General features: G+C 68.5%; 88 protein-coding genes, 2 tRNA genes and 2 pseudogenes (1 of these 92 running past the window's edge). 55 read left to right on the forward strand and 37 right to left on the reverse strand.

Annotation, left to right across the window (positions count from 1 at the left end; genetic code table 11):
- Positions 1 to 1,116 (forward strand): annotated as a pseudogene (locus OO70_RS33050) (tyrosine-type recombinase/integrase) (it extends 161 nt beyond the left edge of the window).
- A gap of 269 nt (positions 1,117 to 1,385) precedes the next feature.
- Positions 1,386 to 1,802 carry a hypothetical protein gene (locus OO70_RS54795; protein ID WP_158711544.1) on the forward strand — a complete coding sequence of 139 codons (417 nt, stop codon included), beginning with the start codon at positions 1,386 to 1,388 and terminating at the stop codon, positions 1,800 to 1,802.
- A 461-nt stretch (positions 1,803 to 2,263) separates the two neighbouring features.
- Here OO70_RS54795 and OO70_RS33065 read toward each other — a convergent pair.
- A tRNA-Cys gene (locus OO70_RS33065) sits at positions 2,264 to 2,335 on the reverse strand.
- Between the two features lie 196 nt (positions 2,336 to 2,531).
- Here OO70_RS33065 and OO70_RS33070 point away from each other — a divergent pair.
- The 6 genes from OO70_RS33070 (at position 2,532) to OO70_RS33095 (ending at position 8,447) form a co-directional block, all read left to right on the forward strand.
- The gene (locus OO70_RS33070) at positions 2,532 to 3,986 is read left to right on the forward strand and encodes an MFS transporter (protein ID WP_043679630.1); all 1,455 of its coding nucleotides are present in this window, start codon (positions 2,532 to 2,534) and stop codon (positions 3,984 to 3,986) included.
- 47 nt (positions 3,987 to 4,033) lie between these two features.
- Positions 4,034 to 4,231: an Arc family DNA-binding protein gene (locus OO70_RS33075; RefSeq protein WP_013003224.1), complete on the forward strand. Its 198-nt coding sequence runs from the start codon at positions 4,034 to 4,036 to the stop codon at positions 4,229 to 4,231.
- Between the two features lie 2 nt (positions 4,232 to 4,233).
- The gene (locus OO70_RS33080; protein ID WP_043679402.1) at positions 4,234 to 4,620 is read left to right on the forward strand and encodes a type II toxin-antitoxin system death-on-curing family toxin; all 387 of its coding nucleotides are present in this window, start codon (positions 4,234 to 4,236) and stop codon (positions 4,618 to 4,620) included.
- A 154-nt stretch (positions 4,621 to 4,774) separates the two neighbouring features.
- Positions 4,775 to 6,595, forward strand: a complete 1,821-nt coding sequence (locus tag OO70_RS33085) for a DEAD/DEAH box helicase (RefSeq protein WP_043679405.1) — start codon at positions 4,775 to 4,777, stop codon at positions 6,593 to 6,595.
- Positions 6,596 to 6,945: 350 nt separating this feature from the next.
- On the forward strand, positions 6,946 to 7,587 hold the full coding sequence (locus tag OO70_RS33090) for an IclR family transcriptional regulator (RefSeq protein ID WP_043679408.1): 642 nt from the start codon (positions 6,946 to 6,948) through the stop codon (positions 7,585 to 7,587).
- A gap of 65 nt (positions 7,588 to 7,652) precedes the next feature.
- Positions 7,653 to 8,447 (forward strand): S16 family serine protease, encoded by a 795-nt coding sequence (locus OO70_RS33095; RefSeq protein ID WP_043679411.1) that lies wholly within the window; start codon positions 7,653 to 7,655, stop codon positions 8,445 to 8,447.
- Here OO70_RS33095 and OO70_RS33100 read toward each other — a convergent pair.
- The 7 genes from OO70_RS33100 to OO70_RS33130 all read right to left on the reverse strand — a co-directional run bounded on the left by OO70_RS33100 (position 8,444) and on the right by OO70_RS33130 (position 13,488).
- Positions 8,444 to 8,629, reverse strand: a complete 186-nt coding sequence (locus OO70_RS33100) for a hypothetical protein (RefSeq protein WP_043679414.1) — start codon at positions 8,627 to 8,629, stop codon at positions 8,444 to 8,446. The genes OO70_RS33095 and OO70_RS33100 overlap by 4 nt on opposite strands.
- A gap of 11 nt (positions 8,630 to 8,640) precedes the next feature.
- Positions 8,641 to 9,225: an ArsR/SmtB family transcription factor gene (locus tag OO70_RS33105; protein WP_043679417.1), complete on the reverse strand. Its 585-nt coding sequence runs from the start codon at positions 9,223 to 9,225 to the stop codon at positions 8,641 to 8,643.
- A 94-nt stretch (positions 9,226 to 9,319) separates the two neighbouring features.
- Entirely contained in the window at positions 9,320 to 10,276 is a 957-nt protein-coding gene (locus tag OO70_RS33110; protein WP_043679420.1) for a glycine betaine ABC transporter substrate-binding protein, read from the reverse strand.
- A complete protein-coding gene (locus OO70_RS33115) occupies positions 10,273 to 11,076 on the reverse strand; it encodes an ABC transporter permease (protein WP_043679423.1) in 804 nt (267 codons plus the stop codon). The genes OO70_RS33110 and OO70_RS33115 overlap by 4 nt, the downstream gene beginning before the upstream one ends.
- A complete protein-coding gene (locus tag OO70_RS33120) occupies positions 11,073 to 12,317 on the reverse strand; it encodes a betaine/proline/choline family ABC transporter ATP-binding protein (RefSeq protein WP_043679426.1) in 1,245 nt (414 codons plus the stop codon). Before OO70_RS33120 ends, OO70_RS33115 begins: the two co-directional genes overlap by 4 nt.
- 16 nt (positions 12,318 to 12,333) lie before the next feature.
- Positions 12,334 to 12,981, reverse strand: coding sequence for an ABC transporter permease (locus OO70_RS33125; RefSeq protein WP_043679429.1), 648 nt, complete (start codon positions 12,979 to 12,981; stop codon positions 12,334 to 12,336).
- A gap of 12 nt (positions 12,982 to 12,993) precedes the next feature.
- Positions 12,994 to 13,488: an Lrp/AsnC family transcriptional regulator gene (locus tag OO70_RS33130; RefSeq protein ID WP_043679432.1), complete on the reverse strand. Its 495-nt coding sequence runs from the start codon at positions 13,486 to 13,488 to the stop codon at positions 12,994 to 12,996.
- Between the two features lie 126 nt (positions 13,489 to 13,614).
- Here OO70_RS33130 and hppD point away from each other — a divergent pair, with 126 nt between their 5' ends.
- The 4 genes from hppD to nthA are packed head-to-tail and all read left to right on the forward strand — an operon-like array spanning position 13,615 to position 15,940.
- Positions 13,615 to 14,760, forward strand: coding sequence for a 4-hydroxyphenylpyruvate dioxygenase (hppD, locus tag OO70_RS33135; protein ID WP_043679435.1), 1,146 nt, complete (start codon positions 13,615 to 13,617; stop codon positions 14,758 to 14,760).
- Between the two features lie 38 nt (positions 14,761 to 14,798).
- Positions 14,799 to 15,080 carry an SH3-like domain-containing protein gene (locus tag OO70_RS56680; RefSeq protein ID WP_043679438.1) on the forward strand — a complete coding sequence of 94 codons (282 nt, stop codon included), beginning with the start codon at positions 14,799 to 14,801 and terminating at the stop codon, positions 15,078 to 15,080.
- Positions 15,073 to 15,369, forward strand: coding sequence for an SH3-like domain-containing protein (locus tag OO70_RS56685; RefSeq protein WP_043679441.1), 297 nt, complete (start codon positions 15,073 to 15,075; stop codon positions 15,367 to 15,369). The genes OO70_RS56680 and OO70_RS56685 overlap by 8 nt, the downstream gene beginning before the upstream one ends.
- Positions 15,359 to 15,940, forward strand: a complete 582-nt coding sequence (gene nthA, locus OO70_RS33150; RefSeq protein ID WP_043679444.1) for a nitrile hydratase subunit alpha — start codon at positions 15,359 to 15,361, stop codon at positions 15,938 to 15,940. The genes OO70_RS56685 and nthA overlap by 11 nt, the downstream gene beginning before the upstream one ends.
- Positions 15,941 to 15,949: 9 nt before the next feature.
- On the opposite strand, the gene OO70_RS33155 is transcribed toward nthA, so the two are convergent.
- A complete protein-coding gene (locus OO70_RS33155) occupies positions 15,950 to 17,446 on the reverse strand; it encodes a tetratricopeptide repeat protein (RefSeq protein WP_043679447.1) in 1,497 nt (498 codons plus the stop codon).
- Between the two features lie 92 nt (positions 17,447 to 17,538).
- On the opposite strand from OO70_RS33155, the gene OO70_RS33160 reads away from it, so the two are divergent.
- The gene (locus tag OO70_RS33160; protein WP_043679450.1) at positions 17,539 to 18,945 is read left to right on the forward strand and encodes an FAD-binding oxidoreductase; all 1,407 of its coding nucleotides are present in this window, start codon (positions 17,539 to 17,541) and stop codon (positions 18,943 to 18,945) included.
- 67 nt (positions 18,946 to 19,012) lie between these two features.
- Here OO70_RS33160 and OO70_RS33165 read toward each other — a convergent pair whose 3' ends face one another.
- The gene (locus OO70_RS33165) at positions 19,013 to 19,486 is read right to left on the reverse strand and encodes an SsgA family sporulation/cell division regulator (protein ID WP_043679453.1); all 474 of its coding nucleotides are present in this window, start codon (positions 19,484 to 19,486) and stop codon (positions 19,013 to 19,015) included.
- Between the two features lie 265 nt (positions 19,487 to 19,751).
- On the opposite strand from OO70_RS33165, the gene OO70_RS33170 reads away from it, so the two are divergent.
- Together OO70_RS33170 and OO70_RS33175 are read left to right on the forward strand one after the other, a co-directional pair.
- Entirely contained in the window at positions 19,752 to 21,293 is a 1,542-nt protein-coding gene (locus OO70_RS33170; protein ID WP_043679456.1) for an RDD family protein, read from the forward strand.
- 89 nt (positions 21,294 to 21,382) lie between these two features.
- A complete protein-coding gene (locus OO70_RS33175) occupies positions 21,383 to 22,015 on the forward strand; it encodes an RDD family protein (RefSeq protein ID WP_043679459.1) in 633 nt (210 codons plus the stop codon).
- A 106-nt stretch (positions 22,016 to 22,121) separates the two neighbouring features.
- Here the strand turns inward: OO70_RS33175 and OO70_RS33180 are convergent, their stop codons facing one another.
- Positions 22,122 to 22,442, reverse strand: a complete 321-nt coding sequence (locus OO70_RS33180) for a hypothetical protein (protein WP_043679462.1) — start codon at positions 22,440 to 22,442, stop codon at positions 22,122 to 22,124.
- A 435-nt stretch (positions 22,443 to 22,877) separates the two neighbouring features.
- On the opposite strand from OO70_RS33180, the gene OO70_RS33185 reads away from it, so the two are divergent.
- The 3 genes from OO70_RS33185 to OO70_RS33195 all read left to right on the forward strand — a co-directional run bounded on the left by OO70_RS33185 (position 22,878) and on the right by OO70_RS33195 (position 28,209).
- Positions 22,878 to 25,220 (forward strand): immune inhibitor A domain-containing protein, encoded by a 2,343-nt coding sequence (locus OO70_RS33185; RefSeq protein WP_043679465.1) that lies wholly within the window; start codon positions 22,878 to 22,880, stop codon positions 25,218 to 25,220.
- Between the two features lie 135 nt (positions 25,221 to 25,355).
- Positions 25,356 to 25,709 carry a hypothetical protein gene (locus OO70_RS33190; RefSeq protein WP_043679634.1) on the forward strand — a complete coding sequence of 118 codons (354 nt, stop codon included), beginning with the start codon at positions 25,356 to 25,358 and terminating at the stop codon, positions 25,707 to 25,709.
- 292 nt (positions 25,710 to 26,001) lie between these two features.
- On the forward strand, positions 26,002 to 28,209 hold the full coding sequence (locus tag OO70_RS33195) for an MMPL family transporter (RefSeq protein WP_043679468.1): 2,208 nt from the start codon (positions 26,002 to 26,004) through the stop codon (positions 28,207 to 28,209).
- A 53-nt stretch (positions 28,210 to 28,262) separates the two neighbouring features.
- Here the strand turns inward: OO70_RS33195 and OO70_RS33200 are convergent, their stop codons facing one another.
- Both OO70_RS33200 and OO70_RS33205 read right to left on the reverse strand, forming a co-directional pair.
- Entirely contained in the window at positions 28,263 to 28,847 is a 585-nt protein-coding gene (locus OO70_RS33200; protein WP_043679471.1) for an isochorismatase family protein, read from the reverse strand.
- 115 nt (positions 28,848 to 28,962) lie between these two features.
- Positions 28,963 to 30,309, reverse strand: a complete 1,347-nt coding sequence (locus OO70_RS33205) for a nicotinate phosphoribosyltransferase (protein ID WP_043679475.1) — start codon at positions 30,307 to 30,309, stop codon at positions 28,963 to 28,965.
- A 160-nt stretch (positions 30,310 to 30,469) separates the two neighbouring features.
- Between OO70_RS33205 and clpS the strand changes: the two genes are divergently transcribed.
- From clpS to OO70_RS33240, 8 genes are all read left to right on the forward strand, one after another.
- A complete protein-coding gene (gene clpS, locus OO70_RS33210) occupies positions 30,470 to 30,787 on the forward strand; it encodes an ATP-dependent Clp protease adapter ClpS (protein ID WP_043679478.1) in 318 nt (105 codons plus the stop codon).
- Positions 30,788 to 30,799: 12 nt separating this feature from the next.
- Positions 30,800 to 31,405: a DUF2017 domain-containing protein gene (locus OO70_RS33215; protein ID WP_043679481.1), complete on the forward strand. Its 606-nt coding sequence runs from the start codon at positions 30,800 to 30,802 to the stop codon at positions 31,403 to 31,405.
- A 289-nt stretch (positions 31,406 to 31,694) separates the two neighbouring features.
- Complete coding sequence (locus OO70_RS33220) at positions 31,695 to 33,119, forward strand: amino acid permease (protein ID WP_043679483.1); 1,425 nt, start codon at positions 31,695 to 31,697, stop codon at positions 33,117 to 33,119.
- Between the two features lie 76 nt (positions 33,120 to 33,195).
- The gene (locus OO70_RS33225) at positions 33,196 to 33,624 is read left to right on the forward strand and encodes a Mov34/MPN/PAD-1 family protein (protein WP_043679484.1); all 429 of its coding nucleotides are present in this window, start codon (positions 33,196 to 33,198) and stop codon (positions 33,622 to 33,624) included.
- A 49-nt stretch (positions 33,625 to 33,673) separates the two neighbouring features.
- Positions 33,674 to 34,726 (forward strand): LacI family DNA-binding transcriptional regulator, encoded by a 1,053-nt coding sequence (locus OO70_RS33230; protein ID WP_051741872.1) that lies wholly within the window; start codon positions 33,674 to 33,676, stop codon positions 34,724 to 34,726.
- 88 nt (positions 34,727 to 34,814) lie between these two features.
- The gene (locus OO70_RS56905; RefSeq protein ID WP_317774922.1) at positions 34,815 to 34,910 is read left to right on the forward strand and encodes a putative leader peptide; all 96 of its coding nucleotides are present in this window, start codon (positions 34,815 to 34,817) and stop codon (positions 34,908 to 34,910) included.
- Positions 34,911 to 35,004: 94 nt separating this feature from the next.
- Entirely contained in the window at positions 35,005 to 35,283 is a 279-nt protein-coding gene (locus tag OO70_RS33235; protein WP_019056720.1) for a MoaD/ThiS family protein, read from the forward strand.
- A 6-nt stretch (positions 35,284 to 35,289) separates the two neighbouring features.
- Positions 35,290 to 36,240, forward strand: a complete 951-nt coding sequence (locus OO70_RS33240) for a PLP-dependent cysteine synthase family protein (RefSeq protein ID WP_043679486.1) — start codon at positions 35,290 to 35,292, stop codon at positions 36,238 to 36,240.
- A 113-nt stretch (positions 36,241 to 36,353) separates the two neighbouring features.
- Here the strand turns inward: OO70_RS33240 and OO70_RS33245 are convergent, their stop codons facing one another.
- Positions 36,354 to 36,773 carry a type II toxin-antitoxin system PemK/MazF family toxin gene (locus OO70_RS33245; protein WP_043679639.1) on the reverse strand — a complete coding sequence of 140 codons (420 nt, stop codon included), beginning with the start codon at positions 36,771 to 36,773 and terminating at the stop codon, positions 36,354 to 36,356.
- Positions 36,774 to 36,988: 215 nt separating this feature from the next.
- On the opposite strand from OO70_RS33245, the gene OO70_RS33250 reads away from it, so the two are divergent.
- Positions 36,989 to 37,741 carry an MBL fold metallo-hydrolase gene (locus OO70_RS33250; RefSeq protein WP_019056717.1) on the forward strand — a complete coding sequence of 251 codons (753 nt, stop codon included), beginning with the start codon at positions 36,989 to 36,991 and terminating at the stop codon, positions 37,739 to 37,741.
- 73 nt (positions 37,742 to 37,814) lie between these two features.
- On the opposite strand, the gene OO70_RS33255 is transcribed toward OO70_RS33250, so the two are convergent.
- The gene (locus OO70_RS33255; protein ID WP_043679488.1) at positions 37,815 to 38,513 is read right to left on the reverse strand and encodes an SDR family NAD(P)-dependent oxidoreductase; all 699 of its coding nucleotides are present in this window, start codon (positions 38,511 to 38,513) and stop codon (positions 37,815 to 37,817) included.
- 142 nt (positions 38,514 to 38,655) lie between these two features.
- On the opposite strand from OO70_RS33255, the gene OO70_RS33260 reads away from it, so the two are divergent.
- The 4 genes from OO70_RS33260 (at position 38,656) to OO70_RS33275 (ending at position 41,811) form a co-directional block, all read left to right on the forward strand.
- Positions 38,656 to 39,102: an Rrf2 family transcriptional regulator gene (locus tag OO70_RS33260; protein ID WP_043679489.1), complete on the forward strand. Its 447-nt coding sequence runs from the start codon at positions 38,656 to 38,658 to the stop codon at positions 39,100 to 39,102.
- Positions 39,103 to 39,255: 153 nt separating this feature from the next.
- Positions 39,256 to 39,672: a nuclear transport factor 2 family protein gene (locus tag OO70_RS33265; RefSeq protein WP_043679491.1), complete on the forward strand. Its 417-nt coding sequence runs from the start codon at positions 39,256 to 39,258 to the stop codon at positions 39,670 to 39,672.
- 103 nt (positions 39,673 to 39,775) lie between these two features.
- On the forward strand, positions 39,776 to 40,840 hold the full coding sequence (locus OO70_RS33270; RefSeq protein ID WP_043679493.1) for an MBL fold metallo-hydrolase: 1,065 nt from the start codon (positions 39,776 to 39,778) through the stop codon (positions 40,838 to 40,840).
- A 38-nt stretch (positions 40,841 to 40,878) separates the two neighbouring features.
- Positions 40,879 to 41,811 carry an NADP-dependent oxidoreductase gene (locus tag OO70_RS33275; protein ID WP_043679495.1) on the forward strand — a complete coding sequence of 311 codons (933 nt, stop codon included), beginning with the start codon at positions 40,879 to 40,881 and terminating at the stop codon, positions 41,809 to 41,811.
- Between the two features lie 74 nt (positions 41,812 to 41,885).
- On the opposite strand, the gene OO70_RS33280 is transcribed toward OO70_RS33275, so the two are convergent.
- The gene (locus OO70_RS33280; protein ID WP_043679498.1) at positions 41,886 to 43,202 is read right to left on the reverse strand and encodes a PTS transporter subunit EIIC; all 1,317 of its coding nucleotides are present in this window, start codon (positions 43,200 to 43,202) and stop codon (positions 41,886 to 41,888) included.
- A gap of 191 nt (positions 43,203 to 43,393) precedes the next feature.
- The gene (locus tag OO70_RS33285; RefSeq protein ID WP_043679501.1) at positions 43,394 to 44,686 is read right to left on the reverse strand and encodes a PTS transporter subunit EIIC; all 1,293 of its coding nucleotides are present in this window, start codon (positions 44,684 to 44,686) and stop codon (positions 43,394 to 43,396) included.
- A 141-nt stretch (positions 44,687 to 44,827) separates the two neighbouring features.
- On the opposite strand from OO70_RS33285, the gene OO70_RS33290 reads away from it, so the two are divergent.
- The 4 genes from OO70_RS33290 to rdgB all read left to right on the forward strand — a co-directional run bounded on the left by OO70_RS33290 (position 44,828) and on the right by rdgB (position 47,089).
- Entirely contained in the window at positions 44,828 to 45,061 is a 234-nt protein-coding gene (locus OO70_RS33290; RefSeq protein WP_043679504.1) for a glucose PTS transporter subunit EIIB, read from the forward strand.
- Between the two features lie 95 nt (positions 45,062 to 45,156).
- On the forward strand, positions 45,157 to 45,894 hold the full coding sequence (gene rph, locus OO70_RS33295) for a ribonuclease PH (protein ID WP_043679507.1): 738 nt from the start codon (positions 45,157 to 45,159) through the stop codon (positions 45,892 to 45,894).
- Positions 45,895 to 46,050: 156 nt separating this feature from the next.
- Positions 46,051 to 46,455 (forward strand): hypothetical protein, encoded by a 405-nt coding sequence (locus tag OO70_RS33300; RefSeq protein ID WP_043679510.1) that lies wholly within the window; start codon positions 46,051 to 46,053, stop codon positions 46,453 to 46,455.
- 31 nt (positions 46,456 to 46,486) lie between these two features.
- Positions 46,487 to 47,089, forward strand: a complete 603-nt coding sequence (rdgB, locus tag OO70_RS33305) for an RdgB/HAM1 family non-canonical purine NTP pyrophosphatase (RefSeq protein ID WP_043679512.1) — start codon at positions 46,487 to 46,489, stop codon at positions 47,087 to 47,089.
- Positions 47,090 to 47,130: 41 nt separating this feature from the next.
- Here the strand turns inward: rdgB and OO70_RS33310 are convergent.
- The 3 genes from OO70_RS33310 to OO70_RS33320 all read right to left on the reverse strand — a co-directional run bounded on the left by OO70_RS33310 (position 47,131) and on the right by OO70_RS33320 (position 48,554).
- Positions 47,131 to 47,213 (reverse strand) — tRNA-Leu (locus OO70_RS33310).
- Positions 47,214 to 47,226: 13 nt separating this feature from the next.
- Positions 47,227 to 47,904, reverse strand: a complete 678-nt coding sequence (locus tag OO70_RS33315; protein ID WP_043679515.1) for an HNH endonuclease signature motif containing protein — start codon at positions 47,902 to 47,904, stop codon at positions 47,227 to 47,229.
- Positions 47,901 to 48,554, reverse strand: a complete 654-nt coding sequence (locus tag OO70_RS33320; RefSeq protein ID WP_043679518.1) for an HNH endonuclease signature motif containing protein — start codon at positions 48,552 to 48,554, stop codon at positions 47,901 to 47,903. Before OO70_RS33320 ends, OO70_RS33315 begins: the two co-directional genes overlap by 4 nt.
- A gap of 155 nt (positions 48,555 to 48,709) precedes the next feature.
- Between OO70_RS33320 and OO70_RS33325 the strand changes: the two genes are divergently transcribed.
- Entirely contained in the window at positions 48,710 to 49,228 is a 519-nt protein-coding gene (locus OO70_RS33325; RefSeq protein WP_043679521.1) for a GNAT family N-acetyltransferase, read from the forward strand.
- Here the strand turns inward: OO70_RS33325 and bcp are convergent.
- Positions 49,221 to 49,688, reverse strand: coding sequence for a thioredoxin-dependent thiol peroxidase (bcp, locus tag OO70_RS33330; protein WP_043679525.1), 468 nt, complete (start codon positions 49,686 to 49,688; stop codon positions 49,221 to 49,223). The genes OO70_RS33325 and bcp overlap by 8 nt on opposite strands.
- A 94-nt stretch (positions 49,689 to 49,782) precedes the next feature.
- Between bcp and OO70_RS33335 the strand changes: the two genes are divergently transcribed.
- A complete protein-coding gene (locus OO70_RS33335) occupies positions 49,783 to 50,130 on the forward strand; it encodes a DUF3618 domain-containing protein (protein ID WP_043679530.1) in 348 nt (115 codons plus the stop codon).
- A gap of 55 nt (positions 50,131 to 50,185) precedes the next feature.
- Complete coding sequence (locus tag OO70_RS33340) at positions 50,186 to 50,542, forward strand: GroES family chaperonin (RefSeq protein ID WP_026150372.1); 357 nt, start codon at positions 50,186 to 50,188, stop codon at positions 50,540 to 50,542.
- 85 nt (positions 50,543 to 50,627) lie between these two features.
- Here OO70_RS33340 and OO70_RS33345 read toward each other — a convergent pair whose 3' ends face one another.
- Entirely contained in the window at positions 50,628 to 53,060 is a 2,433-nt protein-coding gene (locus OO70_RS33345) for a transglycosylase domain-containing protein (RefSeq protein ID WP_043679642.1), read from the reverse strand.
- Positions 53,061 to 53,282: 222 nt separating this feature from the next.
- Between OO70_RS33345 and OO70_RS33350 the strand changes: the two genes are divergently transcribed.
- The 4 genes from OO70_RS33350 (at position 53,283) to OO70_RS33365 (ending at position 56,829) form a co-directional block, all read left to right on the forward strand.
- Positions 53,283 to 54,083: an ABC transporter permease gene (locus OO70_RS33350; RefSeq protein WP_043679534.1), complete on the forward strand. Its 801-nt coding sequence runs from the start codon at positions 53,283 to 53,285 to the stop codon at positions 54,081 to 54,083.
- Positions 54,084 to 54,183: 100 nt separating this feature from the next.
- A complete protein-coding gene (locus tag OO70_RS33355; RefSeq protein WP_051741874.1) occupies positions 54,184 to 54,948 on the forward strand; it encodes an ABC transporter permease in 765 nt (254 codons plus the stop codon).
- 2 nt (positions 54,949 to 54,950) lie between these two features.
- On the forward strand, positions 54,951 to 55,928 hold the full coding sequence (locus OO70_RS33360) for an ABC transporter ATP-binding protein (RefSeq protein ID WP_043679537.1): 978 nt from the start codon (positions 54,951 to 54,953) through the stop codon (positions 55,926 to 55,928).
- Positions 55,929 to 55,971: 43 nt separating this feature from the next.
- A complete protein-coding gene (locus OO70_RS33365) occupies positions 55,972 to 56,829 on the forward strand; it encodes a DUF1707 SHOCT-like domain-containing protein (protein ID WP_043679540.1) in 858 nt (285 codons plus the stop codon).
- Positions 56,830 to 56,886: 57 nt separating this feature from the next.
- Here the strand turns inward: OO70_RS33365 and OO70_RS33370 are convergent, their stop codons facing one another.
- A complete protein-coding gene (locus OO70_RS33370) occupies positions 56,887 to 58,245 on the reverse strand; it encodes an SGNH/GDSL hydrolase family protein (RefSeq protein ID WP_043679543.1) in 1,359 nt (452 codons plus the stop codon).
- A gap of 106 nt (positions 58,246 to 58,351) precedes the next feature.
- Here OO70_RS33370 and OO70_RS33375 point away from each other — a divergent pair, with 106 nt between their 5' ends.
- The 3 genes from OO70_RS33375 (at position 58,352) to OO70_RS33385 (ending at position 60,632) form a co-directional block, all read left to right on the forward strand.
- A complete protein-coding gene (locus OO70_RS33375; protein ID WP_043679545.1) occupies positions 58,352 to 59,704 on the forward strand; it encodes a DUF445 domain-containing protein in 1,353 nt (450 codons plus the stop codon).
- A gap of 128 nt (positions 59,705 to 59,832) precedes the next feature.
- Positions 59,833 to 60,240 carry a hypothetical protein gene (locus OO70_RS33380; RefSeq protein WP_043679548.1) on the forward strand — a complete coding sequence of 136 codons (408 nt, stop codon included), beginning with the start codon at positions 59,833 to 59,835 and terminating at the stop codon, positions 60,238 to 60,240.
- Positions 60,241 to 60,245: 5 nt separating this feature from the next.
- Complete coding sequence (locus OO70_RS33385) at positions 60,246 to 60,632, forward strand: hypothetical protein (RefSeq protein ID WP_158711545.1); 387 nt, start codon at positions 60,246 to 60,248, stop codon at positions 60,630 to 60,632.
- Positions 60,633 to 60,672: 40 nt separating this feature from the next.
- On the opposite strand, the gene OO70_RS33390 is transcribed toward OO70_RS33385, so the two are convergent.
- Positions 60,673 to 60,984, reverse strand: coding sequence for a hypothetical protein (locus tag OO70_RS33390; protein ID WP_043679552.1), 312 nt, complete (start codon positions 60,982 to 60,984; stop codon positions 60,673 to 60,675).
- 358 nt (positions 60,985 to 61,342) lie between these two features.
- Between OO70_RS33390 and OO70_RS33395 the strand changes: the two genes are divergently transcribed.
- Together OO70_RS33395 and OO70_RS33400 are read left to right on the forward strand one after the other, a co-directional pair.
- The gene (locus OO70_RS33395; RefSeq protein WP_234337004.1) at positions 61,343 to 62,629 is read left to right on the forward strand and encodes a DUF3500 domain-containing protein; all 1,287 of its coding nucleotides are present in this window, start codon (positions 61,343 to 61,345) and stop codon (positions 62,627 to 62,629) included.
- On the forward strand, positions 62,626 to 63,987 hold the full coding sequence (locus OO70_RS33400; RefSeq protein ID WP_051741868.1) for a HupE/UreJ family protein: 1,362 nt from the start codon (positions 62,626 to 62,628) through the stop codon (positions 63,985 to 63,987). The genes OO70_RS33395 and OO70_RS33400 overlap by 4 nt, the downstream gene beginning before the upstream one ends.
- Before the next feature lie 116 nt (positions 63,988 to 64,103).
- On the opposite strand, the pseudogene OO70_RS33405 reads toward OO70_RS33400, so the two are convergent.
- Positions 64,104 to 65,036 (reverse strand): annotated as a pseudogene (locus tag OO70_RS33405) (hydrolase); the annotation flags it as partial.
- A gap of 326 nt (positions 65,037 to 65,362) precedes the next feature.
- Entirely contained in the window at positions 65,363 to 66,211 is an 849-nt protein-coding gene (locus OO70_RS33410) for a hypothetical protein (RefSeq protein ID WP_043679558.1), read from the reverse strand.
- Between the two features lie 261 nt (positions 66,212 to 66,472).
- Here OO70_RS33410 and OO70_RS33415 point away from each other — a divergent pair, with 261 nt between their 5' ends.
- Positions 66,473 to 67,075 carry a nitroreductase family protein gene (locus tag OO70_RS33415; protein WP_043679562.1) on the forward strand — a complete coding sequence of 201 codons (603 nt, stop codon included), beginning with the start codon at positions 66,473 to 66,475 and terminating at the stop codon, positions 67,073 to 67,075.
- A gap of 11 nt (positions 67,076 to 67,086) precedes the next feature.
- Here the strand turns inward: OO70_RS33415 and OO70_RS33420 are convergent, their stop codons facing one another.
- Entirely contained in the window at positions 67,087 to 67,290 is a 204-nt protein-coding gene (locus OO70_RS33420; protein ID WP_043679565.1) for a DUF397 domain-containing protein, read from the reverse strand.
- The gene (locus OO70_RS33425; protein WP_043679567.1) at positions 67,290 to 68,135 is read right to left on the reverse strand and encodes a helix-turn-helix domain-containing protein; all 846 of its coding nucleotides are present in this window, start codon (positions 68,133 to 68,135) and stop codon (positions 67,290 to 67,292) included. The genes OO70_RS33420 and OO70_RS33425 overlap by 1 nt, the downstream gene beginning before the upstream one ends.
- 203 nt (positions 68,136 to 68,338) lie before the next feature.
- On the opposite strand from OO70_RS33425, the gene OO70_RS33430 reads away from it, so the two are divergent.
- Positions 68,339 to 68,932 (forward strand): ATP-binding protein, encoded by a 594-nt coding sequence (locus OO70_RS33430; protein WP_043679570.1) that lies wholly within the window; start codon positions 68,339 to 68,341, stop codon positions 68,930 to 68,932.
- Positions 68,933 to 68,965: 33 nt separating this feature from the next.
- Here the strand turns inward: OO70_RS33430 and OO70_RS33435 are convergent, their stop codons facing one another.
- A complete protein-coding gene (locus OO70_RS33435) occupies positions 68,966 to 70,000 on the reverse strand; it encodes a hypothetical protein (protein ID WP_043679573.1) in 1,035 nt (344 codons plus the stop codon).
- Between the two features lie 101 nt (positions 70,001 to 70,101).
- Between OO70_RS33435 and OO70_RS54800 the strand changes: the two genes are divergently transcribed.
- Complete coding sequence (locus OO70_RS54800) at positions 70,102 to 70,677, forward strand: hypothetical protein (RefSeq protein ID WP_158711546.1); 576 nt, start codon at positions 70,102 to 70,104, stop codon at positions 70,675 to 70,677.
- A 129-nt stretch (positions 70,678 to 70,806) separates the two neighbouring features.
- Here the strand turns inward: OO70_RS54800 and OO70_RS33440 are convergent, their stop codons facing one another.
- The 4 genes from OO70_RS33440 to OO70_RS33455 form a co-directional block, all read right to left on the reverse strand.
- Positions 70,807 to 73,887, reverse strand: coding sequence for a DUF3427 domain-containing protein (locus OO70_RS33440; RefSeq protein ID WP_078651658.1), 3,081 nt, complete (start codon positions 73,885 to 73,887; stop codon positions 70,807 to 70,809).
- 189 nt (positions 73,888 to 74,076) lie between these two features.
- Positions 74,077 to 75,114: an SEC-C domain-containing protein gene (locus OO70_RS33445; protein ID WP_043679579.1), complete on the reverse strand. Its 1,038-nt coding sequence runs from the start codon at positions 75,112 to 75,114 to the stop codon at positions 74,077 to 74,079.
- A gap of 153 nt (positions 75,115 to 75,267) precedes the next feature.
- Positions 75,268 to 76,500, reverse strand: coding sequence for an MFS transporter (locus OO70_RS33450; RefSeq protein WP_051741870.1), 1,233 nt, complete (start codon positions 76,498 to 76,500; stop codon positions 75,268 to 75,270).
- A gap of 50 nt (positions 76,501 to 76,550) precedes the next feature.
- A complete protein-coding gene (locus OO70_RS33455) occupies positions 76,551 to 78,026 on the reverse strand; it encodes a glycoside hydrolase (protein ID WP_043679582.1) in 1,476 nt (491 codons plus the stop codon).
- Positions 78,027 to 78,270: 244 nt separating this feature from the next.
- On the opposite strand from OO70_RS33455, the gene OO70_RS33460 reads away from it, so the two are divergent.
- Positions 78,271 to 79,035 (forward strand): class E sortase, encoded by a 765-nt coding sequence (locus OO70_RS33460; protein WP_043679585.1) that lies wholly within the window; start codon positions 78,271 to 78,273, stop codon positions 79,033 to 79,035.
- 26 nt (positions 79,036 to 79,061) lie between these two features.
- Here the strand turns inward: OO70_RS33460 and OO70_RS33465 are convergent, their stop codons facing one another.
- On the reverse strand, positions 79,062 to 80,459 hold the full coding sequence (locus OO70_RS33465; RefSeq protein WP_043679588.1) for an MFS transporter: 1,398 nt from the start codon (positions 80,457 to 80,459) through the stop codon (positions 79,062 to 79,064).
- A 68-nt stretch (positions 80,460 to 80,527) separates the two neighbouring features.
- On the opposite strand from OO70_RS33465, the gene OO70_RS33470 reads away from it, so the two are divergent.
- From OO70_RS33470 to OO70_RS33480, 3 genes are all read left to right on the forward strand, one after another.
- Positions 80,528 to 81,064, forward strand: a complete 537-nt coding sequence (locus OO70_RS33470) for a winged helix-turn-helix transcriptional regulator (protein WP_043679591.1) — start codon at positions 80,528 to 80,530, stop codon at positions 81,062 to 81,064.
- A gap of 130 nt (positions 81,065 to 81,194) precedes the next feature.
- On the forward strand, positions 81,195 to 82,052 hold the full coding sequence (locus OO70_RS33475; RefSeq protein ID WP_043679657.1) for a fumarylacetoacetate hydrolase family protein: 858 nt from the start codon (positions 81,195 to 81,197) through the stop codon (positions 82,050 to 82,052).
- 67 nt (positions 82,053 to 82,119) lie between these two features.
- Positions 82,120 to 84,276, forward strand: a complete 2,157-nt coding sequence (locus tag OO70_RS33480) for an acyltransferase family protein (RefSeq protein ID WP_043679594.1) — start codon at positions 82,120 to 82,122, stop codon at positions 84,274 to 84,276.
- Here the strand turns inward: OO70_RS33480 and OO70_RS33485 are convergent.
- The 3 genes from OO70_RS33485 to OO70_RS33495 all read right to left on the reverse strand — a co-directional run bounded on the left by OO70_RS33485 (position 84,265) and on the right by OO70_RS33495 (position 86,823).
- Positions 84,265 to 85,131: an LLM class F420-dependent oxidoreductase gene (locus OO70_RS33485; protein WP_043679597.1), complete on the reverse strand. Its 867-nt coding sequence runs from the start codon at positions 85,129 to 85,131 to the stop codon at positions 84,265 to 84,267. The genes OO70_RS33480 and OO70_RS33485 overlap by 12 nt on opposite strands.
- Positions 85,132 to 85,225: 94 nt before the next feature.
- Entirely contained in the window at positions 85,226 to 85,741 is a 516-nt protein-coding gene (locus OO70_RS33490) for a heme-degrading domain-containing protein (RefSeq protein ID WP_043679600.1), read from the reverse strand.
- Complete coding sequence (locus tag OO70_RS33495; protein ID WP_043679603.1) at positions 85,738 to 86,823, reverse strand: Gfo/Idh/MocA family oxidoreductase; 1,086 nt, start codon at positions 86,821 to 86,823, stop codon at positions 85,738 to 85,740. The genes OO70_RS33490 and OO70_RS33495 overlap by 4 nt, the downstream gene beginning before the upstream one ends.
- Positions 86,824 to 86,948: 125 nt before the next feature.
- Between OO70_RS33495 and OO70_RS33500 the strand changes: the two genes are divergently transcribed.
- A partial coding sequence (locus OO70_RS33500) for a winged helix-turn-helix transcriptional regulator (RefSeq protein ID WP_043679606.1) occupies positions 86,949 to 87,357 on the forward strand: 409 nt, incomplete at its 3' end.

Genomic DNA, 87,357 nt, shown 5'->3' on the forward strand with positions numbered 1-87,357 from the left:
TGAGGCCGTACGGGAGTTGGAGAAGCAGCACGATGCCAAGACCGTGCGTAAGCCCGGCAAGCCCTGGACGGTCAAAGCATGGTTGACGCACTGGATCGAGAACGTCGCGTCCCTCTCGGTCAACGACAACACGATGGTCGGGTACGGCGAAGCCGTCCAGAAGCACCTCATCCCCGGCTTGGGCGCTCACAGGCTCGACAAGCTCAAGCCGGAACACATCGAGGTGCTCTACGCGAAGCTGCAGGCCAACGGCAGCAAGCCTGCGACCGCACACCAGGTGCACCGCACCTTCCGCGCTGCGCTCAACGAGTCGGTACGGCGCGGCCACCTAGGGAAGAACCCGGTTCTGTTGGCCAAGCCTCCGAAGGTGGGTGAGTACGAGGTGGAGCCCTACACCGTGCAAGAGGTGCAGCGTCTGTTGAAGGCTGCCGACCGACACCGCAACTCCGCACGCTGGGCCGTGGCTCTCGCCCTCGGACTGCGTCAGGGGGAGGTGCTGGGCCTGAAGTGGGACGAGGCGGACCTTGACGGTGGGTTCCTAGTGGTCCGCCGCAGTCGGCATCGGCCGCAGTTCGCGCACGGGTGCTCGGAGCCCTGCGGACGCAAGGCTGGGTACTGCCCGGAGAAGCGACGCAAGAACCCGGAGACGTCCACCACCAAGTCTCGCGCCGGCCGCCGCGCGGTCGGACTCCCGGAACAACTCGTCGACCTACTGCGAGCGCACCGCAAGGCCCAAGAGGCGGAGAGACAGGAGGCGGGTAAACGCTGGATGGAAGGCGGCTGGGTGTTCCCGACGAACACGGCCGCAGTCCCTCCCACCGGAGGGACTGGACTGAGTGGAAGGATCTCCTGACAGAGGCGAACATCCGGGACGGGCGCCTGCACGACGCGCGCCACACGGCCGCCACGGTTCTGCTCATCCTCGGAGTGTCCGAGAGGGCCGTCATGGGCCTCATGGGATGGTCGACTACTGCCATGGCAGCTCGGTATCAGCACATGGTCAACGCCGTGCGGGCCGACGTGGCGCGGCAGGTCGACGGGCTGAGCTGGAAGCCCCAGGCGGACCGGCCGGACGATGAGGACGGCGCGGCCGGCGCGCTCGTACGGGCCCACTGAATCGAGAAACGGTGAGCAGTGGGGCGGCACTCTTTCGAGGGGTGCCGCCCTGTTCCTTCCACGAAGGTGAGTCGGTCGTCTCGGCACTGGCCCGCTAGGTATCAGCAGGCGGTATGCCAGGCAGACACGAAGACCAGGGATTGACTGGGAAGGTTGCGCGAATAACTGTCTGCAGGTATTGGAGATCTTCGATCGCTGTTGATCCTTTTGGCTCGTCGTGTAGTGGATGATTCTTTAGGGCATAACAAAAAACTTATGTTTGGGGCGATATGTTGACCGGGCACAACGGCTGGTATCCGTCACTTAGAGAAAGCGGGGAAAAGGTGGCTGAACCATTCACCCTGGCGTTGCTGGCAAAATATGCGATCACCCATTTCGCGGGCGCGACCGCCGTTCATGTAGCGGTTGTTGCAGGTGGGGGCATCCTCGGTGCGAAGATCGCTGCGGCAACGTTTGGCGGTATGACCTTCTTGAATCTCTATCGCAAGGCCTGTGATGATCTCTACGGAGTCGTCAAAAGGCTCTTGGGGCGTGAGCCGAATGCGGCAGAGCGGTTTGGGGCACTGAAGCGGGCTTACGCGGAAACTCGGAAGGAGCTCGCTGCTCTCGGGATCTACGTCGACTACAACTCGATGTGGGAGGTGAACAACCTCTACAATCGCGAACTTTACAGCCTCGCGAACTAAGTAACTCGATCTCCACATGGAGAGGAGAGAACCGGATGAGTTTCTGGGATCGCCTTCTGGGGAGGCCCCCGCGCACCAGGTATTACTCGCCCACGCGTCCGCTCGACTTGCAGTGGACGGCCCCCGACCTTGACAGGCGGCAGCGACTTCGCTGGTGGGCTATGGCGCAGAGTCAGAACTTTCAACAGCAGCAGCAGTACCAGGCCAGGCACCACCACAGGCCGAGGTAGTGGCGACGGGTTGGCTGCACTGTACGTTGCGCAAGCGTCGGTCTGTCGGCCGCAGAGTTGGGGACGGTCCATGGTGGTGGGCCGTCCCCCTTCCCGTGCGCAGCGCAGTTAGCGGCTCGTTGGGTGATGTCTTGCAAGGCGTAAGTGAGACGGGAACTGAGACGCACGACCAAAAGGGTGGCACCCCCTCTGGGGCGCCACCCTTTCCGTCTTGCCTGGTCAGGCATCCAGAGGCCGTGGCGGGAATCGAACCCGCGTAACTCGCTTTGCAGGCGAGTCCCTGAACCACTCGGGCACACGGCCGTGTTTGGTGAGTTGACCGTAGGGCCGGGCGATGGCTCGGAACAAGGGGGCCGGGGGTGGTGCAACGGGACTGCCATACGCCGTTCATGAACGGGGAGCGGTACCCCCAGGCGCCCCGGTCGTACGACCAAGGTCTCAGACGTGGACGGTCCTCCGACAGGGGTCAACCCGGGATATGGGCCTTACGCTGGCCCTCATGACCGTCCTCGAACCTCGTGACGCCGGTGTCACGGACACCGCCCCTGACCTGGCCGATGAGTGTGGCGACACCGTGTTGGGGCGGTCGCATCGGGCGCTCAGTGTGGGGATCGTGTCCGTTGTTCTGCTGATCGCCTTTGAGGCGACGGCAGTTGGGACGGCTATGCCTGTTGCCGCTCGGGAGCTGGGCGGGGTGTCGTTGTACGCGTTCGCGTTCTCCGGGTACTTCACCACCAGCCTGTTCGGGATGGTGTTCGCCGGGCAGTGGTCGGATCGGCGGGGGCCGCTCGGGGCGTTGACCACGGGGATCGGGGCGTTCGCCGCCGGGTTGGTGGTGGCGGGGACCGCGCAGGTCATGTGGGTGTTCATCCTGGGGCGGGCCGTGCAGGGGCTGGGGGGTGGGCTGGTCATCGTTGCTCTGTATGTCGTTGTCGGGCGGGCCTATTCCGAGCAGCTGCGGCCCGCCATCATGGCCGCGTTCGCGGCCAGTTGGGTCGTGCCGTCCGTCGTCGGGCCGCTTGCCTCCGGGGCGGTGACCGAACATCTGGGCTGGCGTTGGGTGTTCGTCGGGATTCCGGTGCTTGTTGTGTTTCCGCTCGCGCTTGCCCTTCCTCAGATACGGCGGCGGGCGGCCGGGCCCGTATCCAAGCAGGGGCAGGAGTCGTCCGGGTCCTTTGATCGGCGGCGTATTCGGCTTGCCCTTGCCGTCTCCATCGGCGCCGGGCTCTTTCAGTACGCCGCTCAGGATCTGACGTGGTTCTCCCTCGTCCCGGCTGTCGCCGGCATCGCGCTGCTCGTGCCCGCCGTGCTCGGGTTGTTGCCGCGCGGGACGTATCGGGCGGCGCGCGGGTTGCCCTCCGTCGTGTTGTTGCGCGGGGTGGCGGCCGGGTCGTTCATCTCGGCCGAGTCCTTCGTGCCGTTGATGCTGGTGACCCAGCGGGGGCTGTCGCCGACCTTGGCCGGGTTCTCGCTCGCGGCGGGAGGTGGGACCTGGGCGCTGGGCTCGTGGGTGCAGGCTCGGGCGCGGGTGGAGCCGTATCGGGACCGGCTGATGACGGTGGGGATGGTGCTGGTGGCTGCCGCCATCGCCGGGGCGCCGAGTGTCCTCATCCATGCCGTGCCCGTGTGGATCGTCGCCGTCGCGTGGGCGTTCGGGTGTTTCGGGATGGGGCTGGTGATCTCCTCCACCAGCGTGCTGCTGCTTCAGCTCTCCGCGCCGGAGGAGGCCGGCTCCAACTCCGCCGCGCTGCAGATCTCCGATGGACTGTCCAACGTCGTTCTGCTGTCCGTCGGCGGGGCGGCGTTCGGTGCGCTGGGTGGGGGCACGGTGGGGCATGTCGTCGGTTCCGGGAGTGGCGGGGTGCATCCGGGGGCGTTCGCCGCGGTGTTTCTGCCGATGGCGGGGGTGGCGTTGGTGGGGGCTTGGGTGAGCACGCGGGTGCGGGCCATTTAATTTCGGTACCATAGTGACCCCATGAATGGTACCGTCGTGGTATGGCTATGAACCTTCGTCTGCGCGACGACCAGCAGGAGGCGCTCAAGCTGCGTGCCGAGGAAGAGGGGCGCAGCATGCACGCCATAGTGCTTCAGGCGATCGACCGATATCTGGAGCAGGAGGCGGACCGGGCTACGGTTCGTCGGCTCGGGGCCAAGTACGCGGCAGGCCACGCTGACCTGCTGCGGAGGCTGGGGGAGTAGGAGTGAAGTACCTCACGGTCCAGGAGGTCCTGGACTTGGCGGAGCTGGCTTGCGGGGAGCAGACCCAGGTTGCCGTTCGTGACCTGGGACTGCTCAGTTCGGCCGTCCACCGTCCCCAGTCTCAGATGTTCGGCGTCGAGGCGTACACGGACCTCTTCGAGAAGGCCGCGGCGCTACTCCAGTCGCTTGCCGTAAACCGTCCCCTGGTGGACGGCAACAAGCGCATGGCGTGGATGTCCACGGTCGTCTTCCTCGACTTCAACGGTACGGAGATGCTGGGCGTCGATCAGGATGAGGCGTACAAACTCGTCATCGAAGTGGCGGCGGGCGGTTTGGAGGACGTAAGGCTGATCGCCCTGCGTTTGCGGGCTCTGCACGAGGCGATGTGACCTCAGTCCCATCCCCCGCCACCCCGGCGTCGTCCGCACGTTGACAACACCGGCCCGCCGGTAGGGTGGCCCGGTTGTCATACGTAGCCGACGTAGCCGACGTAGCAAATGTATGCAGACATAGCCGAGCCGCCCGACCGAACAAACGGAGACCGTGACTACCACCGCCGCCTCCTCCGCCTCAGCCGCCCCGTCCGGGACGTCCTCCCACCACCTCTCCCCGGCCTTCCCCGGCCGCGCCCCCTGGGGCACCGCGAGCAAGCTGCGGGCCTGGCAGCAGGGGGCCATGGAGAGGTATGTCCAGGAGCAGCCGCGGGACTTTCTCGCGGTCGCGACCCCCGGGGCCGGCAAGACGACCTTCGCGCTCACCCTCGCCTCCTGGCTGCTGCACCACCATGTCGTGCAGCAGGTCACCGTGGTGGCGCCGACCGAGCACCTGAAGAAGCAGTGGGCGGAGGCGGCCGCGCGCATAGGGATCAAGCTCGATCCGGAGTACAGCGCCGGGCCGCTCGGCAAGGACTACGACGGGGTCGCCGTCACCTATGCCGGCGTCGGCGTGCGGCCGATGCTGCACCGGAATCGGGTGGAGCAGCGCAAGACCCTCGTGATCCTCGACGAGATCCACCACGCCGGTGACTCCAAGTCCTGGGGCGAGGCCTGCCTCGAGGCCTTCGAGCCCGCCACTCGGCGGCTCGCGCTGACCGGTACGCCGTTCCGGTCCGACACCAATCCCATTCCCTTCGTGACGTACGAAGAAGGGAACGACGGGATCCGGCGATCGTCCGCCGACTACACCTACGGCTATGGCTCCGCGCTCAGCGACGGCGTCGTGCGGCCCGTCATCTTCCTCTCCTACAGCGGCAACATGCGGTGGCGGACCAAGGCGGGCGACGAGATCGCCGCGCGGCTGGGCGAGCCGATGACCAAGGACGCGATCAGTCAGGCCTGGCGTACGGCGCTGGACGCGCGCGGTGAGTGGATGCCGAGCGTGCTGCGCGCGGCGGACCAGCGGCTGACCGAGGTCAGGAAGGGCATCCCGGACGCCGGTGCCCTCGTCATCGCCACCGACCAGGACTCCGCGCGCGCCTACGCCAAGCTGATCCGCGAGATCACCGGTTCCAAGGCGACCGTCGTCCTGTCGGACGACACCGGTGCCTCCAAGCGCATCGACGACTTCGCGGCGAGCAACGACCGGTGGATGGTCGCCGTGCGGATGGTGTCGGAGGGCGTCGACGTGCCTCGGCTCGCCGTCGGCGTGTACGCCACCACCATCTCCACCCCCCTCTTCTTCGCGCAGGCCGTCGGGCGTTTCGTGCGGTCCCGGCGGCGCGGCGAGACCGCGTCCGTGTTCCTCCCGACCGTCCCCGACCTCCTCACCTTCGCCAACGAGATGGAGGTCGAGCGCGACCACGCCCTCGACAAGCCCAAGAAGGAGGGCGAGGAGGACCCGTACGCCGAGTCCGAGAAGGAGATGGACGAGGCGAACAAGGAGCAGGACGAGGACACCGGCGAGCAGGAGCAGTTCGCCTTCGAGGCCCTGGAGTCCGAGGCCGTCTTCGACCGGGTCCTCTACGACGGCGCCGAGTTCGGTATGCAGGCGCACCCGGGGAGCGAGGAGGAGCAGGACTACCTCGGTATCCCCGGACTCCTCGAACCCGACCAGGTGCAGATGCTGCTCCAGAAGCGACAGGCCCGGCAGATCGCGCACAGCCGCAAGAAGCCGGACGAGGAAGCCGACCTGCTGGAGCTGCCCGCCGAGCGGCGGCCCGTCGTCTCCCACAAGGAGATGATGGAGCTCAGGAAGCAGCTCAACACGATGGTCTCCGCGTACGTCCACCAGACCGGCAAACCGCACGGCGTCATCCACACCGAGCTGCGCCGCACCTGCGGCGGCCCGCCGAGCGCCGAGGCCACGGCCGGGCAGCTGCGGCAGCGCATCGCCAAGGTTCAGGAGTGGGCCACACGGATGCGCTGAGCCGCCCGGCTCACCAGATCTCTCTCCCCCGACGCGCCCGCACATCTGTACGGAAGCTGTGCGGGCGCGACCCCCAGGTCGGGACATATCGACATGTAGCGAACCGGTCCGTACCAGTCGGTGACCGGATTCTGGACGGAGACTTCCGCTCAGCGAACCGCCTTCGCTACTGTCCCGCTACGCACACGCCCCGTGGCAGCGCCGCCGCGGAGCGCAGCCGTGAAGCGACTGGGCCCGGACTCACCGGGCCGTCCTGCCGATCGGCGGCCTCTGAAGCGCGTCACTGACGGGACTCGGTGACGCACCGCCGCTTGGAGGTTGCCGACCTCACCACCTAAGGAGTGGGCGTCGTGACCGCGGAGACCTCTCAGACGCTCGACCGGGGACTGCGCGTCCTCAAACTGCTGGCCGATACGGACCACGGGCTGACCGTCACCGAGCTATCCAACAAACTGGGCGTCAACCGGACCGTCGTGTACCGGTTGCTGGCAACACTTGAACAGCACGCACTCGTACGCCGTGATCTGGGCGGCCGGGCCCGGGTCGGACTCGGGGTGCTGCGGCTCGGCCGCCAGGTGCATCCGCTGGTACGGGAGGCAGCGCTGCCCGCGCTGCGGTCGCTGGCCGAGGACATCGGGGCGACCGCTCATCTCACCCTGGTCGACGGGTCGGACGCCCTCGCCGTCGCGGTGGTCGAGCCGACCTGGACGGACTACCACGTGGCCTACCGGGCCGGCTTCCGTCATCCCCTGGACCGCGGAGCCGCGGGCCGGGCGATCCTCGCCGCCCGGCACCAGGGGGCGGACGAGCCCGGGTACACGTTGACGCACGGCGAGTTGGAGGCGGGGGCCAGTGGCGCCGCGGCGCCGCTGCTCGGGGTCACGGGGGTCGAGGGCAGCGTCGGCGTCGTGATGCTGGCCGACGCGGTGCCCGAGCGGGTGGGGCCGAGGGTCGTCGACGCGGCCCGCGAGGTCGCCGAAGCCCTGCGCTGAGGTCGTGCACGGGGATCGGGTGACCGGCGCCCGGCCGGAAGTGACCGTCGCGTTAGATTGATCCCGTGCTCCTCTCTCGTCTCACGCGCCCCCAGGCCGTAGCCGTCTGCGCCCTGCCCGTCGTGGCACTGCTCGCCACGGCGGGCTTCGCGCCGCTGCCGTTCTCGCTGGCGCAGCCCGGTCTGACCGCGAACGTGCTCGGCGAGAACAAGGGCACCCCGGTGATCACGATCTCCGGGGCGCCCGTGCGTACGACGAGCGGTCAGCTCCGCATGACGACGATCGAGGCGACCGGACCCGATCAGCATGTCTCCTTGAGCGATGTGATCGACAGCTGGTTCCGTACGGACCGTGCGGTCATGCCGCGCGACTCGGTCTACCCGAGCGGCAACAGCGTCAAGGAGATCGAGCAGCACAACACCCAGCAGATGCAGGAGTCGCAGGACGACGCGACCACGGCCGCGCTGAACTACCTGAACCTCAACGACAAGAACGTCAAGGTCACGCTCACGCTCGCCGACGTCGGCGGCCCCAGCGCGGGCCTGCTGTTCACCCTGGGCATCATCGACAAGCTGAAGGGCGACGGCAACGGGGGCGACCTCACGGGCGGTCGCACCATCGCCGGTACGGGGACGATCGGCACCGACGGCACGGTGGGCGCGGTCGGGGGAGTGGCCCTCAAGACCCAGGCCGCGCGCCGTGACGGTGCGACGGTGTTCCTGGTGCCGAAGGCCGAGTGCACGGACGCCAAGTCGGAACTGCCCAAGGGGCTACGACTGGTTCCGGTGACCTCGCTGAAGGGCGCGGTGAGTGCGCTGGAGGCGCTGGAGACGGGGAAGGGTTCCGTGCCGAGCTGTTAGGCGACGGCGGGCTTCGGGGCGGTCGCGGCGAGGCGGAGGCCTACTTCTACGAGGGTCCAGCCGACGCGTGTCCGCAGTTCACGCCGGGGTGGCCTGGCCTCGGTGGCGAGACGGTGGGCGTCGGCCTGGGCGTGGAGGTCGGCGATGTGGCAGGCGGCGAGCTGCGCGGTGTTGCCGTTCATGGTGGTGCCTCTCAATCCGTCTCGATGGGGAACAGGTGGGTGTGGATGCGCACTTGCTCGGAACCGGGGGTGGCCTTGTCGAGGTCGAGGTCCCGGTAGCCGTCGATCAGTTCGTGCATCTTGCCGATGAGCTCGCGGGCCAGGTCGGGCGTCAGCCGCAGCGACATGTCGCTCATGTCGGAGGAACGGAACCAGTCGTCCGGCCAGTCCTCGCGGGTGCCGAGCCAGGTCGACAGCTCGCGGGTGTGGGCGTTGGCGACTTCGTGCAGGAACAGCTCAGCCGCACCGCGTACTTCTGGGGCGGCGTCCTTGAAGTGCTCGCTGTCGAACACCAGCCCCTGATCGACCGCCCGCCACCAGCGTTCCCGCCCCTTCCCGTGTTCCGGTGCGTCTTCGACGAAGCCGTGAACGGCGAGCTGGCGCAGGTGATAGCTGGTCGCTCCGCTGGACTCGCCCAGCTTCGCGGCCAGTTGGGAGGCGGTGGCGGGACCTCCGCGCCGCAGCGCGTCCAGCAGCTGCATGCGCAGCGGATGCGCGATGCCACGCAGCGAGCGGGCGTCGAGAATGCGCGGGGTGCGGTCTTCGGGTTCCTGCATGCTTACAAAGGTAGCGTTGCAAAGAAGCCGTTGCAAGTGGTTCGTTGCAACCTCTTCTTTGTAACTCCGCTCGGTAACTCGCCGCCCCCCGGGGTTACTTGACCAACCCCTCCGCCTTCATCCACTCCAACGCCACCTGATGCGGATCCTCCCCGTCGACATCCACCTTGGCGTTCAGCGCCTGCGCCACCGTGTTGTTGAGCTTCTTCGTGACCGGGTCCAGGACCTTCGCGATCGCCGGCCACTTCTTCAGGGCCTTCGTGTTGATCTCGGGCGCCGCGTTGTAGTTGGGGAAGAACTTCTTGTCGTCGGCCATCACCGCGAGGTTCATCGACTTGATGCGGCCGTCGGTGGTGAAGACCTCGCCGTACGTGCAACTCCCCTTCTTCACCTGGGTGTAGATGATCCCGGTGTCCATCTGCGTGATGTTCTTCGACGGGATGTCCATGCCGTACGCCTTCTCCATGCCCGGCAGCCCGTCCGCGCGGTTGGCGAACTCGCTCTCCACGCACACCGTCACCGCGCCGGGGTTCTTCGCGGCCAGGGCGGCCACCTCGGACAGCGTCTTCGTGCCGTACTTCTTGAAGTTGGCCTGGTTCATGGCGAGCGCGTAGGTGTTGTTCAGGGCTGAGGGCGGCAGCCAGGTCAGGCCGTTCTTCAGGTCCGCGTCCCGTACCGCCTGCCACTGCTTCAGCGGGTCGGTGATCGGCTTGCTGTTGCCGAGGTAGGTGATCCACGCGGTGCCGGTGTACTCGTACATCCCGTCCGCGTCACCGGACTTGACGGCCTCCCGCGCACCGATCGAACCCTGGATGCCGGTCCGGTCCAGGACATCCGCACCGGCCGCCTGGAAGGCGATGCCCATCATCGCGCCGAGGATCAGCTGCTCCGTGAACTCCTTTGAGGTGACGGTGAGATGGGCACCCTTGAGGGGCTCGCCCCGCCCGATCGTGCCGGGACTGACGTCGTCGACCATCGGGGAGCCGCTCGTCAGTCCGCAGCCGGAGATGACGACCAGCGCGCCGACCGTCACCAGACAGGTCCGCTTCACGTGCCCACCTCCAACCCCCGTGGCCGCAGCAGCAGTTCGGCCAGCGAGGCCAGCCAGTCCACGAGCAGGGCGAGACTGACCGTGAGGATCGAGCCGAGGACCAGGACGGGCATCCGCTGGGTGGTGATGCCGGTGGTGATCAGGACGCCGAGGCCGCCGCCCCCGCCGAAGGTCGCCAGGGTCGCCGTACCGACGTTGAGGACGAGGGCCGTGCGGACGCCGGCCAGGATCAGCGGGACGGCGAGCGGCAGCTCCACCCTTGCCAGGACGCCGAGTTGGGACATGCCGATACCCCTGGCCGCCTCCAACAAGGTCGGGTCGTTGGCCTTCAATCCGGCGATGGTGTTGGACAGCACCGGCAGGACGGCGTAGATGATGATGCCGATCAGGGCCGCCTTCTCGCCGGTGCCGAGCCAGATCACCAGGAGGGCCAACAGGCCGATCGCCGGGGTCGCCTGGCCCATGTTGGCGAAGGTCATCGCCACCGGGGCGGCCCTCCGGAACGCCCCCCGGGTCAGCAGGATGCCCAGCGGGATCGCGATGATCAGCACGAAGAACGTGGAGATCACGGTCAGTTGGACGTGCTGCCAAAGGGCCTTGCTCACCTGGCCGTTGGACAGGGCATTCTCCGAAATGGCGTCCAGGTGCGCCTGGTTGAACCACAGCCAGGTCGCGAGCAGGATCGCCACCAGGGCAGCGGGCAGGAAGGTCAGCTTCTGCCAGGTGATCCGGCGCTTCGGGGGAGTCGGCGGCGCCGGGGCCTCCGTCTCCTCCTCTTCCAGTTCGGGAGTGGTGGTCACGTGTTCCGCTCCCCTCCGGCGCCCTCCTGCTCGGCGTGCGTCTGGAGGGTCCGGGCCTCCTCCAGCTCGTGCTGTGCCTCCATCGCCTCCAGCCGGTCGGCCTCCAGGAGTTCGTGCACGGAGTTCATCAGCGTCTCCATGTCGACGACCCCGGTGTACTCACCGCGTCGCCCGGTGACCGCGACCCGCCCCGCGTTGTCGGTGAGCACGGCCTCCAGGGCGTCCCGGAGTGTCGCGTCCCGGGTCACCGTGTCGCTGACCAGCGTGCCCGCCCGGGCCAGCGAACCCTTGGCGCGCATCATGTCGCCGCGCCGCAGCCACTTGTAGGGCCGGCCGCGCTTGTCGAGCAGCAGGATCTCGTTGGTGCCGCTGTCCCGGAGCTTGTCGAAGATGTTCTGGAGCGGGTCGTCGACGGTCACCGTCGGATAGTCGGTGATCTCCACATCCCGTACGCGCGTCAGGTTCAGCCGCTTCAGAGCCGCCCCGGCGCCCACGAACCCGGACACGAAGTCGTCCGCCGGGTTGGTGAGGATCGCCTCCGGGGTGTCGAACTGCGCGATGTGCGAGCGTTCGCGCAACACGGCGATCCGGTCCCCCAGTTTGATCGCCTCGTCGAAGTCGTGGGTGACGAAGACGATCGTCTTGTGCAGTTCGTGCTGGAGCCTGATCAACTCGTCCTGGAGGTGATCGCGGGTGATCGGGTCGACCGCGCCGAACGGTTCGTCCATCAGCAGTACCGGCGGATCCGCCGCCAACGCCCGTGCCACGCCCACGCGTTGCTGCTGCCCACCGGAGAGCTGGCGCGGATAGCGGCCCTGGAACTCGCCGGCGTCCAGGCCGACCAGGTCGAGCATCTCCTCCACCCGGTCCCTGATCCGGGACTTCGACCAGCCGATCATCCTCGGGACGAGTGCGATGTTCTGGGCGACGGTCATGTGCGGGAAGAGACCGCTCGACTGGATCGCGTAGCCGACCTTGCGGCGCAGCTTCACCGGGTCGATGTCGGTGACGTCCTCGCCGCCGATGCGGATGCGGCCGCCGGTCGGTTCGATCAGCCGGTTGATCATTTTGAGCGTGGTGGACTTGCCGCAGCCGGAGGGCCCGACGAAGACGACCAACTCGCCCGCCTTGATCTCCATGTTGACGCTGTCGACCGCCGGCTGCGGACTCCCGGGATACCTCTTGGTCAGGTTCTCCAGCTCGATGGAGGCACCGGAGGTCGTGGCGGTCGGCTCGGACACTGACCCCTCAGGTCTCTCAGACACGAATCCCCCTGGGAATGGTCAGCCGTCCGAGAAGGACGTACGCGGCGTCGAACAGCAGCGCCAGGACGATGATCCCGAGCGTGCCCGCGAGCACCTGGTTGAGGGCGTTCTTGCTGCCCAGCGAGCCGATGCCGCGGAAGATCTCGTTGCCGAGGCCGGGCCCGGAGGCGTACGCCGCGATGGCCGCGATGCCCATCAGCATCTGCGTGGAGACCCGGATACCGGTCAGGATCGGCGGCCAGGCCAGCGGCAGTTCGACCCGCGCCAGCCGCGTCAGCCGGGACATCCCGATGCCTTTCGCCGCGTCCACCAGCGACGGGTCGACCCCGCGCAGGCCCACGATCGAGTTACGGACGATCGGCAGCAGGCCGTACAGGGTCAAAGCGATCACCGTGGGCGGAACGCCAAGGCCGACGATCGGAATGAGCAGACCGATCATGGCGAGCGACGGAATGGTCAAAATGGTCGAAGTGGCCGTGGTGGCCAGGCTGCCGGCCCACTCGCTCCGATAGGTCACGACCCCGATCACCACCCCGATCAGCGTGGCCACGACCATGCACTGGAAGACCGCGCTGGCGTGCTGATAGGCGTCGGTGAGCAGCTGCTGGTGCCGGTTGCCCACGTACTCCCAGAAGCTCACATGCCCACACCCCTACGTCGGCCAGGTCGTCGTCCCTTCCGGGTCCTCCGCCGCCTGTCTCACCAGCGGGATGACCCGCAGCGGAACGGGGTTCTCCATCACGATCGCGGTGGCGGCCCGGACAATGCCATCAAAACCGACAACCCGGTCGATGACCCGCTGGAGATCGGCGTTCGACCGGGCCACCAGCCGGCACAGCATGTCCCCGCTGCCGGTGGTGGTGTGCAGTTCGAGGACCTCCGGGACGGTCGCCAAGTGCGCCCGTACGTCCGTCCCTTGCCCCTGCCGGATCTCCAGCGTCGCGAACGCCGTGACCGGATAACCGAGCGCCGCCGGATCCACCTGCGGACCGAACCCCCGGATGACTCCATTCGACTGAAGCCGGTCCAGCCGCGCCTGCGCCGTCCCCCGGGCGACCCCCAGCCGCCGGGACATCTCCAGCACGCCTATGCGCGGCTCCTCGGCCAGCAGCACGATGATCCGGCCGTCGAGCTGATCGATCCCCATGGTGTCCGCCTCCGAGGATGGTCATCCTGTACAGAAAGCCCGCCAAAACGGTCGTACCACTGAACAAGCTGCCCAGCAGAAACGCAAACTATTGCGCACCTTGCCAGGGAGAGGGAGCCTGCGCTCATGACCCAGACCACTCACCACACTCCCGACACCGCCCGGCAGGCCGACCCCTTCCCGGTGAAGGGAATGGACGCGGTCGTCTTCGCCGTGGGCAACGCCAAGCAGGCGGCGCACTACTACTCCACGGCCTTCGGCATGACCCTGGCCGCCTACTCCGGACCGGAGAACGGCAGCCGTGAGACCGCCTCGTACGTCCTCACCAACGGCTCCGCCCGCTTCGTCTTCACCTCCGTGATCAAACCCGCCACCCCCTGGGGCGAGTTCCTCACCCGGCATGTGGCCGAGCACGGCGACGGCGTCGTCGACCTCGCCATCGAGGTCCCGGACGCGCGCGCCGCCCACGCCTACGCTGTCGAACACGGCGCCCGCTCCCTCGCCGAGCCCTACGAGCTCAAGGACGAGCACGGCACGGTCGTCCTCGCCGCGATCGCCACCTACGGCGAGACCCGCCACACCCTCGTCGAGCGCGTGGACTACGACGGCCCGTACCTCCCCGGCTTCGCCCCCGCCGACCCGCTCGTCGAGGCGCCCGCCCACCGCACCTTCCAGGCCATCGACCACTGCGTCGGCAACGTCGAGCTCGGCCACATGAACGAGTGGGTCGGCTTCTACAACAAGGTCATGGGCTTCACGAACATGAAGGAGTTCGTGGGCGACGACATCGCGACCGAGTACAGCGCCCTGATGTCGAAGGTCGTCGCCGACGGCACCCTGAAGGTCAAGTTCCCCATCAACGAGCCGGCCGTCGCCAAGAAGAAGTCTCAGATCGACGAGTACCTCGAGTTCTACGGCGGCGCGGGCGTCCAGCACATCGCGCTCAACACCAACGACATCGTGCGCACGGTACGGACGATGCGCGCGGCCGGGGTCAAGTTCCTCGACACCCCGGACTCGTACTACGACACCCTCGGCGAGTGGGTCGGCGACACCCGCGTCCCCGTCGAGACGCTGCGCGACCTGAAGATCCTCGCCGACCGCGACGAGGACGGCTACCTGCTCCAGATCTTCACCAAGCCGGTCCAGGACCGTCCCACGGTGTTCTTCGAACTCATCGAGCGGCACGGCTCCATGGGCTTCGGAAAGGGCAACTTCAAGGCCCTGTTCGAGGCGATCGAGCGGGAGCAGGAGAAGCGGGGCAACCTGTGACGCGGCCGTAGCCGCGGATCCGGCCGTACGCTGCACCCATGGCCAGGATCAACGACGTGGGCGGCACCCAGGGCTTCGGTGCCATCGACACCACCGACGACCCCGAGCCCTTCCACGCCGACTGGGAGGCCCGGGTCGTCGGGCTGTTCAACGCCCTGCGCGCGCAGGGGATCTTCAACACCAACGAGTTCCGGGACGCGATCGAGGCGATCCCGCCCGCCGCGTACCTGTCGATGTCGTACTACGAACGCTGGTTCACCGCGATCACCACCCTGCTGGAACGCAAGGGCGTGCTCGAATCAGGTGAGTTGGATGACTGACCGCTTCCCGCCCGGCACCCGTGTCCGCACCTTCCCGCACGACCCGCCGCACCACACCCGCCTGCCCCGTTACGCGCGCGGCAAGTCCGGTGTCGTGGTCGAGCCGGAGGGGCGGGCGGAGGTCGCCGACGTCAGCGCGCAGGGGCGTGGGGACGCGCCGGTGGAGCAGGTGTACGCGGTGCGGTTCGCGGCCCGGGACCTGTGGGGCGAGGGCGACCATCACGTCGTACTGGACCTGTGGGAAAGCTACTTGGAAGCGTGCGAAGAGGAACGTGACGATGAGCGGTGACCACGAGGACGCCTCGATCTCCCGGCGGGTGCGGCGCCTGGAGACCCTGCTGGAGGAGAAGGGGGTCGTCACGGGCGGGGCGGTCGACGAGGTGCTCGACGCGTTCCTCGCGGGCGCGTCACCGGCGAACGGGGCCCGGGTGGTGGCCCGCGCCTGGACCGACGAGGCGTACCGGGAACGGCTGTTGACGGACGGCACGGCCGCCGTGCGGGAACTCGGTTTCATGGACGGCTCGTTCCAGCGGCTGCGGGTCGTCGAGAACACCGACGCGACGCACAACGTCATCGTCTGCACTCTCTGCTCCTGCTACCCGCTCGCGCTCCTCGGCCCGTCCCCTGGCTGGTACAAGTCGGAGGCCTACCGCTCCCGCGTGGTCCGCGAACCCCGGTCCGTGCTGGCCGAGTTCGGGCTCCGACTGCCCACGTCCACGGACATCACCGTGTGGGACTCCAGCGCGGAGACCCGCTACATGGTCCTGCCCCGCAGGCCCGAGGGCACGGAGTCACTCACGGAGGACGAACTGGCCGCACTGGTCACCCGCAACGCGCTGATCGGCACGGCGGCCGTGTGACACGGAGGCTCAACCCGTCTTCTCCTGCGGCTCCTTGTCCTGAGCCTCCTTGTCCTGCGGTTCCTTGTCCGTGGGCAGGGGCTCGTCCGGCGCTTCGCCCAGTGCCCCCAACGCGGCCTGGGCCAATGGCACTTGGAGCGGTGAGAAGTACGGGTTGATCTGCAGCGCCTCCTGGAGATGCCGGCGCGCGGACGCGAACTTCTCCAACTCCCGCTCGATCATGCCCCGGTGGTACGCGTACAGCGCGTCCCGCACCCCGCCCCCGTGCACCTTGTCCGTCGCCACCGACGCGAACTTCAGCGCCTCCTCGTCCTGCCCGGCCCGGTGCAGCGCCCACCCCAGCGCGTCGGCCACCGCGATCCCCGGCTGCCGCGTCCACTCGCCCCGCAGCCGCCGTACGGCATCCGGCGCGTCCCCGTGGTCCGCCTCGAACGCGCCGAGCACCAGCTCGTCGTCGACCCCGCCCGCCGCGTCCTTGGTCACCAGGGCGCGCAGCGTGTCGTACTGCACCCGTGCGGCCTGCCCGAGGCCCAGCGACTCGTACAACTCGCCGAGTTCCAGGGCGTATTGGGGGGTCGGCTGCTTGGCGAGGGCGACCTGGTAGGCGTTCAGTGCCTCGGAGGTCCGGCCCAGCGCGGCCAGTACCCGTCCCTCACCGGCGAGTGCCTCCCGCTGGTCGGGGTCGATCCGTACGGCCGCCTCGAAGTGCCGTAGCGCGACCTCCCGGTCCCCGCGCTCCCAGGCCAGCTCGCCGGCCCGCTGCCACCAGGCCGCCTGTTCGGCGGGTGCCGTGGCCTTCGCCGCCGCGTCGGCGAGCTGGGCGGCGGCGTCCTCGCGCCAGCCCCGGTCGCGGTAGACGGCGGCGGCGCGGGCCATCACGGCGGGCCCGGAGTGCAGCTCCAGCAGCTTGTCGAGGGTCCGCTTGGTCGCCTTGTAGTCGCCGAGGCCGGTGTACGCGTCGATCAGCAGCGGGTACGTCGTCCACCGCTTCGGGGCCAGTTTCACCGCGGCCTCGCCCCAGGTCCGGGCCGCCCGGAAGTCCCGCCGCTCGTTCGCCAGGGCCACCAGTCCGTCCATCGCGACGGCGCTCGCGTCGTTGCCCTTCGCGCGGACCTTCAGCGAGGTGTGGAGGGCCTGGTCGGCCTTCGGGTAGTACAGGGCGTCCCCGGTCCGCCGCCCCTGCTCCACATAGGCGACGCCGAGCACCGCCCACGACCGCGCGTCCGTCGGCCGGGCCCGCACCCGGGCCTCGCGGTCGCCGATCAGCGCGGCGAGGTCGGGCAGCGCGGCCGGCACCCCGGCGGTGACCGCGGTCAGCGCCTGCGTCTTGGGTCCCGGCGCGGGCGGCGGCGCGGGGCGCGGCTCCTCGGGCAGCAGTACCAGCAGCCCGCCTACCACGGCACCCGCGGCGACCGCGGCGATCAGCACCCGCCGCAGAACGGGGGAGCGGCGCCTGCGCGGCTCCGCCACCAGGGACGTACCCGGGCTCCGCTGTTCGTTCTCCATGGCGCTCACTGTGCGTCAGTACGACGACCACATCCCGGCACCCAAAGCCGCGCGCGGACGGGGTTCACACCGATGGCCGCGAGTGCGACGCTGTGATCATGAGCCGTATCGAAGCGCCTCGCGACCACGACACCGGAACCCTCGTCGACCGGCTGCTGACCGGTCTGCCCGCCGAGGCCGTCCTCACCGACCCGGACGTCACGGTCTCGTACGCCAACGACATGGCGAGCTTCTGCCCGTCCGGCACCCCCGCCGTGGTCGTGCTGCCGCGCACGGTCGAACAGGTCCAGCACGTCATGCGCGTCGCCACGGAACTGCGCGTCCCGGTCGTCCCGCAGGGCGCCCGCACCGGCCTGTCGGGCGCGGCCAACGCCTCCGAGGGCTGCATCGTGCTGTCCCTCACCAAGATGGACCGCATTCTGGAGATCAGCCCGGTCGACCGCATCGCGGTCGTCGAGCCGGGCGTCATCAACGCGACCCTCTCCCGCGCGGTCAACGAACACGGCCTGTACTACCCGCCGGACCCCTCCAGCTGGGAGATGTGCACGATCGGCGGCAACATCGGCACCGCGTCCGGCGGGCTGTGCTGCGTGAAGTACGGGGTGACCGCCGAGTACGTCCTCGGACTGGACGTCGTCCTCGCCGACGGGCGGCTGATGAGCACCGGCCGGCGTACGGCCAAGGGGGTCGCCGGGTACGACCTGACCCGGCTGTTCGTCGGCTCGGAGGGCTCGCTCGGGATCGTCGTGAAGGCGATCCTGGCGCTGAAGCCGCAGCCGCCCCAGCAGCTCGTGCTGGCGGCCGAGTTCGGGTCCGCGGCGGCGGCGTGCGACGCCGTGTGCCGGATCATGGCGGAGGGGCACGTCCCGTCCCTCCTCGAACTGATGGACCGTACGACCGTCAAGGCCGTCAACGACCTGGCGCACATGGGACTGCCGGAGAGCACCGAGGCGTTGCTGCTCGCGGCCTTCGACACCTTGGACCCGGCCGCCGACCTGGCCGCCGTAGGAGCCCTCTGTGAGGCCGCGGGGGCCACCCAGGTGGTGCCGGCCGAGGACGCGGCGGAGTCCGAACTGCTGCTCCAGGCGCGGCGGTTGTCGCTCACGGCGCTGGAGGCGGTCAAGGGCACGACGATGATCGACGACGTGTGCGTGCCCCGGTCGCGGCTCGGCGAGATGCTCGAAGGGGTGGAACGGATCGCGGAGAAGTACCAGTTGACGATCGGCGTCTGCGCGCACGCCGGCGACGGCAACACGCATCCCACCGTCTGCTTCGACGCACAGGACCCCGACGAGTCCCGGCGCGCCCGCGAGTCCTTCGACGAGATCATGGCCCTCGGCCTGGAACTCGGCGGCACCATCACCGGCGAACACGGCGTCGGCGTCCTGAAGAAGGAGTGGCTGGCCCGCGAGATCGGCCCGGTGGGCGTGGAGATGCAGCGGGCGGTGAAGGCGAGCTTCGACCCGCTGGGGATCCTCAACCCCGGCAAGCTCTTCTGACGGCTCCGCGGGACACCTCTCCCCGAAAAGTGTGTCACTTTCGCCGAAAGTGACACACTTTTTGAACTCACTCCCCCTCCCTCGACTCGTCCGACGGCCACGGGTCGCGCAGCCACAGGTCGTCGGCCGGGGTCGGTGCGAGCAGCTCGGCCAGGCCGTCGTCGATGCCGAGCTGCTCCGCCTCAGAGCCCGGGGGGACCACCCGGAGGGTGCGTTCCAGCCACGCCGACACCTGGGCCGCCGGGGCCTGGAGGAGGGCGTCCCCGTCGGGTGAACTCAGCGCCATCAGGATGACGCTGCGCCCCTCCACCTTCGTCGGCCACACCCGCACGTCCCCGTGCCCGCACGGCCGGAACACGCCCTCGACGAGCAGTTCGCGGGCGAACGTCCAGAGCACGGGGTGCTCGGAGTTGATGTGGAAGGAGATGTGGACGGCGTACGGGTCGTCCGTGCGATAGCTGAGCCGGGCCGGAACTGGAATGCTCCGCTCCGGCGACAGGATGAGCTTCAGCTCCAACTCCCGCTCTACCACTGTGTGCATGACGTGTGTCTCCTCTCGTTCACGGGGCCCTGTGGTGAGCCCGTACGAGTGGAGAGGGCGTGCGGCGCCAAGCATTACGCGACTTCGGGAATCTTTTTTTCACGAAGGCGTCACGAAGGCTTCGCGGGGCTTCGGACGGTGTGGACTCCGTGCACGAGGTTGCCCGGATAGGGGTGGGTCCGGCGGGACGGGCAGTGCTGGTGGCACGGGTCTGATAGATGTGGACACCCCCATTTGACCTCCGAGCAGATACGGGACGACGGACATGAGCGCCCCAACCCCGGCACCCGGTGACGACAGGCCCCGCGAGGGGTACTACCCGGACCCGTCCATTCCTGGCTATGTCCGGTACTGGAACGGCGCGTCCTGGGTGCCCGGCACCAGCCGCCCGGCGCCGTCGGACGGGCTGTCGCCCGGCGCGGGAGCGTCGGTCGAGGAGACCGGGCCGCACTTCTTCGACGAGGACCCCGCGCCGGAGCACCAGGCGGGTCCGGCGCAGGCTCAGCACGGCAGCCGCCCCGAACCGGCGGCGGCCTGGGGCGCGGACCGCGCCCACCAGAGCGGCTTCGGCGGCGATCAGGACCGCCGCGTCTCCTGGGGCGCCCCGGACCCGAGGGTGCCCGCCGACACCCCCGCCGCTCCGGAGGAACCGGCCAACCCCGGCACGTTCGTCTTCCGCCGCCCGACCCCGGGCACGGACACCCCGGACGAGGGCACGACGACTTTCCGCCGCCCGACCCCGCGCACACCGCAACAGGGCGGGGCGCCGGGGGCGCAGGGCGGGGGCGCGGGGGCCGCGGGCGGGTTCGGCGGGCCGGGGCCGGCGGGGTCCGGTGCGGGCAGCGGCGGGTTCGGTGCGCAGGGCGCGGCGGGTTCGGGCACCGGCGCCGGTGGTTTCGGCGCGCAGGGCCCCGTAGGAACCGGTTCCGCCGCAGGCGGGTTCGGTGCGTCGTCCTCCGCCGGTGACCAGGGCCCCCGTGCCGGAGGCCAAACGCCCGTCGGGAACGCCCCGTTGACCGACCCCTCCGGCCCCGGCTTCGGTGCCGGAAAGGCGGCGGCCGCCCGTGCCGCCGTACAGGCCCAGGCGGGCACCGGGGCGCCGGCCTCCGCCCCCTCCGGTGTCCAGCAGTCCGCCCCCGGCGTGCCCGCGCAGCCAGGTCCGCCGCAGGCGTCCGCGTCGACGCCGATGGCCGCCGGGACAGGCGGTGGGCAGCCCTCGTGGGCGCAGCAGGTGCACCGGCTGGCGGGGGACGAGGAAGGGCCCGTGGCGCCCTGGAAGCCGCCTGTGGAGGACGTGTTCCAGGCGGCGGCCCGGCGGCAGTCGGCGGCGCGGCCCGCGGGGCTCGGCAAGCGGCTGGCCGCCCGGGTCGTGGACACCGTCGTGCTCGGCGCGGTCACCGCCGTAGCCGCCGTACCGCTGGGCACCAAGGCGGTCGACCACATCAACGAGAAGATCGACGCGGCCAAGCTCTCCGGCCGTACCGAGACGGTCTGGCTGCTGGACGGCACCACGGCCGCCTACCTGGGCATCGTCCTCGCCGTCCTCCTCCTCTTCGGCGTCCTCTACGAGGCGTTGCCGACCGCCAAGTGGGGCCGCACCCTCGGCAAGAAGCTCTGCGGTCTCGAGGTGCGCGGCATCGAGAGCCACCAGCCGCCGACCTTCGGCGGGGCGCTGCGCCGCTGGCTGGTCTACAGCGTCCCGGGACTGCTCGGCATCGGGGTCGTGGGTGTCGCCTGGTGCCTGTTCGACCGGCCGTGGCGCCAGTGCTGGCACGACAAGGCAGCCCATACGTTCGTGGCGGGATAGGGGTGTACCGCGTCCGGGGTACCTGATTCCGTACCCCGGACGGCCGCTCGCCGGATGCGGAGCCGAGGGGTTCGCGGTCGACTCGGGCCATGAGCACCGAACCGCCTCCGGGCTCCGGCCAGCAGCCGCCGGAAGACGACCCGTTCAGGAAGCAGCCCCCTCCTGGCCAGGGATCGGGCTCTCCGTACGACCCGTCCCACGGGAACCAGCCGCCTCCCTACGGCGGCGGCGATCCCTATGGCGGCGGCTCCTACCCCACCGACCCCCTCGCCGGCATGCCCCCGCTCGCCGACAGCGGCCGGCGCACGCTCGCCCGGATCATCGACATGATCCTCGTCGGCATCGTCGTGTGGCTGGTCACCTGGGCCTTCGGCGTGCACGAGTACGACGTCGGCTCCGACGGCGCGTCGTACGCCAAGTCGCTCGGCCAGTCGCTCGTCGCGGCCGTGCTCTACATCGGCTACGACACCGTGATGCTCGCCAAGGCGGGCCAGACGCTCGGCAAGAAGTGGCTGGGCCTGCGCGTCGCCAACCTCGACAACGGCTCGACGCCCTCCGTGCAGACCAACCTGATCCGCGCGGCGGTGCTGTGGATCCCGTTCGCGTTCTGCTGCGCCTGCATCTGGACGGCGATCAGCGGCGGTTGGAGCTTCTTCGACAAGCCGTACAAGCAGGGGCTGCACGACAAGGCGGCCAAGACCGTGGTGGTCAGCACGCGTTGACGTGACCGGGGGACAGCACCCGGGGTGCACACAGCGATCGGCGGGTCCGTGGTCAACGGACCCGCCGATTCGCGTGGCTGAGCGTGTACTTGGGCTTGTGCTTGGTCTAGGGAGTGCTCCGCTCCCGTACCGGCTGCGCGGACGACACGGCGGCGGCGGCGGAGACGGTCTCCCGCCGCACCGACACCCGCTCGCGCGGCGGAGCGACCGGTGGTGCGGTCTGGACGGCGGCCCGAGCCGCTGCCGCGGCGCGGGTCTTCGGCTGCGGCACCGTCAGCGAGACGAGCAGCCCGAGGGCGAGTGCCGCGCACGCGATGACCGCGATGCCCAGACCCGAACTCGTCTGTGACAGCAGCAACATGGCGAGCGTCGAGAAGATCACGGTGAACGAACCGTAGGCGAACTGTGCGGCGGTCGGACGAGGCATGGCAATCGAGTCCTCGTTAGGCGATGGAGGGGAGGCTGTGAAAGGGGGGTGCGACAAGGATGTCGGCCTGGCTTTCCGCCGGTTCCTGGCGTTCCGCCAATCGACTCTATTCGCCTGCATGCCCGAGTGGAACGCGCAGTAAGCGTGACCTAACACACGGCTCCGGAGCATGGGGGGCGCACGGAGTCATACCGTCCACGAAGTGGACGGATGTACGCGCCTGTTGAGCGATGGACGAGTCGGCCTCGGGTGTCCGTAAAGCGGACCCCTGCTTCGCATAGTGCACTTGTCCTGCTCAAGTCAAGGTCTGTCTTTTCTCGTAAACCTCTAGTCAAATAACGTCACTTGACTATCACGCGTACACCGCGCGCGGGCCTTCCATGCCTTCCAGGACCCCCCCTTCCGCGCGGTCGGGTGCGCAGGGGAGGACCTCAAGTGACCAGCAGACCCTGGACGTTCAGAGCGGCCGCGATCGGTGTCGCCCTCGCGGCGGCCACCGCCACGTTCTCGACGTTCGCCGTGGCGGAGGCCAACACCTCGGCCAAGTCCGCCACCGTGGACCGGCACGACCCCGCGCCGGTCGCGCAGAAGGAGCACGACCTCGACGGCCCGCTGAGCAAGACGCAGGACGCGCAGCGCCAAGAGGCCCTGAACCAGGTCATATCCGGCAAGGCGTCGGTCAAGGACCGCAACGGCTCGCAGGTCGTCCAGCTCAAGAGCAAGGGCGGCAAGAGCAAGTACGTCGAACTGAGCCGGGAGAAGACCGACAAGATCTTCACGATCCTGGTCGAGTTCGGCGACCAGGTCGACACCCGCTACGGCGGCACCGTCGGCCCGCTGCACAACCAGATAGCCGCGCCGGACCGCACCAAGGACAACTCCACGGCCTGGCAGGCGGATTACAACCAGGCGCACTTCCAGGACCTGTACTTCGGCACCGGCAAGAACACCGAGTCGCTCAAGAAGTACTACGAGAAGCAGTCCTCGGGCCGCTACTCGGTCGACGGCGAGGTCACCGACTGGGTCAAGGTCCCCTACAACGAGGCCCGTTACGGTTCCAACAAGGCCTCCACCGGCGCCTGGTACGCGGTGCAGGACGGCGTCAACGCCTGGGTCGCCCAGCGCGAGGCCGCCGGCGACACGGCCGCCGAGATCAAGACGGAGCTGGCCCAGTTCGACCAGTGGGACCGCTACGACTACGACGGCGACGGCAACTTCAACGAGCCCGACGGCTACATCGACCACTTCCAGATCGTGCACGCCGGCGAGGACGAGTCCGCCGGCGGCGGCGCCCAGGGCGAGGACGCGATCTGGGCCCACCGCTGGTACGCCTTCGGCACCGACGCCGGCTCCACCGGCCCGGACACCAACCTGCTCGGCGGCACCCAGGTCGGCGACACCGGCATCTGGGTCGGCGACTACACGATCCAGCCGGAGAACGGCGGACTCGGCGTCTACGCCCACGAGTACGGCCACGACCTCGGCCTGCCCGACGAGTACGACACCGCGGGCGGCGAGAACTCCACCGGCTTCTGGACGCTGATGTCGTCCGGCTCCTGGCTCGGCACGGGCAAGGAGGCCATCGGCGACCTGCCCGGCGACATGAACGCCTGGGACAAGCTCCAACTGGGCTGGCTGGACTACGACGTGGCCAAGGCCGGCACCAAGTCGAAGCACACGCTGGGCGTCGCGGAGTACAACACCAAGAACGCGCAGGCGCTGGTGGTGCAGTTGCCGGAGAAGGCGGTCACCACGACGGTGGTCACCCCGGCGCAGGGTGCCACGCAGTGGTGGAGCGGCAGCGGCAACAGCCTGAGCAACACCCTTTCCCGGACAGTGGACTTGACCGGTAAGTCGGCCGCGTCCCTCACGCTGGACGGCTACTACGACATCGAGGCCGACTTCGACTACCTCTACACCGAGGTGTCCACGAACGGCGGCACGAGCTGGACCCCGATCGACGGCAAGCTGGCCGACGGCTCCGCCATCCCGCGTGACGGCAGCGGCAACCCCGCCCTCACCGGCACGGCGGCGGCGTACCAGAAGCTGACGTACCCGCTGGACGCCTACGCGGGCCAGAAGATCGACGTCCGCTTCCGCTACCAGACCGACAGCGGTGTGGCGCAGAAGGGCTTCGCGGCCGACGAGATCACGGTGACCGCCGACGGCGCCGCCCTCTTCTCCGACAACGCCGAGTCCGCCGACGCCGCCTGGACGGCGAAGGGCTTCTCGCGCATCGGCTCGTCCTTCACGGACGACTACGCGCAGTACTACATCGCCGAGAACCGTCAATACGTGTCGTACGACAAGGTGTTGAAGGTCGGCCCGTACAACTTCGGCTTCTCGACGACCCGTCCGGACTGGGTGGAGCACTACGCCTACCAGAACGGCCTGTTGATCTGGAAGTGGGACACCTCGCAGGCGGACGACAACACCAGCGAGCACGCCGGTGAGGGTCTGATCCTGCCGATCGACTCGCACCCGACGCAGTTGAAGTGGTCCGACGGCACGCTGATGCGCAACCGCATCCAGGCCTACGACTCGCCGTTCAGCTGGTACCCGACGGACTCGGTCACGCTGCACAAGGCCGACGTCGCCACCAAGATCAAGTCGCAGCGCGGTGTGCCCGTCTTCGACGACGGCAAGTCGACCTACTACGACACGTCGAACCCGACGGCCGGTGTCAAGATCACTGACACCAACACCCGGATCAAGATCGTCAAGGAGCCGCTGGACGGCTCGACGGTCACGCTCCAGGTCGGCCCCTCGGCGAAGTAGTCGGTAAAAGCGCAGGTCAGAAATGGATCGGCGGTGACCCCCTGGCGGGTCGCCGCCGATCCGTGTTTAGGTGCGTCCTGTGCTTCCCTTATTGACACCGACCTCGATACCGACCCGCCCGGGGGTGTGACCGCATTGTCCGCAGGAGGTTTCTGCAAGCTGCCCACAGGCAGCGTGGTGGTGGCGTTGAACCTGCCAAGACCCACCGCCCAGGGTGACGGCTGCGTCCGCGTTCTCGTCCACGCCCGCAACCGCGCCCGGGCCCTGACCAGGCTCCGCAACCTCGGAATGCGGGCCGTCTACCTGCGCGGCAACGCGGAGCCGCCGACCCCGGACGAGATCACGGCCGTCCTGCACCACCCCGATGGCCTGATATGGCGTACGGCCCCTGCTCCTGACAACGCTGTCGTGATCCCCGGTCCGGAGCTGCCGCAGGAGCTGTGGCACCCGATCAAGGCGCTGCTGCGGAGGCCTCCGGCGGCTGTGTGAGGGGCGGGGCGGTGTCTGTGGGGGCGGTGGGGGCGGTGCGTCGGCTGCGGGCCGGTGGGGGCTGGTCGCGCAGTTCCCCGCGCCCCTGGAAAGCGGGCCGGTGTTGACAGGTGCGGGTGATGCGGGGTGCCTGTGGAAACTGGGGCCGCGTTTACAAGGGGCGCGGGGAACTGCGCGACCAGCCCCCACCGGGCCCGCAGCCAACACACGACGCACCCCCGACAGGCGGTCCGCCCCGACACACCCCATCCTGAGATGGCTCGGGGCACCCTAAAGACCGCCGGAGGCCCCCGTGGCTACCGTCCTCTACCGCCTGGGGCGCCTGGCCTTTCGTCGGCGCTGGTACGTGACCATCCTCTGGGTGGTGATCCTCGTGGCCCTCGGTTTCGCCTCCACCAAGGCGGCCGAAGCCCCCGCCACCACCTTCTCCACGCCCGGTGTCGAGTCCCAGCGGGCCTTCGACCTGATCCAGCAGCGCTTCCCGGGAGCGCAGGCGGACGGCGCCGTCGCCCGTGTGGTCTTCGTCGCCCCCGACGGGCAGAAGATCACCACCGGCAAGGACCGCGCGGCCGTGGTCCGGCTCGTCGACGAGGTCTCCGGCGGACCCCAGGTCGCGAGCGCCGTGAACCCCTTCCAGGCGGGCGCGGTCAGCAAGGACGCGACGACCGCGTACTCGACCGTCACGTACACGGTGCAGGCCAACGACCTCTCCGACACCGCCAAGAACAACCTCAGGAACGCCGCCGCGCAGGCCCGCGACGCCGGTCTCACCGTCGAGATCGGCGGCACCGCACTGGCCGCGCAGCCCTCGGCGGGCGGCGTCGGCGAGGTCATCGGCGTCGGCATCGCCGCCGTAGTGCTGCTGATCACCTTCGGATCGCTCGCCGCCGCCGGACTCCCGCTGCTGACCGCGCTGCTCGGCGTCGCCATCTCCATGACCGCGATCACGACCCTCGCCGCCACCCTCGGCCTGTCCGACACCACCGGCACCCTCGCCACGATGCTCGGCCTGGCCTGCGGCATCGACTACGCCGTGTTCGTCGTCTTCCGCTACCGCGAGGAACGCGCCAACGGCCACACCACCGAGGAAGCGGCGGGCCTGGCGGTCGGCACGGCGGGCTCGGCGGTGGTCTTCGCCGGCCTCACTGTCGTGATCGCGCTGGCCGGTCTGTCCGTCGTAGGCATCCCGCTCCTGACCAAGATGGGCCTGAGCGCGGCCTGCGCGGTCGCCCTCGCCGTCCTCATCGCGCTGACCCTCGTCCCCGCCCTGCTCGGCTTCTGGCCCCGGGCCGTCCTCTCCCGCCGCTACAAGACGACCGGCCGCCGTATCCAGGGCGTGGCCGGCAACATGGGCAGCCGCTGGGCCGGGTTCGTACTGCGCCACCCCTGGCCGGTACTGCTCGGCACGGTCGTCGGCCTGGTGGTCCTCGCGCTCCCCGTGATCGGCCTGCAACTGGGCCAGTCCGGCGACGAGGCCAAGTCCACCGCGACCACGGAACGCCGCGCCTACGACGATCTCGCCAAGGCGTTCGGCCCCGGCTTCAACGGCCCGCTGACAGTGGTCGTGGACCTCACGGACTCCACTCACCCCAAGGCCGCCGCGGCCACGGTCGAGAAGCGGATCGCCGCCGTACCGGGCGTGGTCTCGGTGTCACCGGTGCGCTTCAACTCGACCGGAAACACAGCCCTGTTCACCGCCGTACCGGCCGAGGCACCCACCAGCCAGAAGACCGTCGACCTCGTCCACACCATCCGCGACGACCGCCCCGCGATCGTGGCGGCGGCCCCCGGCGCGACCTTCGAGGTCACGGGCACCACCGCCCTGAACATCGACGTGGCGCAGAAGGTCAGCGGCGCCCTGGTCCCGTACCTGATAGTGGTCGTGGGCCTGGCGGTCCTGCTCCTCCTCCTGGTCTTCCGCTCCATCGTCATCCCGATCAAGGCGGCCGTCGGCTTCCTGCTCTCGGTACTCGCCGCGCTCGGCTGCGTGGTGGCGGTCTTCCAATGGGGCTGGGGCGCAAGCCTGTTGGGAGTGGAGACCACCGGCCCGATCATGAGCCTGATGCCGATCTTCCTGGTGGGCATCGTCTTCGGCCTGGCCATGGACTACGAGGTCTTCCTCGTCTCCCGCATCCGCGAGGCCTACGTCCACGGCAGCGCGGCCCACGCCTCGATCGCGACCGGGTTCCGCTACAGCGCGAGGGTTGTGACCGCCGCGGCCCTCATCATGATCTCGGTCTTCGCGGGCTTCATCACGGCCGGCGACTCCATGATCAAGATGATCGGCTTCGGCCTCGCGATAGCCGTCCTCTTCGACGCGTTCATCGTCCGCATGGCCTTCGTCCCGGCGGTCCTGGCCATCCTCGGCGACCGAATCTCCTGGCTGCCGGCTTGGCTGGACCGCCTCCTGCCCAACGTAGACATCGAGGGAGAGAGCTTGAGCCGCCAGCATCCGGCAACGGAACCAGTGGAAACCCCGCGAGCTGGAGCGCCCCTTTAGGGGCGCGGGGAACTGCGCGACCAGCCCCCACCGGCTCGCAGCCAAAGAACGACTTAGACGACCGGTTTCCCAGTCAACTCAACGCCGGCCGCCCGCAGTTCCTCCAACGCCCGATCCGTCGTCTCCTTCGCCACCCCGGCCGTCAGATCCAACAACACCTGCGTACGGAACCCCTCCCGCACAGAGTCCAACGCGGTCGCCTTCACGCAGTGGTCGGTCGCGATCCCGACCACATCAACCTCGTCGATCTCCCGCGCCCGCAACCACTCTCCGAGCGACACCCCGTTCTCGTCCCGCCCCTCGAACCCGCTGTACGCCGCCGCATACGCCCCCTTGTCGAAGACGGCGTCGATCGCCCCGGAGGCCACCGCAGGCGCGAAGTTCGGATGGAATCCGACCCCCTCCGTGCCCGCGACACAGTGCGCGGGCCAGGAGTGGGCGTAATCGGGGTTGTCGGCGAAGTGCCCGCCGGGCGCGATGTGATGGTCACGGGTGGCCACGACATGCCGGTAGCCGGCGGGCGCCTGCCCGATCAGCTCGGTCACGGCGGCGGCCACGTCGGCACCACCGGCCACCGCGAGACTGCCTCCCTCGCAGAAGTCGTTCTGCACGTCAACGACGATCAAGGCGCGGCGCATGGTGGTGTCCTTCGCGGAGAGTGAGATTCGAGCCTAGAGACTTTGGCGCCACCGCGGGAGGGCGCACCCCTGATTTTCGTGCGGGTCTTAACTAGTGGGACTCAACCAGCGGTCCTTAACTACCCGACCGCAGATGGAGGTACTCCGTCGGAAGGACAGCCTCCCCGCGCGACAACTGGGTCGCCGACAAGGGCAGGTTGGCCCGCGCGACAGCATGCCGGTCCCGTACGACGTCCAGCGGCTCGCGGGCGACGACCTCGCCGCCCTTGACCAGCTCCACCAGCAGCTGCCGGTCGGCGAGTTCGGCGGGGACCGGCCCGGTGCCGATCACCTCGGCCTCCGCGATCCCGTCGCCGTCCAGCCGCCGTGCCGCCCACTTGCGCCCGCCGATCGACGTCTTGCCGCCGCTGGACTTCTTCGCGACCGGCACCAGCGGCGCCTTCGGATCGGCGGACTCGGCCCGCGCGACCAGCTTGTAGACCATCGAGCAGGTCGGATGCCCGGACCCGGTCACCAGCTGGGTGCCGACGCCGTACGCGTCCACGGGCGCCGCCGCCAGCGAGGCGATGGCGTACTCGTCCAGGTCGGAGGTCACCACGATCCTCGTGTTGACGGCGCCCAGCTCGTCCAGCTGCTGCCGCACCCGGTGTGCCACGAGGAGCAGATCGCCGGAGTCGATGCGGACGGCGCCCAGTTCGGGCCCGGCGACCTCGACCGCCGTACGGACGGCCTCGGTGACGTCGTACGTGTCGACGAGCAGGGTGGTGTTCCGGCCGAGCGAGTCCACCTGGGCCTGGAACGCGTCGCGTTCGTTGTCGTGGAGCAGGGTGAAGGCGTGCGCGGAGGTGCCGACGGTGGGGATGCCGTAGCGGAAACCGGCCGCGAGGTCGGAGGTGGTGGCGAAACCGCCGACGTAGGCCGCGCGGGAGGCGGCGACGGCGGCGAGTTCGTGGGTGCGGCGGGCGCCCATCTCGATCAGCGGGCGGTCCCCGGCGGCGGAGGCCATACGGGAGGCGGCGGCCGCGATCGCGGAGTCGTGGTTGAGGATGGAGAGGATCACGGTCTCCAGGAGCACGCACTCGGCGAAGGAGCCCTCGACCCGCATGATCGGCGAGCCCGGGAAGTACACCTCGCCCTCCGGGTAGCCCCAGACGTCACCGCTGAAGCGGTAGGCGGCGAGCCACGCCAGGGTCTCCTCGTTGACGACGTTCCGCTCGCGCAGGAAGCCGAGGACGTCCGCGTCGAACCGGAAGTTCTCCACCGCGTCCAGGACGCGTCCGGTGCCCGCGACGACGCCGTAGCGACGCCCCTCGGGCAGCCTCCGGGTGAAGACCTCGAAGACCGAACGCCGGTCGGCCGTACCCGCTTTGAGGGCGGCCTGCAGCATCGTCAGCTCGTAGTGGTCGGTGAAGAGCGCCGTCGAGGGAACGTCCACCGGCAGCCCAAGGTCCGCTACGTCCACTGAACTCTCCTGGTCGTGATTTTCCGGGTCCCCCGAGGTCCGCCGGGGGTCCGGGGGTTGTCCCCCGGTGTGTGCCGCATGGCAACGGATGGTACTCCCATCTCGTCACTCTGACGATTTGTGGGGTCCATTTGTGCGGGCACCCCCTTGTGGTGGCAGCATGGGCGCTGTGACGTCACCCGCACCCCTGGAGATCGAACGCACCGAGTCGGCGGAGGAGGTCTTCGCCGTACCCGAGCCCGACGTCCCCTGGGTCACGATCGTGCACAACGACCCGGTCAACCTCATGAGCTATGTGACGTACGTCTTCCAGACGTACTTCGGCTACTCCAAGGACAAGGCCACCAAGCTCATGATGGACGTCCACCACAAGGGCCGCGCCGTCGTCTCCAGCGGAAGCCGCGAGGAGATGGAACGCGACGTGCAGGCCATGCACGGCTACGGTCTGTGGGCCACCCTCCAGCAGGACCGGAAGTAGCGACCCATCCCGATGCCAGGACACTTCGAACCACTTCGCGGCGGCGGTGCCGCCGTCGCCCTCGACGACGTCGAGATCTCCATCATCCGGTCGTTGGCCGTGCAGCTCCTGGAGCTGATCGGCCCGGGCCCGGGTGAGGACGCCCCCGACGACCCCCTCGCGGAACTCTTCGCCGAGGGCCCGAGCGAGCCGCCCTCCGACCCGGTGCTCCGGCGTCTGTTCCCGGACGCGTACACCGACCCGGAGCAGGCCCCCGACTCCCCGCAGGACGCCGAGGAGAAGCTCGCGCACTCCGCCGAGTTCCGCCGCTTCACCGAGAACGACCTGCGGGCCGGCAAGCGCGAGAACGCCCTCGCGGTGGTCCGCACCCTGGACTCGCTCACCCCCGGCGGTGACGGCGGCGCGATCCTCAAGCTGACCGCCGAGGAGTCCCGGCAGTGGCTCGGCTCCCTCAACGACCTGCGCCTGGCGATCGGTTCACGCCTCGACATCACCGACGAGGACGACACCGACGACCTCTACCGCCTCCCGGACGAGGACCCGCGCAAGCCGATGGTGATGGCGTACCTCTGGCTGGGCGGCCTCCAGGAAACCCTGGTCACGACCCTGATGCGCTGACCGCGACAGCCCCGTTCCGTTCGCGTTCCGTTCGCTCAGCGGAGCCTCAAATCCGAATAACGATCACGTCACCGCGACGGCCAGGAATGCTGGCCGTCGCTCATTTTTGTCCGCTTCTTCCTGTGGTGTGCGCCACAAAAGTCCCCGTCGATCACGATTGCGACCGTGATAAATCTTCACGACCGCCCGGCGGACGCCACCCATGTCCCGCCGGGTTCGCCATGCGGCCGACGGACCTCGGCCGGGCAGCTCCAGTCCATGGGGGGATTCGGAGAAAGGCGCACCACACATGACCTCCGCTCAGGTCGAGACGGAACAGACCCCTGAGGAGGGGTACGAGCGCGGGCTCGGCAGCCGTCAGGTCCAGATGATCGCGATCGGCGGCGCCATCGGCGTCGGCCTGTTCCTGGGAGCCGGGGCGAACATCGCCAAGGCCGGACCCAGCCTCATCTTCATGTACGCCCTGGCCGGCGTGATCATCTTCTTCATCATGCGGGCACTGGGCGAACTGCTCCTGTACCGCCCGGTGTCGGGTTCCTTCGCGGAGTACTCCCGCGAGTTCCTCGGCCCGTTCTTCGGCTACTTCACCGCCTGGACGTACTGGCTGATGTGGGTGGTCACCGGCATGGCCGAGCTCACGGCCGCCGCCATCTACGTCAACTACTGGTTCCCGGCGGTCCCGCAGTGGGTCACCGCCCTGGTCTTCCTGGTCGTGCTCTTCGTGGCCAACCTGATCTCGGTGAAGCTGTTCGGCGAGATCGAGTTCTGGTTCTCGATGGTCAAGGTCACCGCCCTGATCGGCATGATCGTGATCGGCCTCGGCGTGCTCACCTTCGGCTTCAGCAGCGCCGGTGACACCGCCTCCGTCGCCAACCTCTGGCAGTTCGACGGCTTCTTCCCCAAGGGCATCGGCTCCTCCCTGATGACCCTCCAGGGCGTCATGTTCGCCTACCTCGCCGTCGAGCTGGTCGGCGTCACCGCGGGCGAGTCCGAGAACCCGGAGAAGACCCTCCCCAAGGCGATCAACACCCTCCCGTGGCGCATCGCCCTCTTCTACGTCGGCGCCCTCACCGTCATCCTCTGCGTCGTGAAGTGGACCGAATTCGCCCCGGGCGTCAGCCCGTTCGTCGAGGCGTTCGCGAGGATCGGCATCCCGGCGGGCGCGGGCATCGTCAACTTCGTGGTCCTCACCGCCGCCCTCTCCTCCTGCAACTCGGGCATGTACTCCACCGGCCGCATGCTTCGGACCCTCGCGGACAACGGCGAGGCCCCGCGCGTCTTCAGCAAGCTGTCCACCTCCAAGACCCCGGCCCTCGGCATCGCGATCTCCGTCGCCTTCATGGGCATCGGCGTGGTCCTCAACTACGTCGTCCCGGAGAAGGCCTTCGGCTACGTCACCTCGGTGGCCACCGCCGCCGGCATCTGGACCTGGCTGATGATCCTGGTCAGCCACGTCCTCTACCGCCGCGCGGTCGACGCGGGCCGCCTCCCGGCCTCGTCCTTCCCGGCCCCGGGCGGCGCGAAGTGCAGCTGGATCGCCATCGTGTTCCTGCTCTTCGTCACCGGCCTGATCGCCTACGACGCCGACTCCCGCGTCTGCCTCTTCGTGATGGCGGGCTGGGCCTTCGCCCTGTGGATCGGCTGGCTGGTCCTCAAGTCCCGCAACCCGCAGGTCACCGAGCGCCGCGAACCGGTGCTGGAGAAGGTCCTCTGACCGGACGATCCCGGCATATGGGCCGCCCCGTACCACCACTCGGTACGAGGCGGCCCTTCTGCTTATCCTGACGACCATGCCGACCCTGACCATCACCCAGGCCCTGTTCGACCAGATCGTCGCCCACGCGCGCGCGGACCACCCCGACGAGGCGTGCGGAGTCGTCGCGGGCCCGGTGGGCCAGGGCCGCCCCGAGCGCTTCGTCCCGATGCTGAACGCGGCCCGCTCGCCCACGTTCTACGAGTTCGACTCGCAGGACCTGCTGAAGCTCTACCGCGACATGGACGACCGCGACGAGGAGCCGGTGATCATCTACCACTCCCACACCGCGACCGAGGCCTACCCCTCCCGCACCGACATCGCCTACGCGAACGAGCCCGGCGCCCACTACGTCCTCGTCTCCACCGCCGACAGCGACGAGGTCGGCCCCTTCCAGTTCCGCTCGTACCAGATCCTGGAGGGCGAGGTCACCGAGGAGGACGTCAAGGTCGTAGAGGCATACTGACCGCGTACGCACCGTGCCGGTGTGCACCGCCCAACTCGCCGTATCGGAGATGGTGTTGACGCAGCGGTCGAACGCACGGCGGCCCACGCTGGAGGATGTCGCCCGCTGGTCGGGGGTCTCGAAGTCCACGGTGTCGCGGGTCGTCAACGGCGAGTCCAAGGTGAGCGCGGAGGCCGCGGTCCGGGTCCGGGAGGCGATCTCCGCGCTGGGATACGTGCCGAACCAGGCGGCCCGGCAGCTGGTCACCCGCCGCACCGGCGCCGTCGCGGTCGTCGCGGCCCAGCCCGAGGACCGGCTGTTCCTCGACCCGTTCTTCGACTGTCTGCTGCGCGGCATCCGCGCCGAACTCGCCCGACACGGTTCCCAGGCCGTCCTGCTGTTCCTGGACGAGCCCGACGACTACGCGCGCGTGGCCGACTACCTCGGCGGCGGCCATGTCGACGGCGCGATCCTGTTCTCGCTGCGCCCCGGCGACCGGCTGCCCGAGATGGTCGACCGGCTCGCGCTGCCCGCCGTCTTCGGTGGCCGTCCCCTCCTGTGCGACGGCGACCCCGTGCGCGGCCAGGCCTACGTCGACGGCGACAACCGCGGCGGCGCCCGCCAGGCCGTCCGGCACCTCCTCGCCCTCGGCCGCCGCCGCATCGCCACCGTCACCGGCCCCTACGACCAGGAGAACTCCGCCGCGGAACGGCTCGCCGGCTACCGGGACGTCCTCCTGGACATGCCCCATCTGGTCGAGCGGGCCGACTACACGCGGCAGGGCGGCGCCGACGCGATGGCCGCGCTGCTCGACCGTCACCCCGACCTGGACGCCGTCTTCGTCGCCTCCGACCTCATGGCCTCCGGTGCCCTCCAGACGCTGCGCGAGCGCGGACGCCGGGTCCCCGAGGACGTGGCCGTCGTCGGCTTCGACGACCTCGTCTCCCTCTCCGAGACGACCGACCCGCCGCTGACCACCGTCCACCAGGACGTCGCGGAGATGGGCCGACTGCTCGCCCGGCTGTTGTTCGGCCGTACCGAACAGGACACCCGGGAGGGCGATACTTCGGAGGTGCCGTCCGTGGTGGTCCCCACCCGGCTGGTCGTACGGCAGTCCGCCTGAGCAGCGCCGTCTCACCCCCCGACCGAATTTCGTCCGAAATGTGAGATCACATACCGAAGTCCGGACAGGGAATCGATACGATGAGCCCATGGTTCTTCTCGACGTGAGCGACAAGGCGCCGGGCATGCTGCTCGTGGCGCGGCTGCACGTCGACCTGTGCAGGCTGAACAGCGCCATCTGTTGACAGCGCGCTGTCGCCGCACGGCCGTGCGCCGCGGCAGTCAGGCATGTGCCCACCGAGACCAGACCCCTCCCGCTTCCGACAGGAGCCCCTTGCCATGGCCATCGAGGTCCGCATCCCCACCATCCTCCGCACCTACACCGACGGCCAGAAGGCCGTCGAGGGTGCCGGTGAGAACCTCGCCGCGCTCTTCGCCGACCTCGAGACCCGGCACGCGGGCATCCAGGCCCGCATCGTGGACGGCGGCGAACTCCGCCGCTTCGTCAACGTGTACCTGAACGACGAGGACGTCCGCTTCCTCGACGGCATCAACACCAAGCTGACCGACGGCGACAACGTCACGATCCTGCCGGCCGTGGCCGGCGGTATGGCCTGATCGTCGATGCGTTACGACTCTCCGCTGGCCGCGGTGGGCAACACCCCTCTGGTGCGCCTGCCGCGGCTCTCGCCGTCCACCGACGTCCGCCTCTGGGCCAAGCTGGAGGACCGCAACCCGACCGGCTCGGTCAAGGACCGCCCGGCCCTGCACATGATCGAACAGGCGGAGAAGGACGGCCGCCTCACCCCCGGCTGCACGATCCTGGAGCCGACCTCCGGCAACACGGGTATCTCATTGGCCATGGCGGCAAAGCTCAAGGGCTATCGCATGGTCTGCGTGATGCCCGAGAACACCTCCCAGGAACGCCGCGACCTGCTCGGCATGTGGGGCGCGGAAATCATCCCCAGCCCCGCAGCGGGCGGCTCCAACACAGCCGTACGCGTGGCGAAGGAACTCTCGGCCGAACACCCGGACTGGGTGATGCTCTACCAGTACGGCAACCCGGACAACGCGGGCGCCCACTACGCGACAACGGGCCCGGAGATCCTCACGGACCTCCCGTCGATCACCCACTTCGTAGCAGGCCTGGGAACGACGGGCACGCTCATGGGCGTAGGCCGCTACCTCCGCGAACACAAGCCGGACGTCAAGATCGTCGCCGCCGAGCCGCGCTACGACGACCTCGTCTACGGCCTCCGCAACCTCGACGAGGGCTTCGTCCCCGAGCTCTACGACGCCTCCGTCCTCACCACCCGCTTCTCCGTCGGCTCCGCCGACGCGGTCACCCGCACCCGCGAACTCCTCCAACAGGAGGGCATCTTCGCCGGCGTCTCCACGGGCGCAGCCCTCCACGCGGCGATCGGCGTCGGCAAGAAGGCCGTAGCGGCGGGCGAGACCGCGGACATCGCGTTCGTGGTGGCGGACGGCGGCTGGAAGTACTTGTCGACGGGCGTCTACACGGCGGCGACGACAGAAGAGGCGATCAAGACGCTCCAGGGCCAACTCTGGGCATGATTCCAAGGGGCTGAGGGGCACCCCCTGTTTTTAGGGGCGCGGGGCTGTGTCGATTTGCGGCTCCGCCGCGGGGCGCGACCAGCCACAACGCACCCGCACCCGAAAACGAACCCTTAACGCGCGAGGTGACGGACCTGGTCCCACAAAACCGGGTCCACCACCCCCACCCGCCGCCGAAAGTCGGACACCGGCACAGCACGCAACTCGTCGGTCTCCAGATAACTCGCCCGCCCCCGCGCATCGCCAACGGCACCCGGCGGCAACGGAATCACTCCGCCCCGCCCATCGTGATACTTGCTGGTGATCTTCGCGACGGTGACCTTCCGCCCCCGCACGGCGAGCACAAGACACGGCCGGTCCTTCGCCGCCCCCGGCTGATCCTCGTAGGGAACGTTCGCCCACCAGATCTCAGCGGGCTGCGGCCGATCCCCCTGAACCCGTCGGGACGACCCCCGCCCCCACCCGTCGACGAGCGTGGCGATCAGCGCCAGCAACACCACCGCCGCGAGCGCGAGCCACCAGGACGTGTTCATGAAGACGACGGTACCGGCGCGCAATCCAAGCCGCGCGCCCTCTTCCAAACCCCACGCGCCCCGGTTCCAGCCGAACCGGTGACACCACAGGTGAGTTCCCCCACAACAGCCCTTGGCGGAGGAGCGACCGGCCCTTTTGCGCCTTACGCTCGACGGACCGCACGACCCCCGTATCCCAACTCCAGAAGTTACCCGCCAGCGGAGGTTTCTGCTTTATGAAGCTCACCGTCGTCGGCTGCTCGGGGTCGTTCCCGTCCGCGGAATCGGCCTGTTCGAGCTACCTCGTAGAGGCCGACGGCTTCCGGCTGCTCCTCGACATGGGCAACGGCGCCCTTGGCGAGCTGCAGCGCCACTGCGGTCTCTACGACCTCGACGCGATCTTCCTCAGCCATCTGCACGCCGACCACTGCATCGACATGTGCGCGTACTTCGTCGCGCGCTACTACCGCCACGACGGCGGCCGCTGCGACCCCATCCCGGTCTACGGCCCCGAGGGCACCGAGCACCGCCTCACCACGGCCTACGCCGACACCCCCACCGCCTCCTCCATGAGCGAGGTCTTCGACTTCCACACGGTGAAGCCGTCCACGTTCGACATCGGCCCCTTCACCGTGCACACCGAGCGGGTCCGCCACCCCGTCGAGGCGTACGGCATCCGCGTCGAGCACGGCGGCCGGTCCCTCACCTACTCCGGCGACACGGGCGTCAGCGAGTCCCTCGACGAACTCGCCCGCGACACCGACCTGTTCCTCTGCGAGGCCGCGTTCACGCACGGCAAGGAGAACATCCCCGACCTCCACCTCAACGGCCGCGAGGCGGGCGAGACGGCGACCAGGGCGGGGGTCAGGCGGCTGGTGCTGACCCACATCCCACCGTGGACCGACCCCCAGGCCAACCTCGCCGACGCGCGCGAGGTCTACGCCGGCCCGGTGGAACTGGCGGCGCCGAGGGCGTCGTACGAGATCTGACAAGGTCTGACAAGGCCCCCTGCAGCCCGCCGTTCCATCCTGGCTGCGAGGGGCCTTCGCCGTGTCCGGGCGCTCAGCGCAGCAGGCTGCCGCCGTCCACCGTCAGGACCTGGCCGGTCAGTGCCTCCGCGCCGTCGCCGGCCAGGAAGCCCACGGTCGCCGCGACGTCCTCGGGGACGAGGGGGCGGGGGAGAGCCTGCGTGGCCAGGACCGCGTCGAACGCCTCGTCGGGCTGGTACGCGGTCGCCGGGGTGCGGGTGAGCCCCGGGGCCACGGACGTCACGGCGATACCGTCCTTGCCCAGCGCGACGGCCAGGGTGCGGCCGAACGCGGTGAGCGCCCCCTTGCTGGTGATGTAGCCGAGCAGGTCGGGGCTCGGCGGCTTCCAGACGGTGTCGGAGGTGATCAGCACGATCCTGCCGAACCCGCGCTCCCGCATCCCCGGCGTGAAGGCCTGGGACAGCAGCAGGACCGACTCGACGTTGACGGCCTGGATGCGCCGCCAGACGGCGAGGTCGGCGGTCTCCAGCTCCAGCAGGTCGGCCGCGGCCGCCGAGTGGACGAGCACGTCGACCCGGCCGTACCGCTCCAGGATCTCGGCGGCGGCCCGCCGTACGTCCTGCTCCGAGGCGAGATCGCATGCGACGTCACCGGCCCGGTCCAGGACGACGACCCGGTGTCCGAGCCGGGTGAGTTCACGGGCGATCGCACCGCCGATCGCACCGGCTCCGCCGGTCACCACCGCGACCCGTGCCGTCGGGACATCAGCCATGGTTCTCATCTCCTGTAGCGCAGCATCGAGACACTCATTGCTCAAGCAAGCAAATTGTGCGCCCATCTGCGACCGCACGGCAAGTCATCGCTGCGGCATAGTGGGACGTGTCACCGTCACCCTTACACGCTCCGGGACCGCCATGCCCACCAGCAGTCGCTTCGTCGTCGCCGTCCACGCGCTGGTCGCCCTCGCGGTCAGCGGTGACAAACCCCTGCGCTCCGAGGACCTCGCCCACTCCGCCAACACGAGCCCCGTGGTGATCCGCGGCCTGCTGTCCCGGCTGAACGCCGCCGGGCTCACCAGGTCCCAACTCGGCGCGGGCGGCGGCGCGTTGCTGGCCAGGCCGGCCGAGGAGATCCGGCTCCTCGAGGTGTACCGGGCGGTGGAGGACACCCGGCTGTTCACCCTGCACCGCACCCCGCCGCCGGCGGACTGCGCGGTCGGCAGCAACATCGTGGGCGGTCTCCAGCCCGCGCTGACCCGTGCGCGCGAGGCGTTCGAGGCGGAACTGGACCACACCACGATCGCGGAGATCGCCGACGAGGTCGCCCGCCTCGGGAACTTCACGATGCCGCTCGAATGGTGAGTGTCCGACGGGGCGGCCTGCGGTACCACTGGAAATGATCTGCGGCATGGCTCGACGATAAGTGTCGCTGTGTCGCTTACACAGTGCTATTGTCGCGGGTGTTCGGCAACCGCCCCCTCGGGCGGACGCCACCCATCACGACAGGAGTACGAGATGAGCAGCACCCTCTCGGCCGTCGACCTGCTGCGACGCAGCCTCGACACCTTTCTCGCCAAGGACATGAAGGCCTGGACGGACCTGTGCGCCGAGGACGTCGTCGCCGAATTCCCGTTCGCCCCGGAGGGGTCGCCGACCCGGATCGAAGGGCGCGAGGCGCTCTACGACTACCTGCGCGGTTACCCCGACCTCATCGACATCCGTGAGATCCCGTCGGTGCGCGTCTACCCGACCGCCGACGAGAACGTGGCCATCGCGGAGTGGAGCGTGATCGGCAGCGTGGTGTCCAACGGCAACCCCTACAACATGAGTTACGCGACCTTCGTGACCTTCCGCGACGGACTCATCGTCACCTACCGGGAGTACTGGAACCCGAAGGTCTTCCTGGAGGCGCTGAGCGGCGCCGCCTTCTGAGCGCGCGACCACTTTTCTGAACTACTTGCCGGAGCAAGCGAATGAACATAAGCTTGCTCCGGCAAGCAAATGATGATCTCTCTTGCAGAGAAGGGTCCAGAACATGGTCGCCCCCACCTCCCGCCGGTCCCTCCTGGCCCGCGCCGCCGCCCTGACCGCGGTGCCCGCGATCGGGGCCGTCGTCGCCGACACGGCGCTCGCCGGCCCGGCCCTCGCCGCCGGCACCACCGACCTGCCCGACTACGCCCCGGTGCCCCAGTCCTCGCTCGGCCCGGCGCTCAACAGCCAGGGCTACTACGTCGGACGGATCAAACGGAACCTGTACTGGGTCACCGACGGCACCTACGTCTCGGCCTTCCTCACCACCCGCGACGGCGTCGTCCTGCTCGACGCGCCGCCGTCGATCGGCCACAACATCCAGCGCGCCATCGACGACGTGACCAGGCCCAGCGGGCTGAGCAACAAGGTCACGCACCTCATCTACTCGCACCACCACTCCGACCACGCCGGCGGCTCGGGCATCTTCGGCCGCCATGTGACCCGGATCGGGCACTCCGAGACCCGCAGACTCCTCATACGGGACAACGACCCCAACAAGCCCGCCCCCGAGGAGACCTTCGAGGACCGCCGGGTGCTGCACATCGGCGGCGAGCGCATCGAACTCGCCTGGCTCGGCGCCAACCACACCCCGGACAACATCTACATCCACCTGCCCGACCACGACTCGCTGATGCTGGTGGACGTCGCCCTGCCCGGCTGGGTGCCGTTCGCCAACCTGAACATCAACGAGGACATCCCGGGCTCGCTGAAGGCGCCGGCCAAGGCCCTGAAGTACCCGTGGACCACCTTCATCGGCGGTCACCTCGGCCGGCTGGGCACGCGCCACGACCTCCGGATCCACATCGACTACATGGACGACCTGGAGACGGAGATCCGCAAGGCCCTCACCACGGTCGACGGCACCCCCTACTTCGTGAAGTACGGCAACAACACCTGGGCCGCGGTGAAGACCTACCTCGACGAGGTGATCGCGGTCGCCGCCCGCCCGGTCGTCCAGAAATACACCGGCGTCCTCGCCGCGGCCGACGTCTTCACCGAGAGCAACGCCTTCATGCTCATGGAGTCGATGCGCCTCGACGGCGGCTTCGGGATGACGGTCCACGACTGACACACCCCGCCCCGACCCACACCGTGAAAGAGGCTGTGATGAAAGCGATTCAGCAGTACGACTTCGGTGGGCCCGAGGTGCTCACCGTGACCGAGATCCCCGAACCCGAGCCGCGCGCCGGACGGGTCCGGGTCCGGGTGAGCGGGACCTCCGTGAACCCGGCGGACCTCGCGGCCCGCGCGGGCTGGCTGAGCCAGGTGCTGCCCGACCTGGCCCCGCCGTTCATCCTCGGCGCGGACCTCGCGGGCACGGTCGTCGACGGCGACGGACCGTTCGCCCCCGGCACCCGGGTCGCCGGGCTCGCACCCTGGTTCGTCAACCAGGAGGGCACCTACGCGGAGGTCGTCTCGATCGACCCCGCCTATCTGGCGGAGATCCCCGCCGGGGTCGACGACGTCACGGCGGCGGCCGTCCCGATCACCGCCGTGACCGCCTGGCAGGCTCTTGAGCTGGGCGGGGTCGCCGCCGGGCAGACCGTCCTGGTCACCGGGGCGAGCGGCGCCATCGGCGGATGGGCGGTCCAGCACGCGGCCGGCCTCGGCGCCAAGGTCGTCGCCGTCGCGTCGGACGGCGACGAGAAGTACGTCGAGGGTCTCGGCGCCGACACCGTCCTCGGCCGGGCGGCCGACGCCGGTGAACTCGCCGCCGCCGTACGGAAGTCGGTGCCCGGCGGGGTCGACGTGGTCGTGGACCCCGCCGGAATCGGTGGTGACCTGATCCACGCCGTGCGCGACGGCGGTGTCTTCGTCGTCCTCGCGATCGTGCCGGATCCCGAACCGGAGCGCGGTGTCGACGTACGCCGCGTCAACGCGCAGTCCGACGGCGCGCTGCTGGCCCGGATCCTCACCGACATCGCCGACGGCAAGAAGAAGCCCCGCGTCGGCCTGACCCTCCCGCTGGCCGAGGCGGCCGAGGCACACCGCAGGAGTGAGAACAGGTCGGTGCGCGGGAAGATCGTGCTCACGGTGTGAGGGGGCGGCACACGACGATGCCCGGTCCGGGGTGAACTCCGGGCCGGGCATCGGGTGTTGTACGTGGCCGAGGGTTATTTGGCCTCCGCCTTCTCCAGTTCCGCCAGTTCCTCGTCCGTCTCCCGGCCCGGGGTCGGGAGGTTGAACTTGGTGATGGCGAAGCGGAAGACGACGTAGTAGATCGCGGCGAAGGCGAGGCCGACAGGGATCAGCAGCCAGGGCTTGGTGGAGATGCCCCAGTTGATGAACACGTCGGTGAAGCCGGCCGAGAAGCTGAAGCCCATGTGCATGCCCAGCGCCCAGGTCACGGCCATCGACAGGGCGGTGAGCACCGCGTGGATCGCGTACAGCACCGGGGCGATGAACATGAACGAGAACTCGATCGGCTCGGTCACACCGGTGAGGAACGAGGTCAGCGCCAGCGACACCATCATGCCGGTCACGGCCTTGCGGCGCTCGGGGCGGGCCGAGTGCGCGATGGCCAGCGCGGCGGCCGGCAGACCGAACATCATGATCGGGAAGAAGCCGGTCATGAACATACCCGCGCTGGGGTCACCCGCGAAGAAGCGCGGCAGGTCGCCGTGGAAGACGGTGCCGGCGGAGTTGGTGTAGTCGCCGATCTGGAACCAGGCGACCGAGTTCACGAACTGGTGCATGCCGATCGGGATCAGCGCGCGGTTGATGAGACCGAAGAGCGCCGCGCCGAAGGAACCGAGCCCGGTCATCCACTCGCCGAAGTTGGTGATGACGTCACCGATGGGCTGCCAGCCGAGGACGACCAGGACACCGAGGGCGGCGCCGACGGCCGACGTGATGATCGGCACCAGTCGGCGGCCGTTGAAGAAGCCGAGCCAGTCCACCAGCTTCTTGCGGTGGTAGCGCTGCCACAGCACGGCGGTCAGCAGACCGATGATGATGCCGCCGAGCACACCCGGGTTCTGGAAGGTCGCGGCCGTCGCGGTCTCGGTGCCCTTCTGCCAGAAGCCGCCGAAGGGGGCGACCGACGTGTAGGTGGCGCCGTCGTGCCCGTCCTTGATCGGGAACTGGTGGATCACCGCGTAGTAGGTGAGGAAGCTGACCACGGCGGCCAGTGCCGTCGAGCCGTCGGCCTTCTTCGCGAAGCCGATGGCCACGCCTATACAGAACAGCAGCGGCAGTCCGAACGAGCCGTCGAACAGAATGCCACCGGCCCCGGCGAACACCTTCGCGACATCGGTCGGAAGGTGCAGCTTCGCCTGGACGTCGGGCTGGCCGAGCCGCATCAGAAGGCCCGCCGCCGGAAGCACGGCGATCGGGAGCTGAAGGCTGCGGCCGATCTTCTGCAGGCCCTGGAACAGGCCGGATCCCCACTTCTTCGTGGGGGCCGCCGTCGGCGCGGTGGCGGTGCTCATAGACTTCCTCCATCGGGTGGTGGTCTACACCACTCAGTGGTGTAGACCTGTTGTAGCAGATGAAGTCCGCATAAAGGAACCCGCGAATCCTGCGACCGAATCGCTACGCGACGTACACGAAGAAGCGCACGGCAAAGGGCCCCCGGACCGACGGTCCGGGGGCCCAACTCGCCTGTGCTGTAAGGCTGTTCCTATGCCTTCGTGACGTCCTCCTGCTCATCCTCCGGCTCCCGCCCCGGCGTCTTCAGATCGAACTTCGTGATCGCGAACCGGAAGACGACGTAGTACACCGCCGCGAAGCACAGCCCGATCGGAATGATCGCCCACGGTTTCGTCGCCAGGTTCCAGTTGATCGCGTAGTCGATCAGACCGGCCGAGAAACTGAAGCCGTCGTGCACCCCGAGCCCCCAGGTCACCGCCATCGACACACCGGTCAACACCGCGTGGACCGCGTAGAGGACAGGCGCGATGAACAGGAACGAGTACTCGATGGGCTCGGTGATGCCGGTGACGAAGGAGGTCAGTGCGACCGAGAGCATCAGACCGCTCACCTCCTTGCGCCGGCTCGGCTTCGCGCAGTGTGCGATCGCGAGCGCCGCCGCCGGCAGCGCGAACATCATGATCGGGAAGAAGCCCGAGGTGAACTGCCCCGCGTTCGGGTCACCCGCCAGGAACATGTTGATGTCACCGTGCACCACCGTCCCGTCCGGCTTGGTGTAGCTGCCGAACTGGAACCAGATGGGCACGTTCAGGAACTGATGCAGTCCTACGACGAGCAGCGCCCGGTTGGCGAGACCGAACACCCCGGCACCCACCGCACCCCGGGCGCTCAGCCAGTCGCTGAAGTGTTCCAGACCCGTGCCGATCGGCGGCCAGATCCACAGCGCCACCGCCGCGACCGCGATCGCCACGAACGACATGATGATCGGCACCAGCCGGCGCCCGTTGAAGAAGCCGAGCCAGTCCACCAGCTTCGTACGGTGGAACCGCATCCAGAAGAACGCGGTCAACAGCCCCAGCACGATCCCGCCGAACACCCCGGGATTCTGGTACGTGAACGCCGAGACCGAGTGATCGGCGGCCTGGCACCCGATCCCGGGCACCACATTCGTCCCGCCCGTGCAGTCCTTCGGGAACTGGCGCAACACGTTGTAGTACACGAGGAAACCGACCAGCCCGGCCAGCGCCGTCGACCCGTCCGACTTCTTCGCCATACCGATCGAGACACCCACGCAGAACAACAGCGGCAGCCCGAGCTGCCCGTCGAGCAGCGCGCCGCCCGCACCCGCCATCACCTTCGAGACATTGGTCCACCCCAGCCCGTCGTCCCCGAACACGTCCGGCTGCCCGAGCCGGTTGAGGATGCCGGCGGCCGGCAGTACGGCGATGGGGAGTTGGAGACTGCGGCCCATCTTCTGCAGCCCCTGGAACAGGTTGTTCCAGGAGACGCGCCCAGGACGGGCGGCGGCACTGTCGGCACTCATGGACGCCCCTCGGTAATGTGGTGTAGACCAGTTGGCGACGTGATCGTTCACCATCATTCGGCACGCACGACATGACCGCTCGCGAAGCTGGGCCAACTGTGGGTTACTGCGACAAAGCGGTTCGGATCAGGGAGAAAGAACATGGCCACCAAGGCTGAGAAGATCGTTGCCGGGCTGGGCGGCATCGACAACATCGAAGAGGTCGAGGGCTGCATCACCCGCCTGCGCACCGAGGTCCACGACCCCTCCAAGGTCGACGAGGCCGCCCTGAAGGCCGCCGGCGCCCACGGCGTCGTCAAGATGGGCACCGCCATCCAGGTCGTCATCGGCACCGACGCGGACCCGATCGCGGCGGACATCGAAGACATGATGTGAAGCCCCGGCTTCGCAACTAGGAAAGGGGCTCCTCCCGAGGCAGGAGGAGCCCCTTCCTCCATGTGCGGGCCGGCCCTACGACTAGGCTCTTCGCCATGTCTCGCATCGACGGCCGAACCCCCGAACAGCTCCGCCCCGTCACCATCGAACGCGGCTGGAGCAAGCACGCCGAGGGCTCCGTCCTCGTCTCCTTCGGCGACACCAAGGTCTTCTGCACCGCCTCGGTCACCGAAGGCGTCCCCCGCTGGCGCAAGGGCAGCGGCGAGGGCTGGGTCACCGCGGAGTACTCCATGCTGCCCCGCGCCACCAACACCCGCGGCGACCGCGAATCCGTACGCGGCAAGATCGGCGGCCGCACCCACGAGATCAGCCGCCTCATCGGCCGCTCGCTCCGCGCGGTCATCGACTACAAGGCCCTCGGCGAGAACACCATCGTCCTCGACTGCGACGTCCTCCAGGCCGACGGCGGCACCCGTACGGCGGCCATCACCGGCGCGTACGTCGCCCTCGCCGACGCCGTCGCCTGGGCCCAGGGCAAGAAGCTGATCAAGGCCGGCCGCCAGCCCCTCACCGGCACGGTCAGCGCGGTGTCGGTCGGCATCGTCGGCGGAGTCCCGCTGTTGGACCTCTGCTACGAGGAGGACGTCCGCGCCGAGACCGACATGAACGTCGTCTGCACCGGCGACGGCCGCTTCGTCGAGGTCCAGGGCACCGCCGAGGCCGAGCCCTTCGCACGCGCCGAGCTCAACGCTCTCCTCGACCTCGCGGTCGCCGGCTGCGACGAACTGACCGCCGTACAGCGCAAAGCACTTGAGGCCGCGCTGGAGAAGTAAGAGGCTTGGCCGGCCAGGTAAAGGACGCATCAAGGACGTACCAAGACGAGCGGGCCGCCGGGGCAACCCGGTGGCCCGCGCCCGCGTCCCTACGCATACGAAACGGAAACGGGGAGGGGCCGCCGAGGCCCACCCCCAGGGGGAGGAAACCCGACCATGGCCGCAAGCCGACGCAGTCGTCGTCGCCACATCGCCGCAGCCGCCACGGTGGCGGTGATCGGCCTGACGGCCGGACTCACCACCGGCTGCGACGCGGTCAACAAGGCCATCGACTGTGTCCAGACCGCCGACACCATCGCCGACAGCGTCACCGGCCTCCAACAGGCGGTGGAGAACGCGGCCAACGACCCCACCCAGACCGACGAGGCCCTCAACTCCATCGAGAAGGACCTCGAAAAGATCGGCGACAAGACCGACAACGCCGACGTCAACAAAGCGGTGGACGACCTGAACAAGGCCGTCGACAACGTCCGTACGGCCGTCAAGAACGGCGACAACACCCCCGACATCAGCCCGGTCACGGACGCGGCGGGTGAGCTGACGAAGGTCTGCACGTCGTAGGCGCGGGGCGGGCGTTGGAATACTGGACGCCATGACACGCCTGATCCTCGCCACCCGCAACGCCGGGAAAATCACCGAACTGCGGTCGATCCTCGCCACCGCGGGCCTGCCCCACGACCTGATCGGCGCCGAGTCCTACCCCGACATCCCCGACGTCAAGGAAACGGGCATCACGTTCGCGGAGAACGCGTTGCTGAAGGCCCACGCCCTGGCCCAGGCAACGGGCCTCCCGGCGGTCGCCGACGACTCCGGCCTCTGTGTGGACGTCCTGAACGGCGCCCCCGGAATCTTCTCCGCCCGCTGGTCCGGCACCCACGGCGACGACCAGGCCAACCTGAACCTCCTCCTGGCCCAACTCTCGGACATCGCCGACGAACACCGAGCCGCCCACTTCGCCTGCGCGGCAGCCCTCGCCCTCCCGGACGGCACGGAACGCGTGGTCGAGGGCCGGCTGAAGGGCGTCCTGCGCCACACCCCAACAGGCACAAACGGCTTCGGCTACGACCCGATCCTCCAGCCGGAGGGCGACACACGCACCTGCGCGGAACTCACGGCGGAGGAGAAGAACGCGATCAGCCATCGGGGGAAGGCGTTCCGGGCGTTGGTGCCGGTGGTTCGGGAGTTGTTGGGCTGAGACGACGGAGGGGCCGTCCTTGCGGACGGCCCCTCCGGACGTGCGGCCGATGGGAGTCGAACCCACATGGGCAAATGCCCCGAGGCACCTAAAACCTCTGCTTATACCATTCAGCAACGGCCGCGTGCCCGACCATGCTACCGGGGAAGCGTGCGACTGCGGCTCCCGCCTCTGCACCAGGTGCTGGTGATCGCGTGGCAGTTGGGACACAGCAACCGCAGGTTCTCCCGCCGGTCGTCACTCCAGTCCCCGTTGATGTGATCGACCTCCAGTGTCATGGGCTTGCCGAGCCACTCAGGACCGATCCCGCATTCGGCGCAGACCTCTGGTGCGCCTACCTCCATGAGCGCCCGACGCAACAGGTGCGTTCTCGTCCGACGGATGCCGTCGTGCTGGACGAGGATGTTCTCGGCACGCCGAAGAGGCACGCTGCCTGGTTGCCCTCGCTGGTGCGCCCGTCCCAGAAAGTGGGAGGTGTCGAGGTCGTCTTCCGCCATCCATCGGCGGAGCAACGTGCGCAGTCGGCTGTTGTACGGCTCCATCCCGAGTGCGCGGAGCGCGTCCGCGAGGGACGTGGCTCCCTCGACGGCGCGGCGCAGTTCGTCGGTGGTCGGTTTGGATGGCGTCGCGTTCGATCGTCTCTGGCGTGGCATGTGGGAGACGTCGATTCCGAAGTGGTCGAGACGCCGGAAGAGGTAGCGGCGAAGCTTGCCGTAGGGCTGCGTACCGAAGAATCCGATGACCTCGTCGATGTCGGTACAGCGGGCGGCGGCTTCGGACAGTCGCTCGCGGGTGTACTGCATGCCGTTGCTCATGAGGCGCCACCTTTGCCGCGCCCCTTTCCACGTCCTCGGTAACTGTCCGTCGTCGAGTGGCAGTTGGGGCACAGAAACCGCAGGTTCTCGATGCGGTTGTCGCGCCAGTTGCCGTCAATGTGGTCGACCTCTAGCGGGAGCGAATGTCCTCGCCAGACCGCTTCCGCCCCGCACAGAGCGCACCGCTCCTGCATTCCCAAAGCCTTCAGCGCCCACTTGAGTCGATCGCTCGGGATGCGCCGAGCCTGACCGGTCGGCTGCTCGACGAGTAGCCCCTCAGGCGTGCGGGGTCGCCGGGTTTCGCCCCGCCGGGTCGGCATCTGAAAGTGCGAGGTGTCGATGTCGTACGCCTTGATCCGGCGACTGATGTGCGTGTGATGCCCGCCCACGACCTCCAGCCCGAGACACCGCAGCACCTCGCACATGTTCGTCGACGCCGAGACCGCCGCCTGAAGGATCTCCCTCGTCCACTTCACGCCCTCGCGCTCGAAGTGCGAGACATCCACTCCCAGCTTTTTCATCCGCCCAAGAACGTAGCGCCGCGTCGAACTCCCCGGATCCACCCCCAACCGCTCCAACGCCTCCGACAACGTCCGCGCCCCTTGAGCCGCTCCTTCCAGCCGCTCCCGCGAATACGCGCTGACCCCCATCGTTCCCCTCCGATCTCGACCACACGTTCGCGGTCTCGAATGGAGTAACGAGAGGCTTATCGGACAGTCACGCCCGAAACGTAAAGCAGTTGATAGACTGTGGGCCGCTAAAGCCTCCCAGGTACGGACCCTTGTCCCCCCGGGAGGCTTTTTTCATGACCTCTTTCATGGCAGCAGTAGACGTACGGCCGGCCACCCCCGCCGACCGCCCCACCGTGGAGCGGCTCTGGCTGATGTTCCGGCATGACCTGTCCGAGTTCGCGCCCGGAGGGCAGTCCCAACTGCCCAACCCGGACGGCGCGTTCCGCAGTGAGCGGGTGGACGCGGCGTTCGACGGTGGTGATGGGGACTGGGCGCCGTATCTCTTCGTGAGCGGCGAGCGGCCTGTCGGGTTCGCGTTCGTGCGGGGGATCACCGCACCCATCCGCGTCCTCAACAGCTTCTTCGTCGTGCGTGGTGCTCGGCGGGGTGGGGTTGGGCTGCGGGCTGTGCGGGATGTTGTCGGGCGGTACCCGGGGGACTGGGAGGTCGCCTTTCAGGACGGTAATCCGGGGGCTGTGGCGTTCTGGCGGCGGGTCGGTGAGGAGCTTGCTCCGGGGGAGTGGAGCGAGGAGCGCAGGTCGGTGCCTGGGCGGGCCGACCTGCCTCCTGATGTGTGGGTGTCGTTCAGATAGCCAGGTCCTTGATGATCTTTGCCACGTGGCCCGTCGCCCGTACGTTGTACAGCGCGTGTTCGACCTTGCCGGCCTCGTCCACGATGACCGTGGAGCGGATGACGCCCATGTAGGTCTTGCCGTAGTTCTTCTTCTCGCCGAACGCTCCGTAGGCGTCGAGGACCGTCTTGTCGGGGTCCGCGAGGAGGGTGACCTTGAGGTTCTCCTTCTCGCGGAACTTGGCGAGCTTCTCCGGCTTGTCGGGGGAGATGCCGATGACGTCGTAACCCGCGCCGGCCAGCACCTCCAGGTTGTCCGTGAAGTCGCAGGCCTGCTTGGTGCAGCCGGGGGTCAGGGCCGCCGGGTAGAAGTAGACGATGACCTTGCGGCCCTGGTGGGCGGCGAGGGACACCTCGTTGCCGTCGGCGTCGGGGAGCGTGAAGGCGGGGGCAACGTCCCCGGGCTGGAGTCGTTCACTCATCGCGCTAGCGTAACCGGGGGTGCTGACAGTGCACTCCGCGCGAGAGCTGACAGACTGTGCGGCACAAGTACCAGCAGACTTCGGAGGCCGTACGGTGACGGACACGTCGAACACGCCGGACACCAGAACCCCGGCGCAGATCGAGGCGGACATCAAGCGTCGCCGCGATGTCCTGGCCGACACGCTCGACGAGATCGGGGTGCGGGTGCACCCGAAGACCATCGTGGGTGACGCGAAGGCCAAGGTCGCGTCCAGCATCGATCACACCCTCGGGAAGGCGTACGTCGGCGTCAACCGCGTCGTGAGTGACGTCAAGGGGCAGTTCGTGGACGACGAGGGTGCGCCGAGGATTGAGCGGATCGTGCCCGTCGCCCTCGTTGCCGTCGGTGTCGTGGGGCTGTTCGTCCTCGGGTCCCGGCGTCGTAACGGTCGTAAGGGCTGAAACCGTGGGTGACCCGCCCGCGTACGGGCGTGTCCGGGACAGGTAGGTTCGTGGCGTGAGCGCCAAGAGAGACGAGCAGAGCACCCAGCACGACAAGCTGCCCATCCGGATGCTGCACGACCGTGTGCTCGTGCGGCAGGACAAGAGTGAGGGCGAGCGGCGTTCGGGTGGCGGGATTCTGATTCCCGCAACCGCTGCGGTGGGGCGGCGGCTGGCCTGGGCCGATGTCGTCGCGGTGGGGCAGAACGTGCGGACCGTGGAGCCCGGTGACCGGGTCCTGTACGACCCGGAGGATCGTGCCGAGGTCGAGGTGCGGGGGGTTGCCTACGTCCTCATGCGTGAGCGTGACCTGCACGCGGTGGCCGCCGACCGGTTCGAGGGGTCCGAGGACTCGACCGGTCTGTACCTCTAGTACGAAGCATCAGGAAGGCCCGAAGGGGCTGGTGACCATCGTCACCAGCCCCTTTTGCCGTGCGCTTCCGTTCAGCGGCCCCCGGTCACTCCTTCTTTCTCGCCGTGCTCTGCGGGCCCGCCGTCGTCCCTCCGGTGGTCGTGCCGTCGGTGGTGCCGTCCGTCGTGGTTCCTGTGGTGCCGCCGGTCGTTGTCGTGCCGTCCGTGGTCGTGCCCGTGGTGCCGCCGGTGGTGGTTGTGCCGCCGTCCGTCGTCGTGCCGGTCGTGGTGGTGCCGCCGGTCGTCGTCGTGCCCGTGGTGCCACCGGTCGTGGTGCCGCCGTCCGTGGTGGTCGTACCGCCGTCCGTCTGGCCGCCCTGGGTCTGGCCCTGGGTGTTCGGGCCGCCGGTGGTGGTCGTGCCGCCGTTGTCCTGGCCGTTCGTCGTCCCCGGCTGGGTGGGTTCGATGCTCGGGGGTGCGACGGTTTCCGCGCCGTCCTGGAGCTGGAGGTCGAAGTCGCTCGCCTCGGTGCCCTTGAGGGCGGACTTGGTGAACTGGGCCCAGATCTCGGCGGGCGCGCCGCCGCCGTTGACGCGTTCGAGGCCCATCGCGCCGTAGAGCGGCTCGTGGGCGGCGGTGGTCGGGTTCTGGCCCATGACGGAGACGACCGTGGCGAGGTCGGGGGTGTAGCCGGCGAACCAGGCCGCCGTGTCCTTCTCCGCCGTGCCGGTCTTGCCTGCCGCCGGGCGGTCGGCGCCCTGGGCGGCGGTCGCCGTGCCGTTGTCGACGACGCTCTGCAGGACGTTGGTCGTGGTGTCGGCGGACTCGCGGCTCACCGCGCGGGTGGTCTTCCGGGCCGGCAGCTTGACCTCGTTCGTGCCGTCCTTGGTGATCTTCGAGATCATCGTGTACGTGTGCCGCTCACCGTGGTTGGCGAGGGTGGCGTAGGCCTCCGCCATGTCGAGGACGCTCGCGGTGGACGGGCCGAGCGCGATGGACGGGGTGGCGGTCAGGTCGGGGGTGTCGGACGGGATGCCGAGGTCGATCGCCGTCTGTTTCACCTTGCCGGGACCGACGTCCACCGCCATCTGCGCGTACACCGAGTTGACGGACTTGTCCGTCGCCGTACGGACGGTGATGTCGCCGTAGGAGACCTCGTCCTCGTTCTCGGGGGCGTAGGAACCGCCGCTCCAGCCTTCCACGGGGCGCTTGTTGGTGCCGTCGTAGTAGGTGTTGGGCGTGATGGTCTGGCCGTCCTGGGTCTGGGAGCCGTTCTGGATGGCCGAGGCGAGGACGAACGGCTTGAAGGTGGAGCCGACTTGGAAGTCGCCGCGGGTCGCGCCGTTCGTGTACTGCTTCACGTAGTCGATGCCGCCGTACATCGCGACGATGTCGCCCGTCTTGGGGTCGACCGAAGCGCCGCCCGCGCGCACGTAGTTGTCGACCTTGCGGCTCTTCTTGTCGAGTTTGGACATGACTTGGTCGTTCACCGCCTTCACGAAGGCGTCCTGCTTGCTCTTCTGCAGGGTGGTGGTGATGCGGTAGCCGCCCGCTTCGAGGGTGTCCGCGTCGATGATCTTGTTGGTGGCCAGGTAGTCCTTGATCGCGCTGACGATGTAGCCGCGCTGCCCGGACATGCTGGTCGAGGCGGTGGCCTCCTTCGGCATGGGGAACGTCATGCCGGCGCGCGCGGACTGGGTGAGCCAGCCCTTCTTGACCATGCCGTCGAGGACGTAGTTCCAACGGGCCACCGCTGCGGCCTTGTTCTCCGGATGCGCCACGACGTCGTACTCGCTCGGCGCGTTCAGCAGTGCGGCGAGGTAGGCGCCGCGGCCGGCGTCGAGGTCGGCGGCGTCCTTGCCGTAGTAGGCCTGGGCGGCGGCCTGGATGCCGTAGGCGTTGCGGCCGAAGTAGCTGGTGTTGAGGTAGCCCTCGAGGATCTCGGACTTGGACTCCTCGCGGTCCAGCTTGATCGAGATGAAGAACTCCTTCACCTTGCGGGTGACGGTCTGTTCCTGGCCCAGGTAGTAGTTCTTGACGTACTGCTGGGTGATCGTCGAGCCGGACTGGGTGCCCTTGCCGGTGGCGGTGTTCCACGCGGCGCGGACCATCGCCTTGGGGTCGACGGCGGACTCGGAGTAGAAGTCGCGGTCCTCGGCGGCCAGTACGGCGTGCTGGGCGTTCGCGGAGACCTGGGCGAGGCCGACGTTCTCCCGGTTGACCTCGCCGTCGCGGGCGAGTTGGGTGCCGTCCGCGTAGAGGTACACGTTGGACTGCTTGGTGGCGAGCGCGTTGGCGGGCGGGATCTTGACCAGCGAGTACCCGAGGTAGAACGCGCCGATCAGCAGCGCCACGAGCGCGATGCACCCGGCGAGCGTCATACGCCAGGTCGGGATGATCCTGCGCCACCCGGTGCGCTTGGGCCGCTTGGGCTTCTTGCCCCCGGATGCCCCGGGCACCTCAGGCTCCTGAACCGCCGTTTGCGGTTCCCTGGGTGCCCAGCCCTGCGCGGGCTGCTGCGGCTGCGGCTGGTCGCTCATGTCGTGCACGGACTCCTGTTTCGCGTCGTACCGTCCCGTACTGCCTCGTACGTTCCTGTACGGCCTTGTGCGCTTCTGCGCCCCCAGACGAAGACTCTCGCACCATGCGTTCCGTTCCCGCCGATCGGCACGCACTTGCCCGGAAAATGCGTGGCGTGCGTCACCACCTGCGCAGTAGGCTCCTGCGCTTGTGTGTCAAGGGGTGGTGGAAGGGTGGTTTCTGTGGGCGCTGGGCGGTTGTACGCGGCCGTCGCGGCGGGCGGTTTCAGACGGTACGCGACTTATCGGGCGGCGACGCTCGCCGGGGTGTTCACCAACACCGTGTTCGGTGTCGTCCTCGTCTACACGTATCTGGCGCTGTGGGACGAGCGGCCGCATCTCGGGGGGTACGACCAGGCGCAGGCGGTGACCTATGTGTGGCTGGGGCAGTGTCTGTACGCGACGCTGGCGATCCAGGGCGGCGGGTTCGAGAAGGACCTGATGGAGCGGATCCGCACGGGCGACATCGCCGTCGACCTGTACCGGCCGGCCGACCTCCAACTGTGGTGGCTGGCAAGCGACTTCGGGCGGGCGCTGTTCCAGATGCTGGGGCGGGGCGTGATCCCGTTCCTCTTCGGCTCGCTGTTCTTCCGGATGGCCCTGCCCACGGACGTCACCTCCTGGGCGGCTCTGCTGGTCGCGCTGCTGCTGGCGGTGCTCGTCAGTTTCGGCATCCGCTATCTGGCGGCCATGAGCGTGTTCTGGCTGATGGACGGCACGGGCGTCAACCAGGCCATGATGATCCTGGGGATCTTCTGCTCGGGCATGGTGCTCCCGCTGAACGCCTTCCCCGGCGTGCTCGGCGACATCGTCCGCGCGCTGCCGTGGGCGGCGCAGATCCAGATGCCGGCGGATGTGCTGATGGGGAAGACCGATCCGCTCCACGCGTACGCCTTCCAGGCGGTGTGGGCGGTGGCGCTGCTCGCGGCGGGGCGGCTGATGCAGTCGGCGGCTACGCGCAGGGTGGTGGTCCAGGGTGGCTGAGACGACCCGAAGGAGTGAGGAGGTGACCCTTCGGCACCCGGGTGACGGTGAACTGCCGCGCTGGCGCGAGGGGTTGCGGGCCTACGGACTGATCGCCGCGATGTGGATCCGGTCGAGCATGGCCTACCGCGCCTCCTTCGTCATCACCGTGGTCGGCAACCTGCTGGTGACCGGCCTGGACTTCGTCACGATCCTGCTGATGTTCTCCCAGGTCCATTCGCTGGGCGGCTGGTCGCTGCCCGAAGTCGCCTTCCTGTACGGCCTGTCGGCGACCGCGTTCGGGATCTCCGACCTGGTGCTCGGCTCGATGGACGTGCTCGGCGCCCGCATCCGTGATGGCTCCTTCGACACCCTGCTCGTGCGCCCGGCACCGGTGCTGGCCCAGATCGGCGCGGACCGGTTCGCGCTGCGCCGCCTGGGCCGGATCACCCAGGGTGGCCTGGTGCTGGGGTACGCGCTGCTCCACATCGACGTCAACTGGACTGTCGGCAAGCTCCTGTTGGTGCCGATGATGCTGATCTGCGGCGCGGCGATCTTCGGGGCGTTGTTCGTGGTGGGCGCGGCTTTCCAGATCCTGGCGCAGGACGCGGCCGAGGTGCAGAACGCGTTCACCTACGGCGGCAACACCCTGCTGTCGTATCCGCCGGCCGTGTTCGGCAAGGACTTCGTCCGGGGCGTGACCTTCATGCTGCCGCTCGCCTTCGTCAACTGGGTGCCCGCGTCCTATGTGTTGGGGCGGCCGTACCCGCTGGATCTGCCGGCAGGCGCTGCGTTCGCGTCGCCGTTGGTGGCACTCGCCTTCTGCGCGCTGGCCGGGCTGGCCTGGCGGGCAGGGCTCAAGTCGTACCGAAGCACGGGGAGTTGAGCGTGACAGAGCAGGCGTTCATTGAACTGGACCGCGTCGAGAAGGTCTTCGACGTGCGCAAGAAGACCGGGTTCATGAAACGGGAACGGCGACAGGTGCGCGCCGTCGACTCGATCTCCTTCGGTGTGGCCCGCGGTGAGATGGTCGGCTACATCGGTCCGAACGGCGCCGGGAAGTCGACCACCATCAAGATGCTGACCGGCATCCTCACCCCGTCCGGGGGCCGGCTGCGGGTGGCCGGCATCGATCCGTCCCGCGAGCGCACCCGGCTCGCGCACCGCATCGGCGTGGTGTTCGGGCAGCGCACGACGCTGTGGTGGGACCTCCCGCTGATCGACTCGTACAAGCTGATGCACCGCATGTACCGCATCCCCGACGCCCGTTACGCCGAGAACCTCGACCGCTGTGTCGAACTCCTGGAACTGGGCGCCCTGTTGGACGTCCCCGTACGCCAGCTCTCGCTCGGCCAGCGGATGCGCGGCGACATCGCGGCGGCCCTGCTGCACGACCCCGAGGTGCTCTACCTCGACGAGCCGACCATCGGCCTCGACGTCATCTCCAAGGCCAAAGTCCGGGAGTTCCTGCGGGAGTTGAACGCCGAGCGCGGCACGACGGTCCTGCTCACCACCCATGACCTCCAGGACATCGAGCAGTTGTGCTCCCGCGTGATGGTCATCGACCACGGCCGCCTGATGTACGACGGCCCGCTCACCGGGCTGCACGAGGCGGGGGAGAGCGAGCGGACCCTGGTGGTGGACCTGGAACGGGAGTTGCCCCCGATCGAGGTGCCGGACGCGCGGGTGGTGAAGGTCGAAGGACCGCGCCAGTGGCTGGCGTTCCCGGCGTCGGAGTCGGCGGCCCCGCTGGTCGCGCGGATCGCGGCGGAGTACCCGATGGTGGACCTGTCGGTGCGCGAGCCGGACATCGAGGCGGTCATCGCCAAGATGTACGCGGAACAGGCGGAGAAAGCGGCCTCCTAGCCTCTCGTAGCTCTTCGCGGAGCGACCTCGTAGGCTGCTCTTTATGACCGACGACGCAGTCCCGGAACTCCGCGCATCCGACGCCGACCGTGAGCGAGTCGCCGAGGTCCTGCGCGACGCCGTCGCCGAGGGCCGCCTCGACATGGAGGAGTTCGAGGAGCGTCTGGAGGCGACGTACAAGGCGCGGACGTACGGCGAACTGACGCCCATCACCCGCGACCTGCCGGCCCCCGGCGTGACCCCGCCGCCGGTGAACATGGTCAAGGAGCCGGTGGACAGCGGGAGTTGGGCCGGGCGGATCGTCGGCGGCGAGGGGTCCTCGACCGGCGCGGTGGCCATCATGTCCGGGTTCCAGCGCAAGGGGCGCTGGACGGTCCCGAAGCGGTTCACCTGCTTCGCCTTCTGGGGCGGCGGCGAGATCGACCTGCGCGAGGCGAACTTCGCGGACCGCGAGGTCGAGATCAACTGCATCGCGATCATGGGCGGGATGAACGTGATCGTGCCGCCGGGCGTCGAGGTCGTCGTCCGCGGCATCGGCATCATGGGCGGCTTCGACCACAGCCAGGAAGGCGTGCAGGGCGACCCGGGCGCCCCGCGCGTGATCGTCACGGGCTTCGCCTTCTGGGGCGGGGTCGGCGTGGAACGCAAGCTCACCCGCGCGGAACGGCAACGCCTCAAGGAGGAGCGGCGCCAGGAGAAACTGGAGCGCGGCTCCTCGGCCAAGCAGCTCTACGGCTCCCGTCGCGACGCCTTGTCCGACCTGGACGACGCCCACCGCGACGCCATGGACATCCACCGCGAGGCGATGCGGCGCCGGCACGAGGAGCGCCGGGAACGGCACGAGGAGCGGCGCGAGCGACACCGGGAGCGGCGGGAGCGCAGGCACCGGGACTGGGACTGAGGTCTTTTTTCGACGAGGGCGAGGGCAGGGGCGGCGCCTGCTCATGGCTCCGCCGGATCACAGTTGGGCCGGAACCGCGCCCTTGAGGTCCGCCAGGTCGATGGTGCGGGCCATCTCCCGGTAGCCCCGGTCGTTGGGGTGGAGGTGGTCGCCGCAGTCGTACTCGGCGGCCAGCCTGCGCGGGTCGTACGGGTCGCGCAGCGCCTTGTCCATGTCGACGACGGCGTCGTAGACCTTGCCGCTCCTGATCCCCGCGTTGACCTGTTGCCGTACGGCGTCCCGGCCCGCCGAATAGCGGGGGTGGCCGCCGAAGGGCATCAGGGTGGCGCCGACGACCTTGATGCCGTGGGCGTGGGCCCGGCGGACCAGGGTGCGCAGGCCGGTGAGGATGTCGTCGGCGTCGGCGCTCTGCAGGACGTCGTTGACGCCGAGGTCGATGACGACGACCTTGACGTTCGGGCGGCCGAGCACGTCACGGGTGAAGCGGACGAGGCCGCTCTGGTTCTCGGCGGGGCGGCCCGACCGGCTCGCGAGTATCTGGTTGCCGCTGATGCCCTCGTTGACGACGCTGTAGCGGGGCACGTCCTGCCCGTCCGTCACGGCCGCGCGCAGCCGCTGCGAAAAGGCGTCCGGCCAGCGGCGGTTGGCGCTCTCCGTCGAGGTGGACCCGTCGGTGATCGAGTCGCCGAACGCGACGACCGTGCCGTCCGCCTGGTCGCTCAGCACGTCCAGCGCGGTCAAGTAGCGCCAGATCGCGGTGCGTTGACGGTACGGCGTGCCGGTCGCGTCTTCCGTGCGGTCGCCGTCGGCGAGATAGGAGATCTGCTGTGCGTACGGGTGGTAGGTGGCGGGTCCCGAGTCGGTGGGGGAGTAGGTGGTGACCAACATGTCGGCGCTCTGCGGGACTTGGAGCCGGACGGCGTCGCTGAGTATCTGCTTCCCGGCCGGAATGGTGACGGAGGTCGCGCCGCGGAAGGTCAGCCGGCGCATGGTGCCCTCGGCGGCGGCGGAACTGTTGTCGGCGGCGGCGACGGCGATCGAGGCGTGCGTGAGGGTGAGCGGGGCGCGGCCGTAGAGGTTGGACAGGGTGATCCGGGCGCCCGTGCCGCCGGCGCTCGTGTGGACGATGTTGCGCACCGAGCGGCCCGCCATGCCGGTCTTCTCGGTGCCGTCCTCGCCGGCCACCGGGGCGGCGGCCCAGGAGCCGACCCAGGTGCCGGCCGAGGCGGGGGCGGCGGAGTTGTGCGGGGACCGCGCTCCGGAGGAGTTCCTCCCGTCGTCGCGGCTTCCGTCGCCCGCGGCGGCCCCGACGTATATGCAGGCGGAAAGGACCGCGATCAGGGTGATGATCGCGGTCAGCAGGGCACGCTGTTTTGTGGGGGACACCCCCTCGCCCCCATCACGTCGCTCGGTCACGCGGTACGGATCTCCTCGGGTGAGTGGCAGGACCCTGCCATTTTGCCCGTTCGGGTGACAGCGGGAACTCCTGTTCCGTTCCGGGAGTCGGTCAGGAAGGGACAATATGCACGGTACCGGCGAACGGGTGGAGCGGATGGAACGTAAGGAAGCGGGGTTGGGGGCGGCGACCGAGAGTGACGGGTCCCGCCGCACGATGACCACGTTCAGCGCGGCCGACGAGGAGAGGCAGCGCGGCGTACGCCGGATGAAGCTGACGGCACTCGCTCTGTTGCTGTTCGTGGCCGTCGTCTACGTGCTCGCGAAATGGGCGTCGAACTCGGGCGCCGGCCCCTGGGCGGGCTATGTCGCCGCGGCGGCCGAGGCCGGCATGGTCGGCGCGATGGCCGACTGGTTCGCGGTCACGGCCCTCTTCCGCCACCCGCTGGGCCTGCCCATCCCGCACACCGCGATCATCCCCACCAAGAAGGACCAACTGGGCGTCTCGCTGGGCGAGTTCGTCGGCGAGAACTTCCTCTCCGAGGAGGTCGTACGACAACGTCTGCGCGCGGTCGGCATCGGCAGCCGCCTCGGCGCCTGGCTGGCCGTACCGGATCACGCGGACCGTGTGACGGCCGAACTGTCGGCGGCGCTGCGGGGCGCCCTCACAGTGCTGCGGGACTCCGACGTCCAGGCGGTCGTCGGCGAGGCGATCACCCGCCGTGCCGACGCCCAGGAGATCGCGCCCGGCATAGGGAAGATGCTGGAGAAGATCGTCGCCGACGGCGGTCACAAACGCGTCGTCGACCTGATCGTCACCCGCGCCCACGACTGGCTGGTCCTGCACGACGAGCAGGTCATGGACGCGGTCGAGGGCGGCGCCCCCGGCTGGACCCCGAGGTTCGTCGACAAGCGGATCGGCGAGCGCGTCTACAAGGAGCTGCTCCGCTTCGTCACCGAGATGCGCGACATGCCCTCCCACCCGGCCCGCGGCGCCCTGGACCGCTTCCTCGGCGACTTCGCCGCCGACCTCCAGTCCGACACGGAGACCCGCGCGCGCGTGGAGCGCCTCAAGGGCGAGGTCCTCGGCCGCGGCGAGGTCCAGGACCTGATCGCCAGCGCCTGGACGTCCGTACGCTCGATGATCGTGTCGGCCGCCGAGGACGAACGCAGTGAGCTACGACTCCGGGTGCGGGCGTCCCTGCTGTCCCTGGGCGCGCGGATGGCCGTGGAACCGAAGCTCCAGGCGAAGGTCGACGGCTGGGTCGAGGGCGCGGCCGTGTACGTCGTGACGACGTACCGCAAGGAGATCACCTCCCTGATCACGGACACGGTGGCAGGCTGGGACGCGGAGCACACGACCCGCAAGATCGAGGCGAACATCGGCCGTGACCTGCAGTTCATCCGGATCAACGGCACGGTGGTGGGGTCGTTGGTGGGGTTGTTGATCTATACGGTGACGAGGCTGGTGGGGGTGTAGGGCGAGGTTTTCGGCGGGGGCTGGGCGAGGTCTCCGGCGGAGGTTTCGGCGGGGGTTTCGGGCTGAGACCGGGTATCTGAGTACGCGTACTCTGTCGCGGCCTCGCCGGTGCGGGAACCCTCGTACGCATGACCGAGAAGTTGCTGACCCCCCTGCGGACGCGCCCCTGGCCGGAACGCTGGCTGACCCGCGCGCTCGGTGCCGGGGCAGCGACGGCGGCGTACGTGGCGTGCATCCCGGCGGGTTCGGTGCCGACGTCGGCCGAGGCGCCCGGTGGTGGGCTGGTGCTCGCGGTGATCCTGATGTCCCTGGCGGGCTACTTCGGCCACCGGGACGACCTGGCCTGGCCGTTGCTGCTCGTGGCGGTGCCGCCGGCGATGCTGATGTACGTGTCCTTCGAGTCGGAACAGCCACTGGAGTGGGCTTTCGCGACGCTGGTGATCGCGGCGGGGACGCTGATCGCGGCGACGGTGGGCCGCTGCTTCAGGCCCCGCCGGGAGGACCCGACGGACGGCTTGCTGTGCGCCCACCAGTGATCGGCATGGAGCTGCCTCCCGACACCGTGCTTGTCTTCGACCGAGACGAGGACCTGTTCGTCTTCGAGTCTCACGTTCATGTCACGAACTGGATCGAGGCGATGGACGTGGACGACGGTGAGTACCCGGCGGTGTATTCACCGGACGGCGGCGTGTTGGCGCTCACCGCCCCCGAAGGGCCGGAGGGGCCGGTAGTTCTGTCCAGGACCGATGACGTGGACCTGGGCGATCTGGAGCGGCGGGTGGCCGCCTACTGGCACCGCCACCAAACGGGCCGGCCCCCGCGTGACCCGCTGCAGACAGCCCGCTTCTTGATCGACATGGCCAACCAGCCCCGCAGAGGGTGGCTGGGTCGGGTCACCGACCTGCTACGACGGGAGCGTCAGGCGTAGTCGCGGCTGACCGGGCAACTCGTCCCGCTGCCCGACGGAGTCACCCGTGCCGGTCCGCGACCGCCCACGACGCGAGGGCGACCGCGCCGGCGACGCCGAGGACGGCGGGCCAGGCGCCCACCTTCTTGGCCAGCGGGTGGGACCCGGCGAACGCGGCGACGTACGCGGCGGTGAGTGCCCCGGCCGCTTTTCCGCCCGCCTGCTGCCGCCACTGCTGCGCCGCGGTGGCTCCGGCCACGGCCAGTACGACCCCGCCGAGTTGCCGCTTCCTGGTCCAGCGGGCCACGCCGTACCCACCGACGAGACCGCTCGCGGCGACCACCGCGCTGGGAACGCTCGGGACCTTGGCCATGACGTGCCTCCTGGGAACTGGGCCGACCGGATATCGCCACCGAGGCTAGCGTGCGCGGCGATCAGCTCTCACACGCGGTAGCAGGAAACCCTATTCAGGCGATAAGCGCAGCCTGTCAAATGCTTAAGTGAATTCTCTGAATTCATGGCACGTAGCTGTGCGACCTGAAACTTATTTTACCCACGTGACCATCCATTGAGATTCCGGTGAGAACGTCGATAATCTTGTCAACGATCGCGCGAGCGGCCGACCGGCGCCGCCCCCTGCGTGTCTCACCCCTGCCTGCGACCCGCTGACGAGCGGCGATGGGTGCTGCCCATGCGGCGGGGACATCTTTCTGGAATTGAAGGAGTGGTCCGTGAGTAAAGAAAGAACCCGTCTGGTGCGTACGAGACGGACCTGGCGTGGAATAGCCGGAGCCGTCACGGCAATTGTGCTGGTCGGCGGCGGTTTTGCCGTGGCGAATGCCTCGACGGACACGCAGACCGGTAAGTCGGCGGCGGGCGTCAAGCGCCCGGTCGACAAGAAGGCCACCGGCGTCGGCGCCGTGGTCAGCGCGGCGAACGAGTTCCTGAACACGCTGGACGCCGACCAGCAGGCGGAGGTGCTGCTGGACTTCTCGCAGGCGAACGCGACCGCCTGGTCCAACCTCCCGTGCGGCTCGACCTGCCGCCCCGGCATCCAGCTCGGCTCCCTGACGGACACTCAACTGGCCGCCGCCATGAAGGTGGTGAAGCTCGCCACGGGCACCGGCAAGGGCACCGGGTACGACCAGATCACGCAGATCCTCAAGGCCGACGACGTGCTGAACGCCGCACAGGCCACCAGCTCCGCGGGCCCGGCGCCGTCGGACACCGCGTCGAGCACGGCCTCCGCGGACCCGTCCGCCACGGCCGACCCGTCCGCCAGTTCGACGGCCACCGACACCCCGACCGACGTCCCGACCGGCACCCCGCCGTCCGGCGGCACCGGAGGCGGCGGGATGGGCGGCTACGGCAGTGGCGTCTACTTCCTTGCGTTCCTCGGCACCCCCTCGGTGACCGGCACCTGGCAGCTGCACTTCGGCGGCCACCACCTCGCCGTGAACCAGACCTACAAGAAGGGCAAGGTGGCAGGCGCCAGCCCGTTCTTCGTCGGTGTCGAGCCCAGCAGCTGGACCGACGACGACGGCACCACGTACTCGCCCCTGGAGGCCCAGCGCAACGGCATGCTCGCGCTGACCGGCAGCCTGAGCACGGAGCAACTGGCCACGGCCAAGCTGTCCGAGTCGTTCAGCGACGTACTCCTCGGCCCGGGCGAGGACGGCCAGTTCCCCGCGACCAAGGAAGGCATCAAGGTCAGCTCGCTCTCCCCCAAGCAGCAGCAGCTGGTCCTGAAGGCCATCCACCCCTGGATCGCCAACGTGGACGACGCCACGGCGAAGCAGCTCATGAAGACGTACGCGCATGAGCTGAACCAGACCTACGTCGCCTACTCCGGCACCACCGCCCTCGACACCCAGGGCGACTACGTGCGCATCGACGGCCCCGGTGTGTGGATCGAGTTCGTCTGCCAGAACGGCCTCGTCTTCCAGGGCAAGGTCCACTACCACACCGTGTACCGCGACCACACCCGCGACTACGGCAGCGAGTTCACCTTCTCATGACCGATCCGCGAACTTGGCTGACCACAGCGCTTCGCCTGGTGGCCGGGATCGCGATCGCGGTACCGGCGGCGCTCCTGCTCGGAGCGTCGCCGGCCGCCGCGCACCCGATGCCGCACTCAGTGGTCCAGCTCGACGTGTACAAGGACTCGGTCACCGCCCGACTGGCCCTGCCCGTAGGCGACTTCACCACGGCCAGCGGCATCGACCTCAACACCGTCAAGTCGTCCGCCCTCGCCACCAAGTCCCAGGCGATCCGCACCTACCTCGCCGCCCACATCCACCCGACCACCCTCAAAGGCGAGGCCTGGCAGGTCGCCATCGGCGCCCTGAGCCTCAGCCGCACCGAACAGACCTCCACCGGCCCGTACCGCGAGCTGGTCGCCAGGGCGGTATTGACCCCACCCGCCGGTGCCGACGTACGCCACTTCACCCTCGACTACGACGTGATCGTGCACCAAGTCGTCACCCACATAACGTTGGTGTCGGTCCGTCAGGACTGGGCGGCCGGCCGGGTCACCGGCGACGGCGCCACGCAGGTCGGCACCATCCGCCTCGACGTCCGGCACATGAAGGTCCCGCCGTTGACGGTCGACCTCGGCAAGGGCAGCGCGTGGCGAGGCTTCGTGGCCATGCTCCAACTCGGCGCCAACCACATCCTGACCGGCACCGACCACCTCCTGTTCCTGCTCATCCTGCTGCTGCCCGCACCGTTGCTGGCAGCCGGCGGACGCTGGAACGGCGGCCTGGCGGGCCCGCGCGCCGCACTCACGCGCATCGGCCGCATCACGCTCGCGTTCACCGTCGGCCACTCGGTCGCGTTGGCCGCCACCGCCCTCACCCGCTTCGAGATCCCCGGCCGACCGGTGGAGGCGTTCATCGCGGCCAGCATCCTCGTGGGCGCGGTGCACGCGATCAGACCGCTCTTCCCCGGCAAGGAGGCGATAGTGGCGGGCGTCTTCGGCCTGGGCCACGGTATGGCGTTCTCCTTCATCCTCGCCGAAATGCACCTGTCCACAGGCCAGTTGGCGACCAGCCTCCTCGCCTTCAACCTGGGCATCGAGCTGGTCCAACTCCTGCTGGTCTGCCTGGCGTTGCCGTCGCTGCTGGTACTGGCGAGGCTGCGGGTGCAGCCCGTGCTGCGGGTGACCGGCGCGCTGATCACCGCCACGGCGGCCCTCGGCTGGCTGGCGGACCGCCTCGGCCTGCCCAACCCGGTGGCGAGGGCGGCGGACAGCGCCGGATCGCATACGACGGGGATGCTGACGGTGCTCGCGCTGGCGGCGGTCGCGGCGGTCGGTTGGACGCTGGTCGTCCGCCAACGCGGGCGCGGACTACCGGAGTTGGGGACAGCGACGTAGGGACGCCGTGGCGTAGGGACGTAGTGGTGTAGAGGTGGATGCGGGCCGGGGTGTGTGCTTCCCCGGCCCGCATCCGATCCATACCCGTGCCCGTGCCCGTGCTCAGTGGCTCAAGAGGAGAGCCACTCGGTGGCGTTGAGGGCGAGGGCGGCGTTGGTGGCGCCGGTGTCGTTCCAGCCGTCGTAGAGCGTGTTGCCGGACTGGCCGGTGCCGTCGTCGATCGGCGAACTGTCGCCCCAGAAGGCGACCTTGCCGCTGCCGTAGGTGCTGGCCAGGAAGAAGGCACCGGTGTTGCCGGAGTAACCGCTGCGGTACACAAGGCCCTTGACGGCGGAGTTGTCGGCGGGCGTGAGGGTGGCCGTCGTACCGTTGGCGATCAGGCTCTTGGTGACGGTACCGAAGGAGCCGTGCAGCACGGGGTCGCTGCTGTCGGTGATGGCCTTCGGGTAGCCCGAGCTGATGTTGAGCGAGTCGATCGAGAACCCGAACGGGTCGTCGCTGTCCACGCTGTTGTTGGTCATCAGGTCGTTGAGGATCTCGACGGCGTCGTACCCGTCGTTGTTGCGGTCGGACCCGGTGTGGTCGGAGATCATGAACAGCCCGCCGCCGGCCTTCACGAACTTCATGATGGCGGTCTTCTCGGCGGTGGTGAACTTGATGTTCGGCTCGGGCAGCACGAGCGTGTCGAAGTTCGACAGGTCGTTCGCCGACGAACCCCCGTAAGTGAGCGCGCTGGTGGCGGTCTTGAGGCTGTAGTCGCCGGTCTTCTGCAGCGCGATGCCCCACGACGACAACGCCCCGGTCCAGTCCTTGTCGGAGGAGGGGGAGGAGTCCTGGGACAGCGGGTCGGGCTTGCTCGTCGAGATGATCCAGTCCGCGTTCCCCGCCTCCTCGGCGTGCCCGTCGTCGAACAGGACGCGGTGCGTGGTGGCCGCGGCGGCGGGGGTGACGGTGGCGGCCTGAACGGCCGCTCCCGTGGCCAGCATGCCGAACACGGTGAGAGCCGTGGTGAACCTACGGCGTGACGTGAACTTGCCAAGACTGGGCATCCGGTGAACCTCCGTGAAGTGGGGGGAATCCATGAGTGGGGGGTGGAGTGAACAGGGGGTGCGGGTGCTGCGGATGTCGCTTACTGCGGTGAATCTTCGCGCGTAGAACGGTAGTTGAGTGATCACCGATCAACACAAGGGAGGACGGTACACACGGGATCGGGAGTGGCGGGAGGGCCTCCCGGCGGTTCACGTAGATCTCTTACTCGGCGGTGCGGGGTTGGGGAAATGGCGCGGTGCCGGGCGCGGTGATACATGGCGACCCGGCACCGAGGTGCTGACGTGCGGTGCTGCTGGAGGTTCGAGACTGGAGGCTGGAGGACTGCTTACCTGACGTCGACGAAGTCGCCAGGCGCGGTCGCCGCGGCGGTGGTCGCGGTGCCGGCGAAGACATAGCGGTAGTAACCGTCGACCGTGGCCTTGGTGGTGGTCTTCAGAACGCCGGTGCTGTTGGTCTTGATCGTCTTGAGGGTGGTGTAGGTGCTGCTGCTCTTCTTGCGGAACTGCAGCTTCACGGGCTGGGACACGTACCCCGCGTACTTGCCCGTCGACCAGTTCGCGCGGGCGAGCTTGCCCGTGACCGTGATGGTCTTGCCCTTCTTGACCGGCTCGGGCGTGGCGTCGGCGGTCAGTGTGGAGGCCTTCTTGATCGAGGCGGTGGCGACGTCGTCGTTGTAACTGGCGTTCGCGTACAGGTCCCAGGCCCCCAGGAACAACTTCCAGGTCCCGGCCACACCGTTGTCCTTCATGTCGGTGGCGGGGTGGATGTTGAAGACAGCCTTGCAGGTGTAGGTCCCCTGGGTCGCCGTCTCCGTGCAGTCGGGGTCGTCGTCCGTCCCCAGCCCACCGGTGATCCCGTCCGTGGTCGAACTGTCGGTCCCCTGCCACAGGAACGCCTCGGTGAGCGCGACACCGTTCTGGTCCGTGGCGGTGTACGTCACGGTGACGGTCTTCGTGCCGGTGGTACCGAGGACGATGTCCTTGCCGCCGTTGATGACAGCGTGCGAGAACTTGGTGTTGCCGAGCGAGTCTCTCGGCTGAACGGCCTTGGAGGCGAAGGAGGTTAGCTCCGCCGCCGCCCCCGTACGCTCCGCCGCCTGAGCGGTCACCGGAAGCGCGAGCGCGGACAGAACGACGCTACCGGAGACAACGGCAGCCGCAACGCGTATACGCATGAAACCCCCACAGGAACCTGAGAGGCCCGCCCAAGTCTCCCCTTGGCCGGGCCTGTTGATCTCCGCATCATATGAACTCAGGTCGGAAATGGTGAAGATCTCTTGTGCAATAAGTGCGTAACGGGACAGTGGGGGTTGGGGGTTGGTATCGACCAGGGGAAGTCGTGGTGACGGGTGACGCAGCGTACCTGGGCGCGCGGGGCGCGATTGGCGGATCAACAGCTCCCGATGATCGGCGAGTTCGTGACAGGATCTGCCGCCATGGAATTCTCCGAGGTGGTCCGTCGCAGGCGCATGATCCGTCACTACTCCGACAAGCCGCTGACCCCGGAGGTGATCGAGCGCATCCTCGCCTCCGCGCTACGAGCCCCCTCGGCCGGCTTCTCCCAGGGCTGGGCGTTCCTCGCCCTGACCGACCCGGCTGACCGCGTCCGCTTCTGGCCGTTCGTCCCTACCCGGGTCGAGAACACCCCGACCATGCAGGATGCCCCGCTGGTCGTCGTACCCCTGGCCCACAAGGCGGCATACCTGGAGCGCTACGCCGAACCCGACAAGGGTTGGGAGGACCGCGCCGAAGCCCGCTGGCCCGCGCCGTACTGGTACATCGACACGGGGATGGCCTCCCTGCTGATGCTCCTGACCGCGGTCGACGAAGGCCTCGGCGCCTGCTTCTTCGGCATCATGCCGGAGCATCTGCAGCCGTTCCGGGCGGAGTTCGGGGTGCCGGACGAGTACGACCCGATCGGTGGGATCACGGTGGGGTACCGGGCTGAGGATGTTCCCGAGCAGAGTGGGCGGGTCGCGGAACGGCGGAGGGGTGTGGTGGATGTCGTTCATCGGGGGCAGTGGGGGCGGCATGCTTGATGCCGTGTCCCTCAGAGCTGCAACATCTCGCTGTCCCGCAAGGCCAGAGTAAATATGAGCCAGGACTCTCTGCGGACGGCAACCGAGGAACCGCTTTGGTTCTTCGAGTCGCGTATCAGGGCCCCATCCCTAGTGCGGGCGCACTCGACGCACTCTGTCCCACTGCCTCCGCTGTACGAAGACTTGAACCACTGGTGCGTCGAGGGCGCCGACATCAAAACTCCTTGCTTATGCGGTTGATGATGTCCGTAGAGGACTCAAAATCGAGTGCCTGTGCGCTGAGGTACTCGAACGCCAACCTATAACGCCTCAGTTCTTGTGGCTTCTCCATGAACAGGCCGCCGCTGAGTAGGTCCACGTACACCACATCCAGGTCTGGAGCTGGACCGCGGAGGACAGCGAAGCTGCCAACTGCCGCTGCGTGCGCGCCCGTTGCGAAGGAGAGCACTTGGATGGTGACGTGAGGACGTTCGGCCAGGGCGAGTAGACGCCCGAGTTGTTCTCGCATGACCTCGCGACCACCGACCTGGCGACGGAGCGCTGCCTCATCGATTACGCACCAGATGTGCGGTGGTTCCTTTCGCTCGAGGAGTTCCTGGCGCTTCATGCGGATGTCGACCATGTGCTGCACTTCGCGGTCCGGACACTCCACCTCCGACGCCCGATGAACTGCCTCGGCATAGGCGCGAGTCTGGAGCAACCCGGGGATGTACATGCACGCGTAGTGGTCTTCGCGTACGACCTCGTCCTCAAGCGTGAGCATGAGGTTCATGGACTCGGGGATGGGGTCGGCGAGTGATCGCCACCAGCCTTGGATCTTGGCGCCCTTGGCTAGCTCGACGAGGGCGAGGCGCTCTGTATCGGAGGCTCCGTACTCGCGGCAAAGGGCATCAACGGCCGGCCACTTGACCGTGCCCTCCTTCGTCTCGTAGCGACTCAGCGTCGCCTTTGAGATGCCGACGCGAGCGCCTGCCTCCTCCAGGGTCAAGCCCTTGGATTCGCGGAGTCGGCGCAGGTCTGCGCCCAGTTGGCGCCTGCGCGTGGTGGGTCCAACTGGCATAGTTTCAGCCTTTCATGTTGATCTGTCAGATCGTGCTGCTTGTACGAGCCGGACGGCAAGGCTGCGCGCGCCGGGGGCGCGCGATGCTGACGCGCGCTCCTCCTCACCAGAAATGAGAGTTCCATTTTGAGAGTTCCAGTGCAACTCTAGGTGTGAAGAGAGTTACGCATCGCAACCTGCTGTGCAGGTGGAGGGGTTGGGGCATGGACTGCGCAACGTGCACACCGAGGAAGGCGTGGGAACTCCCCTTCTTGGCGAAGCCCGAGGAAGTGGCAGGGCTGCGGCGGGTGTTGGGCATCCACCTGAGAATCTGGGGCCTGCAGGAACTGACCGACGCGGTCCAGCTTTGCGTGAGCGAGCTTGTTGCCAACGTGATCACTCACGTGGGTGTGGGTACGCCGACCACCCTCGCCGTCTCCATGAACGGCACCCACCTGCGTGTCGAGGTCCACGACCCCGACCCCCGCTCCCTACCGACGCTTATCGACGCAACCGACGATGCCGAAACGGGGCGAGGTATGGCTCTCGTAACGGCCACCACTGATCGTTGGGGTGTAGAGCTCCGTGGCGATCGAAAGGTGACCTGGTGCGAGTTTGCCGTTGGGCTGAACATGCCCGCTGGGCGCTGCGGTGGACATCGGCCCAGTCGATTGCGGGCGGTAGCGACGGAGGCGGCGGCGATCGATGCCATCTCCGATCTTCTGCACTGGCTTCGAGCGCATGGTTGCGACCCCGATGAGGTCATCGACCAGGCGCAGCGGCACTTTGAAGCCCAGCTGGAGCGAGCAACTCAGTAGGCAAACAAAGTGCGGCTGGTGCCTGCGTCTTCTTCAGGCGGGCAGAGGGCAATCCAGGCAGCGCGAGGCTCGAGAGGCATTGGGGAAGATGGAGGCGCCTCCCTCGTACTCCGAGAAGCCACCGCTTTCGTTGCGGTACACGAGGCCGATCCTGTTTGCGGCGAGTAGGTCGCGGAGGTCCTGTCGGGGGAGTGCTGGTGCAAGCACCATGAGATGGAAGGGGTGAACTTGGTTGAGCTCACCCAAGTAGTGCCGGGCAAGCAGGAGTTGGGAGATGGCCTGAGCGATCGACTCGCTTGCTGTGCTGCCTGCTGGTTCGTACACGGTGTTGTTCGTCTGGTTGAAGAGTTCGAAGATGAGATGTGATGTCGAGTCGCGCATCGACAACTCCATCTGGCCGATGCTGTGGCCGGCCGCGGACTCGGATTCCTCGAAGGTGTCCGCCAGATCGTCTCGGGCTTCCGCTACGCGAGTGGCATCAGTTTGCGGTTGTCGCTGTCGCCTCTGGCGGCGAACCATCCGGGTGAGGCGACCTGCTTTCCGATTGAATCGAGATCGAGGTGCGGGTGCCGGTTGAAGTGTGTCGGATGCCAATCGGATATAGGTGCCGATGGGGCGCAGTCGGAAGACGATGACGTTACGGGCATCGCCTAATTCGTCCCTTCCTTCACGTATCTCGAACGGATTCCGTTCGTCAATCCTGAACTTCCCGATGTACCTGTGGGTCCGGGTATCGGTTCCTGGAACCTTTCCTACGGCAATGAATAAGTGCAAAGTGCGCCCTTTATCTACATGCTCCAGAATCGATGCATTCCCGCCTTTGAAGACCTGGTCGCCCTGTTTCCCGACTCCGGTATAGGTGAACACCGGCCCCAGATCGTCATCCTCGGCGAGCCAGCCATCGTGATATCCGAAACGTTCGCCAATCTTCCTGTCCGAGAAGATAAGGACGTTTTGCTTCTCTCTGGCCGGACAAATCCCGGCAAAGCCGCTGCCGCCGAGTATGGGATGGATCTCCGCACGCGTAAGGATTTCGCCGGGTTGGAACCCGGACACGCTCGTCGTCATGGAGTGAGGTTAATCGGTTCCGCCTTTATGGACGGCGCCAGTTGACGTAGACCTAGTCGTGCTGCGTTGTAGTCGCTCCTGGCTGCGGCGAGGATGGTGCGATGAGTGAGACGACGGGGACGATCATCGCAAGCGTTATCGCTTTCATATCCGCAGTCATAGGTGCCGTGATCGCTGGGATTTATGCCAAGCGTGGCGCTGAGGTTGGCGGTCGTAAGGCGGTTGAGGCAGCGCTAGCGCAGGTGCATGGGCAGGCGGCGGTGGAGCACTGGCAATGGGTGCGCAGCCAGCGACATCAGTCCTTTGCCGCTCTTCTTGCGGCTTATGCCTCACTTGATGAGATACTCGCGCGTATCACACCTGAAGTGCAAAATGGGGCCAGGCTTGGTGAGGCGACAGGTCGTGAGTTGCGTGAGAGTGCACTCGCGCTCCAAGACAAAACGAGTCAGTTGGCGCTGTGGGGGCCGCAGGAGGCAAGCGAATTGGCCTATGCGTTGATGAGGAAAGCGACGGGCGCTGTAGGTGCTTTGCTTCGGGTGGCGGCTGAGGGTCCCGCGGATCAGAACGCAGGCTGGGCCAGTTCTGAACGGGCTAGAAATGAGATGGTGACGGCTTATGCCGGATTTCTCCAGCGGGCTGGGGAGATAATTCGCGACCCGTTGCAGCCGGTCAGCTAGTGCACTGCTCGGCCTTGTACTGAGTCAGTCGATCGTGGCTCAACTCTGAGGCGGCGTGCGTAACGAGGTCTTCGAAGTTGAGCTGTGAGGCCTAGATCGCTCAACTTCGAAGACCTGCGTCAGCGTTCGCTACGCGTTGATGGTCGAGTACGACCACACGTCCGCAGGCAGCTCGTGACGTAGTTGCCAGGTGATGGCCATCGGCCTGCTGCCCATGTGCTCGGTGTACGTCGCTGGGCCAAGCAGCATCCACGGCTGGGCCTTGCCCGTGTCCGTGTCCTTGTAGCGCCGCATGAACAGCAGTACGTGGCTGCCCCGTTGGGAGTGCTGCTGGTAGCGAAGGCCCGTGGGCGAGGTGTCCGCGGTCGTGCTCTGTGACTCCCAGTGGAACAGGGAGGGGCTCAGCGCGTAGTCCTTGTATCGGACCGTGGGTGAGAAGTCCTTCTCGTTCTTTTCGAGCGTGATCAGCAGCGCATCGGTCTTGTTCGGCTCGTCCCACAAGACACCCTGCGCGAAGGAACCAGGCATCTGTCCGCCGAGGCGGGCGACGCCGAGTGCGGCCAAGATTTCTGAGCGGTTGTACGCGCTGTGGACCTTCAAGGGGAGATGCGCGTGCGGACCTTCCAGGGGGATGGGGAAGTGATCGGCCTGGCCCATCACGTACTTGAGAACCTGGCGGAGTTCGCTGCGAAGGGCTTGCTGTTCGCGGAGTGAATCAAGTCCGTCCGCGTAGGAGCTGAAGCCACCGGCCTTGTCCCAGAGGTTGAAGAAGAGCATGCGTGCGTAGGTCTTGTCCCTTGGGTCGAGAGTCTCGTATGACGGGGCGTCATCGCTCAGTAGGCGGGTGTAGGCCTCTGCGCGTTCGAGGTCATCGACGTGTAGGAAGGCATGGACGCGCTTCAACAGGCCTTCCTCGTCTGCCTGTTCAGGTAGGTCGGCTAGGCCGGAACGGCGCAGGACTGTTGTCCAGGAGTTGCTGGACTTGTACAGTTCCTTGATTTCGCGGCGGCTCTCGCGGAGGTAGTCGGCGAGGAGTGGTGTCCCGTAGGCCCTGGCTTCCGTAGCGAGGGTCTGGACGTTCGCCTTAATCTGGGTGCGGATGTTGTCTAGTACGAGGTCCTTGGACTTGCCTTCAAGGATGATCTGGCAACCGGACGGCAGCAGCGGGAAGTCGTGCTCGGCGTGCTCAAGGAGTCGATTGCGCGACAGGTTCGTCATCGCGCGGAACTGTTCCTCGAATCGGAACTCGGCACGATGTTGGCCGATGAAGTCGAGCACAGTGAGTACGGGCTTGTCCGGTGTACGGCGCAGACCTCGGCCGAGTTGCTGAAGGAAGACGGTTGCGCTGCTCGTCGGGCGGAGTAGCAGCAGTGTGTCGACGTCGGGGATGTCCAAGCCCTCGTTGAACAGGTCCACGGAGAAGATGACCTGGATTTCGCCTGCCTTGAGTTCCGATAGGACCCGGTCGCGGGTCTCCGGCTTCGACTCGCTGTCCAGGGCTGCGGCCTTCAGGCCGGCCTCTTGGAAGCATCTCGCCATGAAGTGAGCGTGCTTCCTGCTGACGCAGAAGCCGAGTGCCCGCATCTCCGTTGGGTTGGACACCTTGTCCCGCACCTGCTTGATGACAATGCGGGCCCGTGCGTGGTCAGCGGAGAACAACTCGCCAAGTTGGCTCTGGTCGTACGTCCCAGAGCGCCAGTTGAGGCGGGTGAGGTCCGTACCGTCAGGGATGCCGAAGTAGTGGAACGGGCAGAGGAGGTCGTTGTCGAGGGCCTCCCACAGTCGCATCTCGGCGGCGATCCGGCCATCGAAGAACTCGTCCTGCACGTTGAGCCCATCAGCCCGCTCCGGGGTGGCAGTCAGGCCAAGAAGTTGCTTCGGTTTGAAGTGCTTGAGCACTCGGCGATACGTCGACGCGGTGGCGTGATGGAACTCGTCGATGACAATGATGTCGAAGTGCTCAGGGTCGAACTGGTCAAGTCGTTGATCGGTAAGCGACTGAACGCTAGCGAAGACATGCTTCCAGTCGCGCGGCAGCTCGCCCGTGAAGAGCGGTTCACCGAAGGACGCGTCATCGAGTACTTCGCGGTACTTCCGTAGCGATTGCTTCAAGATCTCTTTGCGATGTGCCACGAACAGCAGTCGGGGGCACTGCTTGCCGCCCCACGTCCTATGGAGATTGCGGTAGTCAAGGGCGGCCATGACGGTCTTGCCCGTTCCGGTCGCGGCAACGAGCAGGTTGTGATCATGGCCGCGGACCTCACGTTCGACGTGCAGTCGCTCAAGCATGTCTGCCTGGTACGGATACGGTCGAACCTCAAGACCCGAGAGGCTGATTTTGGAGTCCTGGCTGGACGTTGAGTTGCCCGCCACGCCGAGTGCCTCATCCAGCTTGCGGGCATCGCGCCCCGGGTCGTACGTCTCAAAGGTCATGTCGTTCCAATATGAGTCGAAGCTAGCTTCGAACTTGTTCAGGACATGCGGTGTTGCAACGGACGACAGGCGTACATTCCACTCCAGCCCGTCCAGAAGCGCGGCCTTGGACAGATTGGAACTGCCTACGTACGCGGTATCGAAGCCGCTACGGCGACGGAACAGCCAGGCCTTGGCGTGCAGTCGAGTCGAACGGGTCTCGTAGTTGACCTTCACTTCGGCGCCGAAGTCTTGGACGAGACGGTCGAGGGCATGCCGATCCGTAGCGCCCATGTACGTCGTGGTGATAACACGAATGGGCACGCCGCGCCTGGCGGCCTCGCGGAGAGAGCTCTCCAGGACGCGGAGGCCGTACCACTTCACGAACGCGCAGAGCAGGTCGATACGGTCTGCGGTGGCCAGCTCCGCCCTCAATTCCGAGCCCAGACTGGGGTCTTCGGGGGCGTTGGTGATGAGTGAGGTCTCGGAGAGGGGAGTCAGTGGGCGCAGGGAGTAGGCACCTGGTGCCTCCTGTTTGGCGAGTGCGAGTAGCTGGCGCGGGCCTTCGATGATGTTGCCTACAGCCTCTGCTTCGCTCAGGTCGGACTCACCTGAGGACAGGGACGCGAGGATCTTGTTGGCAATGGCTACCTGGTCGCCCACGGGCAGTTGACTCAGCCGATGCCTGACAGCTTCGCCCACATACCGACCAAGGACATGGGGAGCGGATTCGGTACTGACCTCAGCATCGATGGCCTTCCAACCCGCAGCTTCGTACTGCTCAAGCTCGGATCGCATACTGCGGGTGATCAGCTTCTCGTAGACGCCCGCAATCGGCCCCGACCGGTCCTCAGGTTCCGCTACCACTTCTCCCCGATCCCTGTAACGCGCAGGCACGATCGAGCGTGCCGATAAAGAGTGATCTCTTACGGACGCCCGCGTGCGTTCAATTCAGCAGTGCCCCTTGGGGGTTGCTCGCCTCGCCCGCTACGCCTCCGTGCGCCCGTGGCAGTTGGCATACGAGTCGCCCGACCCACACCAACAAGAAGCCCCCCGCTGCGGCGGCCAAACCACAGCCCGCCCCCGAGCCGCCAGCGTCGTCGCATACTGCGGCAACAAGTCAGCGTCCCCAGGCGAAGCCCCCTCCGACGCAGCGAACGCCTCATAAGAAGGCACCGTCCCCGTCACGATCCCAAGGTTCGCCGTCCCCGAAGCCGCCAGCTCCCGAAGTGACTCCTCTATCGTCGCGAGGTGCTCCTCATGCGAGGGGTACTCCGCGGCCAGCGAGGCATACGCCCCCACCAGCTCGGCCAACTCCCCCTCGGGCCAATGGAGTACGGCCACAGGGAACGGCCGGGACAACGCCTCCCGGAACGCCCCCAACTCCGCCCGCAGCCGCGAGATCTCGGCCTCGAGTTCCGCCGGGTTGTCCGACCCCAGCGACCACACCCGCTTCGGGTCGTGCAGCTCGTCCAGCGACACCGGCGACGACGGGGATGAGTGGGACGAATGCAACGTGTCCGCCAGCGTGTCCCACTCGTCGTGCGACACGCCCAGCATGCGCCGCACCCGGTGTCGGCCGAACAGCAACGGGTGGGTGGAGTACGGGGGTTCGGGTACGTCCGTCAGGAGCAGGGTCACGCCCTCCGTGAACGTCTCCTGCGCCGCCTCCAACTCGTCGTGGGACTCCAGGGACTCCGCGACGATCACCCAGGGGGCGGCATCGCGCGGGGACGCTGTCCGCACGCCGTCGATGATGGCCCTGGCCTCGGCCTCGTGGCCGTACTCCCAGAGGTTCGAGGCCTTGAGGGCTCGTACCAGGTGAGGAGTTTCCAGGTCGTCCGGCGACGACAGCAGGCGGTCGTAGAGCGCGGTGGCGGCGGGGCGGTCGCCGGCCAGCTCCAGGTGGGCCGCGGCTTGGAGGAGCAGGGCTTCGGCGTCCTCGGGGTATCGGGCGGCGGTCCGCTCCAGGCGGGCCGCTTCGGCGGCGTGGTCGACGTTCTCGGCGGGCGTGTCGGGGCGCATGAACGACACGGTACTGCCGATGCCGACACAGATGGAGGCAAGGGGAGAGATATGCGCAGGTCGGCCGGTGAGAGTGCGGTGGGGGAGCCGTGTGGGGGCTTCCGGAGGCCGTGCCGTGGGGAACAGCGGGTGGCTTTCCGGTTTCCGCCAGTTTTACGACCGCTGCGCTTCTACGGCATCCCCTGTTGCCGTGCCCCTGCCTCCGCCCCTGTCGCCGTTCACCGACCCCCGCGCCGCCCACCCCATGACGACCAACCCCACCCCCACAATCCCCGCCCCCACATACAACGGAGCCGCATACCCCCACCCCGCACTGATCACCAAGCCCCCCAACCACGCCCCCACCGCATTCCCGACGTTCGACGCCGAGACGTTCGCGCTCGCCGCCAACGGCACACCCCCCGCCGCGTCCGTCACCCGCGTGATCATCCCGGGGACCGTCGCGAACCCGAACACGCCCAGGAGGAACACCAGGATCACCGCCGCCGGCCGACTGCTCGCCAGCAACCCGAACACCGTCAACGTGGCCGCCAGTCCGGCCAGGGACACGAGCAGCGTCACGTCACGGTTGTGGTCCGCGCCCCGCCCGCCCGCGATGTTGCCTACGACCAGGCCCGTGCCGTAGACGACCAGGAGCCAGGCGACGTCCGTGCTGGAGAAGCCCGTGACCTCCGTGAAGGTGTACGCGAGGTAGCTGAACGCGCCGAACATGCCGCCGTAGCCGAGGGCCGTGGCCGCCAGGGTCAGCCATACCTGGGTGGAGTGGAAGGCGTGCAGTTGCGATCGGAGATCGGCCTTTCTTCCTACGCCCGCCCCTCCCGCGTCTCCTGCTCCTCCCGCCCCTCCCGCCCACCTTGGTATCAGCGCCGCGATCGCGATCAACGCCACCGCCCCTATCGCCGTGATCGCCCAGAACGTCGCCCGCCAGCCCCACCGTTCGCCTACGAGCGCGCCGAAGGGGACGCCGAGTACGTTCGCCACCGTCAGGCCGGCGAACATCATCGCGACCGCTCGGGAGGCCCGTTCGGGAGGGACCAGGCGGCGGGCTACGAGGGAGCCGATGCCGAAGAACGAGCCGTGGCAGAGGGCCGCCACCACGCGGCCCAGGAGCATCGTCGGGTAGTTCGGCGCGAGCGCGCACAGCAGGTTGCCGGCCACGAACAGGGCCAACAGGCCTACCAGGATTGGCTTTTGAGGCATACCCGCTGTTGCCGCCGTCACCGCTATCGCGCCCACCGCGACCGTCAGCGCGTAGCCGGAGATCAGCCAGCCCGCCGCGGCCGTGGACACGTCCAGGCCGCGGCTCACCTGGGGCAGTAGCCCGGCGATCACGAACTCGGTCAGACCGATTCCGAAACCGCCGAGCGCCAAGGCGAGCAGGCCCAACCGCCCGCCGCCATCCCTGAGTTCGGGTCCCGAGGTCAGATCACCACTCCTCAGATCACTACTCCGTCGATCTGCAGCGTCTGCACCGCCCCCGCCGCGAAACTCGCGCTCACCGTCTTGCCGCTCAGATACGTGTCCGAGTGGGCGGTGTACAAGTCGCCCCCGCCACCCGTCACCGTGTTCCAGCGCGGGACCAGGCCGCTCGTGCCGCCCGCCACCGTCGTGAACTTGGAGAGGTCGAAGGTGAGGGTTGTTGATGACGAGCCTGTGTTTGCCGCCACTATCACCAAGCGCTTCGCCGACGCGTCGTAGCCCGCCGCCGCGTAGCTCACGCCCGTGTCCAGGATCGTCATGCCGGGGCGGATGTGGCGGCTGAACTGGGCCATCACGTAGTACTTCGTCTGGACCGCGCCGGCCGTGAGCGTGCTCTGGTCGTACGCGATCATCGCCCAGCCGGACGACGGGTCCATGACCTGCCAGTACGTCCACGCCGTTGGGTGCAGCCAGCGGAAGTCGTAGAGCAGGTTGCTCGCCATCGTCAGGCCTGTGGAGTCGCTGTCGCCCGTCTCCGAGTTCCACAGGGCCTTGCCCGCCGTTGTCACCACGTCCGTGTACAACAAGTCCCTACGGCCGCCCGAGCCCTGGTAGCCGTGGACGTTGACGCGGTTCACGTACCCCTTCGTCGTGGACGAGAAGGCGCTCCAGGTCGTGCGCGCCAGGTCGTAGCTCGTCTCGTCGGAGGCCGAGATCTTCGTGCTCGTCAGGCCGCGTGCGTCCAACTCACTTCGCACATACGGCAGTACAGCCGCCTGGACGGTCGAGTCCATGTGGCAGCCCTCCTGCGTGCCGGTCGCCGTCCACCAGCTCGACGAGGGCTCGTTGAAGGCCTCGACCGTCGCGAAGTTCACTCCCCAGTTGTTCTTCGCGTAGAGGGCGACGGACGCCAAGTGGGAGGCGTGCTGGCGGTAGTTCCAGGACTGGAGGTTGTTGCCGCCGCCCGAGGCGCCGGAGGGGTTGTGGTTCAGACACATCCACCACATGGGGGAGTTGGCGAAGAGTTCGGTGGTCGCCCCTCGCGCCGTCGCCTTCACCAGCATCGCGCGCTGGGTCGCGTCCGCCGTCCACTTCCAGGCCGAGGACGTGGGGTCCTCGTTGTTCCAGTCCTGCCAGTAGCCCTCGATCTGCTTGAACGCGGGGATGTTGGCGGAGGCGACCATCGACTCGCCGCTCACCGTGTTCCAGCTGCACGCACCCAGGTTGTAGCGGGCGATGTTCAGGCCCAGGCCGGGGAGCGAAGTGCCGTTGTACGTCGTCGACTTGGTGGTGAAGAAGATGTCGGCGAAGTCGTCCCGGGCGCCGAAGACGTTCGCCCACCAGGCCAGCGAGGTGCCCCAGCCCTCCCAAGTGCCGTACGTCGTCCCCGGGGTGACCGCGATCGTCGCGTCGGCCCGTGCGGTGCCGGTCGCCAGGGCGGTGCCGAGGAGCCCACCGCCCGCTGCGGCCAGCAGGGTTCTGCGTCGGATCATCTCTACTCCCGATTCGCTCAAACGCCGGTCGTCCCACCGGCGTCGGCCATCCCCCCGGCTCGTGCCATGAGGAAGCATCGGGTGTGGTGTGTGAGGTTGTCGAGGGTTGTGACACCCCTTTCTAAAACCCGTGTACGAAGGATCGAACGGGAGGTGCGCGAGAGGACGAACAGGCACCTCCACCGCCAACGAACGGGAGTCATGACTCTGGTGAGTTGAGGAACCGGCCCTTATCGTGCGGCCCATGCGGGTCCCCGTCGTGCAGCACCGCAGCCGTCGACGCCGTGCGCTGCGCCGACGCGCCCTGTGGACCGGCGGCGAGTTCCTCGTCACCGCCGGGGTCGTTCTGCTGCTCCTCGTCGTCCAGCAGTTGTGGTGGACCAACCGCGAGGCCCATCGAGGCGCCCAACATCAAGTGCAGGCCCTGGAACGGCAATGGGCGACATCGACACCCACGCCGGGGGCCGACAGCGGGGGTACTCCCTCCGCCAACACGGGGGCCACCGGCGGCAGTTCACGGCACCGGACCGCGTCCGCAGACACTCTCACCCCCCACCCCTCCCAGGCCTACGCCATCCTCACCATCCCCCGCCTCCACCTCCGCGTCCCGATCGCGGAAGGCGTCAGCAAGAAGAACGTGCTCAACAAGGGGTACGTCGGCCACTACCCCGGCACCCAACAGCCGGGCCAGGCAGGGAACTTCGCGCTCGCCGGGCACCGCAACACCCACGGCGAGCCGTTCCGGTATCTCCCGCGACTGCGCCTCAAGGACACCGTCCAGGTCGAGACGCGCACGGCCGTCTTCACGTACACGGTCGACAAGATCCTGCCGCGGACCTCCGCCGCGGACTCGGGTGTCATCCGGCCGATCCCGCGGTCGATCGTCAGGCCCGCCTACGGCTACAGCGCACCCGGCCACTACATCACCCTCACCACCTGCACCCCGGAGTTCACGTCCAGGTACCGCATGGTGGTGTGGGGCACGCTCACGTCAACTCAGCCCCGTTGAAGGCTCCTTGGAAACCCCTTGAAGGTTCACGCCCGCTCGCGCAGCACCACCACACTCACCGCTGCCAGTACCGCGAGCACCGCCGACACCACCATCGCGATGTCCGCGCCGCGTGCCAGACCGTTCCCCGCCGACGTGGCGATCGCGATGGTCAGCGCGACCCCGGCGCAGGAGCCGATGTAGCGGAAGGTCTGCTGCGCGCCGGAGCCCATCGCGGCCCGTGCCGCCGGTACCGACTCGACGGACAGCAGCGGCAGCGCGGCGTTCAGCAGGCCGCTGCCCACGCCCGCGATCACCAGGCCCGGCAGCAGTCGTACCCAGGAACCGGAGTCCAGCGCGCCGAGCATCGTCAGGACGCCGGCCGCGTGCAGCAGGAATCCCAGGGCGAGTTGGTGCCGGGGCGAGACGCGGCCGGCGAGGCGGCGGGCCTGGAGGGCGACCGCGAAGGACAGGCCCGACCAGAGGAGGAACAGCCACGCGGTGTCCATCGCGGACAGGCCCAGCGTCTGCTGCAACAGCGCCGGCAGGAAGCTGAACAGGCCGATCACCGCGAGGCCCGTGAACAGGCCGCCGGCGGAGGAGGCGAGGAAGGGGCGGTGGCGCAGCAGGCCGAGGTCGATCATCGGGGTCGCGCCCCGGCGCTCCACCAGCGCGAAGACGCCGACGAGCAGCACGGCCGCCAGCAACAGCAGGCCCACCGGTGCCCGCAGCCAGCCGTCGCGGCCCAGTGTCAGCGCGGCGACGAGGGAGACCAGGGCGAGCCCGAAGGTGACCGCTCCGGCCAGGTCGGGGCGTCCGCCTCGTGGCGCGCGGGACTCGGACAACGTACGGACGCCGAGGGCTGCCACGACGAGCGCGGCGGCGCCCAGCACGCCGTAGGCCACTCGCCAGTCCGGCATCGCGCCCGCCACCAGGGGGCCGACCGCTATGCCGCCGCTGACGAAGGCGCCCCAGACGCCGGTCGCGTGCAGGCGGCCGCGCGGGGTCGGGAAGGCGTGCACGATCAGGCCCAGGCTGCTGGCGAGGAGGGCCGCGCTGGCCGCGCCCTGCGCGATGCGGGTCAGGGTGAACAGCCAGGTCGAGGAGGTCAGCGCGGAGAGCGCGGTGGTGATGCCGAGGGCGAAGGTGCCGGCCAGGAAGATGCGGCGGCGGCCGTAGTCGTCGGCGAGGCTGCCCGCGACCAGGAGCAGCGCGGCGAGGCCCAGCGGGGTGCCGTTCAGGAGCCAGGCCTGGGCGGAGAGCGGGGTGTGCAGGGCGGTCGCGATGTCGGGGAGCGTGACCATCGGCGCGGTGTACGTCATCAGCGCCACGGCGGTGGCCGCGCTGGTCAGGGCGAGGGTGGCGCGGGGGCGCGGCGCGCTCACCTCGGTGACCTCGTGTTTCTGGGGAACCTCGGCGAGGGTTCGTTCACTGAACCTAGTCATGGGGAGTACCGTAACACCGTAGGTTCGTTCATTGAACCTTGAGTCGGAAAATGGCTAAGGTGGACGGCATGGCACTGGGCAAGGACTACGCGACGCAGGAGTGCTCGATCGCCCGGGCGCTGGAGGTGGTCGGGGAGCGCTGGACGCTGCTCGTCATCCGGGACGCCCTCTACGGCGTACGGCGTTACAACGACTTCCTCGTCCACCTGGGCATCCCGCGCGCGGTCCTCGCCGCCCGCCTCCAGGCGCTCACCGCCGAGGGCATCCTCGAGAAGCGCCGGTACCAGGAGTCCCCGCCGCGCGACGAGTACGTCCCGACCGAGCGTGCGATCGCTCTGTGGCCGACGCTGCGCTCGCTGGGCCGCTGGGGGCGCGAGCAGTTCGGCGAGCCGCAGCTGCGCTACTTCCGGCACGTGGACTGCGGCACCGAACTCGGCCCGTACGGCGAGTGCCCCGCCTGTGGGTTCGTCGTCCCCGTCGCCGACGTCCTCATGGAGCCGGGCCCCGGCGCCGATCCGGACCCGGCGGACCCGGTCAGCCGGGCCCTGCTCAAGCCGAAGCGACTGCTGCAGCCGATCGAGATCGAGGCGACCCGGGGACGGTAGGGGCCAGTGTTCACGGTCCAGTCCGTGAACCGGGTATTGCGGACTGGACCTTGAGCTTGGACGATCGACCAGTCATCCGATGGCTGCACCCATCGGGCGACGGCCCGCGCGATCGATGGAGATGGTGAAGATGAAGCTGCTGCGAGTCGGTACGGCGGGGGCGGAGCGGCCCGCGCTGCTCGACGCCGAGGGGACCCTGCGGGACCTGTCCGGCATCGTCCCGGACATCGACGGGCCGCTGCTCGCCGACACCGCCGCGCTCGGCCGGATCCGCGCCGCCGCCGACGCGGGTTCGCTGCCCGCTCTGGACGCGGACGGGCTGCGGATCGGGCCGCCGGTCGCGCGGATCGGCAAGGTCGTGTGCATCGGGCTGAACTACCACGACCACGCCCGCGAGACCGGCGCCGAGCCGCCCGCCGAGCCGGTGATCTTCTTCAAGGCCGCGGACACGGTCGTCGGGCCGTACGACACCGTGCTGGTGCCGCGCGGCTCCGTGAAGACCGACTGGGAGGTCGAACTGGCCGTGGTCATCGGACGTACGGCCCGCTATCTGTCCTCGCACGAGGAGGCGCTCGCGCATGTCGCCGGGTACGCGGTCGCGCACGACGTGTCCGAGCGGGAGTTCCAGATCGAGCGCGGCGGGACCTGGGACAAGGGGAAGAACTGCGAGACGTTCAACCCGCTGGGGCCGTGGCTGGTGACGGCGGACGAGGTGCCGGACCCGCAGGAGCTGTCGCTGAAGTTGTGGGTGAACGAAGAGCTGAAGCAGGACGGGACCACCGCCGAGCAGATCTTCCCGGTGGCCGAAGTGGTGCGCTACGTCAGCCAGTTCATGACCCTGTACCCCGGTGACGTCATCAACACCGGTACGCCGGCGGGGGTCGCGCTGGGGCAGCCCGAGCCGAAGCCGTTCCTACGGGCCGGGGACGTCGTGGAGCTGGAGATCTCCGGACTCGGGCGGCAGCGGCAGGAGTTGAAGGACGCCTGACGAACAACGGGGAACGAATGTGATGTGAATCACCGGAACGCCCTTCGCCTGTAGGACAGTTCCGGGTATGACGCACACTCCCACGACCGCAGGTCCGCCGCGGGACACGGCACCGGACCTGCGGCCCGACGGATCACCACCGCACGGGCGCGACCTCACCGCGAGGCGGCCCGCCCGTGCGGCGCGGCCGCCGCTCCGGCCCGACATCCAGGGGCTGCGGGGCCTGGCCGTCACACTCGTCGTGCTGGCGCACGCCGGAGTCCCGTACGTCGCCGGCGGCTATGTCGGGGTCGACGTCTTCTTCGTGATCTCCGGCTTCCTCATCACCGCCGGTCTGCTCCGCGAGACCGACCGCTCCGGCTCGCTCTCCCTGCGCCGCTTCTACGCCCGGCGCGCCGTGCGCATCCTCCCGCTGGCGACCCTGGTGTCGCTGGCCACCATCGTCGGCTGCCGGCTCTTCGCCTCGAAGATCCGCTACGCCGAGTTCATGCACGACGCGCTGGCCGGCGCGCTGTACTTCGTGAACGTCGACCTGGCGCGATCGGGCACCGACTACCTGCGCGAGGGCAGCTCGCCCTCTCCTTTCCAGCACCTGTGGTCGCTGTCCGTGGAGGAGCAGTTCTACCTCCTGTGGCCCGTACTCCTGCTGGTCAGCTGGAAGTTGATACGACGTCCATGGTTACGCGCCCTGCCGCTGGGCGTGTTGTGCCTGGTGTCGTACGTCCTCGGTGTCCGGGAGACCGGGGCCTCGCCCTCCTGGGCGTACTTCGGTCCGCACACGCGGCTGTGGGAACTGGGCGTCGGAGCCCTGCTGGCCTTCGGCGCCGGGGCACTTGACCGCCTTCCGCGCCAACTGGCCGCCGCCGGTGTGTGGTTGGGGCTGGCGGGCATCGCCGCGGCGGCGACGCTGTACGACGACGACACCCCGTTCCCCGGCCACTTCGCGCTGCTGCCCGTGCTCGGCGCCGCCCTGGTGATCGCGGGCGGCTGCCGTGCCGGATCACCCTCCGCCCCCTCCCGGCTGGTCGGAGTGCGTCCCGCGGCCTGGCTGGGCGACCTCTCCTACGGCTGGTACCTGTGGCACTGGCCGCTGCTGGTGATCGGCCCCGTGGCCCTGGAACGGGCGGCCGGACTCCGGCTGAACCTCGCGCTGTGCGCCGCCGCCCTGGTGCTGGCCTGGCTGAGCCTGCGCCTGCTGGAGAACCCGGTCCGGTTCAGCGGCGCGCTGCGTCAACGACCCACGGTGGCCGTGGCGTTGGGCCTCGGCCTGTCCGCGACCGTCGTGTCCGTCGCCGTCGTCTCGACATCCTTCCCGCCACCGATCACCTCCGCCGTCCGCGTGCCCGGGCTGGCCACGGCCCTGTCGACGGCACCGGACCCCCAGGCCCGGCTCGCCGGCCTCCTCGCCACGCCCGCGACCGCGCTGCCGCGCAACCTGTCACCGGAACTCACCGCCATCAAGGCGAAGCGCTCGGCCATCTATCACGACAGCTGCCACGTCAACTACGTCGACAACCGCTCGCCCGCCTGCGTCTACGGTGACCCCTCGTCCACCAAGGTCGTCGTCCTCTACGGCGACTCCCATGCCGCGCAGTGGTTCCCGGCGTTGGAGCAGCTGAGCCGCCAACACGGCTGGAAACTCGTGTCGTTGACGAAGTCGTCCTGCAAGACGGCCGACATCACGACCGTCAACGGGCATGGCCCGTACGCCTCGTGCGACACCTGGCGGAAGGACGCGCTGGAGCGGATCACGGAGTTGCACCCGATGCTGGTCGTGGCCACCTCCTCCGAGGTGGCCACGCCGCTGAAGCCGATGACGGACCCGCTGCGGGACTGGACGGCGGGCTATACGCGGGTCTACGAGCGCCTGACCCGCTCGGCGGACCATGTGGCCGTCCTGCTCGACACCCCGTGGCCGCAGGGCGACCCCCTCGAGTGCGCGTCGACGCATCCGCTCCGGCTGGAGAAGTGCGAGCCGGACCAGCGCGACGCGACCAAGGACGCCACCCTCCGGGAGGCCAACCGGCAGGGCGCACTCCGCGCCGGTGCCACCGTGATCGACCCGAAGCCCTGGCTCTGCCCCCGCTCGGGCAACTGCCCCGTGGTCGTCGGCGACACGTTCGTCTACCGCGACGACAGCCACATGGCGGAGACCTACGCCGAGGCACTGACGCCGGTGCTGGGTCAGGAGCTGCGGAAGCTGGGGATTCTGTCAGGCCAGTAGCGAGGCCAGCCTCCGCCAGGCCTCGCGCGGCAGCGCGTCACGCGAGGCGCCGTCGACGATCTGGAGCGCCACGTGGTCCGCGCCGGCGTCGAGGAACGCGTCGATCCTGGCCCGGATCCGCGCCTCCTCGCCCCACGCGAACACCGCGTCGACCAGGCGGTCGCTGCCGCCGTCCGTGAGGTCGTCCTCGGTGAAGCCGTTGCGCAGGAAGTTCCCGGTGTAGTTCGGGAGGGCGAGGTAGGGGGCGAGTGCCTCGCGGGCCAGGGTGCGGGCGCGGGCGGGGTCCGTCTCCAGGACGACCTTCAACTCCGGTGCCAGCAAAGGGGTTTTGCCGAGGAGTTCGCGGGACTTGGCGGTGTGCTCGGGGGTGACCAGGTACGGGATCGAGCCCGCCGTGTGGTCCCGGGCCAGCTCGATCGTCTTCGGGCCCAGCGCGGCGAGGAGGCGGCGGTCGGCGGGTACTCCGGCCGCGTCCAAGGCGTTCAGATAGGTGACCATGGCCGAGTACGGGCGACGGTACTCGGCCGTGTTCTGGGCGTGCGCCACTCCGAGGCCGAGCAGGAAGCGGCCGGGGTGGGTCGTCTCCAACTCCGCGAAACTCGCCGCTGTTTCGGCCGCCGTGTACTGCCAGATGCTCTGGATGCTGGTCCCGACGGCGAGCCGGGAGGTCGCCTCAATGAGCGGTACGGCGTGGCGAGCGGCGGTGCTGCCGCCCAACCAGACCGCGCCGTACCCGAGTTGCTCCAGCTCGGCCGCCGCCTCCGCCAACTCGCCGCGCCGGGACGGATCTTCCGAGCGCAGACCCACGCTCCAGATGCCGTACCGGCCGACCGTTTCCTTCAGGGCACTGCTCATCGATCCCGTTCCCTCCGGTGTCGAAAGTGCTCGACGTGCTCGACGTGTCGGCAGTCCCAACTGGCCGGAGTTGCGGGTTAATTCCGGGCGCCGGTCATTTCCGGTCGTCGCCCAGGAACTGCTCCAGCGCCTCGACCACGAACCGGTGGTCCTGCAACTGCGGCAGCCCGCTCACCGTCACCGTGCCGATGACCCCCACGCCGTCGACCCTGATCGGGAACGAGCCGCCGTGCGCCGCGTACTCGTCGGGGTCGAGCCGGGAGGAGTCCTCGAAGGTGCTGCCCTTGGCGCGGAAGCGGGTGCCGACCAGGTAGGAGGCCGCGCCGAAACGATCGACGACCTTGCGCTTACGGTCGATCCACGCGTCGTTGTCGGGGGAGGAACCCGGCAGCGCCGCGTGGAACAGCTGCTGGCCGGCACGGCGGATGTCGATGGCGACCGGGGCCTGGCGTTCGCGGGCCATCTCCACGAGGAGCGAACCCAGCTCCCACGCGTCGTCGTAGGTGAAGTGCTGGAACACCAAGTGGCGTTCCTGCGCCTCCAGTTCCTCCACCGTCGGGGTGATCTCCGGGGCGATCCGCTGGGTGATCGAGGGCTTGTGCTGGGTCACAGGGTCACCGTCACTCCGTCGCGGGCGCTGCGGCGCGCGGCTTCCAGTACGTCGAGGGCGGCGGCCGCCTCCAGGGCGGTCACCGGGTTGGGGGCGCCGTCACGGAGGGCGGCGGCGACGGCCGCGTAGTACGCGGGGTAGTCGCCGGGGAGGGTGGGCTCGGGGCGGCCACCGCCGGTCAGCGGGGACTCGCCGGAGCCGACCCGGCCGTAGAGGGACTCGGGCTCCTGGCCCCAGGTCTTCTCCGTGCCCGGGCGCCTGCCGTCGCGCAGGTCCGCCTCCTGGGGGTCGAGGCCGTACTTCACATAGCCCGCCTTGGAGCCCAACACGCGGAAACGCGGGCCGAGTTGGGCGGTCGTCGCGGACACGTAGAGGTGCGAGCGGACGCCGTTCGTGTGGGTGATCGCGAAGAACGTGTCGTCGTCCGTCTCCGCGCCCGGGCGTCGGATGTCCGACTCGGCGTACACGGAGGCCGCGGGGCCGAAGAGGGTCAGCGCCTGGTCCACGACGTGGCTGCCGAGGTCGTAGAGCAGACCTCCGATCTCCGACGGGTCGCCGGACTCGCGCCAGCCGCCCTTGGGCTGCGGGCGCCAGCGCTCGAACCGGGACTCGAAGCGCCATACGTCACCCAGCTCGCCCTCGGCGATGAGCCCCCGCAGGGTCAGGAAGTCGTTGTCCCAGCGGCGGTTCTGGAAGACGGAGAGGAGGAGGCCGTGCTGCTCGGCGAGGGCCGCGAGCTCGCGGGCCTCGGCGGCGGTACCGGCGATCGGCTTGTCCACGACGACCGGGAGGCCGGCCTTCAGGGCGGTGGTCGCGAGCGGGACATGCGTCTTGTTCGGGGACGCGATGACGATCAGGTCCAGGTCGCCGGCGCGATCGAACAGCTCGTCCGGGGTCGCGGCCACGCGGACGTCGGGGAACTCGGCGCGGGCCTGTTCCTGCCGCTCCGGGTTCGAGGTGACGACCGTGTCGAGCGTGAGGCCCTCGGTGGCGGCGATCAGCGGGGCATGGAAGACGGAGCCCGCGAGGCCGTAGCCGACGAGGCCGACGCGGAGAGGTGTGCGAGTGGTGCGTCCAGTCATGCCCTCCACTTTCGCAACGCTGTTGCCAAAGTGCAAGTGGTGGGGACAATGGGGGTGTGAACACTGCGCGGGGCGGGACCCGGACCGGGAACGGAACGACGACGGGGGCGGCGGGGGCTGCGGGTGTGACGGGTGCGGTGGGTGTGGCGGGTGTGGCGGGCGTGAATCTGCTCGCCCTGCGCAGTCACAACACCGCGCTGGTCCTCGACCTGCTGCGGACGGCCGGCACGGACGGAATCAGCCGCCTCGAACTCGCCGACCGCACCGGCCTCACCCCCCAGGCCGTCAGCAAGATCACCGCCCGGCTGCGGGAGTCCGGCCTCGCCACGGAGGCGGGCCGCCGCGCCTCGACCGGCGGCAAGCCGCGCACGGTACTGCGCCTGGTGCCGGAGGCGGGGCACGCGGTCGGGGTCCACCTGGACCGGGACGAACTGCGGGTGGTGCTGATGGATCTCACGGGGGCGGTGGTGGGGGAGCGGGGCGCTTCGCTGGATCTGGGGGCGGGGGCCGGGGTCGTCGTGGAGGCGGTGGGGC

The organism is Streptomyces xylophagus, from assembly GCF_000716435.1.
Lineage (GTDB): Bacteria > Actinomycetota > Actinomycetes > Streptomycetales > Streptomycetaceae > Streptomyces > Streptomyces xylophagus.

Coding starts and splice junctions, on each gene's coding strand:
- OO70_RS54795 (WP_158711544.1), top strand. CDS start 1,386: ATGTTGACCGGGCACAACGGCTGGTATCCGTCACTTAGAGAAAGCGGG.
- OO70_RS33070 (WP_043679630.1), top strand. CDS start 2,532: ATGACCGTCCTCGAACCTCGTGACGCCGGTGTCACGGACACCGCCCCT.
- OO70_RS33075 (WP_013003224.1), top strand. CDS start 4,034: ATGAACCTTCGTCTGCGCGACGACCAGCAGGAGGCGCTCAAGCTGCGT.
- OO70_RS33100 (WP_043679414.1), bottom strand. CDS start 8,629: ATGAACGGCAACACCGCGCAGCTCGCCGCCTGCCACATCGCCGACCTC.
- OO70_RS33105 (WP_043679417.1), bottom strand. CDS start 9,225: ATGCAGGAACCCGAAGACCGCACCCCGCGCATTCTCGACGCCCGCTCG.
- OO70_RS33130 (WP_043679432.1), bottom strand. CDS start 13,488: ATGGGGATCGATCAGCTCGACGGCCGGATCATCGTGCTGCTGGCCGAG.
- hppD (WP_043679435.1), top strand. CDS start 13,615: ATGACCCAGACCACTCACCACACTCCCGACACCGCCCGGCAGGCCGAC.
- OO70_RS56680 (WP_043679438.1), top strand. CDS start 14,799: ATGGCCAGGATCAACGACGTGGGCGGCACCCAGGGCTTCGGTGCCATC.
- OO70_RS56685 (WP_043679441.1), top strand. CDS start 15,073: ATGACTGACCGCTTCCCGCCCGGCACCCGTGTCCGCACCTTCCCGCAC.
- nthA (WP_043679444.1), top strand. CDS start 15,359: ATGAGCGGTGACCACGAGGACGCCTCGATCTCCCGGCGGGTGCGGCGC.
- OO70_RS33155 (WP_043679447.1), bottom strand. CDS start 17,446: ATGGAGAACGAACAGCGGAGCCCGGGTACGTCCCTGGTGGCGGAGCCG.
- OO70_RS33165 (WP_043679453.1), bottom strand. CDS start 19,486: ATGCACACAGTGGTAGAGCGGGAGTTGGAGCTGAAGCTCATCCTGTCG.
- OO70_RS33170 (WP_043679456.1), top strand. CDS start 19,752: ATGAGCGCCCCAACCCCGGCACCCGGTGACGACAGGCCCCGCGAGGGG.
- OO70_RS33175 (WP_043679459.1), top strand. CDS start 21,383: ATGAGCACCGAACCGCCTCCGGGCTCCGGCCAGCAGCCGCCGGAAGAC.
- OO70_RS33180 (WP_043679462.1), bottom strand. CDS start 22,442: ATGCCTCGTCCGACCGCCGCACAGTTCGCCTACGGTTCGTTCACCGTG.
- OO70_RS33200 (WP_043679471.1), bottom strand. CDS start 28,847: ATGCGCCGCGCCTTGATCGTCGTTGACGTGCAGAACGACTTCTGCGAG.
- clpS (WP_043679478.1), top strand. CDS start 30,470: ATGGGCGCTGTGACGTCACCCGCACCCCTGGAGATCGAACGCACCGAG.
- OO70_RS33215 (WP_043679481.1), top strand. CDS start 30,800: ATGCCAGGACACTTCGAACCACTTCGCGGCGGCGGTGCCGCCGTCGCC.
- OO70_RS33220 (WP_043679483.1), top strand. CDS start 31,695: ATGACCTCCGCTCAGGTCGAGACGGAACAGACCCCTGAGGAGGGGTAC.
- OO70_RS33225 (WP_043679484.1), top strand. CDS start 33,196: ATGCCGACCCTGACCATCACCCAGGCCCTGTTCGACCAGATCGTCGCC.
- OO70_RS33230 (WP_051741872.1), top strand. CDS start 33,674: ATGGTGTTGACGCAGCGGTCGAACGCACGGCGGCCCACGCTGGAGGAT.
- OO70_RS56905 (WP_317774922.1), top strand. CDS start 34,815: ATGGTTCTTCTCGACGTGAGCGACAAGGCGCCGGGCATGCTGCTCGTG.
- OO70_RS33235 (WP_019056720.1), top strand. CDS start 35,005: ATGGCCATCGAGGTCCGCATCCCCACCATCCTCCGCACCTACACCGAC.
- OO70_RS33240 (WP_043679486.1), top strand. CDS start 35,290: ATGCGTTACGACTCTCCGCTGGCCGCGGTGGGCAACACCCCTCTGGTG.
- OO70_RS33245 (WP_043679639.1), bottom strand. CDS start 36,773: ATGAACACGTCCTGGTGGCTCGCGCTCGCGGCGGTGGTGTTGCTGGCG.
- OO70_RS33250 (WP_019056717.1), top strand. CDS start 36,989: ATGAAGCTCACCGTCGTCGGCTGCTCGGGGTCGTTCCCGTCCGCGGAA.
- OO70_RS33255 (WP_043679488.1), bottom strand. CDS start 38,513: ATGGCTGATGTCCCGACGGCACGGGTCGCGGTGGTGACCGGCGGAGCC.
- OO70_RS33260 (WP_043679489.1), top strand. CDS start 38,656: ATGCCCACCAGCAGTCGCTTCGTCGTCGCCGTCCACGCGCTGGTCGCC.
- OO70_RS33265 (WP_043679491.1), top strand. CDS start 39,256: ATGAGCAGCACCCTCTCGGCCGTCGACCTGCTGCGACGCAGCCTCGAC.
- OO70_RS33270 (WP_043679493.1), top strand. CDS start 39,776: ATGGTCGCCCCCACCTCCCGCCGGTCCCTCCTGGCCCGCGCCGCCGCC.
- OO70_RS33275 (WP_043679495.1), top strand. CDS start 40,879: ATGAAAGCGATTCAGCAGTACGACTTCGGTGGGCCCGAGGTGCTCACC.
- OO70_RS33280 (WP_043679498.1), bottom strand. CDS start 43,202: ATGAGCACCGCCACCGCGCCGACGGCGGCCCCCACGAAGAAGTGGGGA.
- OO70_RS33285 (WP_043679501.1), bottom strand. CDS start 44,686: ATGAGTGCCGACAGTGCCGCCGCCCGTCCTGGGCGCGTCTCCTGGAAC.
- OO70_RS33290 (WP_043679504.1), top strand. CDS start 44,828: ATGGCCACCAAGGCTGAGAAGATCGTTGCCGGGCTGGGCGGCATCGAC.
- rph (WP_043679507.1), top strand. CDS start 45,157: ATGTCTCGCATCGACGGCCGAACCCCCGAACAGCTCCGCCCCGTCACC.
- OO70_RS33300 (WP_043679510.1), top strand. CDS start 46,051: ATGGCCGCAAGCCGACGCAGTCGTCGTCGCCACATCGCCGCAGCCGCC.
- rdgB (WP_043679512.1), top strand. CDS start 46,487: ATGACACGCCTGATCCTCGCCACCCGCAACGCCGGGAAAATCACCGAA.
- OO70_RS33315 (WP_043679515.1), bottom strand. CDS start 47,904: ATGAGCAACGGCATGCAGTACACCCGCGAGCGACTGTCCGAAGCCGCC.
- OO70_RS33320 (WP_043679518.1), bottom strand. CDS start 48,554: ATGGGGGTCAGCGCGTATTCGCGGGAGCGGCTGGAAGGAGCGGCTCAA.
- OO70_RS33325 (WP_043679521.1), top strand. CDS start 48,710: ATGACCTCTTTCATGGCAGCAGTAGACGTACGGCCGGCCACCCCCGCC.
- bcp (WP_043679525.1), bottom strand. CDS start 49,688: ATGAGTGAACGACTCCAGCCCGGGGACGTTGCCCCCGCCTTCACGCTC.
- OO70_RS33345 (WP_043679642.1), bottom strand. CDS start 53,060: ATGAGCGACCAGCCGCAGCCGCAGCAGCCCGCGCAGGGCTGGGCACCC.
- OO70_RS33355 (WP_051741874.1), top strand. CDS start 54,184: ATGTGGATCCGGTCGAGCATGGCCTACCGCGCCTCCTTCGTCATCACC.
- OO70_RS33365 (WP_043679540.1), top strand. CDS start 55,972: ATGACCGACGACGCAGTCCCGGAACTCCGCGCATCCGACGCCGACCGT.
- OO70_RS33375 (WP_043679545.1), top strand. CDS start 58,352: ATGCACGGTACCGGCGAACGGGTGGAGCGGATGGAACGTAAGGAAGCG.
- OO70_RS33380 (WP_043679548.1), top strand. CDS start 59,833: ATGACCGAGAAGTTGCTGACCCCCCTGCGGACGCGCCCCTGGCCGGAA.
- OO70_RS33385 (WP_158711545.1), top strand. CDS start 60,246: ATGGAGCTGCCTCCCGACACCGTGCTTGTCTTCGACCGAGACGAGGAC.
- OO70_RS33390 (WP_043679552.1), bottom strand. CDS start 60,984: ATGGCCAAGGTCCCGAGCGTTCCCAGCGCGGTGGTCGCCGCGAGCGGT.
- OO70_RS33400 (WP_051741868.1), top strand. CDS start 62,626: ATGACCGATCCGCGAACTTGGCTGACCACAGCGCTTCGCCTGGTGGCC.
- OO70_RS33410 (WP_043679558.1), bottom strand. CDS start 66,211: ATGCGTATACGCGTTGCGGCTGCCGTTGTCTCCGGTAGCGTCGTTCTG.
- OO70_RS33415 (WP_043679562.1), top strand. CDS start 66,473: ATGGAATTCTCCGAGGTGGTCCGTCGCAGGCGCATGATCCGTCACTAC.
- OO70_RS33420 (WP_043679565.1), bottom strand. CDS start 67,290: ATGTCGGCGCCCTCGACGCACCAGTGGTTCAAGTCTTCGTACAGCGGA.
- OO70_RS33425 (WP_043679567.1), bottom strand. CDS start 68,135: ATGCCAGTTGGACCCACCACGCGCAGGCGCCAACTGGGCGCAGACCTG.
- OO70_RS33430 (WP_043679570.1), top strand. CDS start 68,339: ATGGACTGCGCAACGTGCACACCGAGGAAGGCGTGGGAACTCCCCTTC.
- OO70_RS33435 (WP_043679573.1), bottom strand. CDS start 70,000: ATGACGACGAGCGTGTCCGGGTTCCAACCCGGCGAAATCCTTACGCGT.
- OO70_RS54800 (WP_158711546.1), top strand. CDS start 70,102: ATGAGTGAGACGACGGGGACGATCATCGCAAGCGTTATCGCTTTCATA.
- OO70_RS33440 (WP_078651658.1), bottom strand. CDS start 73,887: ATGCGATCCGAGCTTGAGCAGTACGAAGCTGCGGGTTGGAAGGCCATC.
- OO70_RS33445 (WP_043679579.1), bottom strand. CDS start 75,114: ATGCGCCCCGACACGCCCGCCGAGAACGTCGACCACGCCGCCGAAGCG.
- OO70_RS33455 (WP_043679582.1), bottom strand. CDS start 78,026: ATGATCCGACGCAGAACCCTGCTGGCCGCAGCGGGCGGTGGGCTCCTC.
- OO70_RS33460 (WP_043679585.1), top strand. CDS start 78,271: ATGCGGGTCCCCGTCGTGCAGCACCGCAGCCGTCGACGCCGTGCGCTG.
- OO70_RS33465 (WP_043679588.1), bottom strand. CDS start 80,459: ATGACTAGGTTCAGTGAACGAACCCTCGCCGAGGTTCCCCAGAAACAC.
- OO70_RS33470 (WP_043679591.1), top strand. CDS start 80,528: ATGGCACTGGGCAAGGACTACGCGACGCAGGAGTGCTCGATCGCCCGG.
- OO70_RS33475 (WP_043679657.1), top strand. CDS start 81,195: ATGAAGCTGCTGCGAGTCGGTACGGCGGGGGCGGAGCGGCCCGCGCTG.
- OO70_RS33480 (WP_043679594.1), top strand. CDS start 82,120: ATGACGCACACTCCCACGACCGCAGGTCCGCCGCGGGACACGGCACCG.
- OO70_RS33485 (WP_043679597.1), bottom strand. CDS start 85,131: ATGAGCAGTGCCCTGAAGGAAACGGTCGGCCGGTACGGCATCTGGAGC.
- OO70_RS33495 (WP_043679603.1), bottom strand. CDS start 86,823: ATGACTGGACGCACCACTCGCACACCTCTCCGCGTCGGCCTCGTCGGC.